A 113,243-nucleotide genomic window follows, 5' to 3' on the forward strand; every position below is an offset into this window, starting at 1 on the left:
TCAGCCAGCCCGCCAGCGTGGTGGCGAGCGCGATGCCGCGTTCGGCATAGAACCAGAACAGGACGAGGCTGAGCGCGGTGTTGGCGGCGGCCGAAACGCCGGTCACGATCATCGGCGTCCTCGTGTCCTCGCGGGCGAAATAGCCCGGCGAGAAGACCTTGATCAGGACGAAGGCCGGCAGGCCGAGCGCATAGAGGCCGAGAACGGCGCCAACGCTCACGGTGGTCTCCGGCAGAAAGGCGCCGCGCTCGTAGATCAGGCGCACGATCGGCTCGGGGATCAGGAACAGAGCGACCGCGGCGGGCACGGTGAGGAACAGCGCGAACTCGAGCGAGCGGTTCTGCGTGTGCTGCGCCTCCTCCAGCCGCCCCGCCTTCAGGGCGCGGGCGAGCTCGGGCAACAGCACGACGCCGATCGCCACGCCCACCATGCCGAGCGGCAACTGGTAGGGTCGGTCGGCATAGGTCAGGATCGACACGGCGCCCGGCTTGTAGGACGCGATGGCCTGACCGACGAAGAGGTTGATCTGCGTGATGCCGCCGATCAGCGCGGCGGGGCCGGCCAAGATCAGGAGGCGCTTGAGGCCCGGCGTCCAGCGCGGCCGCCCGAGCGCCACCGAGAAGCCCGCCCAGCGCATGGCGGCGGTCACCGTGACGAGCTGCGCCAGGCCCGCGACCAGGACGCCCCAGCTCATCAGGAAGCCGATCGTGCGCTGGTCGGCCTCGGTCGCCCAGGCATAGGCAAGGACGCCGATCAGGACGAAGTTCAGGATCGTGGGCGCGGCGGCGGCAGCGAAGAAGCGGCGGAACGCGTTCAGGATGCCCGACACCATCGCCATCAGCGACATGCAGGCGAGATAGGGAAACATGATGCGCGAGAAGGCGACCGTGATGTCGAAGCGGTCCTGGCACGACAGGGCATGCCCCAGCGTCGCGGCATCGTCGATGCAGACCGTCAGGCCGGGCGCGATCACAAGGCGCACGAGCTCGGGCATGAAGATCATGGCGAGCACGGTAAGAACCGTCAGCGCCGTGAAGAGCGTCGCGAAGATCTCGGTCGCGAAGCGCTTGGCCCCGCTATCCCCCTCCTCTTCCAGCTTGCGCGCGAAGAGGGGGATGAAGGCTGCATTGAACGCGCCCTCCGCGAACAGGCGGCGGAAGAGGTTGGGAAAGCGGAAGGCGAGGTTGAAGGCGTCGGCGACGGGCCCGACGCCCAGCGCCGAGGCCATCATCATCTCGCGCGCGAAGCCGAAGATGCGGCTGCCCAGCGTCGCGCCGCCGACGGTCGCGAACTTGCCCAGTAGATTCACGACGTCATTCCGAATGCGATGGTGGATGGTTTCGTGCCGGGCTGCGAGACCTCGCCGCCGGGCTCCTCGAAGACCGCGCGCAGACGCCGGCGGATCCGCTCGGCGCGCCCCTCGCCCACGATCTTCAACCCCAGAAGATCGGTCACATAGAAGACGTCGACGACCTTTTCGCCGAAGGTCGAGATGTGGGCCGAGCGGATGTCGAGGTTGAGGTCCGAGATCGCGCCGGTCAGGTCGGCCAGCAGGCCCGGCCGGTCGAGGCCCTCGACCTCCAGAACGGTCAGCTGTCCCGACAGGTCGTTGTCGATGTCGATGCGAGGCGACACGGTGAAGGAGGCGCTTGGCTTCGCTTGTCGGCGCCGCGCCAGAAGACCCGGCATCGCCTCGCGCCCATCCATCAGCTGCTCGATCGTGCGCGCGATCCGCTCGGCGCGGCGCAGCTCGTCGGCATCGTCGCGGAACTCGCGGTTCACGGTCACGACGTCGAGCGCGCGCCCGTCCGTGGTGGTGAAGATCTGCGCGTCGGCGATGTTGGCGCCGGCCGCCGCGCAGGCCCCGGCGATCGACGACAGGAGGCGGGGATGGTCGGGCGCGAGAACCGTGATCTCGGTCATGGCGTGGAAGCCGTCGGTGCGCGCCTCCGTGGCGAACGCCAGGCCCTTCTGGTCCACCGCGCGGATAAAGGCTGCGTGGCGCTCCTGGTCGTCGACCGGAACGGTCAGGACGTAGTTGTCGTAGTGCAGGCCGAGCAGGCGCTCGCGCTCGGCCTCCGGCCAGGCGCCGAGCCGGTCGGCGAGACGCAGCCGCCCCTCGGCCGCGCGGTGGGCGCGCGAGGACTCGGAGTAGCCGCCGGTCAGCATCAGTTCGGTCTCGCCGTAGAGCGTACGGATGAGCTGGCCCTTCCAGCCGTTCCAGACGTGCGGCCCCACGGCGCGGATGTCGCAGACGGTCAGAACCGTCAGGAGCTTCAGGCGCTCCAGCGTCTGCACCCGGTCGGCGAAGAGGCGGATGGTGCGCCGGTCGGTGAGGTCGCGTTGCTGGGCGGTCATCGACATGACGAGGTGGTCGCGAACCAGCCATTCCACGAGCTCGGTCTCGCGCGCGTCGAGCCCGAGGCGCGGACAAAGCTCGCGTGCGATCTGGGCGCCGGCCGTGGAATGGTCCTCGGGCCGCCCCTTGGCGATGTCGTGCAGAAGAAGTGCGACATAGAGGACGGCGCGGTCGCGGATCGTCGAGATGAAGCCGGTGGTCATCGGCAGCTCGCCGCCGAAACGTCCCTTCTCCAGTCCCGACAGCTCGCGGATCGAACGCAGAAGGTGCTCGTCCACCGTGTAGGAGTGGTACATGTTGAACTGCATCATCGCGACGATGCGGCCGAACTCGGGGATGAAGCGACCCAGAACGCCCGCCTCGTTCATGCGGCGAAGATGAAACTCGGGATCCTCGCGGTCGGTCAGGACGTCGAGGAACAGGGAGTTGGCTTCCGGGTCGGCACGCAGCTTCGCGTCCACGAGGCGCAGCGAGCGGCGGATCAGCTTCAGCGCATCCGGATGGTATTCGAGCCGATGGTGGCTCGCCAGCTGGAAGATGCGCAGGAGATTGACCGGGTCCTGCACGAAGACCTGCCGGTCGGCGACGGTGATGCGGTTGTTGTCGACGAGAAAGGCGAGCGTTCCGGGGATCTGACGCGCACGCCGGCGCAGCGAGCGGATCAACGAGCGCAGTCCCGGCGCGTCCTTGGCGTTCTCCTCCTCCAGCGCCGCGCAGAAGATGCCCGTGAGGTCGCCCACGTCCTTGGCGATCAGGAAGTAGTGCTTCATGAAGCGCTCGACCTCGGTGAGGCCGGGGTGATCGCTGTAGCCGAGGCGGCTCGCGATCTCGGGCTGGATGTCGAAGCTCAGGCGCTCCTCGGCCTTGCCCGTGAGGAAATGCATGTGGCAGCGCACGGCCCACAGAAAGTCCTCGGCCTTTTCGAAGAGTTTGCCTTCCGAGCGCGAGAAGACGCCGGCCGAGACGAGTTCCTCGCGCGTGTCGACGCGGTAGTGGTCCTTGGCGATCCAGAACAGGGTGTGCAGGTCGCGCAGCGCCCCCTTGCCCTCCTTGACGTTGGGCTCGACGAGGTAGCGCGTGTCGCCCGCCTTCTGGTGGCGCGCATCGCGCTCGGCGAGCTTGGCGGCGATGAACTCGCGGCCCGTTCCCGCCACGACCTCGGCCTCGAAGCGGCGGCCGAGCTCGTCCAGGAGCGAGGCCTCGCCGCTCACCAGACGCCGCTCCAGGAGCGCGGTGCGGATCGTGAAGTCGCCGGCTGCCAGACGCACGCACTCCTCGACCGTGCGCGTCGCGTGGCCGACCTTCAGCCCCAGGTCCCAAAGAAGATAAAGGAGGTATTCGGCCAACTGTTCGCCGAGCGCCGTTTGGCGGTAGGGCAGAAGAAACAGGAGGTCGATGTCGGAGCCGGGCGCGAGCGTGCCGCGCCCGTAGCCGCCGACGGCTACCACGGCGATGCGCTCGCCCTGCGAGGGGTTGGGCGCGGCGAAGACGCGCGAGAGAGCGAAGCGGCAGACCGCGCGGATCAGCGTGTCCTGCAGGAACGAGATCCGCGCGGCGCACAGGAGGCCGGAGCCGTCCTCGAAGAGCATGGCCTCGGCCGCGCGCCGACCGTCGCCGTTGGCGCGTTTCAGGATCGAAAGCACGGCCGAGCGCACGGCCGGATCGGAGCCGTCACCGTCCTCGCCCACCAGCGCTTCCAGTTCGGCCGCGAGCGCGGCCTCGTCAGTGATCTCGGAAAAGCGCGGCGAGAGGACCGGCGCCGCGCCGATGCGCGCCGCGCGCTGCACGCCGGTATCCGCCTTCCGTTGAGTGCTCATCTGCCTGAAGAACCGTTCCGCGCCATCAAGGGTCGGGCTCTTAAAGCATAATGCCTCTTGCGGAAACGTTGGGACCGCGCCGGCGTCGCGCGGCCCCGGGCGCCCCGATCAGGCGCCGACGATCGTTCCGCCGTTGGGATGAAGCACCTGCCCCGTGAAGTACGAGGCGTCCTCGCTCGCCAGGAACAGGAGCGCGGAGGCCACCTCGTTGGGCTGACCGGCGCGCTTCATGGGCACCTGGCTGCCGAACTGCGCGACCTGCTCCTCGTCCATCGCGATCGGAATGAAGGGCGTCCAGATGGGACCGGGAGCCACGCCGTTCACGCGGATGCCCTTCTCCACGAGGTTGGAGGCCATGGAGCGGGTGAAGGCCGTGATCGCGCCCTTGGTGGACGAGTAGTCGATCAGCGTGTCGTTGCCCTTGTAGCTGTTGACCGACGTCACGTTGACGATGGCCGACCCCGCCTTCAGGTGATCGAGCGCCGCCTGCGTCATGTAGAAGTAGGCATAGATGTTGGTCTCGAAGGTCTTGGCGAGCTGCTCCTCCGAGATCTCGCGCAGGTCTTCGGCCTGCTCCTGATGGGCGGCGTTGTTGACGAGAACGTCGAGCTTGCCGAACGCCTTCACGGTCTCCTCGACGGCCTTCGTGCAGTTCGCCTTCTGCCGCAGGTTGCCGGGAATCAGGATGCAGCGTCGCCCTTCCGCCTCGACCAGACGCTTGGCTTCCTCAGCGTCCTGGTGCTCGTCGAGATAGGCGATGGCGACGTCCGCCCCCTCGCGCGCGAAGAGAACGGCGGTCGCGCGGCCGATTCCCGAATCGCCGCCGGTGATCAGAGCGGTCTTGCCCGCGAGGCGCCCCGAGCCGGGGAAGCGCGGCTTGTAGTCGGGCGCAGGCGTCATCTCGTGCTCGCGGCCGGGATCGCCGGACTGATGCTGGGCGGGGAAGTTCGACATGGGAGCTTTTCCTTAGAATGGGGGCCGGCGGTCAGGCCAGCCTCTCGTTCCGAAAGGCTCCACCGGCGGGCCCGTTCCCGTGCCGGCGCGCAAAAGCGTTGAGGTCCCTCAGGAACCGAGCAGTCCCTTCAACCGGTAGAGCGTCTCCAGCGCATCGCGCGGCGTCATCGCGTCGGGGTCCACCGCGCGCAACGCCTCCAGTGCCGGCGGAGGGCGCGCGGCGGCGACCGGAGGCGCGGCGGCGCGCGCCGCCGAGAAGAGCGGTAGGTCGTCGAGCGTCCCGCCCCCCGTTCGCTCGCCCTTCTCCAACTCGCCGAGCACCTGGCGCGCCCGGTCGAGAACAACCGGCGGCAGGCCTGCCAGACGGGCCACCTGGATGCCGTAGGAACGGTCCGCGACGCCGGGTCCGACCTCGTGCAGAAAGACGACCTCGCCCTCCCATTCGCGCACGCGCACGGTCGCGTTCGACAGGCGCGACAAGCGCGCGCTGAGCGCCGTCATCTCGTGGAAGTGGGTGGCGAACAGCGCCCGGCAGCGGTTGACCTCGTGCAGGTGCTCGACCGCCGCAAACGCGATCGACAAACCGTCGTAGGTCGCCGTGCCTCGGCCGATCTCGTCGAGCACCACCAGCGTGCGCTCGCCCGCCTGGTTCAGGATCGCGGCGGTCTCCACCATCTCCACCATGAAGGTGGAGCGCCCTTCCGCCAGGTCGTCCGACGCGCCGACGCGGCTGAACAAGCGGTCCACCACGCCGATATGGGCGTGCGCGGCCGGCACGAAGGCGCCGATCTGCGCGAGAACCGCGATCAGCGCGTTCTGGCGCAGGAACGTGGACTTGCCGCCCATGTTGGGTCCGGTGAGAAGCCAGATCGCGCCGTGCGCGGCGCGGCGCCGGCCGGCGGCCGGCGGGGACAGGTCGCAGTCGTTGGCGACGAAGCCGGCCCCTCCGCCGCGCTTCAGCGCGGCCTCCACGACCGGGTGGCGTCCGCCCTCGACGCGGAAGGCCAGCGAGTCGTCCACGATCGGCCGCGTCCAGTTGCCGGAAACGGCGAGTTCCGCGAGCGCGGCGGCGACGTCGAGCCGTCCGAAGGCGTCGGCCATGCGCCGGAGCTCGTCGGCCGCCGCCAGCACCGCCGCGCGCATCGCGCTGAACAGCTCCAGTTCGCGCTTCAGCGCGATCGAGCCCGCCTCGGCGATCCGTCCCTCGAGGTCGGCCAGCTCGGGCGTGGTGAAGCGCATGGCTGAGGCGAGCGTCTGACGGTGGCTGAAGACACCGGTCGCCTGCAACGAGGCCCCTTGCGCTTCGGGGACCTCCACGAAGTAGCCGAGCACGTTGTTGTGCCGGATCTTGAGCGCGCGAACGCCCGTCTCGGCAATGTATCGCACCTGGAGATCGCCGAGCACGAGGCGCGACTCGTCTCGCAAGCGCCGGGCCTCGTCGAGCCGCTCGCAGGCGCCGGACCCGACAAATCCCCCCTCGCCCCGGCGAAGCGGAAGCTCGTCGCCCAGCGTCGCGCCCAGAAACGCAGCCAGCTCGGTTGGCGGTGCGGCGAGATCGGCCAGCGCCTCGCCGACTTCCGCCGGCACCTCGCGACCATCCAGAAGCCCGGCGAGAAGACGTGCCCGCTCGCCCGCCTCCGCGACCGCGCCGAGATCGCGTGGTCCGCCGCGGTCGAGCGCCAGACGCGACAGGGCGCGCTCGATATCGGGCAATCCCTTCAGCGCCTCGCGCAGGCTGCGGCGCAACCGGTTGTCGCCGGTCATCCAGGCCACGGCATCCTGGCGCCGGGCGATCTCGGCCGTTGCGGTCAGCGGAAAGGCCAGGCGGCTCGCCAGCAGGCGCGATCCCGCTCCCGACACGCAGCGGTCGATCGTGTCGAGAAGCGAGCCCTGCCGGCGCCCGCCCACGGCCCGCGTCAGCTCAAGGCTGGCGCGCGTCGCCGGGTCGATCAGCATGAAACGGTCCGGCTCGACGCGCTCGGGTCGCATCAGGGTCGGACGCGCCTCGAACTGCGTTCGTCCGAGATAGCCGATCAGAGCGGCTCCCGCCGCCATCTCGACGCGCTCGAAGGCACCGAAGCCGTCCAGCGTCGCGACACCATAGAAGCGACACAGGCGTTCGGACGCGCTGGCGCCGTCGAAGAGAACGGCCGGCTCGAAGCGCAATGCCCGGCCGAGACGCGAGAAAAGCGGCCGCAACGCCTCGTCCTCGCGCATCGTGTCGGGCACGACCAGCTCGGAGGGATCGACGGCGGCGATGTCGGCGAACAGACGATCCTCGTCGGTCGGCGCGATGCGGAACAGGCCGGTCGAGAGATCGCAGAAGGCGATCGCCATGGCACCGCGCGGGCCGCCGATCCGGGCCAGCGTCGCCAGATGGTTGGCGCGCGCGGGGTCGAGCAGCGCCTCCTCGGTCAAGGTTCCGGGCGTGACGAGACGTACCACGTCGCGACGCACCACGGACTTGCCGCCCCGCTTCTTGGCCTCGGCGGGATCCTCGACCTGCTCGCAGACCGCGACGCGATATCCGCCCGCGATCAGCTTCTGCAGGTAGTCGTCGGACGAGACCACGGGAACGCCGGCCATGGGGATGTCGGCGCCCAGATGCTTGCCGCGCTTCGTCAGCGTGATGCCGAGCGCCCGCGAGGCCTCCACCGCGTCCTCGAAGAACAGCTCGTAGAAGTCGCCCATCCGATAGAAAAGCAGCGCGTCCGGATAGGCGGCCTTGATCTCGAGATACTGGGCCATCATGGGCGTCGGGGCGCCCTCGACGGGGCTCGGATCGATGGTGCGCGCAATGTCCAGCATCCCGCGAGACTACCCCAGAGCGACCGCCGGACGCGAATCGTCCCTGCCGCCATCCCCGTGTTCCACAAGCCGCATGCGCCCTACCCGGAACCCTCGGCTTCAGGTCCCGTTCAGACGCCGTGTGCGACACCTGTGACAGACCCTCTCGCAGTGCGGTGTCGCGCGATGCGGGAATGGGCTAGGATCGGGCCGCACCGAAGCGGCACGGCTTCGCAAAGCCCTTTCGGCGAAGGCTGACGGACGACCATGACTTCATCCATCCAACGGGCGCTGACGGCCCTCCTCTTCACCCTGGCGGCCGCCGTGCCGGCTCTCGCGCAGGCCGAGAAGGTCAACGTCTACCAGTATGCCGTCGATCACCCGGTCGCGGATGCGCCGCTGCGCGGCCCCCCGACGCTCGGTGCGTCGGTCCCGCAGAACGTCGAGATCATCCGCGTCGGCAACGACGAGGTCTACGGCTACTTCTACTACGACGGACGGCCGGTGATCGTCGAACTCGCGACGCGTTCGGTCGTGCGCATCGACAGCTGACCCCGATCGCCGCGTCAGGCGGCGAAGCGATCGGCGCCCGCGCCGTAGTGCGCGACATAGCGCTGGGAGATGCGCTCCCGCGGCAGAACCACCAGCACGTCGGTCGTGTTGAACTGGTGGTCCACCACGGCGTCGAGGCCGATATAGCCGCCGAGGCGCAGGTACCCCTTGAGAAGCGGCGGCAGGGCGCCGAGCGCCCGGCGCGCATCGTGAACCGGTGACGATGCGGGTGCGCGCGGTGCCCTTCGCGCGGCGACCGCGCCGACGCTCCACTCGGCCGGCGGCGGGGCTTGGTCGCGCAGAAGGGCCAGCGGCTCGGCGAGTGCCGCCGGATCCGTGCCGCTCAGCGACGCGCATCCGAACAGGACGTCGATCCGGTTGGCGACCACATAGCTCCAGATTCCCTGCCAGAGCAGTTCCACCGTTCGCTTGCCACGATACGCCTTAAGCACGCAGGACCGCCCGAGTTCCAGGAAGCGCTTGCCTGGATGGCGTGCCACGAGGCCGTCGATCTCGAACTCGCCGGCCGTATAGAAGCCGCCGGCCAGAGCGGCCCGCTCCTGGGGCAAGAGGCGGTAGGTGCCCACGATGCGGCTGGTGCCGTCCGCGCGATCGATCACCAGGAGATGGTCGCAGATCCGGTCGAAGCCGTCCTTGTCGCGACGCAACAGGCGTTGGTCGAGCGAGGGCTGCGCGCGCATCTCCTCGTAGAACACCTCATAGCGCAGCTTCTGGGCCGCACGGATCTCGCCGGCGTGGCGGGCGAGCCGCACCTCCAGCGTCCCGATACGGCCGAGCACGGGCGCGGCCGGGTCGAGCGGCGCGACCGGGGCACGACGGCGCGCCAGCGCGCGGGCGTGCCGGTCCCTGACCTTCAAACCCTTCACCTTCAGCCCCCGGGGAACGGACACGTGTATCGTCATCGAGGCGACTCCCGTCGGGCCGCAGCGGAGGGATCCGCGCGTTCCGACCCCTCTAATATACGCGCACGGAGTTTCGATGACGATGGATCACGCAAAAAGGAGTGGCCGAGTGATCAGGCTCGCGTCGCCGACGCGACGTCGGTGACGACGACGCGGCCCCGCACCCGGCCTTCCAGAATGGCGTGGGCGGTCGCCACGATGTCGGCAAAGCCGATCGGCACCTCGATATGGGCCAGCGTCCCGGGGGCCAGGTCGGCGGCCAGACGCGCCCAGGCTTCCTCGCGAAGCGGGCGCGGCGCCATCACGGAGTCGATACCGAGAAGCGCCACGCCGCGCAGGATGAAGGGTGCGACGCTGCCCGGAAGCTCCATGCCGCCGGCCAATCCGCACGCGGCGATCGCGCCCTGGCGACGGGTCGCGGCGAGCGCGTTCGCGAGCGTCGTGCCGCCGACGCTGTCGATACCCGCAGCCCAGCGCTCGCGCGCCAGGGGCTTCGGCGAGGCGGAGAGTTCCGAACGGTCCACGACCTCCGCGGCGCCGAGATCGCCCAGCCAGCCGGCCTCGGCCGGTCGGCCGGTCGAGGCGACGACGTGCCAGCCGCGACCTGCCAGAAGCGACACCGCCACCGAGCCGACACCGCCCGCCGCCCCGGTCACGAGCGCCGGCCCGTGGTCGGGCGAGACGCCGAAACGCTCCAGTGCGAGAAGCGCGAGCATCGCGGTGTAGCCCGCCGTGCCGATCGCCATGGCCTCCTGAAACGAGAAGCGCTCCGGGAGCGCGACGAGCCACTCGGCCTTGACCCGGACGAGACCTGCATAGGCGCCGTAGTGGGTTTCGCCGACGCCCCAGCCGTTCAGGATCACGCGGTCGCCCTCGCGCCAGAGCGGTGAGCGCGACGCCGTGACGGTGCCGGCCAGATCGACGCCGGGAACCATCGGCCAGCGCCGGACGACCGGGGAACGGCCGGTGATCGCAAGACCATCCTTGTAGTTAACGGTGGTAGCCTCCACGGCGACGTCGACATCGCCGTCCATGAGGTCGGAGGCTTCGAGGACACGCTCCTCGCACAGCGTCCGGCCGTCGTCGCCTTGCGTCAGAACCAAGGCCTTGAAACGGTTCGTCATGGCTCGGCGCTCCTCCAGGCCCGTGTCAGCGCGCGTCGCCCGCGGGGCGCGCGTCCTCGTCCGGCGTCGCACGGCGCCGCGACAGGACGACCTCGTCGATCAGGATCAGCACAGCGCCGATCGAGATGAAGCTGTCGGCGAGGTTGAAGACAGCGAAGCTCCAGACCGGGGTGTGGAACAGGATGTAGTCGACAACGTAGCCAAGGCTCACGCGGTCGATTAGGTTGCCGACGGCGCCGCCCACGATCAGCGCGAAACCGAAGTTCGCCAGCCGTCGGTCGGCCGGCGTGTTGCGCCAGAGCCAGAAGACGAACAGAAGCACGGCCGCCGAGATCGCGGCGAGGCCCCAGCCGTGAAAATTGTTGAGCATCGAGAAGGCGATGCCCTCGTTGCGCGCATGAAACAAGGCGAGGAACGGCAGGATCTCGATCGATTCGCCGAGTGCCATGAAGCGAACCACCAGGAGCTTGATGACCTGGTCGGCTCCGATGGCGATCAGCACGGTCAGCACCGCGTCGAGCGTTCGCCGGCTCACAGCGTCAACCCTCCGCGCCGCGCCTCGAAGATCATGAGCGCGGTCGCGACCGCCAGATTCAGACTGTCGGCCCGCCCGCTCTGGGGAATGCGCACCAGCGTGTCGCAGGCCCCCGCAAGCGCGTCCGACAAGCCGCTCTGCTCGTTGCCCATGAGAAGAAGCGTCGGCTTGGCCGCATAGTCGGGTGCGCGGAAGTCGGTCGTCCCACGCATGTGGGTTCCCACGACCTGTCCGCGGAAGGACTGGCGAAAGCGCAGGAAGGCCGCCTCGTCGCAGCGCGCCACGGGCACGGCGAAGATCGAGCCCATGGTCGCGCGCACCGCCTCCAGCGAAAACGGATCGACGCAGTCGCCGACCAGAACGACGCCCGCCGCGCCGGCCGCATCGGCCGTGCGCAGGATGGTGCCGAGATTGCCGGGATCGCGCACGCGGTCGAGGGCGACCAGGACGCCGCCCTTCGCCGGCGCCAGCGCCTCGACGCGGCTGGTCTGCTGCTCGAAGACGCCGATGGCGCTTTGCGGGTTGTCGCGCCGCGAGATCGCCGCCAGCACCTTGTCGCTCGCCTCGATCAGGTCGGCTCCCGCCGCGACGGTGCGCGCGGCGGTCCTCTGGAGAAGGTCGTTCTCCGGCAGGAGCGTGCGCGAGACCAGCAGCGTGCGAATGCGCCAGCCAGCCTCCAGCGCGTCGATGCAAAGCTTCAGCCCCTCCGCCAGAAACAGGCCGCTGTCCTCGCGATGTTTCTTGAGCGCGAGGTTGCGGATGTCCTTGACGATCGGGTTGGAGACGCTGGTCACCTCCTTGACGCGGCCGGGGGCGACCGTCTCCGGCTGTCGTACGCGGCGCGGGGCGGCGGGAGTTTCGGTCATGTACGCACCCATCGCGAGAAGAGAGACGTCGACAAGAGGCGCGGGTCCTCACCCTCCTCCCGGATGACGAGTTCACCGGATTCAACGCGCCCCCCTAAGCCGCGGCACGCTTCTCCCATGAGGGCGGCCAGCGAGAAGAAGGACGAGCGAACCGCGTAGGCCGTCAGGACCAGCATCAGCGCGCTTGGCGACAGGATCTGCCGCGAGAGCGTCAGAAGGTAGGGTAGATCGGCCTCGATCTGCCACACCTCGCCCTTCGGTCCGCGACCGAACTTCGGTGGATCGAGCAGCACGATATCGTAGGCGTTACCGCGCCGGACCTCGCGCTCGACGAAGCGCACGGCATCCTCGCAGATCCAACGGATCGGCGCGTCTTCCAGGCGGGCCACGCCGGCGTTCTCGCGCGCCCAGGCGATGGCGCGCTTGGAGGCATCGACATGCGTGACCTCGGCCCCTGCGCGCGCGGCGAGCAGCGAGGCGAGCCCCGTGTAGCCGAAGAGGTTCAGCACCCGCACCGGGCGTCCGGCCGCGCGGATGCGGTCGGTCATGAAGCGCCAATGGACGCTCTGCTCGGGAAACACGCCGACATGGCGGAACGAGGTGAAGCGGCCGAGATAGGGCAACCCGTCCTCGCGCATCGGCCAGGTCTCGCCCTGCGCCTCGAGGCCGAGGCGCCAACGCCCCGCCCCTTCCTCGTCGGTGTCGCCGGTGAACGCGGCGTCTGCCGCGTCCCACCGCGCCCGGGGCAGCCTTTGCGGCCAGATGGCTTGGTTCTCGGGCCGCCGGATCGTCAGAGCACCGTATCGCTCGAGCTTCTCGCCTGCACCCGAGTCGAGAAGCGCGTAGTCCTCGTTCGGCTCGACGTGAAGGATCACGGGCGCGACGAGGTCGGGTCGCTCGCCCGGGAGCCAAACCGGCTCGGGTCGTCCCTCGCGGGCCTCGCGCGCCATCTCGTCCACGCTCGGGCGCGCACCGGCCCGTTCGGTCGCCTCGCGGCGCGGCTGCGCCGTATCCGGCTTGTGGAAGGGTTTGCGTCTCGTCATCGCCGCGCTTCTAGCATCGCGCGGTCCGCGCACAAACCGGTCGCCCCAGGGGGTCCGGGTCGCGGGATCAGGCCGCTGCCGAGGGACCGGCCAGGGCCAGGTTGTCGGCGCGCGGCGGAAGCCCCGCCGGGCTTTGACGGATAGCCGTTTCGCGGCTTTGTTCCTCGCGCAGGCGGCGCAGCTTGTCGTTGGCGAGGTCGCGCTCATGGCGCAGATTTTCGATCTCGCGGGCCCGGCGCGCGGCGCGAGCGCGGTGATGGGTCTGCGTCAGGAAGGTGCCGATGCCGCCGAGCACGAGGCCGAAGATCACCGCCCCCATCAAGAGCACGAAGAGCGGCGCCTCGAAGGCCAGCTGCGGCGAGGTGCCCAAAGGATCGAGCGATACGGGAATAGCCTGCCGGTTCGCGACGCAGAACACCACGAGGAGGATCGCGAGCGGCACCAGGATGATGAAGGACAGGATCTTCGAGACCATGGAGGCGTCCTCAGCGTTCTTCGAGACCGGGCGATCGCTGCCCGATGCGTCGCCGGCGCGGTGCGACAGGCGTGCGGGAAAGGGAGATATGCGGGTCCCCCCGCGCGTCAACGCCGCCGCCTTAAGCGATCGGGATCGGAGCGTCCAGAGCGACGCTCAACCGTCGTTCAGGCGCTCGCGCAGCTCCTTGCCGGTGCGGAAGAACGGCACCCACTTTTCCTCGACGTTGACCGCCTGACCCGTGCGCGGGTTGCGGCCCGCGCGCGGCGGGCGGTTCTTGACGGAAAACGCACCGAAGCCGCGCAACTCCACGCGGTTCCCTTCGCAGAGCGCCTGCGTGATCTCGTCGAAGATCGCATTCACGATGGTCTCGACATCGCGCTGGTAGAGATGCGGGTTGCGGCCGGCGATGATCTGGACGAGTTCGGACTTGATCACGAAGACGCGGTTCCTTGCGAGCGACGAGCCTCGGGCCAGCCTTTTGGGACCGGCCGCGCCGGACTGTCAAAGTCCGTTCACATTCAATGATTTGCGAAGGTTCGGGCGTGTCGATTCAGTGCGCCGGAGGCTGCCAGAGCGACAGGAGACCGTCAAGGCGGGGCGTGGGCAGGCCCAGCGCCGCGGGCAGGTCGCGCGCCTGCGGGTCGAGACCCAGCATGCGGAAGAAGGCGCCCTGCGCACGCGCGCCGAGCCCCCAGGTCCCGTCCTGCTTCGGCTCGCGCTCGACGATCTCGAGATCCTTGGGAACGCCGCGCTCGCTTTCCAGCCAGCGCCGGATCTCCTCTTCGCCGCCCAGCGCGTCGACGAGGCGGTTCGCCAGGCCCTGTTCGCCGGTGAAGACCGAACCGTCGGCCAGTTGGCGGGCCGCCTCGGGCGTGAAGCCGCGACGCTCGGCGACAAGGCCCACGAACCAGTCGTAGCTGTTGAGGACCAGGCGACGAATCATCTCGATCGCCTCCGGTGGAGCGGGCGCGAACGGCGAGGGCTCCGCCTTCAACGGGGCGGACTTCACGGCGTTCACGTCGACGCCGATGCGCGCGAGGAGTTCGGACGCGTTGACATACTGGAAGATGACGCCGATCGACCCGACGATCGAGGAGTTGTGTGCGACCACGCGATCCGCCGCGATCGCCACCATGTAGCCGGCCGACGCGGCCAGCGTGCCGACCTCGGCGGCGACGGGCTTGGTCTCGGCCAGCCGTCGCACGGCGTGGTAGAGCGTCTCGCCGCCAACCGTGGTTCCGCCCGGCGAATCGACCTTCACGATGACCGCCTTCACGCCGTCCTCTTCGCGCAGGTCGTCCAGAAGCTCGAGGAACTTCTCGTCTTCGGTGATGAGGCCGGACACTTCGACACGGGCGATCTGCTGAAGCGCCGTGCCCGGCCTCCAGCCGGCCGCCAGGCCGATCGCGACAACGGCGAGCGCAAGAGCAAGCACAGCGAGCACGCGCCAGCGGCCGAGACGACGACGCAGGCGGCGGCGATCGATCAACGATTCGGCGTCCATGACATCTCCGGAGAACAGGAGCGGCAACGCTCCGCGTGGGCAATTCATCCCGAGCGATAGACAGCGCGCCTGGCGGCGGCAAGCGGCAGCGTCGGCGGGAGCGCGAGGCGGACGCGTGAGCTCCCCTCCCGCTGACCATCTAAAAACCCCATATCCTGCCCATGGGTGTCTTGTTAGACACTGTTATGAAACTTGAACTGCCCATAGATTGGTTCGGTCGCCTCTTTCCGGTGGCGATCGGCCGGTGATGGACGGGAGACGGGAAGCACGTTGGAAGGCAGTATCGGTCATCGGAACGGTCAGCCTCTTGGCCAGTCCCTGCAGGCAGGCGACGGACGGGCTCAGGAGCGCGAGTTCGGACGCGCGCGCCGTCATACGCGCCTCGTGCGGTCCCTGCGCGTCGGCCTGCCGGTCGTGGCGGGCCTGATCGTGCTCGCGGGTCTGGCCGTGACATGGTTCGCGCGCGCTCTGCCGGTGGACGTCGCCTTCGCCTCGACGAGCATCGTCGACGGGCGGCTCGTGATGGAAGACCCACGCCTGTCGGGGGTCGACGGCAACGATCGACCCTATTCCATGATCGCGGACCGCGCCATCCAGGCGCTCGGCGGCAGCGGCATCGACCTCGAGACCGTGCGCGCCAGCCTGTCGGTGGATCCCGAAACAACGGCCGAACTCACGGCCGCCAAGGGTCGCTTCGACACCACCAACAACATGCTGCGCCTCTACGACCAGATCGCCGTGGACACGTCGAGCGGTATCAAGATCCGCCTCGACAGCGCCGACGTTCATCTGAACGAGGGCCGCCTGATGGGCAACGGACCGGTCGAGATCTCGACACCCAGCCAGCGCCTGGAAGCCGGCAACGTTTCCATCTCGGAGGGCGGCAAGACCTTGAGCTTCGGCAACCGGGTCAAGCTGACGCTCCTGCCCCAGACCCGTTCCAATCCCGAAGCGGGCCCGGCGGCCCAAGCGAGCGAAAGCACTCCATGAACCTGATCCGTCCGGCCGCGGTGGCGGCGCTTCTTCTCGTCGCGGGCGCGCTGCCGGCGAGCGCCCAGGCCCAGTCGCCCGGGCTCGGCAACTCCTTCGGCGGACTGCAGGTCCAGGGCGACCAGCCGATCGCGATCGAGTCCAACCAGCTCGACGTCGACGACAAGCAGTCGCTCGCCACCTTCTCCGGCGACGTGTCCGTCCAGCAGGGCGAGACCTCGCTCAAGGCCGACAAGCTCCTCGTCTTCTACGTACGCAAGGCCGAGGGCGCGAGCGCGGCCCAGCCGGTATCGACCGGCAACATGCCGGGCGGCTCCAGCGACATCAGCCGCCTGGAGGCCACCGGCAAGGTCACCATCAAGTCCGCCGACCAGGTGGCCACCGCCCAGAAGGCCGACTTCGACATGGCGACCAAGGTCGCGGTGCTGACGGGCGACGTCGTGCTCAGCCAGGGCCAGAACGTCGCCACCGGCTGCATCCTGCGCATCCAGATGGATACCGGCGTCGCGCGGCTGCAGAGCCGTGACTGCAACGGTGCCTCGGGCGGGGCGAACGGCGGCCGGGTCCGTCTTCTCCTGTCGCCCGACGCGCAGCAGCCCGGCCAGCCCGCCGCGCGCTGAACACACGTTTCGCGGCCGCGGCCGCCCTCCCCTTCGAGGCCTCTGGAGGCGTCTTGACCGATACGATCCCGGCTCGCTCGGAGGGCGGCTCGCGCCGCCCCGTTCTCCCGTCCCACGATCCGCGCGCGGACATTCTCGCCCGCGAGGGCGCGACCGCCGAGCATCCGTCGGTGGGAACCCTGGTGGCGCGCGGCATCACGAAGACCTATCGCGGTCGCCGCGTCGTGGACTCCGTCGATGTCGCGGTACGTCGCGGCGAGGCCGTGGGGCTTCTCGGTCCGAACGGTGCCGGCAAGACCACCTGCTTCTACATGATCACCGGCCTCGTGCCGGTGGACGGCGGGCGCATCGAGCTCGACGGCCACGACATCACCGGCATCCCGATGTATCGCCGCGCGCGCCTCGGCATCGGTTACCTGCCGCAGGAGGCGTCGATCTTCCGCGGCCTCAGCGTCGAGGACAATATCCGGGCCGTTCTCGAACTCGTGGAGCGCGACCGCTCCAAGCGCGAGGAACAGCTCACCTCGCTTCTCGAAGAGTTTCGGATCTCGCACCTGCGCAAGCAGCCGTCGACCGCGCTATCAGGCGGCGAGCGGCGACGCTGCGAGATCGCCCGCGCGCTCGCCTCGCGCCCGACCTTTATGCTCCTCGACGAACCCTTCGCGGGCGTCGATCCGATCGCCGTCGCCGACATCCAGGAACTGGTGCGCCACCTCACGCGGCGCGGCATCGGGGTCCTGATCACCGATCACAACGTGCGCGAAACCCTCGGCCTGATTGACCGGGCCTACATCATGCACGCGGGCGCCGTGCTGACCCATGGATCGCCGCAGGACATCGTGGACGATGCGGACGTGCGGCGCGTCTATCTCGGCGAGCAGTTCACCTACTGAGGCGCGAGCGACGGCCGGTCGGCGCTTGACAGGCAAGTTGCGGACCAGTTGACTTGGCTTCGGCCTCGCGGGCCGCGCCAGGAAGGGACGCGCCACCCTCATGCTTTCGGTGAACCTGCAGGTCCGTCAGAGCCAGTCGCTGGTGATGACACCCCAGCTCCTCCAGTCGATCCGGCTGCTGCAGTTCGACCGGGGCGAGCTGCAGGGTTTTCTGGAGCGTGAGGCCGAAGGCAATCCGCTGCTGCGCGTGGAGCGTGCACCAGGCGGCACGCCGGTGCGCATGGCGCCGGGCAGCCTCGCCGACACTGCCGTTCGCGAGCGCGCCGCGCCCGGCCCGACGCTTCCGGCCCATGCCCTATCCGAGATCGGCGAGATCTTTCCCAACGAGCACGAACGGCGCATCGCCTTGCATCTTTTCGCTGACCTCGATGCCTCGGGTTTTCTGGCAGTGGATCCGATCGCGGTCGCCCACGGCCTCGGACTGGATGAGGCGCAAGCCATCGCGCTTTTGGGACGTCTGCAGGCCGCGGCGGAGCCGGCGGGGCTGTTCGCCCGCTCGCTGGCGGAATCGCTCGCCATTCAGCTCGAACGGCGCGATCGCCTCGACCCGGTGATGCGGGTCGTCCTGGCGCACCTGCCGCTTTTGGCACGCCGCGACTTCGTCGCCCTTGCGCGACTGACCGGCGAGAACGAAAGCGACCTGCCCGATATCCTGGCCGAGATCCGACGTCTCGACCCGCGCCCGGGCTCGCGCTTCGAAGCGGCCGAGATGGTCGCGGTGGTTCCCGATGTTCTGGTGGCGGCCGCCGACGGCGGGGGCTGGCAGATCGAGTTGAACGAGCGCGCGTTTCCGCGCGTTGCGGTGCGAGAGACCTACGCGCGCCGCATTGCGGCCGGCTGCATCGAGGCCGAGGAGCGCCAGTTCCTCCAAACCTGCCAACAGTCGGCGTCGTGGCTCCTGCGCTCGCTCGACCAGCGTGCGCGCACGGTTCTGCGTGTCGCGGAGGAGATCGTTCGCCGGCAGGACGGCTTCCTTCAGCACGGCGTGCCGGGCCTTCGCCCGATGACGCTGGCCTCGGTCGCCGAGGCGATCGGCCTGCACGAATCGACCGTCAGCCGCGTGACGGCCGGCAAGTATCTGGCCACGCCGCGCGGCACGTTCGAGATGAAGTTCTTCTTCACGGTCGCCATCGGTTCCAGCGACGGCGGCGAAGCTCACTCCGCCGAAAGCGTGAAGCTGCGCATCGGTCGCATGATCGCAGCCGAGAGCGTCGATGACGTCCTGTCGGACGACGACATCGCGGCCCGCCTGCGCAGCGAGGGCGTCGACCTCGCGCGCCGCACGGTCGCCAAGTATCGCGAGGCGCTGGGCCTTCCTTCCTCGGTTCAGCGCCGCCGCGAGATGAAGGCGCGTCGCTTGGCAGGCTGAGACGCCTGGAACGAAACGACGCGATGCGGCTTCGAGTCCCATCGTCGCCGGACACGCCAAACGAGGTTCGGCGGCGACCACCGGAAGGAGAAACGAATGGCACTTCGCGTATCAGGCCGTCACATGGACATCGGCGACGCGTTCCGGACCCGGATCGAGGATCGGGTCACCGAGCAGGTCGCCAAGTACTTCGACGGCAACTACTCGGGCACGGTCGTCGTGTCCAAGGAAGCGCAGCGCTACAGCGTCGACATGTCGGTTCACCTCGACAGCGGCGTCTACTTCCAGGCGACCGGCGAGTCGCACGACCCCGAATCCAGCTTCATCGAGGCCTGCGAGCGCATCGAGAAGCGGCTGCGCCGCTACAAGCGACGCCTGAAGGACCACAAGGCTGGCCTGACCAACGCCTCGCGCGAGGTCGCCTATACGGTGATCAGCCCGGTGCCCGAGGAAAGCGAAGAGGTTCCGGAGGATTTCGCACCGGCCGTGATCGCGGAAACCTCGATGATCGTCGGCACGATGAGCGTCGCCCATGCGGTGATGGAGCTTGACCGTCGGGACGGTCCGGTCGTGGTCTTCAAGAACGGCGCCAGCGACACCGTGAACATCGTGTACCGACGGGCCGATGGCAACGTGGGTTGGATCGACCCCTCGACATTGCGCCCAGAGACCTGATACCCGCCCGTCCAAGGACCCCATGCCGCCGGCGACCCCGCCGGCGGCATGGAACCCCGAAGGAACGACGCGAGGGTGCGGCAAGCTCTCCATGTCAGGGGTACTCGGACGGCAACCCCCGCGGACAGGCGGGAAGGCAGAGCATCGTGGACCTTTCCGATCTCATCGAGCAGGACGCCATCTTCCCGTCGCTGCGCTCCCAGACCAAGAAGCAGGTTCTGCAGGATCTGTCGGAGCGGGCGGCCGCCCTCGCCGGCCTGTCGCCGCGCGACGTCTACGAGACCGTCGCGGCGCGCGAGCGGCTGGGCTCGACCGGCATCGGCGGCGGGATCGCCATTCCTCACGGCAAGATCGCCGGCCTGTCGCGCATTCGCGGCGTGTTCGGCCGCCTGGCCAAGCCGGTCGACTTCGACTCTCTGGACGATCAGCCCGTGGATCTCGTGTTTCTGCTGCTCGCACCCGAGGACTCGGGCGCTGATCACCTCAAGGCGCTGTCGAAGATCGCTCGCCTCCTGCGCGACCCGTCCGTTCTCGGCCAGTTGCGGGCCCTGCACGACGCGACGACGATCCATAATCTGATGACGCACACGGTCCCGCCCTTCGCAGCCTGAAGCGCATGAAAAAGGGCCGAAACCACCGGGGAGGACGGCGGTCTCGACCCTCGCAGGAAGGCCGTATGTCGAACGGGTGCCGTCAGTGAAGGCTGACGGTCTGGAGCTCGTTCTGCGTGGCGCTTTCGAGGATCGAGCCCCGATCGTCCGACACGGCCAGCGGCGTGCCGTCAGCCGAGAACAGCGCCCAAAGCTTGATGCCCGGCCGAATTGACTGCGCGGCCGGAAAGCGCGCGCGGATATCGTCCGACGACATGCGGCGGAGATAGGCCAAGTGTCCCTCTCCCAACGCAGCAAGATCGGCGTCGGAGAGGATCGTGTGATGATGATCGGTCATGAGAGGCAACTCCTTGAGACAGCAAACGCGCGGAGAGGCGAAGGGTTCAGCCGGCCTCAGTCCTGTGCGACGATCTGGATCCGCTTCACGGTGCGCTCCGGTTCGGGCTTGACGAGATCGATCATCAGAAGCCCGTTCTTGAGCTGGGCTCCCATGATCTTCATCCCGTCGGCGAACAGGAAGCTTTTCTGGAACTGACGGGCCGCGATGCCCCGATGCAGGTACTCGCGGTCTCGCGCCTCGGTCTGCGACCCCCGTATCGTCAGCTGGTTGTCCTCGGTGGTGATCTCCAGGTCTTCCGACCGAAAACCGGCCACAGCCAGCGTGATGCGGATGGCATGGGAGCCCTGTGCGGCGTCCTCGCTTCGCAGGAGAACGCGCTCGATGTTGTAGGGCGGATATCCGTCGCTTCCGCGACCGATCCGCTCCAGCGTCTTCTCCACCCCGTCGAAGCCGACGAGCAGCGGACTGGAGAACACAGGTGTCCGACTCATGACGATGCCAAGCCCTTGTTCCAAGCGACTTTTCTGCTCGCCACCCGGCCCTGTCAGAGGCACCGCGCGGCGTTTCCTTCAGACCTCATATGGCGTTGGCAACGCATCTCTTCAACGGCTCGGCCCAGCGCCTCGGCTCACCCCTCAGGCCGGCCTGGAAGAGGGCTGGAACCGCATGGCCACACCATTGATGCAGTGACGCTTGCCGGTCGGCGGCGGGCCGTCGTCGAAGATATGGCCGAGATGTCCGCCGCAACGCGCGCAATGCGCCTCGGTGCGGGGATAAACGAGAACGAAGTCGGTCTTGGTGCCGATCGCTCCGTCGATCGCCTGCCAGAAGCTCGGCCAGCCCGTGCCTGAGTCGAACTTGGTGTCAGACGCATAGAGCGCGTTGTCGCAGCCCGCACACTGGAAGAGGCCCGCCGCCTTTTCGTGATTGAGGGGGCTCGTGAAGGGCCGCTCGGTCGCCTCCTCGCGCAGCACGGCGTAGGCGTCCGGCGACAACTTCCGCCGCCACTCGTCGGGCGTCATCTGTACCGGGAAGGTTTCGGCCGCCGCCGGCGTCGTGCCGACGAGCGAGCGGGCGAAGGGGGCCAGCGCGGCAAGCGCCGCACCGCTCAGGAGGAATTGGCGACGCCGCATCGGCGTATCTCCCTCTCCGGCGAACAGCGAAAAGGGGTGCGCGGCGCCGGAACCGGCCGCGCACCCCCTCATATATAGGCGATGCAGTCGCCCTACGTCAGGGCATCAGCACCGTGTCGATGACGTGGACAACACCGTTCTTCTGCAGGACATCGGCCTGCGTCACGGTCGCGACGTTGCCCTTGGCGTCTGTGACGGTCAGCTTGTCGCCCTTCATGGCGAGCGTCAGCTCCTCACCTTCCACGGTCTTCACCTTGTGCTGCCCGCCGTCCTTCTTGATCATGGCCATCGCGTCCGCCGACGTCGCCTTGGCCGGGACCACATGGTAGGTCAGGATCTTGGTGAGCTGAGCCTTGTTCTCGGGCTTCACCAGCGTGTCGACCGTGCCGGCGGGCAGCTTCTCGAAGGCTGCGTTGGTGGGCGCGAAGACCGTGAAGGGGCCGGCGCCGCCCAGCGTCTCGACGAGACCGGCCGCCTTCACGGCTGCAACCAGCGTCGACAGGTTGGACGCGTTCGGCGCGTTCTCGGCGATCGTCTTGTTGGAATACATCGGCGCACCGCCGACTTCGACGGACGTGGCGGACTGCGCAAGAGCCGTTCCGGCCATGGAGCCGGCCACCAGAGCGGCCAGGGCGGTGGTCTTGATAAAGGTCGTGATCATCTCGCGTTCCCTTTGAAGGTTCGCCTTCCGATGTCGAAAGGTGCGACAGATACGGACGCGGATGCATGCCGGCCTCACCCTGCGGCAAATTTTCATGCACCGTTCGGCAACCGACACCGGCCGTGTCTCCGGACGTCGTCAGTCCGCGACGCGGCCCCGCATGCGCTTGATGTCGGAGCGGCCCTTCTTGGCCTCGAGACGGCGTTCCACCGCGCCGCGCGAGGGGCGGGTCTTCTTGCGGGGCGGAGGCGGGGGCACCAGGGCTTCGCGCACGAGTGCGGCGAGGCGTTCGCGTGCGTCGGCGCGATTGCGCTCCTGGGTCCGGAAACGTGAGGCCTCGATCAGGACGTCGCCCCCCTTGGTGGCGCGCGCGCCGGCCAGTTTCAGAAGGCGCTGGCGCGCCTCGTCGCCGATGGCGGCCGATCGTCCTGCCAGAAAGCGGAGTTGCACGGCGGTCGCCACCTTGTTGACGTTCTGGCCGCCCGGTCCGCCGGCGCGAATGAAGCTTTCCTCCAGATCGTCCTCGGGGATCACGACGCGCGAGGAGATGCGCAGTCCGCGCTCGGGTGCGCGCTCGGGGCGCGTCGTCACGCCAGTCTCGCCATCCTCCGCCATGCGTCGTCGTCCCGATCCCGTACCCCCGCGCCTAGGTAGCGGGCCGCGCCCGCAAGACCAAGCCGGCGTCAAGCGAAAGGGGCCCGCGATCGCTTCCGACCGCAGGCCCCGCCCTCCTCCCAGAGGTCTCCGGAATTACTCGGCGGCGATCGCCATGCGCGGTGCGGCGTCCATGACCCCCGTGTCGACATGCGCCTCGAACTTCTCGAAGTTGCGGCGGAACATGTCCGACAGCTTCGAAGCCTGCCGGTCGTAGGCGGCGGGATCGCTCCAGGTCGAGCGCGGGTCGAGGATCGCGCTGTCGACGCCGTCCACCGCGACCGGTACGGCGAAGCCGAAATGCGGATCGGTGCGGAACTCGGCCGCCTTGAGCGAGCCGTCGAGGGCTCGGGCGAGAAGAGCGCGCGTCACGCGGATCGGCATGCGCGAACCGACGCCGTAGGCGCCACCGGTCCAGCCGGTCGAGACCAGCCAGCAATCGACGTCGTGACGCGCGATGAGATCCCGCAGGAGGTTGCCGTATTCCGACGGGTGGCGCGGCATGAACGGCGCGCCGAAGCAGGTCGAGAAGGTGGCCTCCGGCTCGGTGACGCCCTTCTCGGTGCCGGCGACCTTCGCCGTGTAGCCGGACAGGAAGTGATACATCGCCTGAGCCGGCGTCAGCTTGGCGATCGGCGGCATCACGCCAAAGGCGTCGGCGGTCAGCATCACGATGTTGCGCGGGTGGGGCGCCCGTCCGGTGGCGGACGCGTTCGGGATGAAGTCGAGCGGATAGGCCGCGCGCGTGTTCTCGGTCAGCCGGCCGTCGTCGAAGTCCGGCACGCGCTCCTCGTCGAGGATGACGTTCTCCAGAACGGTGCCGAAGCGGCGGGTCGTGGCGAAGATCTCGGGCTCCGCCTCGGCCGAGAGTCGGATCGTCTTGGCGTAGCAGCCGCCCTCGAAGTTGAAGAGCCCTTCCTCGCCCCAGCCATGCTCGTCGTCGCCGATCAGCGTGCGGGCGGGATCGGCCGAGAGCGTCGTCTTGCCGGTGCCCGACAATCCGAAGAACACGGCCGAGTCGCCCTCGGCACCCACGTTGGCGGAGCAGTGCATCGGCATGACGCCGCGCGCCGGCAGGCGATGGTTGAGGAAGGTGAAGACCGACTTCTTCATCTCGCCCGCATAGGTCGTGCCGCCGATCAGGACGATGCCGCGCGTCAGGTCGCAGGCGATCACCGTCTCGGTCCGGCACTCGTGACGATCGGGATCGGCCCGGAACGAGGGCAGGTCGATGATCGTGAGGTCGGGGCGGAACGCGTCCAGCTCGGCGCGATCGGGGCGGATCAGAAGGTTGCGGATGAACAGCGCATGCCAGGCGAACTCCGTGACGACGCGCGCGCCGACACGCTCCCCGGCATCGGCACCGCCGAACAGGTCCTCGACAAAGAGATCGCGTCCCTGGGCATGCGCCTTGAAGTCGTCGTAGAGACGCTCGAAAGCCTCCGGCGACATCGGCTTGTTGTTGTCCCACCAGATTTGGTCTTCGGTGGCCGCGTCGCGCACGACGAACTTGTCCTTGGGACTGCGGCCGGTGTGCTGGCCGGTCGTCACGACAAAGGCGCCGTGCGCGCTGAGCCGTCCCTCGCCACGCTTCACCGCGATCTCGGCAAGTTCGGCCTGCCCGAGATTCCAGCGCAGCGAAGCGAGGTCGCGAAGGCCCGTGGTCTCGATGCCCTGGTCGGGGTTCCGGATCCCGCTTTCCGTCATGTCTCGCGCTCCGCCTCGTAAACCGGCCCGCGCTCGCAGCGACGGGTCTGGTGGAGATAAAACGGGACACGCGTTGCGGCAACTCGTCGATAATCCGAAATCCCGATAAAAAACAATGTCTTAATCGGTTTAAAACCGGCGTCCGCGCGGTTCAATCGGTTCAGCCTGCCTTTTCGGCGCTGCAAAAAAATTTTGCCGGCGCCCGCGGTATCGCGTGTCCCAGGCTGCGAACGGCACCTTTACGGGCTTTGCGCGTTCCCACAGCGAGCTACGGCACGAGAATCAGTTGCGCCGTTCAAACCGCGTTCAAGACGACAGGAGCCCCCATGGCAGAGCAGCCGACCGAGAAGTTCTGGAAAATGATCGAGGACTTCGACGCCTGCATGGTCACGACCCGCGACGGTGGCAAGCTGCGCTCCCGCCCGATGGCGCCGCGCGTGTCGCGCGAGCGATCCGAGATCCTCTTCATCACCGACCGCAACTCGCACAAGGTCGACGAGGTCGACGCCGACAACCAGGTCGCCTGCACCTTCACGTCCAAGAACGAGTACGTCGCAGTTTCGGGCACGGCCTCGGTCACGCAGGACCGCGCCCGCATCGACGAGATCTGGGACGCGCAGGTCGAGGCCTGGATGCCCCAGGGCAAGGATTCGCCGGATGTCGCCGTGCTGGTGATCCGTCCCACGCAGGCCGAGATCTGGGATGTCACCAGCAACAAGCTGACCCAAGCCTACGAGTTCGCGAAGGCTTACCTGGGCGACAAGCCGCAACCGGACACAACCGAGAACGTGAAGGTCCGGCTTTGACCGGACGGCGGGCGCGGCACCGGTCGCGCCCGCCGCTTCGGAGCCGACGACGGCCCGTCCGGCCGGTCCGCGTTTGAAAAACGCGACAAAAGACACAATGTGAAAAGATACCGCACTTGGCACTTCGCCCTCGATGCCCGAATCGGCACAGGCGCAGTGGCAGGTTCCGTCCCTCGTTCGGGCAGCCCAACTGCCCGACGAAAGCTGAAGGAGAGTATCCGACGATGCCGACGATCGCGCTGGTGGATGACGACCGCAACATCCTGACATCGGTGTCGATCGCGCTGGAGAGCGAAGGATACCGGGTCGAGACCTACACGGACGGCGCCTCGGCATTGGAAGGCCTGTCGGCCCGCCCTCCCCAGCTCGCCATCTTCGACATCAAGATGCCCCGCATGGACGGCATGGAACTCCTGCGCCGGTTGCGTCAAAAGAGCGACCTGCCGGTGATCTTCCTGACCTCCAAGGACGAGGAGATCGACGAGTTGTTCGGTCTTAAGATGGGGGCCGACGACTATATCCGCAAACCCTTCAGTCAGCGTCTCCTGGTGGAACGCGTTCGGGCCATCCTTCGCCGCGGCGCGCCCCGCGATCCGGCCGGGGCGGCCAAGAACGGCGGCCCCGCCCCCGAGGCCTCGCTGGAGCGCGGCCAGCTCGTGATGGATCAGGAGCGGCATACCTGCACCTGGATGGGTCAGCCTGTGACCCTGACCGTCACCGAATTCCTGATCCTTCATTCGCTCGCCCAGCGTCCCGGCGTCGTGAAAAGCCGCGATGCCCTGATGGACGCGGCCTACGACGAGCAGGTCTATGTCGACGACCGCACGATCGACAGCCACATCAAGCGCCTGCGCAAGAAGTTCAAGGCGATCGACGACGACTTCGACATGATCGAGACGCTCTACGGCGTGGGCTACCGCTTCCGCGAGATTTGATCGGAGGCTCCGTTTGGCGCTGACCAGCGAGGGCTCGACGCCCGCCGCCGCCTCGTCCCGCCCGCGCTCGCTGCGGGCGCGCTGGCGCCGCGTGCCCTTCATCCGCCGGACGTTGTTTCGGCTTCGCTGGGTCCTGGGTCACTCCATCTTCTCGTCGCTGACGCGGCGCATCGTCTTTCTCAACCTCGTCGCGCTGATCGTCCTCGTCTCGGGCATCCTGTATCTCAACCAGTTTCGGGCAGGACTGATCGACGCGCGCGTCGAAAGCCTCCTGACGCAGGGCGAGATCATCGCGAGCGCCATCGCCTCCTCGGCGACCGTCGAAACCAACGCGATCACGCTCGATCCCGAGCGCCTCCTTGAGATGCAGGCCGGCGCGACGGTGCAACCGGGCGCGGAAGCGGAGTCCCTCGACTTCCCGATCAATCCGGAGCGTGTCGCCCCGCTCCTGCGACGCCTGATCTCGCCGACCCGCACCCGCGCCCGGCTGTACGATCGGGACGCCAACCTGATCCTTGACTCGCGCCACCTGTATTCGCCGGGCCAGATCCAACGCTTCGGTCTGCCGCCAACGGCGGAGGAGAACGAGAACGGCGTCTTTTCCTGGCTGGAAGCCCAGGCGGGCCGCATCTTCGGACATGGAGGCCTGCCCGTGTATCGTGAAGCCGCCGGCGGCTCGGGGACGACCTATTCCGAGGTCATGGGAGCGCTGACGGGCGGACCGTCGGCGGTGGTGCGCTCCACCGAAACGGGCGAACTCATCGTCTCGGTCGCCGTGCCGATCCAGCGGGCCCGTGCGGTGCTCGGCGTCCTGATGCTGTCGACGCAGGGCGGCGACATCGACAAGATCGTCCAGGCCGAGCGGATGGCGATCGTGCGCACGTTCGCGGTGGCCGCGATCGTCACCGTCGTCCTGTCCATGTTGCTCGCCTCCACCATCGCCACGCCGCTGCGGCGCCTCGCGGCGGCCGCCGTGCGTGTGCGGCGAGGCGTCAACGCGCGCGAGGAGATCCCGGACTTCGGCGACCGGGCCGACGAGGTCGGCAACCTCGCCACGGCGTTGCGCGGTATGACCAACGCGCTTTACGCCCGCATGGACGCGATCGAGAGTTTTGCGGCCGACGTCAGCCACGAGCTCAAGAACCCGCTGACCTCGCTGCGTTCCGCTGTTGAGACCCTGCCGCTCGCGCGCAACGACGACGCGCGCCAGCGCCTTCTCGCGATCATCCAGCACGACGTGAAGCGTCTCGATCGCTTGATCACCGATATCTCCGACGCGTCCCGCCTGGATGCGGAATTGGCTCGCGAGGTGTCGAGCCGGGTCGATCTCGGCGGCCTCGTCGCCTCCGTCGTGGACGGCGCGCGCGCCCATCTGAAACCGGGCCGCGATACGCGGATCGATCTGCAACGCACCGCTCCGCCCGCCGGCAAGACGTTTCGGGTGTCGGGCCATGATCTGCGGCTCAGTCAGGTCTTCACGAACCTCGTGGACAACGCTCGTTCGTTCGTTCCCGAGCATGGCGGACAGATCACCGTGGGCCTGCGGCGGCGCTCGCGTCACGTAGTCGTGACGGTCGAGGACAACGGGCCCGGCATCCAAGCCGAGAAGATCGAGCGCATCTTCGAACGCTTCTACACCGATCGCCCCGGCGCGGAGAGCTTCGGCCAGAATTCCGGCCTCGGTCTTTCGATCTCGCGTCAGATCGTCGAAGCGCATGGCGGAACGCTCGAGGCCGAGAACATCCTTCGCGGCGATGGCAGCGTGGCGGGCGCGCGCTTCGTCGTGACGCTGCCGGCAGAGGAATGAGCGACGACGCCCTCGGTCCCGGTGGCATCCATGCGAGCGCGGTGGCCTTTGCGGATCGCGCGGTCCTGATTCGCGGCGGGTCCGGCAGCGGGAAGTCGACCCTTGCGCTCGCTCTCCTGACCCGGTGCCTCTTCGACGGGACGCCGGGTCGCCTCCTGGCCGATGACCGCGTCCGCCTGCGCATCGAAGAACAAACGCTTGTCGCCTGGGCACCGCAGGGGCTCGCCGGTTTGATCGAGGTGCGCGGGGCGGGTCTCCTGCGCGTGCCAGTGGCCGATCCCTGTCCGATCCGCCTCGTCGTCGACCTAGCCGCCGCCGGCGAAACGTCCGAGCGCCTGCCCCGACGCCGTATCGATTCCATCGCCGGCGTCACCCTGCCGGCCGTACGATGGCCGGCGCGGGCGAGCGCCGCCGGCGCCGATCTCGTGATCGCCCTCCTGTCGGGCGCCGAACTCGTCGACCCGGATGCGGGGTGAGGAGATTCTTCGCATCCGCAGCACAGCAACTGTGCAAACGCGACCCGATCCACAACCTTCGTGCGATGAAAACCCCGGCGATCACGACCGGATCGCGTTGAAAACCCGGAATCTTTCGAATGTGACAGCGGTGTGCCTTGCGGAGGCGGTGCCCGCAAGCGCACAATCAGGTGCCTAGCGAAGTGGCGGAGTTTGGGGTCGCATGATCGGATTGGTGCTTGTAACCCACGGCCAGTTGGCCCGCGAGTTCAAGCTGGCCATGGAGCATGTGGTCGGGCCTCAGGACGCTTTGGAGACGATCTGCATCGGCGCCGAGGACGATATGGAGCAACGGCGTCTCGATATTCTCCAGGCGGTCCGCGACGCGGATCGGGGGCGGGGCGTGATCATCCTGACCGACATGTTCGGCGGCACGCCCTCCAACCTCGCCATCTCGGTGATGGAAGAGAACCGCATCGACGTCCTGGCCGGGGTGAACCTGCCCATGCTGATCAAGCTCGCCAGCGTTCGCGCCGAGCATTCCATGGAGGAGGCTCTCGTGCGCGCGCAGGATGCCGGTCGCAAGTACATCGCCGTCGCCAGTCGAATCCTCAGCGGTCAGTAGCGGACACGCCCTCCCCTCATGTCGTCCGCCGCCGGTCCCGCATGTCTTGCCAGAGATACCAGCCGATGAGCCAGATAGCCGTGAAGCCGCAGGAAGGTCCGATCGTACGCACCCTTGCCATCGTCAATCGCAAGGGACTGCACGCGCGGGCCTCCGCCAAGTTCGTGCAGACAGCCGAGAGCTTCGATGCACGCCTGATCATCTCGCGTGACGGCATGAGCGTCGGCGGCCAGTCCATCATGGGCTTGATGATGCTGGCCGCAGGCCAAGGCACGACGATCGACGTCGAGGCGGACGGTCCCGACGCCGAGGCGGCCATGGCGGCGATTGCCGCGCTGCTTGCCAACCGTTTTGGCGAGGATTGCTGACACCGTCTCGGGGATCGCCGAAACGCTCGCATAATCGTATAAGGATTCCCTTATATCCTTTTTTGAATGGCGCTGGTAAGAGAACCGCAACGCAGCCGAGGCGGCGCGGCGACCCATCGCGTCGGCGTCCCGCCCGAGACAGGGGACGCGTCATGAGCGCCGCACAGGATTTCGTCGTCAAGGACATCTCGCTCGCCGACTGGGGCCGCAAGGAACTTGACATCGCCGAGACCGAAATGCCGGGCCTGATGGCCTGCCGCGACGAGTTCGGTGCCGATCAACCGCTCCGGGGCGCCCGCATCGCCGGCTCGCTGCACATGACGATCCAGACCGCGGTCCTGATCGAGACGCTGCAGGCGCTGGGCGCCACCGTCCGCTGGGCATCCTGCAACATCTTCTCGACCCAGGATCATGCGGCCGCGGCGATCGCCGCCGGCGGCACGCCGGTCTTCGCCGTCAAGGGCGAGTCGCTCGAGGAATACTGGGACTACACCGACCGCCTGTTCCAGTGGCCGGACGGCGAACCCGCCAACATGATCCTCGACGACGGCGGCGACGCCACGATGTACATCCTCACCGGCGCGCGGGCCGAGGCGGGCGAGGACGTCCTGTCCCACCCCTCCAACGAGGAGGAGGAGATCTTCGTCGCGCAGATCCGCAAGCGCATGGCGCAGAGCCCCGGCTTCTTCACGCGCCAGCGCGACGCCATCCGCGGCGTGACCGAGGAAACGACGACCGGCGTCAACCGCCTCTACCAGCTGCAAAAGAAGGGTCTGCTTCCCTTCCCGGCGATCAACGTCAACGACAGCGTGACGAAGTCGAAGTTCGACAACAAGTACGGCTGCAAGGAGTCGCTGGTCGACGGTATCCGCCGCGCCACCGACGTCATGATGGCCGGCAAGGTCGCCGTGGTCTGCGGCTACGGTGATGTGGGCAAGGGTTCGGCCGCCTCGCTGGCCGGGGCCGGCGCGCGCGTGAAGGTGACCGAGGTCGATCCGATCTGCGCGCTTCAGGCGGCGATGGACGGCTTCGAGGTGGTGACGCTGGAAGACGCCGCTCCCAGCGCCGACATCATCATCACGACCACGGGCAACAAGGACGTGGTCACGCTGGACACGATGCGCACCGTCAAGGACATGTGCATCGTCGGCAACATCGGGCACTTCGACAACGAGATTCAGGTGGCCGCCCTTCGCAACCTGACCTGGACCAACATCAAGCCGCAGGTGGATATGGTCACCTTCCCGGATGGCAAGCGCATGCTGCTGCTGTCCGAGGGTCGACTGTTGAATTTGGGCAACGCCACGGGCCACCCCAGCTTTGTCATGAGTGCCTCGTTCACGAACCAGACGCTGGCGCAGATCGAGCTCTTCACGAAAGGCGAACAGTACCAGAACCAGGTCTACGTGCTGCCCAAGCATCTGGACGAGAAGGTCGCTCGGCTTCACCTCGACCGCTTGGGCGCGCGCCTTTCGACGCTGAGCCAGGAGCAGGCGGCCTATATCGGCGTCACGCCTCAGGGTCCCTTCAAGTCGGATCACTACCGCTACTAAAACGTGTAAGGGGCACGAGAGCGCCCCTTTAGGCTGCGGAAACTGCGATGCGTCGTTGGCAACCCCCACGGCGCATTTTCTTTTTTCCGAACTGTGCCGTTCGCGCGCTTTGCGTGGAGTTATCCACCGTTTAAATTCCCAGGCGTCACGAACCGTTGGGGAACGGATCGCGGCAAAGGAGACAACTGTCTTTCCTCGAAAGGCGGCGGAGAAGGTCGGGGATGACGCAAGGCGAATCAAGGATAGGCCCGGACCGGGGGGTTCGGCCTAACCTCTATCTCTGGTTGCAGACCTGCCTGGCAGCTGCGCTCCTGTGCTTGTGCCCGGTCGCGGCCAAGGCGCAGGAGGCGGAGGGCAGCTTGGCACCGGAGACCGTTCTCAATCTGGCCCTCGTCAGCCTGACGATCGGCGCCGCGATGATCGCCGCCGTGTGGCTGATCCGCCAGCAGTCCGCCACCGCGGCGGAAAACCGCCGCCTTGCCATGGCCCTAGCCGATGCGACCGACGAGTCCGACCGTCGTGCCACGCTTCTGACCCAGGACGGCCATCGCCTGCTTGTCTTCAGCGGCGTCGGCGTACCGGACGTCATCGGCGTGCTGCCCCGCACCATGGGTATTCCAGCCGAGCCGGCGGCGTTTCTGCGCTTCGGCGAGTGGATGGACCCTGCCGAAGCCGCGATGCTCCAGCGCGACATCGATGCGCTGCGGGCGCGCGCTGAAGGCTTTCGCCGCGAGGTCGAGGCACCGGGCGGCCAGGCCATGGAGATAGCCGGCCGCACGGTCGGGGGCCTTGCCACGGTGCGCTTCGCCCCGATGGAGGGCTTGCGCGAGGCGGTTGCCGAGGCTCGCATCGCGCTGGAGCGTGCCAACGGCATGATCGAGACGGTGCAGGCGCTCTTCGATGCCGCTCCCTTGCCCATGTGGGTACGCGGCTCCGACGGTCTCCTGGTCTGGGTGAACAGCGCCTATGCCGCGGCGGTCGAGGCGCCGGGCGTTGCTGAGGCGGTGGCACGGCAGACCGAGTTCTTCAACGAACGCGAGCGCCAGCAGATCGCCGCTCACCTTGCGACCGCGGGCCGCTTCGAGGGTCAGATCAGCGCCGTGGTCGCGGCCGACCGCCGCAACTTCCAGGTCGTGGACGCCAGCGGCGCCTTCGGCTCGGCCGGATTGGCCGTCGACGTCTCGGAGACCGAGACGGTCCGCATGGAGCTGCGCGAGACCGTCCGCTCGCACGCCGAGACGCTGGATCACCTGACGACCGCCATCGCGCGCTTCGACGAGCGCACGCTCCTGATCTATCACAACAGCGCCTTCGCCAAGCTCTTCGGCCTGTCGGCCGGCTTCCTGGAGGCCGGGCCCGACCACGTGGCCATCATCGATCATCTGCGCTCACGCGGCGTTCTGCCGGAGGACCGCCCGCTCAGCCAGGTCAAGGCCGACATCCTGCGGGCCCATCGCGCGACCGAGCCGACCGACGGGCTCTGGCACCTGTCGGACGGGAGGACGCTGCGCGTCTTCACGAGTCCGGAGCCGCGTGGCGGTGCGACCTGGGTCTTCGAGGACCTGACCGAGAAGCTTCAGCTGGAGTCGCGTCTGAACGCGCTCGTACGCCTCCAGGGCGAGACGCTGGACTACCTGCGCGAGGGCGTCGCGGTGTTCGGGCAGGACGGTCGGCTGCGCCTATGGAACCCGGTGTTCGCCGCGGTCTGGGGGCTTCAGGCCGACTTTCTCCAGGCCAAGCCGCATATTCGGGCCTTCGCGGCCAGCGCCGCCGTATCCGTACGCCCGACCGGCGACGGAGGCGCGGACTGGTCCGCCTTCACCCGTGCCGTCACCGCCTTCGACGAGACCGGCCGCGAGGCGGTCAGCGGCGAGATCGAGCTCAGCGATGGCCGCATCCATTTCTACGGCATCGTGCCCCTGCCCAACGGGCAGACCATGCTGACCTTCACCGACATCTCCGACGCGCGGGCCGCCGAGCGCATGCTGCGCGAGCGCAACGAGGCGCTGGAGCACGCCGCGCGGCTGAAGAGCGACTTCGTCCAGCACGTGAACTACGAGCTGCGCTCGCCGCTCACCAACATCATCGGCTTCTCGGCCTTGCTGCGCTCGCCCGACGCCGGGCCGCTGAACGCCAAGCAGAGCGAGTATCTCGACTATATCGGGACATCGACGACGACCCTGCTTGCCATCGTCAACGACATTCTCGACCTGGCCACGATCGATGCTGGCATCATGGATCTCGACCTCAGCGACGTCGATATCGCGCGTACCGTGGAGCACGCGGCGGACGCGGTGGGCGAGCGGATGCGCGACGGAGACCTGACGCTGACCGTGGATGTCGCGGCCGCCGGCACGAGCTTCCGTGCCGATGGTCATCGCGTCACGCAGATCCTCTTCAACCTCCTGTCCAACGCGGCCAACTTCGCGCCTGCCGGCTCGACGGTGGGCGTGCGCGCCTGGCGCGAGAAGGGCGACGTCGTCTTCGCGGTGACCGACGAGGGTCCAGGCATCGCACCCGATGCCGTCGCCAAGCTGTTCGAGCGCTTCGAGTCCGATCCGTCCGGGGGGCGCCAGTCGGGCGCGGGGCTCGGCCTGTCGATCGTCAAGAGCTTCGTGGAACTGCATGGCGGACGGGTCGAGGTCGGTCCGGGTCCGCGTGGGCGCGGCACCACCGTCACCTGCCGGTTCCCGGCGACGCCGGATCGGAACGAGCGGGACCTCGCGGCCGAATGACGGCTGCCCCTGCCCCCTCGGGGCCAGACACGATCGGGGAGCTGACGCTGGCCGACGAGGAGGCCACCCGGCGTCTGGCGAGCGACCTCGCGCTCGCCGCCCGTCCCGGCGATCTTCTGGCGCTGGAAGGAGATCTGGGCGCCGGAAAGTCGACGCTGGCGCGCGCCTTCCTGCGTGCGCTAGCCCGTGATCCCGAGCTCGAAGTCCCCTCGCCCACCTACACGCTGGTCCAGCTCTACGACACCGCGCCGCCGGCCGCCCATGCGGACCTGTACCGTCTTGGCGACGAGGCGGAGGTTGATGAGCTTGGTTTGCGGGACATTCTGGACGACGGCATTCTTCTGGTGGAATGGCCGGAACGGGCACCCGATCTCCTGCGGCAGGCGAGCCTTCGCATCCGTTTGCGCGACGCGCCGAACGGCGGACGCATCGCGCAGATAGACGCAGGCGATGCGCGCGCCGCCGCCAGATTCCGACGCACGCTCGCGGCTCGCCACTTCCTGGAAGAGGCCGGTCACGGCGATACGCTGCGTGCACCGCTCGGCGGCGATGCGTCGGCGCGCGGCTACGAGACGCTGGCCGTCGAGGCCGGCACGGCGTCCCTGATCCTGATGGACTCGCCCGACCTCGTTCCCGGCCCAGCGGTGCGCGGGGGCCGCCCCTATGCGGCGATCGCCCATCTCGCCCAGACGCTCGCCCCCTTCGTCGCCATCGCCGGCGCCCTGCGCGACCATGGGCTCGCGGTACCGACGGTTCTCCGTGCCGATACGGGCGCGGGCTTCGCGCTCCTATCCGATCTGGGACGAGAGGGCGTGCTCGATGCGCAGGGACGCCCCATCGCGGAGCGCTACGAGGCGAGCGTCGAAGCGCTGGCTCATCTTCATGCCCAACCGCTTGCCCGGATCGTTCCGGGGCCGGACGGGGCCTACCGCATTCCGCCCTTTGATCGCGACGCCCTGTCGATCGAGGTCTCGCTGCTCCTCGACTGGTACTGGCCGGACCGCTACGGATGCCCCGCCTCGCCCGACGATCGGGCGGCCTTCGACGACGCCTGGGCACCGCTCTTCGATCTTGCCGAGGACGCCGAGCACCACCTGCTTCTGCGCGACGTTCATTCGCCGAACCTCCTTTGGCAACCGGACGCCGAGGGCATTCGCCGCGCGGCCTTTCTCGACTTCCAGGACGCGATGATCGGCCCGACCGCGTACGACGTCGCCTCGCTCGCGCAGGACGCACGCGTCACCGTCGAGCCGGAACTGGAAGCACGGCTCATCGCGCGCTACTGCGCCGCCCGCCGGCAGCAGGATCCCGGCTTCGACGCCTTCCGCTTCGAGGCAGCCTATGCCGTGATGTCGGCGCAGCGGCTGACGAAGATTCTGGGAATCTTCGTGCGGCTTCATGCGCGCGACGGCAAACCGCAATACCGCCGTCACATTCCCCGTCTCAAACAGTACCTGACACGCACCCTTCCCCATCCGGCGCTGGCATCCTTGGCCGAACTCTACGGCCGCTGGCGCCTGCTGGACGAGGACGGTCCGCCATCATAGCCTTGCCGACACCATGAACCGACCCACAGCCGCTATCCGCGTGACCCGCCCCGCAGCCAAGCCCCGCACCGCGATGATCCTCGCGGCGGGCCTCGGCAAGCGCATGCGACCCATCACCTCCACGATCCCGAAGCCCCTCGTCGAGGTGCGCGGCAAGGCGCTGATCGACTACGGTCTCGATGCGCTCGCGCGCAACGGCGTCGAGCGCGTCGTCGTCAACGTCCACTACATGGCCGACCTTATGCGCGCGCACCTGCGCAAGCGCCGCGACATGGACGTGATCATCTCCGACGAGACCGACAAGCTCCTGGAGTCGGGCGGCGGCATCGTGCGCGCCCGCCCGCTGATCGGCGAGGATCCGTTCTACCTCCTCAATGCCGACACGTTCTGGATCGACGGCTACAGAGATAATCTCGACCTCCTCGCCGACCTCTGGGACCCGGCGAAGTCCGACATCACCCTTCTGATCGCCGAGATGCGCCAGGCCACCGGCTACGAGGGCCGCGGCGACTTCACAATGGACAAGGAAGGCCGCTTGCGCCGCGTGGCCGAGCGCGACATGAGCCCCTTCATCTACGCCGGCGCCGGCATCCTGAATCCTGCGATCTTCGAGGGACTTCCCGAGGAGACCTTCTCCCTCAACCGCGTCTTCGACACGGCGATCGCGGCCGATCGCCTCTACGGGGTACGGCTCGACGGCCTGTGGATCACCGTCGGAACTCCGGCCGCCGTGCGCGAGGCCAACGAGGCCTTCCTGGCCAGCACCGGACGCGTCCAGTACGCCTGACATCGGCGCTTCGGGATCGAGACGGGACTGCGCCCTCGACCCGGCCTTGGGCAAGTCCGGGGTCTCGCCCGTCGGTGGGACGGGAACCCGGGCGGAGCCCACCGAGCCCAGACGCGCGACCCTCCGACGTTTGAACGCCCGTGCGGGCCCGGATAGGATGCGGGCATGCGCAGTCACGTCTTCTCGATCTCGCCGGGCCTCCCCTTTCTGCCGACCCTGGCGGAGGGCATTCTGGACGGGCACTTCCTGCCGGGCCTGGATCTTCGCGGCGACCCGCTCAAGCTGGCGGACCTGACGGTTCTCGTACCGACGCGCCGTGCGGCGCGGGCGCTGCAGGGCGAATTCGCGCGCGCGCTCGGCGGCCGGGCGGCCATCCTGCCGAGCGTGCGTCCGCTCGGCGAGGCGGAGGACGCGGCAGCTTTCCTGGACCTAGGTCCGGCGCCGCAGCTCGTGCCCGAGATGGCGATGCTGGAGCGGCGGCTGCTCCTGGCGCGGCTCGTCCGGCTCTGGAAGACGACGCTGAACCGTCAGTCCCTGCGCATCCTGACGGGCGAGGAGCGCGTTTTGCCGGCATCGGCTGCGGACGCCCTTTATCTCGCGAACGATCTGGCCGCGCTGCTCGACGAGGCGACGGACGACGAGGCAAGTCTGGCAGCCCTGCCGAATCTTGCGCCCGACCGCCTGGCGGAATGGTGGCAGCTCACGCTGACCTTTCTCGACATCCTCGCCCGTCAGTGGCCGGCGATCCTGGAAGAGCGGCAGTTGCAGGACCGGGCGGCGGCGCGCGTCGAGTGGTTCCGGCGCGAGGCGGAGCGGTTGCGGCGGCACGGCTCGCGCGGCGGCGTGGTGGTGGCCGGATCGACCGCGACGGCGCCCGCGACGCTCGACTTCTTTCGCGCCGTGGCGCGGCTCTCGAACGGCGCGCTGGTGCTTCCGGGCCTGGACTGCCATCTCGATGAGCCCAGCTTCCGCTGGATCGATCGCGCGCGCACGATCGCAGCGCCCGGCCATCCGCAGCATGGCCTGCGCCGGATCATGGAAGCGCTGCAGCTGGGTCGCGACGGCGTGCGCCAGACCGCGCCGGCGTCGGGCAGCGACCTTCTGGCGCGCGAGCGCTTCCTGTCGGAGGCGATGCGTCCCGCCGAGACAACCGAGCTTTGGGCCAGCCGCGATCTCGGCGAGCTCGCCGGGCCGGCGCTGCGCGGCGTCGACCTGATCGAGGCCGCGGACGAGCGCGAGGAGGCGCTCGCGATCGCGGTGGCGATTCGCGATGCCCTATCCGTGGAGGGCTCGACCGTGGCGCTGACGACGCCGGATCGCAACGTCGCGCGGCGTGTCGTCTCCGAACTCGAGCGCTTCGGGATCGCAGCCAACGACTCGGCGGGCCGCCCGCTCGGCTGCACCCCACCCGGAACGCTGACAACGCTGGCGCTGGACGCGGCGCTGCGTCCGGGCGATCCGATCGGCCTTCTGTCGCTTCTCAAGCATCCGCTGGTCCGGCTGGGCCTGACGGCAGCCCAGGCGCGCGAGGGCGCGCGCGCGATCGAGCTCCTGGCGCTGCGGGGCGGCGTCGGCACGGCGGACGCGCTCTCGCTCCCCGAACTCGTGCGCGGCCGCATCCGCCGCTTCGAGCTGGCGCGGGAGGATGCGGACCGCCTGCGCGCCAGTCGCGCGGTGGATCTGCTCGGTCCCGAGGAGCGCGGCTACGCAACCGAGGTCGCCGACAAGCTGCGGCTCGCGCTCGGGCCGCTTCTCGCGCTGCGCGGCGACGGCGAGACCGAGGTCGCGGACTATGCCGAGGCGCTGCGCGCCGCGCTGGAGGCGCTGGCGCGCGACGAGGAAGGCGAGCCGCGCCCGCTCTACGCGGAGGAAGCGGGAACGGCGATGGCCGACTTCCTGCGCGAGATGGGCGCCGCCCCCTCGACGGGCTTCAGCTTCGTGCCGGAAGAGCTGCCGGACGTCGTGCGGGCGCTGATGAGCGAGGTGACGGTGCGGCCCCGGGGCGGCCTGTCGCGGCGCGTCTTCGTGTGGGGCGCGCTGGAAGCGCGGCTGCAGAACGTCGACGTGATGATTCTGGCGGGCCTCAACGAGGGAACCTGGCCGCGCGCGGCGCGCTCGGACGCCTTCCTGTCGCGCGTCATGCGGGCGGAGATCGACCTCGACCCACCCGAGCGCCGCATCGGCCTGGCCGCACACGACATCTGGATGGCGATGGGCACACCGCGTGTCGTTCTCGCTCGTTCGTCGCGCGCAGGCGGGGCGCCTGCCATCCCCTCGCGCTGGCTGCAACGCATCCTGACGCTGGCCGGCCCCGCTGAAGCGCGGGCGATGCGCGAGCGTGGCCGGGTCTATCTCCATTATGCCGGGGCGATCGACGCGGCCAAGCCCGCCAGCGCGGCGACCCGCCCCGAACCGAGACCACCCGCCGAGGCACGGCCGACGCGCTATTCGGTGACCGAGGTCGAGACACTGGTGCGCGATCCCTATGCGGTCCATGCGCGGCGCATCCTGCGGCTGGAGCCGCTGGAGCCGCTGATCCGCCAGCCCGGCGCACCCGAGCGCGGCACGCTCTACCATGCCGTGTTGCACGAGTTCGTCTCGAAGGTCCGCGGCGATGATCCGCGCGCGGAAGGAAAGCTCCTGCAGATCGCCCGGACGCTGTTCGACCGCGAGAAGCTGCCGGCCGAGATCGAGGCCGTGTGGTGGCCGCGCATGGAAACGCTGGCGCACAACATGGTGGCCTGGGAGCGAACGCGGGCGCCCTTCGTCGAGGCGCGCTTCACCGAGGTCGAGGGCGAGGTCACGTTCGCCGATCTCGGCGTGACGCTGCGTGGATACGCCGACCGGATCGACCGGTTGCGCGGTGGGGCGATCGAGATCGTGGACTACAAGACCGGCACGCATCCCTCCGTACGCCAGGCACGCACGCTGCTGGCGCCGCAGCTTCCGCTGGAAGGGGCGATGGCGCGGCTCGGCGGCTTTGAGGCGCTGGGCGCCAAGCCCGGCGGCATTTCCGATCTCATCTACGTGCGGCTGCGCGAGCGCGAGTTCCTGGAGGAGCGGCTGGCGCATGCGGGCGGCCGCACCGGCGAGCCGCAGACGGGCGACGATCTGGCCGACGGAGCGCTGGCGAAGTTCCGCGCGCTCGCGGCGGTCTACAAGAGCGCGGAAAAGGGCTACCTGTCGCGCGCCCGGCCCTTCCTGGCCGGAGACTTCACCGGTCCCTACGACCATCTGGCGCGGGCGCGCGAGTGGAGCGTCGCCGCCGTCGACGAGGGAGAGGACGCATGAGCCGCGCCGTCTCGCGCGAAACCGAGCGGGCGCAGGCGCTCGCGTCCGACCCCACGCGCTCGGTGTTCGTCTCGGCCAATGCCGGGTCGGGCAAGACGCACGTCCTGACGGAGCGCGTCGTTCGCCTGCTGCTTGCCGGCGCCGAGCCCTCGAAGATCCTGTGTCTCACCTACACCAAGGCCGCGGCGGCCGAGATGCAGACCCGCGTCTTTCGACGCCTTGCGGGCTGGACGCGCTTGTCGGACGAGGCGCTGGGCGACGAGCTCGACCGGATGGAGCCTGGCCGGTCCCATGCGGGCGAGCGGCTGGCCGAAGCACGGCGCCTGTTCGCCCGCGCGCTGGAAACCCCGGGCGGTTTGAAGATCCAGACGATCCATGCCTTCTGCGAGGCGGTGCTGCACCAGTTCCCGCTGGAGGCCAACATTCCCGGCCACTTCGAGGTGCTGGACGAGACGGAGTCGGCGATCCTGCTGGCGGAGGCGCGTCGCCTGCTCGTCACCGGCACGAAGCCCGGCTCCGCCGATCCCGAGGACGGCGCGCTGGCGCTGGCCTTTGCCGACGCGCTGGCGGCGGGCGGCGAATGGGGCCTCGACGCGCTTCTCGGCGAGATCGTCGCCAAGCGCGACCGGATCCGGGGCTTCATCGAGGGAGCCGGCGGGCTGGAGGAGGCGATCGCGCTCACCGCCCATGCGCTCGGCATCGACCCGGCCGAAACGGCCGAGACCGCGCTGGCGGCGGTGAACGATCCGCCGGGCTTCGACCGCGACTTCCGCCGGGCGTTGGGTTTGGCGGCCGGCGACAGCGACAAGGCGACCGATGCGACCCTTCTCGGCAAGCTCGCCGACTTCGAGAGCGCGGCTACGGCGCAAGCGCGCTTCGAGGCGCTGGGGGCCATCCTCCTGACGGCGGCCGGCGAGCGCCGCAAGCCGGGCTCGGTCGCGACCAAGGCGGTGGCCGGCCGCTTTCCCGATTTTGCGGAACGCCTGGCCACCGCCGGCGATGCGCTGGATAGGCTGGCCGAGCGGCTCGCGACGCTGCGGCTCTTTTCGGCCAGCCGCGCGGCGCTGCGCATCGCGGAGCGGCTCGACGCCGACTATCAGGCCCTCAAGCGCCGGCGCGGCCGGCTCGACTTCGAGGACCTGATCGTGCGCACGGCCGACCTTCTCCTGCGCGGCGAGGCGGCGGCCTGGGTCCACTTCAAGCTCGACCAGGGCATCGACCACGTGCTGGTCGACGAAGCGCAGGATACGAGCCCGCGCCAGTGGCAGGTGGTGCGCCAGCTGGTGGAGGAGTTCTTCGGCGAGACGCAGGCTCGCGCCCGGCCGCGAACCGTGTTCGCGGTGGGCGACGAGAAGCAGTCGATCTACTCCTTCCAGGGCGCCTCGCCGGCCATGTTCGCGGCCGAGCGGCGAAGCTTGGAGGCTCTGGCGAAGAACGCGGGCCTGCCCTTCTCGCGGGTCGAGCTGCACCAGAGCTTCCGTTCCGTGCCGGCCGTGCTCGACGCCGTGGATCGCGTCTTCCGGGACGAGGGTGACCGGCGCGGCCTGTCGAGCGGCAACGAGCCCCCCGTGCACGTCTCGGCCCGCACGAGCGACCCCGGCCTGATCGAGGTCTGGCCGAGCCTCGTGCCGGCGGCCGCGGTCGCCAGCGACGACTGGCTCGACCCGATCGATCACCAGCCCGCCTCGGCCCCGCCGAGCCGCCTTGCGCGGCGCATCGCCGAGACGATCCGGCGCTGGATCGGCCAGCCGGTGCGCGTGCGCGGCGAGACGAGGCCGATCACGGCGGGCGATGTCCTCATCCTCGTGCGCAAGCGCTCGGGCTTCGTCGCTGCCATGGGCGCGGCGCTGCGCGAGGCCGCGCTGCCGGTGGCGGGCGCCGACCGCCTCGTGATCACCGACCATATCGCGGTCCAGGACCTGATGGCGTTGGGCCGAACGGTGTCCAACGCCGAGGACGAGCTGTCGCTCGCCGCCGTTCTGAAGAGCCCGCTCTTCGGCTTCACGGACGAGGACCTGACGGCGTTGGCCCTGTCGCGCGACCCCAAGCGACCCGAGTCGCTCTACTTGGCCTTGCGTCGCCTCGCGCGGCCGCGCGGCGCGGCGCTCGTGCCGCCCTTCGTGCCGGAGGCCGAGCGCACGCGCTTCCTTGCGCTGTGCCGGACGAGCTTCGAGCGCCTGGAGGAGCTGCGTAGGCGCTCGGGCTTCGACACGGTGTTCCCGTTTTTCGCGCGCATCCTTGGGCCGGAGGGCGGGCGTGCCGCGCTGGTGGGTCGCCTCGGCTCGGAGGCGGGCACCGTGGTGGACGCCTTTCTCGACCTCGCCCTTGCGGAGGAGGAGGCCGGACGCGGCGGGCTGGACGCCTTTCTTGCCGATCTCGAGGCGTCACCGCCCGAGATCAAGCGCGAGATGGATCACGGGCGCGGCGAGGTGCGCATCATGACCGCGCACGCGTCGAAGGGCCTGGAAGCGCCGGTGGTCTTCCTGGTGGATCCGGGCTCGGCTCCCTTCAGTCGCACGCACGGCGCGCGGCTCATGGAGTGGACCGGCATGCCCGGCTGCCCGGCGGGCGCGGCGCCTGGCTTCCTGTGGTGCCCGGAGAAGGGTGCGCGCAACGCCGTCGTCGAGCAGTTGCAGGATGTCGAGCGGCAGGCCGCCGAGGACGAATACCGTCGCCTCCTGTATGTGGGTCTGACACGCGCGGCCGACCGCCTCGTGGTCTGCGGCATTGCGGGTCAGCGCGGGCCGGACGAGGCATCGTGGGCGATGCGGGTGCGCGCGGCGCTGGGAGGCGACGGCGCGCGCGAGATCCGGGATCCGCAGACCGACGAGCTGCTGGCCCTGCGCATCGGCGAGGAGTCGGACGAGCGGATCGATGCCCCAGCGCTCGCGCCCGAGCCACAGGCGTCCGTGCGATCCGTCGACCTCTGGAAGCTCGATCCCGAGCCCTTGCCGCCGCGTCCGCTGACGCCCTCCACGGCGGGCGGGGCGAGCCGCATCGAGATCGTCGCCGATACCGAACCATCGCTTCCCGGCTTCAACGGACGATTGGCCTTGGAGCGCGGGCGCCTCATGCATCGCCTGCTCCAGGTCCTGCCCGAACTGCCGCATGAGGATCGTCACCCGACCGCCGCGGCCTATCTGCAGCGTGCCGGCGCGGAGTTCTCGGACGAGGAGCGCGACGCGATGCTGGCGGCCGTGGAAGCGGTGCTGGACGACCCGGCGCACGGCGCGCTGTTTGCAGACGGTAGCCGGGCAGAGGTGACGGTCGCGGGCGAGATCGAGCTCGGCGGCGTCACCTACGCGGTGAACGGTGCGATCGATCGGCTCGCGGTCGGGCCCGAGGTTGTCCACATCCTCGACTACAAGACGAACGCACCGTTTCCTGAATCGCTCAGCGAGGTGCCGGAGGCCATGCGCCTGCAGCTCGCCCTCTACCGCGAACTGGTCCGCCCCCTCTTCCCGGCCCTGGAGATCAGGACATCGCTGCTCTTCACCGAGGGGCCGCTCCTCATGCCGGTGCCGCCCGAGGCGCTGGACGAGGCGCTGGCCGCACGCGCCGCGCGTGCACAGGCCGCCGCCCACGCGGCTTGAACCGGTGCCTGCCCCCATCTACCTATGCGGGGACGCGGAACCGAGGGACTCATGGCCTTCTGTTCCCGCCCCGCACGTGGCCCCTCGCAACCAGCGTCGAGGCCCTTTCCCAGGAGCCGAGCATGGCCACCAAGACCATCGACAGCAGCAACTTCCAGTCCGACGTCCTCCAGTCCGCCAAGCCAGTTGTGGTGGACTTCTGGGCGGAGTGGTGCGGTCCGTGCAAGATGATCGCCCCGAGCCTCGAGGAGATCGCGGCCGAGAACCAGGGTATCGACGTCGTAAAGGTGAACATCGACGAGAACCCGGATCTCGCCGCGCAGTTCGGCGTGCGCTCGATCCCGACGCTCATGCTCTTTAAGAACGGCGAGCAGGCGAGCGTCCAGGTCGGCGCCGCGCCCAAGAGCAAGCTGGTGGCCTGGATCAACTCCAACACCGCCGCCTGATTTATCGATCTGACAATCGTCGAAAGGGCTCGCCGGTTCGCCGGCGGGCCCTTTTTGCGTCAGCGGGGCGCGAGGTCGCTGTCGCGCAGCACGTCGCCTGCCAGATACAGCGAGCCGCAGACGAGGACGCGCGGCGGCGCCTCCCCCTCCCGCAGACCTGTTGCGATACGGGCCAAGGCCTCGGCGACGCCGGGCGCCGCTTCGGCTCGCAGGCCCGCCTCGCGTGCCGCGAGCGCCAGCGTCTCTGGCGAGAGCGCCGCATCGCTCGTCGGGATCGGCACGCAGCGCACGTCGCGCGCCATGCCCTGAAAGTGACGGAAGAAGCCGACCGGCTCCTTGGTCGAGAGCATACCGCAAACGAGATGGAGCGGGCGCGGCGCGCGATCCTCCATCTCGGCCAAGGCTTCGGCGATCACCGCACCCGCTCCCGGGTTGTGGCCGCCGTCCAGCCAGAGTTCGGAGCCTGCCGGCAGCGTCTCGAAGAGCGGCCCCGTCGTGATGCGTTGCAGACGGCCCGGCCACTGCGCGTTGGTCAGTCCCCGCGCGATCGCCCCGCCGGCCGGTTGGAAGCCGGCCGCACGCAGCGCCGCGATCGCGGTCGCCGCGTTGCCGATCTGGTGCCGACCTGGAAGTCGCGGCAGGGTGAGATCGAGCAGTCCCGCATCGTCCTGGTAGACGAGGCGCCCACGCTCGGCATACGCGAGGAAGTCTTCGCCGTAGACCTTGACCGGCGCGCGCGTGCGGGCGGCGCGATCGCGCAAGACATCCAACGCCGCCGCTTCCGTCTGCGGGCCGATCACCACCGGCGAGCCCACCTTGAAGATGCCGGCCTTCTCGGCGGCGATGAGTTCCACCCGGTCGCCGAGATAGGGCTGGTGGTCGAGCGAGATGGCGGTGACGACAGTGGCGGCGGGATGATCCACGACGTTGGTCGCATCGAGCCGCCCGCCAAGGCCGACCTCGACCAGCGCCGCGTCGGCCGGATGTTCCGCAAACAGCAGAAAGGCGACGGCCGACAACATCTCGAAGACCGTGACGGCCTCCTCGCCGTTCGCCGCGCGCGCACGACGGATCGCCTCCGCGAGCACCGCGTCGTCGACCAACTGCCCCGGCTTGCCGCGCCGTCCCAAACGGTAGCGCTCGTGCCAGCGCACGAGGTGGGGCGAGGTATGGACATGGGCGGCCAGTCCCTCGGCCTCCAGGATCGCCCGCATGAAGCTGACCGTGGAGCCCTTGCCGTTGGTGCCGGCGACATGAATCACCGGCGGCAGGCGCGTCTGCGGATCGCCCAGCGCGTGAAGAAGCCGCCGGATGCGCTCCAGCCCGAGGTCGAACCCCTTCGGGTGGCGCTCCATCAGCCCCGCGATCTCGCGGTCCGCTTCCGCGGTGTCCGCGCTCGGGAAGGAGGAGGTCAAAGCGGTCAGGCCGGCTCGGGCTGGACGGTGGCCGGTGGTTCCGCAGCGACGGCCGGTTGGATCACGGGCTCCGTGGCGGGCGCCTTGGTCAGCACCGACAGGAGCTTGGCGATCGTGCCTTTGAGCTCGTGACGGTGGACCACCATGTCCACCATGCCGTGCTCCATCAGGTATTCGGAGCGTTGGAAGCCCTCGGGCAGCTTCTCGCGGATCGTCTGCTCGATGACGCGCGCGCCCGCAAAGCCGATCACAGCACCCGGCTCGGCGATGTGGACGTCGCCGAGCATGGCGTAGGAGGCGGTGACGCCGCCCGTGGTCGGGTTGGTCAGGACGACGATGTAGGGAAGCCCCGCGTCCTTCACCATCTCGACGGCCACCGTGGTGCGCGGCAGCTGCATGAGCGACAGGATGCCCTCCTGCATGCGCGCACCGCCCGAGCCTGCGAAGAGCACGAGCGGGCGCTTGCGATCGACCGCCGTCTCGGCCGCGGTCACGATCGCCTCGCCTGCCGCCATGCCGAGCGAGCCGCCCATGAACGCGAAGTCCTGGACCGCCGCCACGATGGGCAGACCCTCGAGCGCGCCGGCCGCGACCAGCACGGAGTCCTCCAGCCCGGTCTTGGCCTTGTAGTCTTTGAGACGGTCCACGTAGCGCTTGGAGTCGCGGAACTTGAGCGGGTCGAGCGGCACCTTCTCGAGCGCGATCTCCTCGAAGACGCCGCCGTCGAATAAGTGCGTCAGCCGGTCCCGCGCCCCGATCTTCATATGGAAGTTCGAGGTCGGGATGACGAACTGGTTCGCCTCCAGATCCTTGTGGAAGATCATCTCGCCGGTCTCGGGACATTTGATCCAGAGATTCTCCGGCACCTCGCGCGGCTGCTGGCCGAGCAGCGAGGAGATCTTCGGGCGGACGTAGTTGGTGATCCAGTTCATGCGGTTCTCCGGGCGGAGGCCGGCGTGGCGCCGGAGGCGTTCAGGGATGGGATGTGAGGGCGGACTCAGGCCGCCGCAAGGCTTTGGCCGCGCGTGCCCTCGGCGAGCGAGCGCACCAGCGCGGTGACGGCATCGACCACGGCCTCGGTCCCGCGCGGCGCCGCCTCCTCGATGGCCTGCACGATCGCCGAGCCGACGACGACGCCGTCGGCCTGCCGCGCGATCGCTTCGGCCTGGGCAGCGGTCCGCACGCCGAAGCCGACGCAGACCGGCAGGTCCGTATGACCCTTGATGCGCGTGACGGCCCGGCCGACCGCCCCGGCGTCGGGTGCCGCGGTGCCGGTGATGCCGTTGATCGAGACGTAGTACACGAAGCCCGACGTGTTCTTGAGAACGGCCGGCAGGCGCTTGTCGTCGGTCGTCGGGGTGGCGAGGCGCACGAAGTTGAGTCCGCCCGCCAGCGCGGGAAGACAGAGCTCGTCGTCCATCTCGGGCGGCAGGTCGACCACGATCAGACCGTCGACGCCGCTGGCCTTCGCGTCGCGCACGAAGCGCTCGACGCCGTAGATGTAGATCGGGTTGAAGTAGCCCATCAGGATCACGGGCGTTTGCTCGTTGTCCTCGCGAAACGCGCGCACGGTCTCCAGCGTGCGTGCCAGCGTCTCGCCGCTGCCCAGCGCACGGAGCCCCGCGCGCTGGATCGCCGGACCGTCGGCCATCGGGTCGGAGAAGGGCATGCCGAGCTCGATCAGGTCGGCGCCCGCCTCCGGCAGGGCGCGCATGACGGCGAGCGCCGTGTCCCGGTCCGGATCGCCCGCCATCACGAAGGTGACGAGCGCGGGCCGGCCTTCGGCCTTGAGGTCGGCAAAGCGCGTCTCGATGCGGGTGGTCATGCTCGGGTCCTTCGATACGGCGGGGCGGGATGGGCGATACAGCGCGCGCAGCGGCGCCTCAAGCGCCCCTGCCCGCCGAGCGGTCGCTCAGATATCCATCCCCATGCGGGCGGCGATCGTGTTCACGTCCTTGTCGCCCCGGCCCGACAGGCACAGGACGATGCGCTGGTCGCGGCGCATGGTGGGCGCGATCTTGGCGATCTGGGCCAAGCCGTGGGCCGACTCCAGCGCCGGAATGATGCCCTCGAGCCGCGTGCAGAGCTGGAAGGCGACCAGCGCCTCCTGATCGGTGATCGGCACATAGGAGACGCGGCCCGTGTCGCGCAGATAGGCATGCTCGGGGCCGACGCCGGGATAATCGAGGCCGGCCGATATGGAATGGCCTTCGAGAATCTGCCCCGCCTCGTCCTGCAGGAGGTAGGTGCGGTTGCCGTGCAGGACGCCGGGGCGACCGCCGCTCATCGAGGCGGCGTGGCCGTTCTCGACGTCGATGCCATGGCCGCCGGCCTCGGCGCCGAAGATCTGCACGTCCGGATCGTCCAGGAAGGCGCGGAACATGCCGATGGCGTTGGAGCCGCCGCCGACGCACGCGACCACCGCGTCCGGCAGCGCGCCGACCGTATCCAGCATCTGCTGGCGCGTCTCGTCGCCGATCACCTGCTGGAAGTCGCGCACCATGGCGGGATAGGGGTGCGGACCGGCCGCCGTGCCGATGAGGTAGTAGGTGTCCTCGACGTTCGAGACCCAGTCGCGCAGCGCCTCGTTCATCGCGTCTTTGAGCGTGCCGGCGCCCGCCGTCACGGCGCGGACCTCGGCGCCGAGCAGCTTCATGCGCACGACGTTGGGCTTCTGGCGCTCGACGTCGGTCGCGCCCATGAAGACCACGCAGGGCATGCCGAAGCGTGCGCACACGGTCGCGGTGGCCACGCCATGCTGGCCCGCGCCCGTCTCGGCGATGATGCGCCGCTTGCCCATGCGGCGGGCCAGCAGGATCTGGCCGAGGCAGTTGTTGATCTTGTGCGAGCCGGTGTGGTTCAGCTCCTCGCGCTTGAACCAGACCTCTGCGCCGCCGAAATGCTCGGTCAGCCGCTCGGCGTGGTAGAGCGGGCTCGGGCGGCCGGTGTAGTGCGTCTGGAGGCTGCCGAGCTCGGCCTTGAACGCGTCGTCGCTCTTGGCCGCCTTGTAGGCCGCCTCCAGATCGAGGATCAGCGGCATCAGCGTTTCAGCCACGAAGCGCCCGCCGAAGAGGCCGAAGCGGCCGTCGTCGTCGGGGCCGAGCTTGAAGGAGTTCGGGGTCGCGATCGAGTTCATGCCGATGGCCGCTGGCTGGTGTGGTGGATGGTCCGGTCCGCCCCGTCGAGGGCGTCGAACAGCTGGTGGATCAGGCCCTCGTCCTTGACCCCCGGGGCGCGCTCGACGCCCGAGGACAGATCGAGCGCGAAGGGACGCACGCGCCGAACCGCTTCCATGACGTTGGCCGGGGTGACGCCGCCCGACAGGGTGAAGTCACGCGTCGGCAGGTCGTCGAGCAGGCTCCAATCGAAGCTCACCCCGTTGCCGCCGGGCAGCTGCGAGCCCTTGGGTCGCTTGGCGTCGATCAGAATGCGATGGGCGACCGGCTCGTAGCGTTCGAAGGCGTCGAGATCGGACGCCTGCGACACGGAGATCGCCTTCATCACACTGAGCCCGGTGAGCGCCGCGATCTCGGCAACGCGCGCGACGCTCTCCTGACCATGGAGTTGGAGCACGTCGGGGCGCACACGCTCCGCGATGCGCGTCAGGACGTCGTCCTCCGGGTCCACGAGGACGACGGTGACGAGCGCCCGGCCGCCGGCATGGGCGCGCAGCCGCATCATGTCCGCGATCTCCAGATGGCGGGGGCTCGGCGGGAAATGAACGAAACCGATCTCGTTGCCGCCCCGGGACAGGACGGCATCGACGTGGCGGGCTTCCTTCAGTCCGCAGATCTTGACGTGCGGTCGATACACGGGTTCTCGAAATCCGCTAAGAGGGTCAGGGCCTTATCGCGCCGTATGGCGGTTCGTGTAAAGCGCCGGCGCCGCGATGCGTTGCATCGCCGGACGTCTCTCAGTCGAAGCGGATCGCGTGCAGCGAGCCGCCGTGCTGGCGCAGCCACTCGCGCCCCGCTTCGGTTTCGGGGCATAGTTCGCGGCAGAGCGCCCAGAAGGCCGGCGCGTGGTTCATCTCGCGCAGATGTGCCATCTCGTGCGCGACGAGGTAGCGCAGAACCCCGGGCGGCGCCATGACGATGCGCCAGGAGAAGCTGAGACGGCGTTCGGCCGAGCACGAGCCCCAGCGACTCCGCGTGTCCTTGAGCGACAGGGCAGCAGGCCGGATGCCAAGGACGGGAACGAGACGTTCGACCTCGGCCTGGAGGTCGCGGCGGGCCTCGCGCTTCAGCGCATCCGCCACGCGCCGGCCGATTGCCTCCGCCTCGCCGCCGACGACGAGGCACCCTTCGCCCGCATCGATGCGGGCCGAGCGTCGTCCCGGCTCGTGAACCACGAGAAGCTCGCCGCCGCGAAAGGGCAACCGTGCGCCGGCCTCCACGCGCAGCGCGCCCGGATGCGCCTCCAGCCGGCCTGCCACCCAGGCGCGGTGTCGGTCGAGAAAGCCGAGCACCGTGGCGGTACGGGTCCGGGGTGGCACCGTGACGCGCAGCTCGCCCGCCGGCGACAGGCGCAGAACGAGGCGCCGGGCGCCGGCGTGCTCGCGCACGCGCAGCGGCAGGGCGCGCCCGTCGATCTCGAAGACGTCGGGCAGCGGCTGGGGAACGGAACGGCGAAGAAAGGCGGGAAGCGTCGGCATGTCCCGGACCGTTCTAGCGCGCGGCCCTTGCCGCTATCCATACCTTCACGAAAAAGGCCGCCCCGTTGCCGAAGCGGCCCGCAGTCCGAAACGATCGGCGGCTCAGCGAGCGCTGACGATCTCGGCGTCCTCGACGCCGGCGCGGCGACCGCGCTGGCTCATGAAGCGGTCGAACTCCTCCTGGTCCTTGGCGCGGCGAAGCTCGCGCGCATAGGACTCGAACTCGGCGCTCGCCTCGTTCAGGCGGCGACGCTCCTCGTCGAGGCGCTTCAGCTCGGCCTCGCGCCAGTCGTCGAAGGCGACGTTGCCGGTGCGGCCGAAGCCGGCCGGGATGTTGGCGCCCGAGCGGCGGAAGGTGGCCGCCACGCGGTCGGTGGCGCGGCCGACATCGCCGCGGAAGGCCTCGAGCCGGTCACCCCACAGGATGTAGGCAAGGACGGCGAGGCCGAGCGGCCAGTAGGCCATGAAGCCCAGGACCATCAGCGCAATGGTGGCGGGGGTCCAGGCGGGGCGAATCAAGGCTTGCGATCTCATCGAACGGCGTTCCAGTGCGAAAGGCCCATGGGTAGCGGGCGACGATCCCGCTTCCTCAGATGGGGGGCGGGAAAATCCGCTTCAACGCCTCCGCCGGCCGCGCCGTTCACGATTTGGCAAGGCTAGCGGCGCGTCACGCGCCGCTGCGCTCCTCGACTGCGCGCTCGGCATCCGCAAAACGCGCCTCGCTCAGAAGGGCGTCGCCCGACGCTCCGTCCTCGTCGGCCGGTGCCTGAAGGGTCGGCGCGGCGTCGCCGATATGCGCGGGATCGCTGTCCGGTTCCAGGCCGTGCAGCGCAGTTCCGGCCTCCAGCGCTTCCAGGCCCGGAAGATGAGGCTCGCCCGCTGCATCCGGGCCGCGCACGGGATTGTCGGGCAACTGCGCGGCCGCCGTGAAGGCCGTTCCTGCGCCCAACTCGTCGGCGTCCGGCAGGTCCGAACCGCCGGTCACGGGCGGCGGCGTAACCGGCTTGCCCCCCTCGCCGCTCCGGCGGTGAGTCAACGCGAAGTCCACCATGCGCGGCACGATCTCGGCGCGGAAGCGCGAGCCGTTGAAGACGCCGTAGTGGCCGACCTTGGGCTGGACGTAGTGGACGCGCATGTCGTCCGGCAGGCTGCGGCAGAGCGTGTGGGCGGCCTGCGTCTGGCCGAGACCGGAGATGTCGTCGTTCTCGCCCTCGACGGTCAGGAGCGCGGTGCGCCGGATCGCGCCCATGTCCAGGCGCCGTCCCCGATGCTCGATCGTGCCGCGCGGCAGCGAGTGGTTGATGAACACCTGCTCCACGGTCTGGAGGTAGAACTCGGCGGTGAGGTCCATCACCGCGTTGTACTCATCGTAGAAGGTGCGGTGCTTGTCGGCCCCGTCGCCGTCGTTCTTCACGAGATGGAAGAAGAAGTCCTTGTGGGCGATCAGGTGCCGGTCGAGATTCATCGACATGAAGCCGGTGAGCTGCAGGAAGCCGGGATAGACCATCCGACCGAAGCCGGGATGAGGAAACGGCACGGGCATCACGACGTTGTCGCGGAACCACTCGATGCCCTTGCTTTCCGCCAAGCGGTTCACGCCGGTCGGATTGACGCGCGTGTCGATCGGGCCACCCATCAGCGTCATGGTCGCGGGCACGCACGGGTCGTCGTCCATCGACATGGCCGCGACCGCCATCATCACCGGCACGGCCGGCTGGCAGACGCCCACCACGTTCACGCCCTCGCCCAGGAAGCGCAGCATGTCGGCGACGTAGTCGACATAGTCGTCGAGGTCGAAGCGCCCGACGCCGACCGGCACGGTGCGCGCATCGGTCCAATCGGTGATGTAGACCTCGCCATAGGGCAGGAGCGCCTCGACCGTGCCGCGCAGGAGCGTCGCGTAGTGGCCCGACATCGGGGCGACGAGCAGGAAGCGCGGGTCGGGGCGCCGGCCCTCGGGCAGCGCCCGCTCGAAGTGCAGCAGCCGCGCGAAGGGCTTCTCCCAGACCGTCCGATCAATCACCGGCACGCGCATCCCATCCACGAACGTGTCGTGGATGTTCCAGGCCGGCTTGCCGTAGACACGCGTGGAGCGCTCGAACACCTCCGCCATGGCGGCGACGGTGCGTCCGAAATCGGTGGCCGCGACCGGGTTCAGCGGGTTTCGATAGAAGACCTGCGTCGCTTCGGCGACCGCGCGCCAAGGCGCGAGGGCGGCATGGTTCCATTCGTAGAACTGGTACAACATGCTCTCCCGCGTTCCGGCAGCGCTCGCGCCACACTTCGGCTAGTGCATTGCAATATAAGTGGTTTGGATCTCGCGTCCAATTTCGGCGCCGCTAGAGCCAGCGCACCATGACGGTGCGCCGCTCCGGATCGACGCCGGGAGGCAATTCCGCATCGAAGCGCTTGCGCAGGGCTGGAGGGCGATCGGGGGCGGGCACCGCCAGGAAGCCGCGCTTGGCGTAGAAGCCCTCGTTGAAGGCGAGATCGCGCGCCGTGGACAGGGCGATCGCACGCTGGAAGAACCAACCCGCCCGCGCCACCACCGCCTGGAGCAGCGCCGATCCGAGGCCCCGCCGCCCGTGTTCGGGATCGACGGAAAGCGCCGAAAGCCACGTGCAGCCCGCCCCTTCCGCCGCCTCGGGCTCGCCCGCGAGAATCTCGGCAAGGTCCACGCTTGCGGCAAACCCCACCGCCTTGCCGTCGCGCTCGGCCACGAAGACCTCGTGGGCGAGCAGGAACTGGATGAAGCGGCCGGGCTCCAGAGGCTCGGCATCCGCGAGGTGGCCGGCATCGACCAGCAACTGCCCGGCGCGGCGGTCGATCTCGCGCAGGCGCATCGCCTCGCCCGGCTCCATCATGCGGATGCGGTAGGGCTCGGGCGCCATGCCCCGGAACGCCCGGCGTCCCGGCTTCACCCCTCGGCCACGCCCTCGACGATCAGGAGCTCGGCGTCGGATACCTCCTGTCGCAGGCGCTTGGCCTCTTGGTATTCGGGCGAGTTGTAGCAGGCGAGCGCTTCCTCCATCGACGCGAACTCGATCACTACGTTGCGCGCCCGCGCGTCGCCCTCGAGATCGCGGAACGGCCCGCCGCGTGCCAGGAACTTCGCGCCATGCCGCTGCATCGCGGGCGCGGCCGTGGTCACGTAGTCCTTGTAGCGCTCGGGATCGTGCACATCGACATGGGCGATCCAGTAGGCCTTCGGCATGATGGCGTCTCCTCTTGGGTCCGGTGCCAGATAGAGAGACCTCAGGCCGCTTCCATCTCGGCTAGGATCGCGCGCGCCGCCGCCAGCGGATCGGCCGCCGCCACGACCGGCCGCGCGACCACCAGATGCGTCGCCCCGTTGCGCAGCGCCTCGGCCGGGGCCACGACGCGCTTCTGGTCGCCCGCCGCCGCCCCCGCCGGGCGGATGCCGGGCGTCACAATCGCCGCGTCGGGCCCGGCCAGCGCCCGCACGCGTCCCGCCTCGGCCGCGGACGCCACGATGCCGCCGACGCCCGCGTCCATCGCCTGACGCACGCGCCGCTCCACCAGCGCCTCGACGCCGCCGTCCCAGCCCATCTCAGCTAAGTCCGCGTTCTCCAGCGAGGTCAGCACGGTGACCGCGAGAATCTGGAGCCCCGATCCCGCCGCCGCGCGCACGGCCGCGCGCATCACCTGCGGATAGGCGTGCACCGTCAGCATCGACACACCGAGCCGGGCTGCGGCCTCGACGCCCTTCTCCACGGTGTTGCCGATGTCGTGCAGCTTCAGATCGAGAAACACCTGCCGGCCCGAGGCCGCCAGATCCCGCGCGAAGTCGAGGCCGCCCGGCGCATAGGCCAGCTGATAGCCGACCTTGTAGAAGCCGACCGCCTCGCCCAGCCGCTCCACCACCACCTCGGCGCTCGCCACGTCGGGCAGGTCCAGGCCGACGATCAACCGGTCGCGGGGCGTGAGGGACATGGGCGTAGCTCCTGAGGCGCGGGTGGGGTCGTGGCGGGGCTACCGCCCCGCGCCCCGTCCGGGAAGAGTTCCCGGACCCTTCTTGTCATTTGAGCCGCCTTTTTCCTGTGTGGGGCAGGCCGGCGGCCCGCCCCACACAGGAACAGGTTTCAAACGAGGAGGGGTGCTGAGAATATCATGTCCCCTCGTGGGGCCTGGGGCATAGCCCCATCGTATCCCAAGCAGCGCCTCAGTGCGCCTCGTCCCAGTTCCCGGCCGCGCGTGCGTCGACGACGAGCGGCACCGAGAGCTCGAGGACCGGTTCGGCGGCGGTCTCCATGACGTGGCGGATCAGGGGAATCGTCGCGTCGACCTCGTCGTCCGGCACCTCGAAGACGAGTTCGTCGTGGACCTGCAGAAGCATGCGCGCGCCGAGGCGCTCCTTGGCGAGCGCTCCTTCCATGCGGATCATGGCGCGGCGGATGATGTCGGCCGCGGTGCCCTGGATGGGAGCGTTGACCGCGGCGCGCTCGTTGAAAGCGCGCACCTGTGGGTTGGAGGCCTTGATGTCGGGATAGTGGGCGCGCCGGCCGAACAGCGTCTCGACGTAGCCCCGCTCCTTCGCTCCCTGCTTCACGCGGTCCATGTAGTCGCGGATGCCGGGGAAACGCTCGAAGTAACGCTTGATATAGGCGCCGGCCTCGGCCTGCGGAATGGTGAGCTGCGCGGCGAGGCCGAAGGCCGAGATGCCGTAGATGATGCCGAAGTTGATGGTCTTGGCGCGGCGGCGAATGTCGGACGGCATGCCCTCGACCGGCACGCCGAACATCTCGGAGGCGGTGGCGGCGTGGATGTCCTGCCCCTCGCGGAAGGCGGTGACGAGCGAGGGAATTTGCGACATGTGGGCCAGCAGTCGCAGCTCGATCTGCGAGTAGTCGGCGGAGACGAGCTGGTAGCCGGAGGCCGGCACGAAGGCGGTGCGGATCTCGCGCCCCTCCTCGGTGCGGGCGGGAATGTTCTGAAGGTTCGGCTCCGACGAGGACAGGCGCCCGGTCGTGGTCGAGGCCAGCGAGTAGGATGTGTGGATGCGGTCCTGTTCGTCCATGAAGGTCGGCAGCGCATCGGCGTAGTTGTTCTTGAGGCGCGTGATCTGGCGCCAGTCGACGATGCGTCGCGGCAGCTCGTGGCCCTGCGCCGCGAGATCCTCGAGAAGGCGCGCGTCGGTCGCCCACTGCCCGGTGCGGGTCTTCTTGCCGCCCGGCAGGCCGAGCTTGCCGAACAGGACGTCGCCAAGCTGCTTCGGCGAGCCGATGTTGAAGGGCTCGCCGGCCAGGATGTGGATGTCGGCTTCGAGTCCCGCCGCCTTCTGGGCGAAGCGGCCCGACAGACGGGACAGGATCTGCCGGTCGACGCGGATGCCGCGCTCCTCCATGCGCGCGACCACCGGCACGAGCGGACGCTCCAGGCGCTCGTAGACGTGAAGGAGGCCCTCGGCGACGAGGCGGGGCTTCAGAGCGCGGTGAAGGCGCAGCGTCACGTCGGCATCCTCGGCCGCGTATTCCGTCACACGCTCGATGGGAACGCTGGCGATCGGCTTCATCGCGCGGCCCGAACCGCAGAGCTCCTTGTAGGAGATGGGCTTGTGGCCGAGGAAGCGCTCGGACAGTTCGTCCATGCCGTGGCCGTCCAGCGAGGACGACGCGTCGAGCACGTAGGAGATGAGCATCGTGTCGTCGAGCGGGGCGATCTCGACTCCGTGCCGACGCATCACGAGGTAGTCGTACTTGGCGTTCTGCGCGATCTTGAGGATCGCGGGGTCCTCCAGAAGCGGCTTCAGGAGGTCGAGCACGCGGCCGAGCGGGATTTGCGGGCCGACGCTCTCGTCCTGACCGTGCCCCAGAAGATCGCCGTGCCCCTCGCCGACATGGCCGATCGGCACGTAGGCGGCCTCGTTCGGCGCGACCGCGACGCTGAGGCCGACGATCTCGGCGCGCATGGCGTCAAGCGCGGTGGTCTCGGTGTCGAAGGCGACGGCGCCTTCCTCGTAGGCGCGGCGGATCCAGTGAGCGAGGCGGGCTTCGTCGCGCACGGTCTCGTAAGCCGTGCGATCCACGGTCTGCGCGGCGGCCTCGGCCAGGCGGGCCTGCGCGTGCGCGGCCGGGGAAAGTTCGAGATTGCCGACGCGCGGCCCGGAGGCATCCGTCCAGCTGGCGTCGAGATCGGGACCACGCGGGGCCGCCTCGACGGCGACCTTGGCCGGGGCGACATCGGCGATGTCGGTGCCGAGCTTGGCCGAGACGCGCCGGGTCAGGGTCGTGAACTCCATCGCCTTCAGGAAGGCGACGAGCTTCTCGCCGTCGGGCTCGTGGATGAAGAGGTCGTCGAGCCCCTCCCCGTCCGCCAAGGGAACGTTCTGGTCGAGGGTCACGAGGCGCTTCGACAGGCGTGCCTGTTCCGCGTTGGCCTCGATCACCTCGCGGCGCTTCTGCTGCTTGATCTCGCTCGTGCGCTCCAGCAGCGCCTCCAGCGTGCCGAACTGGTCGAGAAGGCCGGCGGCGGTCTTGGGCCCGATGCCGGGCACGCCCGGCACGTTGTCGGAGCTGTCGCCAACCAGCGCCTGCAGATCGATCATCTTCTCCGGATAGACCCCGAACTTCTCGAACACCTCCTGCGCGCCGAGGCGCTTGTCCTTCATCTGGTCGTAGAGCGTGACGCCCGGCCCGACGAGCTGCATCAGGTCCTTGTCGGAGGAGACGATCGTGACGTCGCCGCCGGCCTCGACGGCCAGACGCGTGTAGGTCGCGATCAGGTCGTCGGCCTCGAAGCCTTGGCGCTCGACGCAGGGCAGGTCGAAGGCACGCACGGCGTCGCGGATCAGCGAGAACTGCGGGCGCAGGTCCTCGGGCGGCGCGGCGCGATTGGCCTTGTAGGCGTCGTAGAGTTCGTTGCGGAACGTCGTCGACGAATGGTCGAAGATCACCGCGAAATGGGTGGGCGCAACGCCGACCTCGGTCTCGCGCGCCTCCTCCACCAGCTTCCACAGCATGTTGCAGAAGCCCGCCACCGCACCCACCGGCAGACCGTCGCTCTTGCGCGACAGCGGCGGTAGCGCGTGGTAGGCGCGGAAGATGTAGGCCGAGCCGTCGACCAGAAAGAGGTGATCGCCTTTTTGCATGGGAAGGGTGGTATCGCGGGGCGCGGAGCCTGTCCACGGTCGCCGCCCGCGGCGCAGGAACCTGGTGGCGGGCCGAGCGCGTCTAGGCGCCAAATTCTGTCGTCAAGGGGAAAACCGCCGGGCTATGGAGCCGACATTACCGAGGTTTAAGGTTCCGATCACGAACCTGTGATCAGATCGCCTTGAACTTATTCGAGGGGAAGCGCATTTTCTGCACAACGACGCACACGAAGAGGCGTCGCCTTCGGCCCCAAGCTTGTCCCCCGCTTTTGTGCCGAATGCTGAGCGGAAAGATCCCATCCCCCCTCTCGGGACATCCGCTCTATCAGAAGGAGCCGTCGCGACAACCCCCCTCCAGTCCGCGACGGCTCTTTTCTGTTTTCAGGCCCCCGTTCTCCCCGTTTTCCACATGGGCTGTTGTTTGCGTGCCACGTCCGGCGCGGGTGGACCTGCGCGAGCCGGAGGGTTTATGCCGGTTGCCGAAGTCCGCCCCTTCCGCGGTGGACGACCCGCAGCCCGGATGATCCCATGGCCGACCTCGACAGCGTCCTTTCCTGCCTCGACCTCAATCTCGACCGCTCGGTGGAGCGCCTCCAGGCCCTGCTCCGTATCCCATCGATCTCGACCGACCCGGCCTATGCGGAAGACTGCCAGCGCGCCGCCGAATGGCTGCGCGGCGATCTCGAGGCGATCGGCTTCGACGCACGCGTCCACGAGACGACGGGTCGCCCGATGGTGGTGGCGCGGCGCGAAGGGCCGGCCGGCTCGCCCAACGTCCTGTTCTACGGCCACTACGACGTGCAGCCGGTGGACCCGCTGGAACTGTGGGACGCCGACCCGTTCGATCCGCGCGTGGTCGACGGGCCGGACGGCTCGCGCCGCATCACCGGGCGCGGCTCGGCGGACGACAAGGGCCAGTTGATGACGTTCATCGAGGCGTGTCGTGCCTTTATCGCCGAGACCGGCGGTCTGCCCTGCTCGGTCACGATCTTCCTGGAGGGCGAGGAGGAATCGGGCTCGCCCTCGCTCCTGCCGTTCCTCGACACACATCGGGACACGCTGTCGGCCGACGTCGCGCTGATCTGCGACACGAGCATGTGGGACAAGGACACGCCCGCCATCTCCACCGGCCTGCGCGGCCTCGTCGGCGAGGAGGTGACGATCCACGCCGCGTCGATGGACCTTCATTCCGGCTACTTCGGCGGCGCGGCCGCGAACCCCATCACGGTTCTGGCGCGCATCATCGGCGAGCTCCACGATGCCGAGGGCCGCGTCATCCTGCCCGGCTTCTACGACGGGGTGCCGGAACTGCCGGAGGACGTGCGCCGGGTCTGGGACGAGCTGCCCTTCTCGCAGGACGCGTTTCTCGGCCAGGTCGGCCTCTCCGTCCCGTTCGGCGAGACGGGTCGCTCGGTCCTCGAGCAGACCTGGTCGCGCCCGACCGCCGAGGTGAACGGCATCGAGGGCGGCTATACCGGCAAGGGCTTCAAGACCGTGATCGCGGCCGAGGCTCACGCCAAGATCTCGTTCCGCCTCGTCTTCGACCAGGACCCGGCGGCCATCCGCGAGAGCTTCCGCCAGTTCGTGCGCGAGCGCCTGCCGGCCGATTGCCGCGCGGAGTTCCACGAGCACGGCGGCTCGCCGGCCATCCAGTTGCCCTTCGATTCCCCGGTCCTGGAAACGGCCCGCGAGGCGCTGTCGGCGGAATGGCCGAACAAGGCCGTGATGATCGGCATGGGCGGCTCGATTCCCGTGGTCGGCGAGTTCAAGCGCCGGCTGGGCATGCCCTCGTTGCTGGTGGGTTTCGGTCTGGCCGACGACCGCATCCATTCGCCCAACGAGAAGTACGAGATGCGCTCCTTCGCCAAGGGCCAGCGCTCCTGGGCGCGCATCCTGGCGGCGCTGGGCGAGCGGGGCACCAAGTGAGCCGCCTGCCACCCGAGTACGATCCTGACGACGACGAGGACCGGGACGAAGCTGCGGTGCCGGGGCTTCCCCCTCTCGCGGACCCCTTGCGCGAGGCCAAGATGCAGGTCGCGCGGGCGGTCGCCCGGCGCCGGCGTGCCGCGCTTACGGCCCTGAAGGACTGAGGGCGCGATGTTCGAGATCACCTGGCTCGACCGGCTCGACATCGAGCGCATCCATGCCGAACTCAGCGGCCGGCCCGAGAACGAGGCGGCGCCAGCCCTTGCGCTTCTTCTGCGGCGCATGGCGGGGCTGCTTCAGGGCGACGAGGAGATCGAGCTGACAGACCTCGCCGCGGCACTCGGCGAGGCGATCCTGCGCGACCGGCCGTTCGCGAGCGGCAACCGCGCCGTGTCGCTGGTCGCCTGCGAGACCTTTCTGGTTCTCAACGGCCTCGATCTTCTGCCGCTTTCGGACGAGGAACTGGCCGCGACCTGGCTCGCGCTGGAGGCAGGCGACCTCACCGCCTTCGAGTTGGCCGGCATCCTGCGCGGCGAGCGTCCGGAACTCGTCGAGGATGCGATCGCCGCCCACGCACACCGGCTGCCGGCGGGCATGGGCGGCGACGACGGCGAGCGCTGAAGCGCTACTCGATGCGGGCGCCGGACTTCTCGATCACCGGGCGCCAGCGCGTGATCTCGGACTGGACGTGCGCGGCGAGCTCTTCCGGCGTGCCACCCACCGTGGTCGCGCCGACTTCGGCGAGCCGCGCCTTCACCGCCGCGTCGCCGATCGCCTCGTTGGCGACGCGGTTCAGCGTCGCGATCACCTCCGGCGGCGTGCCGGCCGGTGCGAAGAAGGCGTTCCAGGTATTGGTCTCGTAGCCCGGCACGCCGGCCTCCTCCATGGTCGGAATGTCGGGGAAGTTGGCGGCGCGTGTCTTGGTGGTGACCGCCAGCGCCCGCAACGCGCCGGAGCGGATGAACTCGGTCGACGACGGCAGGTTGTCGAAGTTGATCGGCACCGCGCCCGACACCGCGTCCACGAGCGCCGGTCCCGAACCCTGGTAGGGAACGTGGACCATGTCGACGCCCGCCAGCGACTTGAAGAGTTCGCCCGACAGATGCAGCGGCGTGCCGTTGCCGCTGGAGGAGTAGACCTCCTCACCGGGCTTCTCCTTCAGTCGCGCGATCAACTCCTGCACGTTCTGGGCCGGGTAGTCCTTGTTGACGGTCAGGACGTTGGGAACGGTCACGAGCCATGCGATCGGCGCGAAATCCTTGACCGGGTCGAAGGGTGGCTTGGCGTAGAGCGAGGCGACCAGCGCATGGGTCGCGATCGTGCCCATCAGGATCGTGTAGCCGTCGGCCGGCGCCTTAGCGACGAAGCTGGCGCCGAGGTTCCCGCCCGCCCCGCCCTTGTTGTCCACAAGGACCTGCTGGCCGAGGATCGTCGACATCTTCTGGGCGATCGTGCGCGCCACGAGATCCGTCGAGCCGCCGGCCGCGAACGGTACGACCAGCGTGACGGGACGCTCGGGATAGGTCTGCGCCGCGACCGGCGACAGAGTCGCTCCCATGGCGATGGCCAGCGCGGCCCCCAGAACTTGGCGTCGCTTCATGTTGTTTCCTCCCTTTGGGCCGTCGGGCCCGACGGTGACTCCCGCCTGCGAAGTCTGGACCGGCGGCCGGGGTGCGGCAAGTCGAACCGGCCGCAACAGGTTGTGACCCATCGGCCACGGCTCGTGGCCGGAACGACACGCATGCGGGCCAGGCGATTGAAACGCGGGCCCGGAAGGGAACATGGTGCAGCCAAGTCGCGCCCCGTCGGCGCCCCTGTTCGGAGTTTGCGTCCATGTCGATCCGCGCCGTTGTTCTCGCCCTGTCCGCGTCCGCGCTGATCGGCTCCGCAGCCCTGGCCGCAGACGTCTACACGCCGGACACGACCGAGGTCGCGATCGTCAACAACGCCGATCTCATCATCGAACTGGGCGCCGGCGTCTCGACGCAGCCCGCCTATGAAGGCGCCGACGACTACATCGTCTCGGGCTTCCCGATCGTCGATCTGCAGTATCTCAGCATCCCCGGCCTGTTCGACATCGGCTCGCCCGACGAGCAGCAGGGCGGCCTGCGCATCGGCCCCTCGTTCCGCTTCATCGACAAGCGCAACGCGGCCGACTACCCGGAGCTCCTGGGCACGCTGCCGCTCGACGACAGCTACCAGATCGGCCTGCGCGCGGGATACGAGTTCCCGGTCTACGAGACGTTGAACATCGAGGTCTACGGTGCGGCGCGCTACGCCTTCAACGAGGGCGAGGGCTTCGTCGGCGACGCGGGCTTCGACTTGATCTCGCGCCCGACCCCCGACCTCGAGTTCAAGCTGGGACCGCGCACGAGCTTCGCGGACTCCGACTACATGGACACCTACTTCGCCGTGAAGCCGATCGAGGCCCTCGGCTCGTTCGGCGGCCTGCGCGCCTACGACACGTCGGGCGGTTTCAAATCGGTGGGCGTGGCGGCCTCGGCGCGCTACGAGTTCCGTCCCGACTGGTTCCTGAACGCCAATGCCGCCTGGGACCGTCTGGTCGGCGACGCCGCCGATTCGCCGATCGCGGAGGTCGGCTCCGAGAACCAGTTCTTCGCCGGCATCGGCCTGTCGCGCCGCTTCAACTTCGACCTCTTCTAGTCCCCGCCGCCGGGACCCTGACGCGCGGGCCGACCGGCCCCGCGGACCGTTCATGCCCTGGCAGGCTTCCTTAACGCCCCGTTAATTCGCCGCATTTACGCTGCACCCGGTCGGGCTGCCGCATCCGTCGGGATGCGGCGCAGCGGACCGCCGCCGCGCCTCGCTGCAGGCGCGAGGGTCGAGGGTCCCGCCGTCTCGCGCTCCCGAGGGGAGACCGGCGCGCTGGACGGCGAGCTTCAAGGGGAACACGGCGCATGGCGTTCAGCCGCAACAAGGGCAGGATCGAGCCGACCTTCGGCGCCTCGTCGGTCGACGACGACAGCGTCGTGCGGGTGTCGGCGGACGATCGCGCCGTGATGCCGATGGCTGCGTCTTCCTCGCGCAAGCGCCCGGTGATCGAGGGAACCGCGCGTCGCGATCCGCCGAGCACCCCGTCTCGCGACCTCGGCTCCAATCGGCGCAGCGGCGGCGGCGGCAACGGCTCGGGCGGCGGCGGAAGCAGCGGCGGTGGCGGGGGCCTCGGCGGCTTCTTCGGCGGCCGTCGCAAGCGGCCGCGCCGGTCCTTCTTCGGGCACATGGTCCGCCTGTGCTTCATGCTCGTGATCTGGGGCGGCCTCGCGGGGCTCGCCGTCCTCGGCTACTTCGCGGCCAAGCTGCCGCAGGAAGCCTGGGCGATTCCGGCCCGCCCGCCCAACGTCAAGATCGTCTCGGTCTCGGGCGACCTCCTGGCCGACCGGGGTACCACCGGCGGCGAGGCCGTGGCGCTCGACCAGATCAGCCCCTACGTGCCGAAGGCCGTTCTCGCGATCGAGGACCGGCGCTTCTACTCGCACTGGGGCGTCGATCCGCTCGGCATCATCCGGGCCTTCTCCGAGAACATGGCGGCGGGCGAGACCGTGCAGGGCGGCTCGACGCTGACCCAGCAGCTCGCCAAGAACATCTTCCTGACGCCCGACCAGACCCTCCAGCGCAAGATCCAGGAGGCCATCCTGGCGCTTTGGCTGGAGCAGAAGTTCACCAAGGACCAGATCCTCGAGATGTACCTCAACCGGGTGTATTTCGGATCCGGCGCCACGGGTATCCAGGCGGCCGCGCGCCGCTACTTCGACAAGAACGCCGCCGACCTGACCCTGCCCGAGGCCGCGACGCTGGCCGGCCTTCTCAAGGCGCCGTCCCGCCTGTCGCCGGTCCGCGATCCGGACGCCGCCCGCGCCCGTGCCGCCGTGGTGCTGCAGGCCATGCTCGACGAGCATGCCATAAGCCAAGGCGAGTTCGAGGCGGCCAAGGCGGCCAAGCCCACCAAGGCGCGCTCCTTCTGGACCGGTGCCGAACACTATGCCGCCGACATGGTGATGCGCGACCTGCCGCTTCTGGTTGGCGAGATCCACGAGGACGTCGTGGTGGAGACCACGATCGATCTCGGGCTCGAGAAGAAGGCCGAGGCCGCGATCCGCAAGACCATCGACGGCGCCAAGCAGAACGTCAGCCAGGGCGCCCTCGTCTCGATCGACGGCACCGGCGCGATCCGTGCGATCGTAGGCGGCCGCGACTATGCCGAGTCGCAGTTCAACCGCGCCGCGGACGCCAAGCGCCAGCCCGGCTCCGCGTTCAAACCCTTCGTCTACGAGACCGCGCTGGAGTTCGGCGTCCGGCCCGAGACCGTGGTCAACGACGCGCCGATCCGCATCGGCAACTGGTCGCCGTCGAACTACGACAACCGGTTCCGCGGCGAGGTCAGCGTGGCCGACGCGGTAGCGAAGTCGCTCAACACGATCGCCGCCAAGCTCACGGCCGACGTCGGCCCACAGGCCGTGATCGACACGGCCAAGCGCATGGGCATCACCTCGCCGCTCGTCGACAACGCCTCGCTGGCGCTCGGCACGTCCGAGGTTTCGCTCGTGGAACTGACCGGTGCCTACGCCCCGTTCGCCAACGGCGGCTACCAGGCGACGCCGCACCTCGTGAACCGCGTCACCACCGCGTCCGGCAAGGTCCTCTACGAGCGCGACGACGCCGTGCCGCCGGTGATCGTGACCTCCGACATCGTGGCCATGATGAACGCCATGCTGGAACGGGTGGTCTCGTCGGGCACGGGCCGGCGCGCCGCGCTCAAGGACTGGCAGGTGGCCGGCAAGAGCGGCACGACGCAGGATTTCAAGGACGCCTGGTTCATCGGCTACACCGCGAACCTCACCACCGGCGTCTGGCTCGGCAACGACAACGGCGCGCCGATGAAGCAGGTGACCGGCGGCTCGCTGCCGGCGGACGCTTGGAAGAGCTTCATGACCGCCGCGCACGAGGGGCTGCCGGCCATGCCGCTGCCCGGCAACTACCGCATCGGCGATCCGGCCAACATCCCGGTCGCCAACAACGCGCAGGACCGCATCATCGGCTACGATGCCGCCGGCAATCCGGTCTACGAGAACACCGAGCTTCCCGGCGGCGCGCCCGCCGACGACGGCTTCTACGACGTGCCGGGCGCGCAGACCGGCGCGCCGCTGCCGCCGGCGGGGCAGATGCCACGCGTCGAGCCGGGCGCCGGCTTCTACGATCAGGAGCAGGTTCCGGTCGCGCGGGGCGAGGCGCCCCCGGTCCGTCGCCTGCCGGACAACCGGCGTGCCGATCCGCAGGACGACTACGCCGTGGCACCCGCCGATCCCTATGGCGACGACCGCTACGGCGGACCGCCGCCGGTCTACGACGATCCCACGCAGTACGGCGAGCCGGCTCGCATGCGCCCGCCCGAGAACGTCGGACCGGCCCGCGTGGTACGACGCAGCGACCTGCCGCCCGATGCGGTGCTGGAGGGGCCCGCACGCCGCGTTTCACCCGACCAGCTTCCGCCGGATGCCGTTCTGGAAGGCCCGGTCGGCGGACGCGAAAGCGACCGCTCCCTGTTCCGCGGTCTGTTCAATTAAGGATCGCAAAATGAAGCCCCGGAGCCTTTCGGCTCCGGGGCCTCAAACCGGCATGCGGCCAGCGATCGTCTCAGGCGAGACCTTCCTTGCGAGCTTCGTCCTTGGCGGTGTTGACCGCGGCGCCCGCAACGGCTGAGACTTTTTCGGCCAGCGTCTCGCCGTCGCCCTTCGGCTTCAGCCCGTGCTTCTCGGCCTCCTGGTCGCCTGCGTGCAAGGCCCGCTCGGCGACGTGGCTCGCCTTGTCGAGCGTTTCGCGACCGTAGCCGAGCGCGTCGTCGCGAAGGCGATCGCGCGTCTCGCCGAGCAACTCGTCCTCGGTGCGTGTGGACGGCAGGGCGGCTCCGATCGCCGCGCCGACCGCCACGGCGATGGCGCCGAGGATCAGCGGCTCCTCGTGCAGCGTGTCGACGAACGTGCGCTGCGCACGTCGGCCGAGCTCGCTGACGCGATCGCCCGCATAAGCGGCGGTGCGGTATCCCGCCCGACCGGCGTCATAGGCCGCGTCGCGAACGTCGTGGCCCAGCCGGCTCGCGCCGTCGGACACCTGGCTCGCCGCCGAGGAGATGCTCTCGCCGGCCGAGTGAGCGGCCCCGCTGATCGACGAACCGGCACTGGACAGGCTGTCGCTGACGGTGGAGCCGGCGCTCGATAGGCCGCTGGCGACGCTGGATCCGGCCGAGGACAGCCGCGATCCGATGCCGGGACCGGACGCATGGTCCGCGCCCTCGAAGCGGTTGTCGCGATCGTCCTCGCGCCAGTGATCCGTTCCCCAGTCGCGATCCATGCTCCAATCGCGCCGCCGATCGCGATCGCCGAGCGACAGGTGACGCGAGCCGCTGTCGCGCACGCCCTGCCCCAGCAGCAACCAGGCGATACCGGCTCCCACGAGCCCAAGGGCCAGCGGGTTGTCGCGCACCTGGCGGTTGAGGTTGCTCACCATCTCCGCGCCCTGCCCGTTGCGGACATAGGAGGCGACCTCGTCCACGATCTGGCCAGGGGTGAAGCGGTTCTTCAGCGACTCCAGCGTCGAGTCGAGCTGGCCGCGCCGCTCCTCGGCCTCGCGGGCGAGACGTTCGGTTTCCGAGCTCATAGCGTCTTCTCCTTCACGAGGCGCCCGTCCTTGCCGAGCTGGTCCAGCGTCCGGTCCGGCGTGATGCTGAGGGTCTCCAGGTCCTTCTTGCCCTTGGCGAGCAGCATCGCGCCGATCACCGCCAGAACGATGCCCACGATCAGCGCCGACCATCCGGCGCCCACGACATGGGCCAGGGCGATGACCAGGGCCTGCGACAGCACGATCAGGGCAACCAGCAGGCAGATGCCGCCCGCCGCGAGCGATCCGCCGCCGACCTGGAGCTGCGAGACCTTGTCGGAGATCTCGGCGCGGATCAGACGGCCTTCCGTGCGGAAGAGCTCGGTGGTCTCGCGCAGCAGGTCGCTTAGAAGATCGGGAACGGAACGCGGTTCACGATCGACGCTCATCGGGCATTCTCCTCGTGGCCGGGAAGCTTGTTGGTATCGGTGGAGCCCGATGCGCCGAGGCGATTGAGCTGGGAGTCGTTGGCACCCGATGAGGTCGTCTGCGACGCGCCGCCCGTCACCGTGCTGGTGGACAGGGAACTGCCGCTCGCACCGCTCGGGCTCGAGAAGCTGGAGGCCGATCCGCCGGTCGTGGATGCACCCGACGATGACGAGCCGAAGGACGACCCGCCGGACGAGAAGGTCGATCCACCCGCCTGCGACGTGCCCGGATTCGATCCGCTCGTCCCGGCCGCCGTTCCGGCGCGACGATCGCGTTCGCCGAAGGCGTCCTGCGAACCGTCGGAGCGGCTTGTGTAGGCATTGCCACGTGAGGCCTCGCTCCGGTCGTACGCGCCGTATCGTGCCCGCTCGTCGTAGCCGCGGTCGAAGCGGTCGCCTCCCCGGTAGCCGCCGGTGGACGAGCCATGCCGATGATCGGACGAGGCGCGGGCGAAGCGGCCGAGCGCGACGCCGGCCAGGGCGGCACCGATCAAAAATGCGGTGGGCTGGCGCCGCGCGAAGTCTGCGACCGAACCGGCGATCTCTGGAACGCTCCGCCCCTTCAATGCGTCGGAGGCCTGTTCGAGGCCACCCGCAACCTGGCGCACGAGCCCCGCGCCCATCGACTGGTCGCGTTCGCCGAGTTCATCTGAGGCCCGCCGGATCGCGGCGGCGAAATCCTCGAGGCTGCTGGCGGCGGCCGACTTGCCGTCCTCCGCGGTCGCGCTTGCGCGCTGCTTGGCTTCCGACAGGGCCGACTGCGCGCCCTCCCGCAGCTTGTCGGTCGCCGAGCCGAGTTCGGCGCGGGCCGACTGGGTCTCGCGATTGAGAGCGTCGCGAGTGTCGCGGCCGGCGGTGCCGCCGCTTCCGGTATCAAAGGTGGATGACATGGAAACTCCGGGTCGCTTCAGCGTAGGCCGAGGAAGGACAGGATGGCGAGAACCACCACGATCAGCCCGATGAGATAGATGATGTTGTGCATGGGAGGTCTCGCCTTCCTCGTCCGATGGATTTAGTTCCAGCGCCGCGACAGCACGACGCCAGTTGCCGTGTGGCTTGCTAACCGGCCAGGTAGAAGAGGGTTCCCGCACAGGTCCGGGTCGTGTGCACGGATATGACGGCGCAACGCTTCGAACAGGGCGTTCGGCGGGCGTCTTGCACGGCCGAAATGCCGTTCATATATAGCCCGCAGCCCCGGTGGTCCGGCCCTTTGAGCCGGGTTTCCGGCCCCCATTCATCCCAAGGTGCCGCCTCGCGGAACGCCTCAGCAGAGGGTCCGGGCGGCGCGCTCGAAAAGGAGAGTTTTCGTATGGCGAAGGTGATCGGCATCGATCTCGGAACCACCAACAGCTGCGTCGCCGTCATGGACGGCAAGACTGCGAAGGTGATCGAGAACGCGGAAGGCGCGCGCACGACGCCGTCCATGGTGGCCTTCTCCGACGACGGCGAGCGCCTCGTCGGCCAGCCTGCCAAGCGTCAGGCCGTGACCAATCCCGAGAACACGCTGTTCGCGGTCAAGCGCCTGATCGGCCGGCGGTTCGACGACGCGGTGGTCGCCAAGGACAAGAACCTCGTTCCCTACAAGATCGTCAACGCCTCGAACGGTGACGCCTGGGTCGAGGCGCATGGCGAGAAGTACTCGCCCTCGCAGATTTCCGCGATGATCCTTCAGAAGATGAAGGAAACCGCGGAAGCCTATCTCGGCGAGAAGGTCGAGAAGGCCGTCATCACGGTTCCGGCCTACTTCAACGACGCCCAGCGCCAGGCCACCAAGGACGCTGGCAAAATCGCGGGCCTCGACGTCCTGCGCATCATCAACGAGCCGACGGCGGCAGCCCTCGCCTACGGTCTCGAGAAGAACGACGGCAAGACGATCGCGGTCTATGATCTGGGCGGCGGCACGTTCGACGTGTCGGTGCTGGAGATCGGCGACGGCGTGTTCGAGGTGAAGTCCACGAACGGCGACACGTTCCTGGGCGGCGAAGACTTCGACATGCGGCTCGTCGAGTACCTCGCGGGCGAGTTCAAGAAGGATCAGGGCATCGATCTGAAGAACGACAAGCTCGCCCTTCAGCGCCTTAAGGAGGCGGCCGAGAAGGCCAAGATCGAGCTGTCGTCCGCGTCGCAGACTGAGATCAACCTGCCCTTCATCACGGCGGACGCGACCGGTCCCAAGCACCTGACCATGAAGCTGACGCGCTCGAAGTTCGAGGCGTTGGTGGACGATCTCGTGCAGCGCACCGTCGGCCCCATGAAGGCGGCCCTCAAGGATGCCGGCCTCACGGCCAATGACATCGACGAAGTGGTGCTGGTCGGCGGCATGACGCGCATGCCCAAGGTCCAGGAGACCGTGAAGAGCTTCTTCGGGAAGGAGCCCCACAAGGGCGTCAACCCCGACGAGGTCGTCGCCATGGGCGCCGCGATCCAGGCGGGCGTGCTGCAGGGCGACGTGAAGGACGTTCTCCTTCTCGACGTGACCCCGCTTTCGCTCGGCATCGAGACGCTGGGCGGCGTGTTCACGCGCCTGATCGACCGCAACACGACGATCCCGACCAAGAAGAGCCAGGTCTTCTCGACCGCCGAGGACTCGCAGAACGCCGTGACCATCCAGGTCTACCAGGGTGAGCGCGAGATGGCGGCCGACAACAAGTCGCTCGGCCGCTTCAACCTCGAGGGCATTCCGCCCGCACCCCGCGGCGTGCCGCAGATCGAGGTGACCTTCGACATCGACGCCAACGGCATCGTCAACGTGTCGGCCAAGGACAAGGGCACCAACAAGGAGCAGCGCATCACCATCCAGGCGTCGGGCGGCCTGTCGGACGCCGACATCGACAAGATGGTGAAGGAGGCCGAGGCCAACGCCGACGCCGACAAGAAGCGCCGCGCCGCCGTCGAGGCCAAGAACCAGGGCGAGTCGCTCCTGCACTCGGCCGAGAAGTCCCTCAAGGACTACGGCGACAAGGTCTCCGAGACGGACCGCAAGGCCATCGAGGACGCCATCAGCGATCTGCAGGCCGAACTCGACCAGCCCGAGGCCGACGCCGATGCGATCAAGGCGAAGTCCGACAAGCTGGCCGAAGCCTCGATGAAGCTCGGTCAGGCCATGTACGAGGCCGCGCAGTCCGAGGGTGCGGAAGGCGGCGATAGCCAGCCCGGCGCCCAGGCCCGCAACACGCAGGACGACGTCGTGGACGCGGACTTCGAGGAAGTGCAGGACGACCGCAAGAAGTCGGCCTGATCCGCTTGCCATTCCGATAGGTGAAAAGAGCCCCGGCAGTGCCGGGGCTTTTTTCGTTCCGGCGGTCACATGAGCCGGCGTGCTCAAGCGCCCGATCTCATGGCCGAGCCCGTCTTGGTCCCATCGCCGGAATCAAGGGGCGTGTCGCTGGTCGCGGTGTCTCGAGCTCGTCCAGACGCGCAAGCTCCCGTCGGTACGATGAGCCGACCGGACCTCCGCTATCTACCGGAGATGGCGTCGCCGCGCCGCGTGCGATCTGTCTCCGCCCGCGTTCTGCCAGCACCGAGCATCCGGTCGGGCATTCTTCGCCACGGTTCGCGACGCGTCGTCCTCATTCGCTCGCCTGCGGGAGCCAAGGCTCGTTTCGAACCTGACCGGAGCCTGTCCAGGGGCTAGAGCACGACCGCTTGTCGACCCTTTCACCTTGTACCCGCCTATGGTAACGGCCCCGCGCAGCCCTTACATGCGCGAAAAGCGCCGACGGCCGCTCCCCGCGGAGCGGTACGTGGCAACGCGACCGTTTTGCCGGTCGCGCCATTGGTCCAGATGCGAGAACGGTGAAGCGGTGTCCGTGAAGGTCGATTACTACGAGACGCTCGGCGTCGCGAAGACATGCGACGACAAGACCCTCAAGGCGGCGTTTCGCAAACTCGCCATGCAGTTCCACCCGGACAAGAATCCTGGCGACTCCGCCGCCGAGCACCGCTTCAAGGAGATCGGAGAGGCCTACGAGGTCCTCAAGGATCCGCAGAAGCGCGCGGCCTATGACCGCTTCGGTCATGCCGCCTTTCAGAACGGTGGCGGCGCCGGCGGGTTCCGCGGCGACTTCTCCTCGTCCATGGCCGACATCTTCGACGACATCTTCGGCGAGATGATGGGCGGGCGCGGTGGCCAGGGCCGACGGGGCGCCGGCGGCCAGCAGAGCGGGCGCGAACGCGGCTCCGACCTTCGCTACAACATGGAGATAGGCCTGGACGAGGCCTTCGCGGGCAAGACCGCCGAAATCTCCGTCCCCACCACCATCCAGTGCGACGTCTGCAACGGCACCGGCGCCAAGGCCGGCACCGCGCCCAAGGCTTGCCCGACCTGCGGCGGTATCGGTCGCGTGCGGGCCGCGCAGGGCTTCTTCTCGATCGAGCGCACCTGCCCGACCTGTCAGGGCCGCGGCGAGATCATCGCCGACCCCTGCGGCAAGTGCGGCGGCGACGGTCGCCTGCCCGAGGAGCGCAACCTCTCGGTCAATATCCCAGCCGGTATCGAGGATGGCACGCGCATCCGCCTTGCCGGCGAGGGTGAAGCGGGCCTGCGCGGTGGTCCGGCCGGCGATCTCTACATCTTCCTGTCGGTACGTCCGCACGAGTTCTTCCAGCGTGACGGAGCCGACCTCTTCTGCAAGGTGCCGGTCTCGATGACCACGGCGGCACTCGGCGGCACCTTCGAGGTGACGACGCTCGACGGCGCCAAGTCGCGCGTCAAGGTTCCCGAGGGAACGCAATCGGGCAAGCAGTTCCGCGTGAAGGGTCGCGGCATGCCCGTGCTTCGATCCAACCAGACGGGCGATCTCTTCATCCAGATCTCGATCGAAACGCCGCAGAACCTGTCGCGCCGGCAACGCGAACTCCTCGAGGAGTTCGAGGAGATTTCCTCGTCCGAGAACTCGCCGCAGTCGACCGGCTTCTTCTCGCGCATGAAGGACTTCTTCGAGGGTCTCAGCGAGTAACCGAGATGTTCTCGACGCGACATCTTTTGTCGCGTCGAAGCCCGTGCCATGATGCGTTGCGGCAACCGTCGATGGAGCAGCGCCCATGCCCGCCCTACGCCCCGGCCCTCAGAGTGGACGTGAGGAGCGGCGCGCGCGACGCGCCGACCTCGCTCGCTTCTTCGGCACCTGGATCCGCAAGCCGTTGTCGCTGGGCGCGGTCGCGCCATCGTCGGCGACCTACTGCGCGACCATGGCGGCGGCAGCCTCCACGCATCTCGACGGCCCTATCCTGGAACTGGGCCCGGGCCTCGGCGTCGTGACGCGCGCTCTTCTGGCCAAGGGCGTCGATCCCGCGCGCATCACCTCGATCGAGTACGATGCCGACTTCGCGCGGACGCTGCGCGAGCGCTTTCCGAGGGTCAACGTGATCCGGGGCGACGGTTTCGATCTCGACCAAACGCTCGGAGATGGCGGTGCCACGCGCTTTGCCGCGATCCTAATGGCGATCCCGGTCGTCTCGAAGCCGCAGGCCGAGCGGCAGGCGCTTTTCAGACGATACCTCGACCGCCTTGTTCCCGGCGGCAACATCACGCAGCTTTCCTATCTCGTGACCCCGCCGGTGAAGCCGATCGAAGGCGTGTTCGAGGTCTCCTCGACGCCGATCGTTTGGGACAACATTCCTCCGGCCCGCGTTTGGATCTACCGCAAGACCGCAGCGCTCGCCCATTGAGCGCCCGAATCCTGGTCTTGGCGGGCTCGGCGCGCTCACGCGCGCCGGAAGCCCTACTGGCGGGAGAGGTCATGCGCCGCCTGGCGGTCACCGACGTGGTGCTCGCGCAGGTGCACCCGGCCGACTACCCGCTGCCGGTCTTCGACGACCCGGACGACGACGCGACACCGCCGCCGGAGAACGCGCGCCTCATAGCCGGGCGGCTCGCCCTCCAGGACGGCCTCGTCCTCGTCGCGCGCGAGCGGGGAGCCGGCGCGCCCGCGCTTCTTTTGAACGCGCTGGAATGGATCGCGGCGATCGGGGGTGATGCCGCGTTCCGCCGCCTCGTCGTCGCGCTCGCGATCGTCGGAGACAGGCCCGTCGGTGGTGCGCTCTGCGCGCAGGATCTGCGCACGCGTTTGAGCGCGCTGGGCGCCGTGGTCGTCACGCCGACCATTCTTCTCGACCGGACCGCCATCCTGGACGACGCGACGGGCCGCCTGGCGCGCGACCACGGCGCGTCGCTGGATGCCGGACTCGACGCGCTTCTCGACCACGCGCGTGCGCTCGGTCGGCAAGGATAGGATCAGGCATCCTACTCAGACAGGGAGTGAAGCCCCGCCTCGCCCCACTCCGCGACGGAACCTGTGCGCGCACCGTCCATTTCGCGCGAACAGAAAGCCGTTTCTCGTATCTGGAGTGTCCCACGTGCCGACGCCCCTGCCGACCCCGTCCGCCCCACCCTCGCCCTCCATGCGCAGCACCGAGCAGCGGATCCGTCGCCATCTCGGCGACCATTGGAAGAGCTACGCCTTCCAGGGCGGCCTGATGGCGCTGGCTGGCGTGCTGGCGCTTCTGGCGCCTCTGGTCGCGACGCTGGCCTCCGCGATCTTCTTCGGCTGGCTGCTCCTGGTGCTGGGCGTTGTCGGCATCGTGACGAGCGTTCGCCTAAGGGGATCGACGGGCTTCTGGTCGGGGCTCATCGTCTCGGCGCTCGCCCTGGTTCTGGGCGTCATGATCCTGTTCGACCCGTTCGCGGGCGCGGTGACGCTGACGACGCTGCTGGCGATCTACTTCCTCCTGTCGGGTCTCAGCATGCTGTCGCTCGCCAACGCCTTTCGCCCGTCCACGGCTCGCTTCTGGCTGCCGGCCCTGGCTGGCGTCCTGAACATCGCGCTGGCCGTCCTGCTCGTGCTCGGCCTGCCGGGCACGGCGCTCTGGGCGAGTGGCGTCTTCCTCGGCATCTCGCTTCTGTCGTCAGGTCTCGGCCTGCTGTTCGCCGCGCTCGACGCGCGAGGGTCCCGGCGCGCCTGACGCCCGTCAGACGTGCTGGCCGCCGTTGATGTGGATCTCGGCGCCATTCACGTAGGACGCCTGGCCGGAGCACAGGAAATAGATGATGTCGGCCACCTCGGAGGTCTTGCCGAGACGCCGCATCGGGATCGCCTCGACGATCTTCTCGGTGCCGGGCGACAGGATCGCCGTGTCGATCTCGCCCGGCGCGATGGCGTTGACGCGGATGCCGTCCGGTCCGAAGTCGGCCGCCATCTCGCGTGTCAGCGAGGCGAGCGCCGCCTTGGACGTGGCATAGGCCGTGCCGGCGAAGGGGTGGACGCGGCTGCCCACGATCGAGGTGACGTTGACGATCGCCCCGCCGGCGGAGGCCAGTTCCGCGTGAAGACCTCTCGCCAGCATGATGGGCGCAAAGAAGTTCACCTGGAACACGTCGCGCCAGACGTGCATCGGCGTGCGGATGGAATCCATGCGCGCACCCTTGTCGGCCTTGGGGCTGATGGCGGCGTTGTTGACGAGCGCATGCAGCCGGCCGCCTTCGGCCGCGACGCGCTGGCGGATCTCGGACACGGCAAAGCCGACGTCCTCGGGATCCGACAGGTCGACGCGGATGTGGTCTTCCGGTCCCGCAGGCCAGGGGCAGTCCACCGCGAAATCCTGGCGTGAGCAGGTGATCACGCGCCATCCCTCGCGCGAGAAGCGCTTCACGGTGGCATGACCGATGCCGCGGGAGGCACCGGTCAGGACCAGGATCCGGCGGCCCTCGGTAGAATTGGCGGCGTCGGCGGACATGCGCGGTTCCCTGCTTGCAGCGACGCCGGCGGGCCAGCCTCGTGGGCTCGGCACCGTTGATTTTACGCGTCTCCGCTCCTCTTTATCCGAAGGTCGCCGATAGCGGCATCCCCCCATGCCGCATAACCTGAGTTTCGGACCCGACATTCGTCATGCCCCTTCTCCGCACGGTGCCGATCGCCCTGGCTCTCCTTTCGACGTTGATCGGCGGCACCGCGGAGGCGGAGGGCTGGTCCGCGGTGGAGCAGGCTGCGCGCGGCGAACGGGTCGAGATGGACTTCGTGGGCGGCGAGGCGGCGCGAAACTATTTCAACTGGGCTGCAGGCGAGATCGAGCGTCTCTACGGCGTCGTGCTCGTCGCGCGGCCCGTCACCTCGCTCGACGAGGCAGCCCGTCGCGTCGAGGACGCGGGCGCCGAGGGGCCCGATCTGGTTTCGACGGGCGGCGGCAGCTTCCATCGCCTTCTCGACGGCAACCGATTGGCGCCGCCGTTCGCCCGACGCCTGCCGAACTGGCGGCTCGTCGACACGGCCCGCCAACCGGCCGCCCTGATGGATGCGACGCGGCTGACCGATGGGCGCGAGGTGCCGACCGGCGCGACGCGGCTCGTGTTCCTGGCTGACACCGCACGCGACCCGGCCCCGGCCGGTGGCCTTCCGTCCTCGCTGGAAGCCCTGCAGCTTCAGGCGCAGGTGCGGCCCGGCAGCATGCCCTTTCCCTCACCCGACGATCCGGCCGGACTTCTGTTCCTGCAGCAGGTCCTGTTCATGACCGCACCGGAGCCCTCGATCCTCTGGCGGCCTGCCGGGGAGAGCGATGTCGCGGCGACCACCGCGGCGCTTTGGGCCTGGCTCGATACGTTGCACGCCACGAGCTGGCGCGAGGGGACCGAGCAACCGGATGGGCCGGCGCAGATCGGCTTGCTGCGCGAGGGCGCAATCGCCGTGGCGATCGCGACGGATCCCGGCACCGCGGCGGGTGTCATTGCCAGAGGCACCCTGCCGGCGAGCGTTGCCAGTTTCGCGCTGGAGGGCGGCACGATCGGCGGCGCGAACTATCTTGCGATCCCGGCCGCGAGCGACACCAAGGATGGCGCGATGGTCGTTGCGAACTTCCTCCTGTCGCCTGAGGCGCAGGTGCGAAAGGCGGATCCGGCGATCTGGGGCGAGCCGACGATCCTGGCGCCGGAACGGCTGGCTCCCGCCTTTCGTGAGCGGCTCGCCGCCTTCGGGGAAGCCGCCGGCCAGCCCGACGGTCCGGGAATGAACCTCGTGATCCAGCCGCTGCATCCGAGCTGGACCGCCCCGCTTCGCGCGGAATGGCAGCGGCGCTACGGCGGCTGACGGAGAGCGGGATGCGTCTCGTGACCGGCTTTCGTTCGCGGCCGCGCCTTCTGGTGGCGCTCGCTGTGGCGATGCTGATCGCCCTGGTCCTTCCCGGCTCGATGCGCTGGTCGACGATCGCGCTGCTCGCGTGGGACGGTGCGGTCTCGATCTATCTCGCTCTTGTGGCCCGCATGACGGCGCGCGCCGATGCCGGTCTCATCCGGCGCCACGCGCGGGCGCAGGACGAGGGAGCGGCCGCGATCCTCTTTCTGACGACGCTTGCGGTGGCTTTCTCGTTTGTCGCCATCGCGGCGGAACTGCATGGCGGCGGCGCTTCAGCCACCGGCGGCTCCGCGGCCGACACCGCGCCCTCGACGCAAAGCCTGACGCTCGCGGGCGTGACGATCCTCCTGTCCTGGACCGTCACGCAGGTCACCATGGCCCTGCACTATGCGGGGCGCTACTATGGCGACGCGGCAGCGGAAGGCGGCCTCGATTTTCCGGGCGACGACCGCGATCCGGACTATGCGGACTTCCTGTACTTCGCCTTCACCATGGGCGCCGCCTGCCAGACCTCGGACGTTTCGGTGACCTCGCGTCCCATGCGCAAGCTCGTGCTCGTGCACACCGCGCTCGCCTTTCTCTTCAACACGACGATCCTGGCGCTGGCCGTCAACGTGGGCGCCAGCCTGATCTGACGGGCGCTGGACAAGCATCGACCCGGCCGCCACAACGCAAGCCATGAGCCAGACGCGCCATCAGACCGTGAAAGCGGGGACCGGCACCCCATGGCCCGAGCTGCCGGTTTCGGCTGTTCTGCCGGAGGTCGCGCGCGCCCTGGAGCAAGCGCCGCACCGCGCGGTGCTCGTGGCTCCGCCGGGCGCCGGCAAGACGACGCTGGCGCCGCTCCATCTTCTGGCCTCCCTGCCCGAGGGCCGCATCCTCCTGGCCGAACCACGCCGCGTGGCGACCCGTGCCGCCGCCTCGCGCATGGCGCAGCTTCTCGGCGAGGCGCCGGGACAAACGGTCGGCTGGCGTATGCGCCTGGATACGCGCGTCTCGGCCTCGACCCGCATCGAGGTCGTGACGGAGGGCGTACTGACGCGCCTGCTTCTTGCCGATCCCGAACTGTCCGGCGTCTCCGCCGTCCTGTTCGACGAGTTCCACGAGCGCTCGCTCGACGCGGACCTGGGACTGGCGCTTGCGCTGGAGGCCGCCGGCGCCTTGCGGCCGGACCTTCGGATCCTTGTCATGTCCGCGACGCTCGACGGTGCGCGGGTGGCGGGTCTCCTGGGTGACGCCCCAGTGATCCGAAGCGAGGGACGGGCGTTTCCGGTCGAGATCCGGCACCGCGCGCCCGAACCCGGAGCGCGGGTCGAGGACGAGGTCGCCCGTACGATCCTCGACGAGCTGGCGGCGGGATCGGGCTCGATCCTGGCCTTCCTGCCGGGCGCCTTCGAGATCGAACGCACGGCCGAGAAGCTGCGCTCCCGCCTGCCGGGCGACACGACGCTCTGCCCGCTCTACGCCGCGCTGCCGCCAGCTGCGCAGGACGAGGCCATTCGACCGGCGCCCGCCGGTCGGCGCAAGGTCGTGCTCGCCACCACGATCGCGGAGACCTCGATCACCATCGACGGCGTGACGACGGTGGTGGATTCGGGGCTCAAGCGGCAGCCCCGGTTCGAGCCCGCGACCGGCCTGCAGCGCCTCGAGACCGTTCGCGTCTCGCTGGCCTCGGCCGAGCAGCGCGCGGGCCGCGCCGGGCGCACGGCGCCGGGCACGGCGATCCGGTTGTGGCGCGCCGAGCAGAGCGGCGCGCTCCAACCCTTCGACCGGCCGGAGATCCTGAGTGCCGACCTGTCCGGGCTGACGCTCGACGCCGTCAGTTGGGGTGCGCGCTCGCCGGCCGACCTTCCCTTCCTCGACCCGCCGCCGGCCGCCGCACTGGCCGAGGCCGCCGCGCTTCTTCGCGATCTCGGCGCGCTCGACGAGACGGGCCGCCTGACCGCGATGGGCGAGGCGATGCGCCTCCTGCCCTTGGCCCCGCGGCTGGCTCGCATGGTGGCGGGCGCCGCGGTCGGCGAGGCCCGCAACCTCGCGTCGCGGCTCGCGGTGCTCTTGTCGGAGCCCGGGCTCGGCGGTCCCTCGCCTGACCTAGCGGAGCGCCTGCGCCGCTGGCGAGCCGAGGATGGCGCACGCGCCCGCGACGCCGCAGCGCTGGCGCGCAGGATCGCCGCCTCGGTGCCGGAGGGGGATCTCGGCCACCGCGAGAGCGACGCCGACCCGGCCCGCCTCCTCGCCCTCGCCTATCCCGACCGGATCGCGATCCCGCGCGGCGCACCGGGGCAGTTCATCCTGTCCAACGGCCGCGGCGCGCGGATCGACGAGCGCGACGCCCTGGCGCGCGTCCCGGCCTTGGTGGTGGCGGATCTCGGCGAAAGCGAGAACGCGCAGGCCCGCGTCGGAACGATCCGTGCGGCGGCCGTCCTCGACCGCGAGGCGCTGGACGCGATCCTGCGTGCCCGCGCCGTGGAGGAAGACGCCGTGGTGTTCGACCCCGCTTCGCGCTCCGTGCGGGGACGGCGCCGGCGACGCCTGGGCCGCGCGATCCTGTCGGAGCAGCCGATCGCGCTTCCCCCAGGAGAGGATGCGGGGCTCGCCCTCATGGACGGCGCCCGGAGCCTGGGGTTGAGGTCCCTGCCCTTCGACAACGAGACCGAGCGTTTCCTGCGCCGGATGCGCTTTGCCGCGTCCGCCGAACCGGACTGGCCGGCCTTGGACGACGATGCGCTTCTGGCGGGTCTCGGTTCCTGGCTTCTGCCCTATGTGCCGGGCGTGACCGCGCTCGGTGCGATCACGCCCGGCCAGTTGCGGACCGCGCTCCAGAGCCTCGTTCCACCCGGCACCCGGCTCGATGCGCTCGCCCCCTCGCATTTCACCGCTCCCACCGGCCATGCGCATCCGATCCGCTACGAGAAGGACGGACCGGTGTTGGCGATCCGCGTCCAGGAGCTCTTCGGACTGACGGTCCACCCGGCGATCGCAGGCGGGCGGCTGCCGTTGACGCTCGAGCTTCTCTCGCCCGCCTCGCGGCCGATCCAGATCACGAAGGACCTGCCCGCCTTTTGGGCCGGCTCCTGGCGCGACGTTCGAGCCGACCTGCGCGGTCGCTACCCGCGCCATCCCTGGCCAGAGGATCCCGCTGCCGCGCTGCCGACGGCACGTGCCAAGCCGCGAGGCTGACGCGGGCGCAAAGCGTTGATGCGCCGCATCTTTCCGCCGCTGAAGCTCGTGCTATCTGCGGTTCGCATGATGAACCGCTCCACCACCGCCGAGTTCGAACCGGGTCCGCCCGATTGGCCGGGGCGCGCGGCCGCCGAGCGGCTGCGGCTCGCCACGCTGACGCGCCTGCGCTGGCTCTCGGTCGGCGGACAGACGGCATCCTGCGTGTTTGTCGCCTGGGGGCTTTGGTATCCCTATCCGGTTTTCGCCTGCTTCGCGCTGATCGGCCTGTCGGTTGCGCTCAACATCGGCTTGTCGCTGCGTTTCCCGCGCAGCTACCGGCTGACACCCCGCGCCGCCGCGATCCTGCTTACCTACGACATCCTGCAACCCGCAGCCCTCCTGATGCTGACGGGCGGCGTCCAGAACCCGTTTGCGATCTTCCTGATCGTGCCGGTCGTGATCGCGGCTGCGACGCAGCCCGCCCGACTGACCGTCGCGCTCGGCGTGCTCGCGCTGCTGGCCGCAACCCTGTTGTCCTTCGCGCACCTGCCGGTTCCCTGGCCCCACGACGCGCCGTTCAACCTGCCGCTCCCCTATCTTGGCGGCCTGTGGTTCGCGCTGGTGACGATGCTGGTCTTCTCGGCCTTCTACGTTCATCGCGTCGCCGCCGAGGCGCGGATGTTGTCGGACGCGTTGGCGGCAACCGAACTCGTTCTCCAGCGCGAGCAGCACCTTTCCGCCCTCGACGGGCTGGCCGCAGCCGCCGCCCATGAACTCGGCACGCCGCTCGCCACGATCGCGCTCGTCGCCAAGGAGATGGGTCGCACGACCCAAAGCGGCGACCCGTTGCGCGAGGACGTCGATCTCCTGATCACGCAGACCGAGCGCTGCCGCGAGATCCTGAAGCGTTTGTCGACCCTTTCGTCCTCGTCCGAGGAGCATATGGCCCGACTGCCGCTTCCCTCGCTGGTCGAAGAGATCGCCTCGCCCCACCGTCATTTCGGCGTGACGATCCGCGTCGAGGGCCGGTACCGCGAGGGTCCGGAACCGGTGATGCGGCGCAACGCCGGTATTCTCTACGGTCTCGGCAACATCGTGGAGAACGCCGTCGACTTCGCGTCCGGCGAGGTCGTGATCGATCTCAGCTGGTCCGCGGAGCGCGTCGAGATCACGGTGCGCGACGACGGGCCCGGCTTTCCGCCCGAGGTGCTGGGCCGTATCGGCGACCCCTACATGGCGACGCGCGAGGCGGGCCCGCGCAACTCCGGTGGCGGGCTGGGCCTCGGGCTTTTCATCGCCAAGACGCTTCTGGAACGTTCGGGGGCCCGGATACATTTCGCCAACAGATCGGAAAGCGACGGACCCGGTGCCAGCGTTTCCGTTTCGTGGGCGCGGGCAGGTCTGGACGTGCCGCATCGCGAAAGCGGCGCGCCCATCACGCCGGAGGACGCCTTCGTCGCCCCCTCCCGGTGACCCGTCGAAACGTTGAAAATGCGTGTCCGCGTAGCCATCTTCGGTATCGAAGGGAGTGATGTGATGCTGATCGAACATCAAGGCGCGACACCGGCGCCGATGCGGCTTCCCGAGGGCGACCGCTCGATTCTTCTCGTGGACGACGATCGTCCGTTCGTGACCCGGCTGGCGCGTGCCTTCGAGCAGCGGGGCTTCGATGTCTGCACGGCGGAAAGCGTGAATGAGGGCGTGGCGGCGTTGCGCTCGAGCGCACCGGCCTACGCCGTGGTCGATATGCGGCTGGGCGCTGGAAACGGTCTGGACGTGATCGAGGCGCTGCGCCGCGCGCGGCCCGACGCCCGGGTCGTGGTGCTCACCGGCTACGGCAACATCGCGACCGCGGTCACGGCGGTGAAGCTCGGCGCGATCGACTATCTCGCCAAGCCGGCCGACGCCGACGAGGTGATCGGCGCGCTGATGCGCGACCCCGACACCAAGGCCGAGCCGCCCGAGAACCCGATGTCCGCCGACCGGATCCGCTGGGAACACATCCAGCGCGTCTACGAGCTTTGCGACCGCAACGTGTCCGAGACGGCCCGCCGCCTCTCGATGCACCGCCGCACGCTCCAACGCATCCTCGCCAAGCGCGCGCCGCGCTGACGGGCCGTCCCGGTCGTGAAGTGTTTCCGTATGCAAAAGGGGCCCGAGTGGCCCCTTTTGCATGCAAGACGCATCCGCAGGGCCCATGCATCGGGATCATGCCCGGCGCGATCGAGGACGAACACTCGCTCCGGTGATCCGGTCGCCTACTCGTCCGCGTCCGGCAGGCCGCTGAGCGCGGCACCGTTGGCGATCCATTCCGCACGCAGAAGACGGTCGGCGGAAAGGCGAGCGAGGCGCAGGGTCAGCGCCTTGCGAGCAGGCGCGCCGAGCCGATGCTCGGGCGCCTCGCGGATCATCTCGGCGCCGTAGCCGTCCGACAGCATGAGACCGCACTCGTCCGGGAAGATGTCGAGCGGCACCCCGGGATGGGTCGCGAAATAAAGCCGGTCGCAGTGCAGACGGTATTCGGGCCATTTGCGGTCGCTGCGAAAGTCTTCGATCGAGGACTTGATCTCGACGATCAGCACGTCGCCCTTCTCGCCGATGCCGATCAGATCGGCACGCCGGCCGCCGCTCAGCGGGATCTCGGGCAGAACCGAGACGCGCATCTTCATGAGAAGCCGCTGCACGCCGCGCCGCACCAAGAGCGCGCGTTCGGATTGGCGCCCGTCGATCATCGGATCACGGGCGCGAAGGGAGACGAGAGGCATGGGAAATCGTTAACGCTTTCCCGCGTCCCGCTTCAAGACCGCCGCCTGCGACCAACAGGCCCGCCGTCCGTCAGGCCGGCCGAGCCATCCGGATCGTGACGTCGGATGCGTCTTCCAGCATGGGGCAGTCCGGTGCCGGCTCGTCGGCCTTGCGGGACGCCAGGGCGGCCAGCGCTCGCTTCAGCGACAGGAGCTGCTCGATCTTGCCGTCGATCTCCGCCAGCCGGCGGTGGACGTGACGCGTGGTCTCCACGTTGCAGGAGGAGGGCCCGTAGAGCGCGAGGAGCCGACGGGCCTCATCGGTCGTGAAGCCTAGCGAACGCAGGCGCTGGAGAAACCGCAGGATATGGACGTCGCGCTCGGCATAGTCGCGATAGCCGTTCGCGGCCCGGGCAGGCGCGAGCAGCCCGACCTCCTCGTAGTAGCGGATGGTCTTGGGCGGCAGTCCGGACCGTCGGGCCGCCTCACCGATATTCATGCCAAGCCCCCGGAACAGCAGCCTTTTCAGCCGGTCCGTTGTGCAAATGCCGCACAGGTCGGGCAAGTCAACTGTGTCGAGCGGGCAACAAGATTTCCTTAAGCATGACGCGCTCTACTCCGGCCGTTGCCTCGCGATTCACGGCGGCGTACCAGGGTTGCGGTCCCGCTGCGGGCGCTCCTGGTCCCTCGTCGCGACCGCCCGGCCGCTCGACCCAACAGCCGTACCGGACGCCCGCCCATGATCGCCTCCCGACTGCCTCTCCTCGGCGTCTCCCTTCTTGCCATGATGGCGCTCGGCGCCTGCTCGACCACGCAGCGCGCGGCGCTCGCGCCGGCCGCCCCCATGGCCCAGGCCTTCGTGTCGCCCTCGCCCGCCGAGCAGATGAACTGGGGCGGACCGCTCGGGCCCGTCGAGCTGACCGCCTATGCCTCGATCGAGGACGGCGGGTTCAAGCTTCCGGCCATTCCGACCAACAAGGTCGACCCGCAGTTCCTGCGCCAGCGCGTCGTCTACAACGGCGAGGGCTTCGAGCCGGGCACCGTTGTAGTCGATACCAAGAGCCACTTCCTCTACGTGATCGAGCCGCGCGGCACGGCGATGCGCTACGGCATCGGCGTCGGCAAGGCGGGCTTCGCCTGGGCCGGCGAGGCCGAGATCAAGGACAAGCAGCACTGGCCGAAGTGGTTTCCGCCGGTCGAGATGATCGCGCGCCGTCCCGAGCTCAAGCCCTACGGCAACGAGGTCGGCATGAATCCCGGCCTGCAGAACCCGCTCGGCGCCCGCGCCCTCTACCTCTACCAGGGCAACAAGGACACGCTCTACCGCCTGCACGGCACGCCGGAATGGTGGTCGATCGGCAAGTCCATGTCGTCGGGCTGCATCCGCCTGATCAACCAGGACATCGTCGATCTCTACGACCGCGTGCCGATGAACGCGCGCGTGATCGTGCTCCAGGGCAACGACAGGCTCGAGGACTATCGTGGGGGCCGTCGCATCGCGCAAGGCGCGGCGAAGACCGCCTCGTAAGGCTCACAGTTTCGAAGCGGGGGACCCGCTGATGGCCGGGCGTCTCGGGGGAGACGTCCGGCCTTTTTCTTGGATGGCATGAGGACGCTCAGCCCGTACCGAGGCTGGCCAGCGTCGCAGCGGCTAGCGCCGCGTAGCGCAGGCCCTTGCCGAGGCCGACGAGAGCGACGAAGCGGCCGAGCGGAACCTGAAGCATGCCGGCGACAACCGTCAGCGCATCGCCCACCACCGGCAGCCAGGTGAACATGAGGGCTGGCAGGCCGAAGCGTTGGAACCAGCCTGCGGCCCGCTCGAGCTTGTCGGAGGACACGGGAAACCAGCGCCGGTGGCTTTGGGCCGCTAGGGTGCGGCCGCAGACCCAGTTCACGACGCCGCCGAGCGTGTTGCCAAGCGTCGCGACCGCGACCAGCCACCAGGGGTCGCCCGTGCCGGACACGAGGAGGCCGACGAGCACCGCCTCCGACGACGCCGGAAATAGCGTCGCGGCGACAAGGGCGCTCGCAAACAGCGCCGCATAGGCCGAGAGTTCGGCGGTCACGAGAGGCCGGCTGCTGCCGGCCTCGCCGGACAGGCGTCAGGCGCCAAGCTGCGCCTTGCGCTCCTGGCGACGGCGATGAAGCACGGGCTCGGTGTAGCCGTTCGGCTGCTCGCGACCCTTGAGCACGAGATCGAGCGCGGCCTGGAAGGCGACCGAGCGGTCGAAGTCGGCCGCCATCGGATGATAGAGCGGATCGCCCGCGTTCTGCCGGTCGACGACGCCGGCCATGCGCCGCAGGGTCTCCACCACCTGTGCCTCCGTCACGACGCCGTGGCGCAGCCAGTTGGCGATGTGCTGCGAGGAGATGCGCAGCGTGGCGCGGTCCTCCATGAGGCCGACATCGTTGATGTCGGGCACCTTGGAACAGCCGACGCCCTGGTCGATCCAGCGCACGACGTAGCCGAGGATCCCTTGCGCGTTGTTGTCGAGCTCGGCCTGGACGTCCTCGGGGCTCCAGTTCGGGCGTACCGCGATCGGGATCGTCAGGATCTCGGAGAGCTTGGTGCGCGTCTCGCCCTCGAGCTTCGCCTGCACGGCCGCCACGTCGACCTCGTGGTAGTGCGTGGCATGCAGCGTCGCGGCGGTCGGGCTCGGCACCCAAGCCGTGTTGGCGCCGCTCCGGGGATGGCCGATCTTCTGCTGGAGCATGTCGGCCATCTTGTCGGGCATGGCCCACATGCCCTTGCCGATCTGGGCATGGCCCTTGAGGCCGCTAGCGAGCCCCGTGTCGACGTTGCGGTCCTCGTAGGCCTTGATCCAGGTCGCCTGGCGCATGTCGCCCTTGCGGATCATGGGCCCGAGTTCCATCGAGGTATGGATCTCGTCGCCGGTCCGGTCGAGGAAGCCGGTGTTGATGAATACGACGCGGTGGCGTGCCCGGCGAATGCACTCCGACAGGTTCACCGTAGTGCGGCGCTCCTCGTCCATGATGCCCATCTTGACCGTGTAGGGCTCGAGGCCGAGGGCGGACTCGACGCGCGAGAAGGTCTCGTCGGCGAATTCCACCTCGTCGGGCCCGTGCATCTTGGGCTTCACGACGTAGATCGAGCCGGCGCGCGAGTTGCGAGGCCCTTCCGTCTTGCGCAGATCGTGCATGGCGCAGAGCACCGTGAACATCGCGTCGAGCAGCCCTTCCGGCGCCTCCTGCCCGTCAGCCATGAGCACGGCCGGGTTGGTCATCAGGTGGCCGACGTTGCGCACCAGCATGAGCGAGCGACCGGGCAGCGTCAGCTGCGAGCCGTCGGGCGCGGTGTAGACACGATCGCTGTTGAGCCGGCGCGTCACGCTCTCGCTGCCCTTCTGGAACGTGTCGGCGAGGTCGCCGCGCATCAAACCCAGCCAGTTGCGATAGACGGCGACCTTGTCCTCGGCGTCGACCGCGGCGACCGAGTCCTCGCAGTCCTGGATCGTGGTGACGGCCGATTCCAGGACGACGTCGGCGATACCGGCCGGATCGGTCGAGCCGATCGGCGAGGTGCGGTCGATCACCACCTCGGCATGAAGGCCGTGCGTCGCGAGCAGCAGCGCGGTCGGGGCGTCGACCTCGCCGCGATAGCCGGCGAACTGCGCGGGATCGGCAAGCGGCACCTGGCGCGCGTCCTCGAGCGTCGCAAGAAGGCGTCCCTTCTCGACGTGAAAGGCGCGCGCATCGCTCCAGGACGCCCCGTTCAGCGGCGCGGACCGGTCGAGGAAGTCGCGCGCCCAACGCACGACGCGCTCGCCGCGCTTCGGGTTGTAGGCGCGCCCGCCGCGCTCCGCCCCGCCATCCTCCGAGATCGCGTCGGTCCCGTAGAGCGCATCGTAGAGCGAGCCCCAGCGGGCATTCGCCGCGTTCAGGGCGAAACGGGCGTTGAGGACCGGCACCACGAGCTGCGGACCGGCGATGCTCGCGATCTCGGGATCGACGTTGTCGGTCTCCACCGCGAAGGGCGCGCCCTCGGGCACGATGTAGCCGATCTCGCGCAGGAAGGCTTCGGCAGCCTCGCCGTTCACCGCGCTTCCCTGGTTCTGGCGGCACCAGTCGTCGATCCGCGCCTGCAACGTGTCGCGTGTCGCCAGAAGCTCGCGGTTGCGAGGACCGAGATCCTGCAGAAGCTCGGACAGGGAGCGCCAGAAGCGGTCCGCCTCGATGCCGGTCCCGGGCAAGGCCTCGTCCTCGGCAAAGCGGCGAAGCTCGGCGGCGACGCGCAGGGAATGGATCTCGCTATACTGTGTCATGGGTCCCTCTCCCGTTTCCGGATGCGTCGGTCCGATGCGGCGCGTCGCCTGTCGTGCCGGGTGTCCCGCATCGCCGGGTGCGGTGTCAAACGGACTTTACCGATCCCTCGTAAGTCAGGCTGCGCTTCGCGGTTGCCAAACCGGCGACGCGGCGACCACACTGGCCCCCGCATCTTTCAAAGGACACGATCCACGATGAAGCCCGCGATCCTCGGCCTGGCCGTCCTTCTGAGCGGCGCGAGCCTTCCGGCCGCTCACGCCTTCGACCTGACGATCCTGCATATCAACGACTTTCACTCGCGCATGGAGCCGATCGACAAGTACGACGGCCCCTGCTCGCAGAAGGCGGCGGACGAGAAGAGCTGCTTCGGCGGCATCGCGCGCATCGCGACCGCCATCGAGGCGGCGAAAGCGCGTGCGGGCAACGGGCCGACGCTCCTGCTCGACGCCGGCGACCAGAGCCAGGGTTCCCTGTTCTACACCTACTACCGGGACAAGGATTCGGCCGAGATGATGAACCGCCTCGGCTTCGAGGCGATGGCGGTGGGCAACCACGAGTTCGACGACGGCGTGCCCGTGATCCAGGCGTTTGCCAGCGCCGCGAAGTTTCCCATGCTGATGGCCAACGCCGACATGGCGCGCGAGCCGGCGCTTGCCGCATTGGTGAAGCCCTCCACGATCATCGAGAAGAACGGCGAGCGGATCGGCCTCATCGGCCTGACGCCGCGCGACAACCAGGAGCTGACCGCGGCCGGCAAGTCGATCGACTTCCAGGATCCGGTCGAGGCGGCCAAGCGCGAGGCGGCGAGCCTGACGGCACAAGGGATCAACAAGATCATCCTCGTCAGCCATTCCGGCTACGAGGTGGACAAGCGCCTCGCGGCCGAGGTGCCCGAGGTCGACGTGATCGTCGGCGGCCACTCGCACACGCTCCTGTCGTCCACCGACCCGAAGGCCGCCGGTCCCTATCCCACGATGGTGAAGGGACCTTCCGGCGCCGACGTGCCGATCGTCCAGGCCTATGCCTATTCCAAGTATCTCGGCGAGCTGCGCGTCTCCTTCGACGACGCGGGCCGCGTCACGAAGGCGGAAGGCGCGCCGATCCTGCTCGATGCGACGGTCGCCGAAGACGAGACCATCAAGGCTCGCGTCGCCGAACTCGCCAAGCCGCTGGAGGAAATCCGCTCCAAGGTCGTGGCGGAAACGGCGGAGCCCATCGACGGTGCGCGCGAGCGGTGCCGCCTCGGCGAATGCCAGGGCGGCAATCTCGTGGCCGATGCGATTCTCGATCGCACCCGAGACCAGGGCGTGACGATCGCCATGGGCAACGGCGGCAACATCCGCGCCTCGATCGACGCCGGTCCGATCACGATGGGTGAGATCCTGACCGTCCTGCCCTTCCAGAACACGGTCGCGACCTTTCAGCTGACGGGCGCCGACATCCGGGCCGCACTCGAGAACGGCGTCAGCCAGATCGAGGAGACGGCGGGGCGCTTCCCGCAGGTGGCCGGTCTCCAGTTCGACTGGTCGCGCAAGGGGCAGGCGGGTGTCGACCGCATCAAGGCGGTGCGCGTGAAGAACGATGCGGGAGAGTGGGTGCCGATCGACCCGGCGGCGACCTATACGGTCGTGTCCAACAACTTCCTGCGCCAGGGCGGCGACGGCTACAAGGTCTTCGCGGAGAAGGCCAAGAATGCCTACGACTACGGTCCGAACATGGAGGACGTGGTGGTAAGCTACCTGCAGGCGCAGGGCGGCGCCTACAAGCCGCACACGGACGGCCGCATCCGCGAGATCGACTGATCGCCGGATCGCCGCCCCGGGACCTCGCGCACGGCGCGTGGTTCCGGGGCGCATTTCGCGCGCCGATCGGATAGAACCGCCCGGAGCCCGTCAGCGCAAGGAAGCGATACGTATGCTGGAGTTCATCGGCCTTGGCAGCATCCTCGTTGTCGTTCTTCTGTTTGTCGCGCTCGTGGTGGTCGCCTCGACGGTCAAGATCGTGCCGCAGGGCTACAACTATACGGTCGAGAACTTCGGCCGCTACGTGCGCACGCTGACGCCCGGCCTCAACCTGATCACGCCCTTCGTGGAACGGATCGGGCACAAGATGAACATGATGGAGCAGGTCCTCGACGTGCCGACCCAGGAGGTCATCACGCGCGACAACGCCTCGGTCGCCGCCGACGGCGTCGCCTTCTACCAGGTGCTGGATGCCTCGGCGGCCGCCTACGAGGTGTCGAACCTCCAATACGCCGTCCTGAACCTCGTGATGACCAACCTCCGCTCGGTCATGGGCTCGATGGACCTCGACGACCTCCTGTCGAACCGCGACACGATCTCGGAGCGCATCCTGCGCGTGGTGGATCAGGCCGCCCATTCCTGGGGCATCAAGATCACGCGCATCGAGATCAAGGATATCAACCCGCCGAAGAACCTCGTGGACTCCATGGCGCGCCAGATGATGGCCGAGCGCGAGAAGCGCGCCGAGATCCTGGAAGCCGAGGGCAAGCGCAACGCCCAGATCCTCAAGGCGGAAGGGCAGAAGCAGGCGCAGATCCTCGAGGCCGAGGGCAAGCGCGAGGCGGCGTTTCGCGAGGCCGAAGCGCGCGAGCGCTTGGCGGAAGCCGAGGCCAAGGCGACGCGTCTCGTCTCCGAGGCCATCGCGTCCGGCGACGTCCAGGCGATCAACTACTTCGTCGCCCAGCGCTACACCGACGCGCTCGCCAAGATCGCGTCGGCGCCGAACCAGCGCGTCGTCCTGATGCCGCTGGAGGCCTCGTCGCTGATCGGGGCGATCGGCGGCATTGCCGAGATCGCGCGCGCGACCTTCCCGGAGACCGGCGGACGGGCTCCTCCGGCTGCCTTGAGGACACCACCCGCGACGGTGCCGCGGACGCCCAGCTTCGCGGTTCCGGCGCAAGGGGACTGACGCGCGATGACGGCGTTCATGACCAGCGCGGGCTGGTGGATTCTCGGCCTTGTGTTGCTCGGCGCCGAGGTCTTCGCGCCCGGCGTCTATCTCTTCTTCTTCGGCATCGCCGCCCTGGTGATCGGACTCAACGCTCTCGTCGTGCCGGACCTGTCCTGGCAGAGCCAGGTGATCGGGTTCGCGGTGGTCTCGGCCGCCGTCACGCTGATCGGCCATCGTTGGTACGGGCAGCGGCGGTCGGCGCCTGACGCCCTCTCGCGCGAACCCAACCGGGGCGCCGGGCGTCTGGTCGGTCGCCAGGCCGTGGTCAGCGAGGCGATCAGCGGCGGACGCGGCCGGGTCGCGATCGAGGACGGATGGTGGATCGCGGAAGGACCCGATCTCCCGGCCGGGAGTCGCGTACGGGTGACGGGCGTGGAGGGGGCCGTCCTGCGCGTCTCGGCCGAGCCGCCCCCGGGCGCCGAGTGAGCGTTCAGCCGCGTTCGGTCAGAAGCACGCGATGATCGAGCAGGAACTTGGCGAAGAAGGGCAGGCTCGCCGAGCCGACCTCGCGCGCCGACCGACCGATCGTCCCCTCACGCACCCCCACGGGCGACAGGCCCCGCCGCTCCATGCCCGCCAGCGCCTCGCGCACGGCCGCGACGAGGCGAGACCGCACGCCGGCGGGAAACGAGCCGTCGATCACCGCGTCTTCGAAGTCGTAGACGGCGGTGGCCGAGGTAATCGCCTCGGCCAGACCCTGCGCTGCCGTGGCGATCCAGCGGTCGAGGGCCGCTCCGAGGCCCGTCCAGTCCGCATCGCGTCGCCACAGGTCGACGCCCTCGCCCCCCTCGTCCTCCACCATGCGTTCCAGAACATGGATCGAGGCGGCGTGAATCAGCTGAACGCGTCCCTGCCCCTTCGGTCCGGCCACGGGCATGGACCCGAGCGCACCGGCATTGCCGAGGCGCCCCGCCACGAGGCTGCCATCGATCACGATGCCGCCGCCCACGAAGGCCCCGACGAAGAAGTAGACGTAGTCCGCTGAAGGCTGGCGGCCGAAGGCCTGCTCGGCACCGCAGGCCGCCGTCACGTCGTTGGCCAGAAAGACGCTCTCGCCCGTGAGCGCCGCGATCTCGGCGGCCGCGTCGAGATCGCGCCAGGCGTCGAGTTCCTCGAGCGGGGCACCGTTCGCCTCGACCCAAGACCACAGTTCGAAGGGGAGCCCGACACCCAGGCCCGCGATGCGACGGCGCAGCGCGGGAGGCAGCGTCGCGCGCAGGTCGTGCGCGGCTTCCGACACGAAGCGCAGGATATCGTCGCGGCGCGGATAGCGATACAGGATCGCGCGGCTTTCGCGGACCTGCCCGACGAAGTCCATGAGCACCATCTCGCTGGTGCGCCGCCCGAGCTTCAGCCCGAGCGAAAAGGCACCGTCCGGATCGAGGCGCATCGGCACCGAGGGCTGACCGACGCGGCCACGGCGCGGCTCGCCCGACAGCACGAGCCCGTCTCGTTCGAGTTGGCGCATGATCACGGACGCCGTCTGCGGCGAAAGGCCGGACAGCCGGGCGATCTCGCTCTTCGCCAGGGCACCGTGACGGCGAATGAGCGACAGGACGGCCCGCTCGTTGTGCGCCCGCAGGCTGGCCTGATTCGAGCCCCGCAACGTGCCGTCGGGCCCTTCCAACGGCCGCAACGGCTCTATCTCCAACGTCTCCGAGGCCTCTGCCACATCCTTCCTCCCCGTCTCTGGCGGACGTCCGTGCTCCCAAGGGTTCGTCCCTCGGGCTCCGACTGTCAATAAATAAATCCCCGTGAGTTATCGATTGACAAGCTCGTCGGCAGTTTGTCAGATCGGCGCGAAGGATGCGGACGAGGAGGTCCGTATCCGGCGCGACTCGAAAGTCCCCGCTGCGTGCGGGTTTCGGTCGGCCGTCTTCCGGGAGGATGTTCCATCGTGCAGCTTCGTCAGCTTTTTGCGTCCGCCGCCCTGGGTGCGCTGGGTCTTGCCGCCCTGGCCGCACCGGCGACCGCCCAGTCGCCGATCACGGTGTGCCTGATCACCAAGACCGATACCAACCCGTTCTTCGTGAAGATGAAGGAAGGCGCCGAGGCGAAGGCCAAGGAGCTTGGCATCAACCTGCAAAGCTATGCCGGGCGGGTCGACGGCGACTCCGACAGCCAGGTCCAGGCGATCGAAAGCTGCATCGCGGGCGGGGCCAAGGGCATCCTGATCGCGGCCTCCGACACCAAGGGCATCGTGCCGACCGTGCAGAAGGCGCGCGATGCCGGCCTCATCGTGATCGCGCTCGACACCCCGCTCGAGCCCCTGACCTCGGCCGACGCCACGTTCGCCACCGACAACTACGAGGCGGGCGTCCTGATCGGCCAGTGGGCCAAGGCCAAGATGGGCGCTGAAGCCGCGAATGCGAAGATCGCCTTCCTCGACCTCACGCCCCAGCAGCCTTCCGTCGCCGTCCTGCGTGACCAGGGCTTCATGGAGGGCTTCGGCATCGACGTGAAGAACAAGGACGTGGTGGGCGACGAGGCCGACCCGCGCATCGTCGGTCACGACATCACGAACGGAAACGAGGAAGGCGGCCGCCAGGCCATGGAGAACCTTCTCCAGAAGGACCCCTCGATCAACCTCGTCTACACGATCAACGAGCCGGCCGCCGCCGGTGCCTACGAGGCGCTCAAGGGCCTCGGCCTCGCGGACAAGGTGACGATCGTGTCGGTGGACGGCGGCTGCCCGGGCATTGCCAACGTCAAGGACGGCGTGATCGGCGCGACCTCGATGCAGTACCCGCTCAAGATGGCCTCCCAGGGCGTCGAGGCGGTGAAGCGCTTCGCCGAGTCGGGTGCCAAGCCGCAGGCTTCGGAAGGTCTCCAGATCACCAACACGGGCGTCGATCTCGTCACCGACCAGCCTGCCGAGGGCGTGAAGTCCATGGACTCGGCTGCCGCCGCCAAGGCCTGCTGGGGCTGAACCCCGGATGCCACGGCAGGGGACATGATGTCCCCTGAACCCCTCTTCTCTTGAAGAGTGTTCGATCTCGGGCGGGGCCTCCAGCCCTGCCCGAGATCGAAAAGACACATCAAAAGAAGGAAAGGGTCCGGGACTTCATTCCCGGGCGGGGATCGGGGCGGCAGCCCCGCGGCACCCCGAGCCCGACCCGAGCGCCAGGGAGGCCGCAGACATGAGCGAGACGACCCGCAAGGGGAGCGACTTCGAGCAGGGGTTGGCGAACAGCGACACGCGGGTGGCGGATTTCTCCGCGCGCGGTCGCACGCCGCTTCAGCATCTCCAGCACTTCCTGCACGGCAATCCGACCATGGTGCCGGTGATCGTGCTCCTGTTCGGCATCCTGGTGTTCGGCCTCCTGATCGGGGGCCGTTTCTTCAACGCCTTCACGATGACGCTGATCCTGCAGCAGGTGGCGATCGTCGGCATCGTGGGCGTCGCGCAGACCCTGATCATCCTGACGGCCGGCATCGACCTGTCGGTGGGCGCGATCATGGTCTTGAGTTCGGTGATCATGGGCAACCTGGCCGTGGTGAACGGCGTGCCCGCACCGCTCGCCCTCACCATCGGTCTGGCGGTCGGCACGCTGTGCGGCGCCCTCAACGGCTTCCTGGTGGCGCGCGTGCGCCTGCCGCCGTTCATCGTGACGCTGGGCACCTGGTTCGTGTTCGAGGCCATCAACTTCATCTACACGCAGAACGCCACGATCCGGGCCCAGGACGTGGAAGCGGCCGCACCGATGCTGCAGTTCCTGGGGCGCACGTTCCAGATCGGCGGCGCGGTGTTCACCTACGCGGTGGTGGCCGTGCTCGCGCTGGTCGCGCTGTTCTACTACATCCTGAACACCACGGCCTGGGGCCGACACGTCTATGCGATCGGCGACGACGAGGACGCCGCGCGCTTGTCGGGCATCCGCTCCAACCGCGTGCTGATCTCGGTCTACGCGGTGTCGGGGCTGATCTGCGCCTTTGCGGGCTGGGCGCTGATCGGGCGCATCGGCTCGGTCTCGCCCACATCGGGCTACGAGGCCAACATCCAGGCGATCACGGCGGTGGTGATCGGCGGCACCTCGCTGTTCGGTGGCCGAGGCTCGGTGCTCGGCACGCTGGTGGGCGCGCTGATCGTCGGCGTCTTCGCCATGGGCCTGCGGATCTACGGCACCGATCCGCAGTGGACGCGCCTGACGGTGGGCGCCCTCATCATCCTGGCGGTGGCGGCCGACCAGTGGATCCGGAAGGTCTCGGCGTAATGGCACATCTCGGCAACCAGCCCGTGCTGCAGGCACGCGGTCTCTCGAAGCGCTACGGCCGCGTGGTCGCGATCGACAACGCCGACTTCGACCTCTACCCCGGCGAGATCCTGGCCGTGATCGGCGACAACGGCGCGGGCAAGTCGACCCTGATCAAGGCGCTGTCGGGCGCCGTGATACCGGACGCGGGCGAGATCAAGCTCGACGGCCAGCCGGCGACCTTCGCCAATCCGCAGGCCGCGCGCGACGCCGGCATCGAGACGGTCTATCAGCAGCTCGCGCTCTCGCCGGCGCTCTCGATCGCCGACAACATGTTCCTCGGCCGCGAGATGCGTCGTCCGGGCCCGCTCGGCCAGTATTTGCGCATGCTCGACAAGCCGGCGATGCGGCGCATCGCCCGCGAGAAGCTGAACGAGCTCGGCCTGATGACCATCCAGAACATCGACCAGCCGGTGGAAACGCTGTCGGGCGGCCAGCGGCAGGGCGTGGCGGTGGCGCGCGCGGCGGCCTTCGGGTCGAAGGTGCTGATCCTCGACGAGCCGACGGCGGCGCTCGGCGTCAAGGAATCGCGCAAGGTGCTCGACCTCATCCTCGAGGTGCGCTCGCGCGGCCTGCCGATCGTCCTGATCTCGCACAACATGCCGCACGTCTTCGAGATCGCGGACCGCATCCACATCCACCGCCTGTCGAAGCGGCTTTGCGTGGTGGATCCCAAGTCCATCTCCATGTCGGACGCGGTCGCCCTGATGACGGGCGCCAAGACGCCCGAGGCGGAGATGATGGCCGCCTAATCGGACCGCGAGCGAGCGAACGCGAAGACGGGCCGGTCCGGGGACCGGCCCTTTTTCGTTCAGCCCGCCAGCACCTCCAGCGCCGGGGCCTCCTTGGCCCGCATGCGCCGGGCCGCCTCCTCGCCGGCGAAGTGGCAGGCAGCCTCGTGGCCCGCCTCCACGGCGCGCAACTGCGGCGAATCGCTCGCGCAGATCGCCTCCGCGATCGGGCAGCGCGTGCGGAAGGCGCAGCCCGACGGCGGGTTCACCGGCGACGGCGGATCGCCCTGGAGGACGGTGCGCTTGCGCGTCCGGGCGATTGCCGGATCGGGAATGGGGGCGGCCGACAGGAGCGCGCGGCTGTAGGGGTGGGCCGGGCGCTCGAACACGGCGGCGCGCGGGCCCGTCTCGACGACGCGGCCGAGATACAGGACGAGGATCCGGTCGGAGACGAGTCTCACCACCGACAGATCGTGGCTGATGAAGATCAGCGTCAGGCCGCGCCGCTCGCGAAGGTCACGCAGGAGGTTCACGATCTGCGCCTGGATCGACACGTCGAGCGCCGAGACCGGCTCGTCGCAGACGATGAGCTTGGGCTCGGTGACGATGGCCCGCGCGATGCCGATGCGCTGGGCCTGGCCGCCCGAGAACTCGTGCGGGTAGCGGTTGATCATCTCGGGCACGAGGCCGACCTCGGCCATGACGCGTTCGACGCGGGCGCGGCGCTCGGCTCGACCGAGGTTCGGCTCGGCGACGCGCAAAGGCTCGGCGATGATGTCGCCCACCGTCATGCGCGGGTCGAGCGAGGCGATCGGATCCTGGAAGATGATCGACAGGTCGCGCCGCGCCCGGCGCATGTCGGCTGCCGACAGCTCGGTCAGCTCGCGCCCCTGCCACACCACCGAACCTTCCGTCGGCTCGATGAGGCGCAGGATCGAGCGGCCCAGCGTGGACTTGCCGCAGCCGGACTCGCCGACAACGCCCAAGGTCTCCCCTTCGCGAACCGAGAACGAGACGTCGTTCACCGCCTTCAGGGTCTGGGACTTGGCGAACAGGCCCTTGCCGCGCAGGTTGAAGCGGGTCGACAGGTGGCGGACGTCGAGAATGGGCTGGGCGTCAGACATGGGCGAGCGACCCTTGAGCGGCGGTTCCCCGATCGGCCAGCGCGAAGGGCCGCCAGCAGGCCGCACGGCGCGGTCCCGTGCCCTCGCGCGCGACGCGCTCCAAGGGCGGGCGTTCGGCAACGCAGCGCTCGACCGCGGCCCGGCAGCGCGGATGGAAGGCGCAGCCCTTCGGGGGGTGGATGAGGTTGGGCGGGCGGCCGGGGATGGGCTCCACGGTCTCGGCATCGCGGTCGACGCGCGGGATCGAGGCGAGAAGCGCAGCCGTATAGGGGTGGGCGGGGGCCTGGAACACGTCGTCCACCGTCCCCTCCTCCACCACGCGCCCCGCGTACATGACGGCGATACGCGTCGCGACGCCCGCCACCACGCCGAGATCGTGGGTGATGAGAACGAGGGCGGTCCCCGAGCCGGCGGTGGCTTCCGCGAAGAGCTCGAGGATCTGCGCCTGGATGGTGACGTCGAGCGCCGTGGTCGGCTCGTCGGCAACGATGACCTTGGGCGCGCACAGGAGCGCCATGGCGATCACGACACGCTGGCGCATGCCCCCTGAGAGTTCGTGGGGATACTGCTCGATCCGCCGCTCGGCATCGGGAATGCCGACGCGCTTCAGCATCGCGAGCGCCTGACGCTCCGCCTCGCGGCGAGCTACGCCCTGATGCACCTCCAGCGTTTCGGCCAGCTGGCGGCGGATCTTCATGACGGGGTTCAGCGCCGTCATCGGGTCCTGGAACACCATGGCCATGTCGCGCCCGCGATAGCGGTCGAGCTCGCTCGGCTTCATGGCCAGAAGGTTTCGACCATCGAGGCGCGCCTCGCCTTCCGTGCGGCCGTTGCGCGCCAGGAGACCGAACACGCCGTTGAAGGTCTGCGACTTGCCGGAGCCCGACTCGCCGACGATCGCCAGCGTTTCGCCGGCATGGATCGCAAAGTCGACGTCGCTGACGGCCTTCACCTCGCCGTCGGGCGTGGCGAAGCGCACGGAGTAGTTCGCCAGTTCGAGCACCGGCGGCTTGGTCGTGTCAGTCATGGGATCAACGGTCCTTCGGGTCGAAGGCGTCGCGCAGCCCGTCGCCGATGAAGGCAAGCGACAGGAGAAGCGTGACGAGGACGCCGCCGGGGAAGAGGAGAAGCCAGGGCATGATCTCGAGCGTGTCGGCGCCTTCCGAGATCAGCGTGCCGAGCGAGGTCAGCGGCTCCTGAACGCCGAAGCCGAGGTAGGACAGGAAGCTTTCCGTCGCGATGATCTCGGGGATGGTCAGCGAGGCGAAGATCACGACGGGCCCGACGAGGTTGGGCACGATATGGCGGCGGATGATCGCAAACGTCGAGACGCCGGAGGCCCGTGCCGCCTCGATGAACTCGCGCTCCTTGAGGCTCAGCGTCTGGCCACGCACGATGCGCGCCATGGTCAGCCATTCCAGAAGGCCGATCGCGGCGAAGAGCAGGTAGACGTTGCGCCCGAAGATCACCATCAGCAGGATCACGAAGAGGATGTACGGCAGTGCGTACATCACATCGACGAAGCGCATCATCGCCGCGTCCACGCGCCCGCCGACAAAGCCCGACACCGCGCCGTAGAGGATGCCGACAACCACGGAGACGGTGGTGGCGATCAGCGCGACGAGCAGCGAGATGCGCGTGCCGTAGAGCGTCCGGGCAAGAAGGTCGCGCCCGTTCTGATCGGTTCCGAAATAGTGCCCGGTCTCGATCGAGGGTGGCGCGCGGAAGGCGGCCCAGTCCGGCGTCTCGTAGTCGAAGGGGATCAGCCACGGTCCGACGATCGCGACAGCAATGATCAACAGGAAGACGCCCAGCGAGAGCATCGCGGCCTTGTTGCCGGCAAAGCGCCGCACGGCATCGCGCGTCAGCGAGCGCGGCTTGCCGTGCATCGCCTCGGCCTCGTGGGCGATAAAGGGCTCGAGCGCCTCGCGCTTGTCGACGTAGAGGGTCATCGGGCGCGCACCCGCGGGTCGAGCCAGGCGTAGGCGAGGTCGACGAGGAGGTTCAGGACGACGATCAGCATCATGTAGAAGACCACGGTTCCCAGCACCATGCCGTAGTCGCGGTTGAGGGCTGCCTGGATGAAGTAGCGCCCGATGCCGGGAATGCCGAAGATCTCCTCGATCACGATCGAGCCGGTGAGGAGGTAGCCGGCGGCGGGTCCTAGATAGGACACGACCGGGGTGAGCGCGGGCTTCAGCGCGTGACGCAGGATGGTGATGCGCGCGCCCACGCCCTTGGCCTTGGCGGTACGGATATAGTTCGAGTTGAGCACCTCGATCATCGAGCCGCGCATGAGGCGCGAGATGCGTCCGGCATGCGGAAAGGCGAGCACGAAGACCGGCAGGATCAGGTAGGGCAGCGAGCCGTCGCCCCAGCCTCCCACGGGTAGCCAGCCGAGATGGACGCCGAACACGAGTTGCAGGATGGGGGCGACCAGGAAGTTCGGCACCACGACGCCGATCATGATGATCGCGGCGATCAGGTAGTCGGCGCCCCGGTTCTGGTACAGCGCCCCATAGATGCCGGCCGCAAGACCCACGACCACCGCCACCACGAAGGCCGAGCCGCCGAGGATCATGGTGTAGGGCAGGCCGATCGCGATCTGCTGCCCGACCGAGAAGTCGCGCGTCACGAAGGACGGCCCGAGATCGCCCTGCATGAGGCGCCCGAGGTACCGCAGGTACTGCTCCATCAAGGGCAGGTCGAGATTGTAGTGGGCCCGCAGGTTCGCCAGGATCTCCGGCGGAAGGGCGCGCTCGGCGTCGAAGGGACCACCGGGCGCGAGCCGGAGGATGAAGAAGCAGGCGGTGACCGCGATCAGCACCACCGGGATCGCCGTCAGAAGACGGCGCAGGGCAAAGGACAGCATCGGCTCCTCGTATCCCGCTCCCATGGAACGGGTGATGCGCCGCGGCTCGGGAAGCCGCGGCGTCGTGCCGGACGAAGGATGGAGGGTGATCTGCGGGGGACGGCGCTCGCGCGCCGTCCCGTGAAGGCCGTGCCCTACTCGCTCTTGGTGAGCCAGCGGGTGCGGTGGATGTCCTTCACGTTGTCCTCGAACCCTGCGATCTTGGGCGAGACCACGTTGTGGGTCGCGTAGTAGTAGATCGGGATCGCGGCCGTGTCGTCCAGAGCGATCTGCTCGGCCTGCTTCAGGACGCCGGCGCGCGCCGTCATGTCCTGCATCGACTGAGCCTGGGTCAGAAGCTTGTCGTAGTCCGGGTTCGACCACTGACCGTAGTTCATCTCGATGCCCGTCTTGAGGAGATCGAGGAAGTTGGTCGGATCGTCGTAGTCCGCGAGCCAGCCGGCGCGGCCGACCGCGAAGTCGCCCTCCCGCAGGTCGGCATAGTGGACCTTGGTCTCGGCGTTGATCAGCTCGACCTCGACGCCGAGCGGCTTCCACATGGCAGCGATGGCGACAGCCAGACGACGATGGTTGTCGTCGGTGTTGTAGCGAAGCTGAAGCTTGAGCGGGTTGGAGCTGTTGTAGCCCTCGCCCTCCAGAAGCTTCTTGGCCTCCGCCGTCTTCTCGTTCTGCGGCATGTCCTTCCACGCGACGTAGGCGGGACCGCCCTGGTAGTTGGCGATGCCTTCGGGGACCCACGAATAGGCCGGAAGCTCGCCGGTACCCAGGATCTGCGGGCCGATCACCTCACGCACCACCGCCATGGAAAGCGCCTTGCGCACGTTGGCGTTGTCGAGCGGCGGCTTGGTGGAGTTCAGGACGTAGTAGTAGAGGCCGGCAAACGGCGTCACGTGTGCCTGGCCCGGCGCGTTCTCCTGCAGCCACTTGTACTGATCGGCCGGGAAGGAGGTCAGGATGTCGAACTCGCCCGCGCGATAACGGCGCAGCGCGGCCGCCTGGTCCTCCAGCGTGAAGAAGCGCGTGCCGTCGATCTTGAGCGAGTTCGCGTCGTACCAGTTCGGGTTCTTGGCCGTCTGGACGTGGGAGCCCGGCACCCATTCGGTCGGGACATAGGGTCCGTTGGTGACGATGTTGCCGATCTGGACCCACTCGTTGCCCTTGGCCTTCACGACATGCTCGGGCAGCGGATAGGCAGTGTAATGGGTGAGCGCGCCCAGGAAGAAGGGCGTCGGGTTCTCGAGCGTGATCACGACCGTCTTGGCGTCGGGCGCGGTGACGCCGAGCTGCGCCATGTCGGCCATCTTGCCGGTGTTGATCGCCTCGGCATTCTTGATCGGGTACTGCAGGTAGGCGTACTGCGCCGCCTCCTTGGGATCCATCAGGCGGCGGAAGGCGAACACGAAGTCCGACGCCTTGACCGGCTCGCCGTCGGACCACTTGACGTTGTCCTTGAGCTTGAACGTGTAGGTCAGGCCGTCGTCCGAGATCGTCCAGCTCTCCGCCATGCCGGGGATCGGCTGGGCCTGCGCGTCCTCGGTGACGAGGCCCTCGAAGATGTCGCCCGCCACGCGGTTCTCCCAGTCGCCCGACAGGCGCTGAGGATCGAGCGAGGTGACGTCGCCACCGTTCTGAAGGTTGAGCTGGGCGGCGTGGGCGCCGCCGACCGCGAGCAGAGCGGCAATCGAGACGGCACCGAAGAGCGAGCGAACGGACTGGTTCAAGCGGGTTCCTCCGAAATTGCGAAGGCCGCCTTAGGGCGGCCGGAAGCGGCCATCAACCACCGCTAGGCCCCGTTTGTCCAGTTACAAACCGCCGCATTCCCAGGCACCAAGCCGGCCAGCCCTAATTTAAGGCAGCAATCCTGACCTATTGGAGCGCTCCGCAAACAATCGCGCGGTAAGCTTGGTCACCCTCCTAATCCCGGCGTCGTCACGTACGAAAAAGGGGGCCGAAGCCCCCTCGTCCCGTTTTCGATCGCGCCGGTCTCAGCTGGCCAGACGCGTGGCGAAGAGGGCCAGACCCTGCTGGTAGACGGTGGCGCGGTTCCAGTCCTGCAGGCGGCCGTAGTTGGGCTCGCCCGGATTGTAGCCGGCGCCCGCGATCCAGCCATGCTGCTTCAGGAAGTTCGCCGTGGAGGCGAGAACGTCGGCCTTGGAGCGGATCAGGTCGCGTCGGCCATCGCCGTCGAAGTCCACCGCGTAGCGCAGGTAGTTCTTGGCCAGGAACTGCGTCTGGCCGATCTCGCCGGCCCAGGCCCCCTTCATGTCGGAGGCGCGCTTGTCGCCCCGATCCACGATCTCGAGGGCCGCCAGCAGTTCCTCGGTGAAGAAGTCCGAGCGACGGCAGTCGTAGGAAAGCGTCGCCAGCGAGCGGAAGATGTTCATGTTGCCGGAGTTCGCGCCGAAGCCGGTCTCCATGCCCCAGATCGCGACCAGCACCTCCTTCTGGACGCCGTAGCGCTGCTCGATGCGGTTCAGGAGGGCGGCGTTCTGCTGGATGATGCCCTTGCCCTTGCGCACGAACGAGGCGGGCGCGCGGCGCTCCATGAAGGCGTCGAGCGAGAGCTTGAAGCTCTTCTGGTTGCGGTCGAGGCCGATGACCTTGGAGTCGTAGGTCACGCCGCCGAGCGCGGACTCGATCGTGCCCTGCGAGATGCCCTGCGATGCGGCCTGACGCTTGAACGAGGCGAGCCAGGGGGCGAAACCGGCAGCGTTGCTGCCGCAGCTCTGGGCCAGAGCCGGGCCTGCCATGAGCAGGGCGACGCCGGCGACGGCGAGACGGAAGGCGGAGGGACGCATGGCATCGTTCCTTGATTTGCGTTGCGGCCGCCCGACCCTGTCGGCGGGAGGCGTCGAAACGAGGGGCGGGCCGGCAAAGGACGGACCGGTCGAGTCCGGTTCGTCGCGATGTTTCGGCCATAATGGCAAAGAAAGCGTTTGTATGGCGCGAAACGCCACAAGCATCGCGCGACGCAGCGCGCTCCGGCGTTCACGCTTGCGCGAGACGACCGGTCCACGATGCCCTGTCACCTGTGACGCGGGCGCCTATGATCCGTGCAAGGACACGAGGAGAACCACGCCATGTTCATCGCCATGAATCGCTTCAAGGTCGTGAAGGACGGGCTCGACGAGTTCGAGACCCTTTGGCGGAACCGCCAGTCCAACCTTCACACCGTTCCCGGCTTCCAGGAGTTCCACCTCCTCAAGGGACCCGAGCGGGACGACCACCACCTCTACTCCTCGCATACGATCTGGGTGTCGCGCGAAGCCTTCGAGGACTGGACGCGCTCGGAGGCTTTCCGCGCCTCGCATCGCGGCGCGGGGGGCACGCGACCGCTCTATCTCGGCCATCCCGAGTTCGAGGGCTTCGAGGTCATCCAGACGGTGGACCGGGAGGGGCGCGCATCCTGACGCCGACGTCTCACGCGGGGGCGTCGGCGCCTCCGCTGCCTCGCTGGTCGAAGTCGTGGCGCGAGGCCTCGATCGACCCATGGTGGCGCAACGCCCAGTCGCCCAGCGCCGCCACCGGCTCGCGCAGCGAGTGGCCGAGCGGCGTCAGCGCGTAGTCGACGCGCGGCGGAATGGTGGGCGTCACGGTGCGCGTGACGAGCCCGTCGCGCTCCAACCCCCGCAAGGTCAGCGTGAGCATGCGCTGCGAGATGCTGCCGACCCCGCGCTTGAGTTCCGAGAAGCGCTTGGGTCCGTGGCTGAGGAGCATGACCACCAGAACGGACCATTTGTCGCCGATGCGCGACAGGACGCCGCTGACGACGCGGCAACGGTCGGGCGTGGCGAGCTCGTCTCGCGTCGCCTCGGCGGCGGCCGGTATCATCCCTGTGCCTTCTTGCGTGTCCATGCGACCCTCACCTAATGGGTGCGGTAACAAAACCATACCGCATCATCGTTGAAAAGCGGAGGCGGCGCCCGAGGCGCCGCGACCGCGAAAGGATCTCGTCATGAAGTCGATCGGCTTCCTGTCCTTTGGGCACTGGACCCCCTCTCCCCAGTCCGGCACGCGCTCGGCGGCCGACGTGCTTCTCCAGTCGATCGATCTGGCGGTGGCGGCTGAGGAGCTCGGGGCGGACGGCGCCTATTTCCGCGTCCACCATTTCGCGCGCCAGCTCGCCTCGCCTTTCCCGCTGCTGGCGGCCGTGGGCGCGCGCACCCAGCGCATCGAGATCGGCACCGGCGTCATCGACATGCGCTACGAGAACCCGCTCTACATGGCCGAGGATGCGGGTGCGGCGGACCTCATCTCCGGCGGGCGCCTGCAGCTCGGCATCAGCCGCGGGTCGCCCGAACAGGTCGTCGACGGCTGGCGCCACTTCGGCTACGCGCCGCAGCCGGGCGAGAGCGACGCCGACATGGGCCGCCGCCATGCCGAGGTCTTCCTGCAGGTCATCAAGGGCGAGGGCTTCGCCGAGCCGAGCCCGCGTCCGATGTTTCCCAACCCGCCGGGGCTCCTGCGGATCGAGCCCTACTCGGACGGCTTGCGCGAGCGCATCTGGTGGGGCTCGGCCTCGAACTCGACCGCCGTCTGGGCGGCGCGCATGGGCATGAACCTCCAGAGTTCGACGCTTAAGGCGGACGAGACGGGCGAGCCGTTCCACGTGCAGCAGGCCCGGCAAATCCGGGCCTATCGCGACGCCTGGAAGGAGGCGGGCCACACGCGGACCCCACGCGTTTCGGTTTCGCGCTCGATCTTCCCGATCCGCGACGATCGCGACCGGGCCTATTTCGGACGCGGCAAAGACTCCGATCAGATCGGGGTGATCGACAACATGCGCGCTGTGTTCGGCCGGTCCTATGCGGACGAGCCGGACCGGCTCGCCGAGGAGCTCCGGCGCGACGAGGCGATCGGGGAAGCGGACACCGTTCTCCTCACCGTGCCCAACCAGCTCGGCGTCGCCTACAACACGCATGTGATCGAGGGCATCGTGAAGGACGTCGCGCCGCTCGCAGGCTGGCGCTAGCAAAACCGAAGGCCGGGCGTCTCTAGTCCGTCCGGCCTTTCGCCGCACGCAAGGGCCAACCGCCGGGCCGCGCCGCCACGATCTCGACCGCGTCGCCGACCGTCAGACGGCCGCCGGAGCGCGGCACGGCGTTCCAGCCGAACAGGGCGCCCGGCGCGCGCGGATCGGCCGAGCGGCGCAGGCGCGCCAGTGTGGCCAGCGGCTCCGGCCCCTCGCGGGTCCCGGTGTCCTGATCCGTGGTCGTCACGACGCATCGGGCGCATGGCTTCACGAGGTCGAACAGGACGTCGCCCACACGGATCGTCGCCCAGCCGTCATCCGCAAAGGGCTCGGCGCCTTGCAGCACGAGGTTCGGTCGGAAGCGGCTCATCGGCACGGCCTCGGCACCGGCGGTGACGATCTCGCGGTTCAGCCCCCGCAGCGACTCCTCGGTCGTGATCAGAAGCGGAAACCCGTCGGCGAAGCCGACCGGTGCGTCGCGGTCGAGCCATTCGCGCGAGACGATCCGGCGTGACATGTCGTCGAAGTGAACGAGACGCAAGGAACGCCCGAACCAGCGCGACAGCGCCGCATCGTCCTCCGGCGCGGCGCCGGCTGCCTCCACCTCGTCGCCCCAGATCCGCACCGCAAGGCGCCGCACCCCGTCAGGCGTGGCAACGAAGCGCTCGCCGCCCTCCGGCAAGGAGAGATGCAGCCCGTCCGCGTCGCTCTGGACATCCAGAAGCGCCAGTTCCGGCATCTCGCGTTGCGAAACGAACCGGCCGGCGTCGTCGACCAGCATCCAGCGCCGGTCGCCGGCCAGACCTGCGAGACCGAGCGTCGCGTCCTCCCGGGTGGCACCGCGCGCGCCCTTCACCGGATAGACATGGAGCGAGGCGAGACGCAGCATACCCGAACTACTCCGCCGCGAGCGGCTTGACCCAGAGCGAACGCGAGGGGATGCGGCTCGTGTCGCAGCGCTCGGCATACCGGCGCGCGACGCTCACGACCTCGTCCATCAGCCCGTCCGACAGGCGCGTCGGCTCGAGGCCGAGGCCGATCAGCGTATCGTTGGCGACCACGAGGTCGTTCTCGGCCATCTCCTTGCGCGGGTTGCCCTGCAGCGCGACCGGAACGCCGGTCATCTCGGAGACCATCTGGGCGAGGTCGCGCACGCGGTGCGTCTCGGTCATCTGGTTCATGATGCGCACCCGCTCGCCGCGCGTCGGCGGCGACTGGATCGCGAGCGCGATGCAGCGCACCGTGTCGCGGATGTGGATGAAGGCCCGCGTCTGCCCGCCGGTACCGTGCACCGTCAGCGGATGGCCGAGCGCGGCCTGGCACAGGAAGCGGTTCAGCACCGTGCCGTAGTCGCCGTCGTAGTCGAAGCGGTTGACGAGGCGCTCGTCGAGGTCGGTCTCGGGCGTCGACGTTCCCCAGACGATGCCCTGGTGGAGGTCGGTGATCGAGAGCGCGTCGTTCTTGGCGTAGTAGAGGAAGAGCAGCTGATCCAGCGTCTTCGTCATGTGGTAGATCGAGCCGGGATCGGCGGGGTAGAGGATTTCGACGTCGGCCTCGGCGCCCGCCGAGCGCAGCGTCGCCTCGATGTAGCCCTCGGGAATCGTCATGCCCTTGGTCTTGCCGTAGCCGTAGACGCCCATCGTGCCGAGATGCACGAGGTGGGCGTCGGGACAGGCCTCGACCATCGCGCAGAGCACGGCGCTGGTGGCGTTGACGTTGTTGTCCACGGTGTAGCGCTTGTGCCAGGGCGACTTCATCGAATAGGGCGCGGCGCGCTGCTCGGCGAAGTGGACGATGGCGTCGGGCCGCACGTCGCGGAAGAGCTGCTCCAGCCGGTCGTAGTCCTTGGCCACGTCGAGCTCGACGAAGTCGATCGGCGTGTTGCGCGTCTCGCGCCAGGCCTGGAGGCGGTCGCCGATCGGGCGGATCGGGGTCAGGCTCTGGACGCCGAGTTCCTCGTCGGTGCGCCGGCGCACGAGGTTGTCCACGATCGTCACCTCGTGGCCCTCGGCCGAGAGATGAAGCGAGGTTGCCCAGCCGCAGAAGCCGTCGCCGCCCAGCACTATGACCTTCATGCGTCCACCTTGACTCCGGCTCGGGGCTCCGGCCATGGCGCCGGCAGGCAGGCCGACGGGGCTTTCGAGCATGCCAGAGAGGACAAGCTCTTGAAATCCCGGCCGCTTGGCTGTTGAAGCCCCCTTCTCGACGGCTGATGCCCCAGCCGTCCGCCGAGTGCAAGCGCCCGGCGCCCCCAAGCGACGGTTCCCCACCCTTCCATGCGAATCCTGATCGCGACCGACGCCTGGACGCCACAGATCAACGGTGTCGTGCGCGTCTTCCAGGTGACCGCCGAGCATCTGCGCGCGTTCGGACACGAGGTCGAGGTCGTGGGGCCGGATCGCTTTCCCCTGACACTGCCCGCTCCCGGCTATCCGGAGGTGCGGCTGGCGGTGGCGCCCGGACGCCGTCTCGCCCGCCTCATCGAGGCGTTCCGGCCGGATGCGATCCACGTGCCGGTCGAGGGACCGATCGGGCTGGCCGCACGGCGCTACTGCCGGCGACGCGGCATCCCGTTCACCACCTCGTTTCACACGCGGTTTGCGGACTACTTTGAGAAGCGTCTGGGGCGTGGCGGGAGCCTCGCGCTCGCCGCGCAGCGCTGGTTCCACCGGGGCGGGCGGGCGATCATGGTGCAGACCGACACGCTGGAGCGTCAACTGACGGCGAGCGGCTTCGGGCCGGTTCGTCGCTGGGGCCGCGCGGTCGACACACAGGGTTTTCGCCCGCTACGGGACGAACCGGACTTCGACGCGGACTTCCTCGCCCTGCCGCGCCCGATCTTCCTGTATCTCGGCCGCGTCAGCCCCGAGAAGAACCTCGACGCCTTCCTGGGCCTCGACCTGCCCGGCTCCCGGGTCGTGGTCGGCGACGGCCCGGCGCTTGCGACCCTGCGGGCGCGCTATCCCGCCGTTCACTTCCTCGGCTACCGGACGGGCCGCGACCTCGCGCGCCATTTCTCGGCGGCGGACGTTTTCGTGTTCCCTTCGCGCTTCGAGACCTTCGGCCTCGTGGTTCTGGAATCCTTGAGCTGCGGCACGCCCGTTGCCGCGCTGCCGGTGCCCGGGCCGCTCGACATCCTCGGGCCTACGCCCCTGGTGGCCCGGCTGTCGGAGGACCTGCGCGCGGCGGCGCTGGACGCGCTCTCGATCGATCGCGAAGCCTGTCGACGCTTTGCGGAGGGCTTTTCCTGGGAGGAGTGTACGCGCGAGTTCGAGCGCAACCTCGAGCTCATCCCCGCCGCGACCTGGGACGCACCGATCCGCGGGTGAGCGCCGACCGCTTGCGGACGCGTCCGGGTTGCCGCCATGATGGGGCCGTTGGCCCGATCACAGGAGGATGCTTGCACCGCTCCGCTTCCCGTCCGACGCCCGAGCGCCCCGCGCTGCGGGTCGGCTTTCTTCTGGCCCACAACTTCACCCTGTCGGCATTCTCGCTGTTTGTGGACGCGCTGCGCCTGGCGGGCGACGAAGGCGACCGCTCGCGGCCGATCCGCTGCGCCTGGAGCGTCATGGGCGCGACCTCGCAGCCCGTGCGCGCGTCCTGCGGCGTGACGGTGTCGCGAACCGGCGGCTTCGAGGACCCGCGCGGCTTCGACTACGTGGTGGTGGTGGGCGGCCTCCTTCACGGCGGCGAGGCGATGGACGAGGCGTCGATCGCCTACCTGCGCACGGCGGCCGCCAGCGGCGTGCCGCTGGTCGGCGTGTGCACCGGCTCCTTCGTGCTCGCGCGTGCCGGGCTGATGCGCGGCCGGCGCTGTTGCGTTTCGTGGTACCACCATGCCGACTTCGAGGCCGAGTTCCCCGACGGCGAGGCCGATGCCGACCGTCTCTTCGTGGTGGACCGCGATCGGATCACCTGCGCGGGCGGCTCGGGCGTGGCGGATCTCGCGGCCCATCTCATCGAGCGGCATGTCGGTCCGGCCGCCGCGCAGAAGTGTCTGCACGTCCTCCAGCTCCAGAACGCGCGCCATGGCCACGACGCGCAGCCGCACGGCGGCGCGGTGCCGGGCGGCGACGACCGCGTGCGCCGGGCCGTGCTTCTTATGGAACAGCACGTCGCCGAGCCTTTGTCGGTGGAGGCGATCGCCCATCGGCTCGCGCTGTCGTCGCGCCAGCTGGAGCGCCTGTTTCAGGAGACCGTCGGCGCAAGTCCCGCGGTCGCCTATCGGCAGCTGCGCCTCTCCTATGCCCGCCGTCTCCTCGAGACGACGCGCAAGAGCGTCACCGAGATCGCGGTCGAGGCCGGCTTCTGCGACGGGGCCCATTTCGCGCGCCAGTTCCGCGCCTATTTCGGTGTGGCGCCACGGGACGTGCGCACGGAAGGCGGCCGTCCCGTTCTGCCCGGTGCAGCGGCACTCAGCCTAAATACCGGGCGAACCTTGGAAAACCTGCAGTAGGCGTTGCGAACTTTCCGTTGCAATTCGCCGTTCGCTGTCGGTTTTCTACCCGCCGGTGTCCGATATGGCATCGTCCTGTAGCCGGCGAAGTCCGCACCATCCTGCCCGTCGACACGTCGCGGGAAAGGATCGGTCCCGATGCCAGCCGAGCGCATCCGAGTGGAAGGGGTTATCAAGCTCTTCGGCGAGCGCGCGCACGAGGGCCTCGATCTTCTGCGCAAGGGCGCCGGCAAGGATGCGATCCGCGAACGAAGCGGCGCCGTGCTCGGCCTCGACAATGTCTCCTTCACGGTCGAGGAGGGCGAGATCCTCGTCGTGATGGGCCTGTCGGGCTCGGGCAAGAGCACCATGCTGCGCTGCCTGAACCGCCTGGTCGAGCCGACCGCCGGCTCGATCCGCGTGGATGGCGTCGAGGTGACGACGCTCGGCAGCAAGGCTCTGCGCGAGTTCCGCCGCCAGACCTTCGGCATGGTGTTCCAGCACTTCGCCCTTTTTCCCAACCGCACCATTGCCGAGAACGTGGAATACGGGCTCGAAGTGCAGGGGGTCGCGCCTGCCGAGCGACGCCGGCGCGCGCTGGAGTCGATCGAACTCGTCGGGCTGCGCGGCTGGGACGCCAAGCTCCCGAGCCAGCTCTCGGGCGGCATGCAGCAGCGCGCCGGGCTCGCCCGCGCGCTCTGCGTCGACGCCGACATCCTTCTCATGGACGAGGCCTTCTCGGCGCTCGATCCGCTGATCCGGCGCGAGATGCAGGATGAGCTCGTCTCGCTTCAGCGCAACCTCAGGAAGACGGTCGTCTTCGTGTCCCATGATCTCGACGAGGCCATCCACCTCGGCGGCCGCATCGTCCTGATGCGCGACGGGGCGATCGTTCAGGCGGGCAGCGCCGAGGAGATCCTGCTCGCACCGGCCGACGACTATGTCCGGCGCTTCGCCGAGCATATCGACGTCTCCTCCGTCCTGACGCTCGGGCGGCTCGTGGACGAGACCCCGCCGCTCCTGCCCGAGTCGCTTCATGCCGAGGATGCCTGGCCCCTGGTCGAGACGCGCGCGCCGGACGAGGTGCTGGTGGTGACCTGCGACCGGCATATGCCGGTCGGCCGCGTCAGCCGCGACCGGCTCGGCGCGCCGGGTGCGCGCGGGCGACGGCTCGACGCCTTGATGGACGGCGGCATCGCGCGCGCGCGCTCGACCGACGTCCTGCGCACCGTCCTGCCGCTTCTCGCCCGCGAGCCGCTCGGCATCGCGGTCGTGGATGAGCACAATCGCTTCCTGGGCCTCCTCACGCGTGAGCGGGTCCTGCATGCCCTGGCCCGCACCCGACCCGGAGACGGCGAATGGAATGGCTCGACCCCCGCTCCTGGAGCGTTCCCAAGTTCCCACTCGACACGCTCAGCGACAACGGTCTCGACTGGCTTACCGCTCACCTTTCCGGCCTGACGCGCTCGCTGAGCCGTCTGATCGCGGGCTGGATCTCCAGCGGTACCGACCTTCTGCTCCTCGTTCCGCCCCCGCTTGTCATCCTGGCGTTGGCGCTTCTCGCCTGGCGGCTGGCGGGATCGCGCATCGCCGTCCTCTCGGCGGCGGGCTTCCTGTTCCTGTGGAACCTGCGCCTGTGGGACGCGACGATGGAGACCATCGTCCTTGTCACGCTTTCGACGCTCGCCGCGCTCGCGATCGGCGTTCCGATCGGCATCGGCTGCGCCTTGTCGCGCCGGCTCTGGGGCACCGTCGGGCCAGGGCTCGACATGATGCAGACCATGCCGAGCTTCGTGTACCTGATCCCCGCGATCCCGTTCTTCGGGCTCGGCGCGGTTTCGGCGGTGTTTGCGACCGTCGTCTTCTCCATGCCTCCCGTGATCCGCCTGACGGCGCTCGGCATCCTCTCGGTGCCGCACGACCTGACCGAGGCGGCCGACGCCTTCGGCACGAGCCCGATGCAGAAGCTCCTGAAGGTCCAGCTGCCGCTGGCGCTTCCCACCATCATGGCGGGGGTCAACCAGACCATCATGCTGTCGCTCTCCATGGTCGTGATCGCCTCGATGATCGGCGCGGGCGGTCTCGGGCGCGAGGTCTGGCGCTCGATCCAGCGCCTCGACGCCGGGTCCGGCTTCCAGGCGGGCGTCGCCATCGTGATCGTGGCGGTCGTGCTCGACCGCATCACCCAGGCCATGGCGCGGCGCGCCCGGCCCGCCTGACATCGTCTTCGACCCAGCCCCAAGGAGAACACTGCGATGCTGAAATCCCTGCTTCTCTCGACCCTCGCGCTTTCGGCGCTCGGCGGCACGGCGCTTGCCCAGGACAAGGCGGTGAAGCTCGCCTACGTGGAATGGTCGGACGCGGTGGTGGCGACCAACCTCCTGGCCGAGACGCTGAAGACCAAGGGCTACGACGTCACGCTGACGCCCCTTCCGGCCGCAGCCATGTGGCAGGCGGTCGCCACCGGCGAGGCCGACGCCATGGTCGCAGCCTGGCTGCCCGCCACCCATGCCGCCTACTACGAGAAGCTCAAGGATCAGGTCGATCTCGTCGGACCGAACGTCGAGGGCGCCAAGATCGGCTGGGCGGTCCCGACCTATGTCGACATGAGCTCGGTCGAGGACCTGAAGACCAAGGGCGGCGAGGTCGAGAACAAGGTGATCGGCATCGATCCGGGCGCCGGGCTGATGCAGGCCTCCGAGAAGGCGATCAAGGACTACGACCTGTCGGGCGTGACGCTGGTGGAAGGGTCCGACGCCACCATGACGGCGGCGCTCAAGGACGCGATCGACCGCAAGGAGCCGATCGTGGTCACGACCTGGACGCCGCACTGGATGTTTGGTCGCTACGAGCTGAAGTACCTCGCCGACCCGAAGGGCTCGTTCGGCGGCGAGGAGAGCGTGAACACCGTCGCCCGCAAGGATCTCGCCCAGGACATGCCCGAGGTCCACAAGATCCTCGCCAACTTCAAGATCTCGCTCGACGACGAGCAGAAGCTGATGCTGCAGAACGAGGAGAAGGGCACCGATCCGGCCGCGACCGCCAAGGCCTGGATCGAGGCGAACCCGGAGAAGGTCGCCGCCTGGACGAAGTAGGCGCGCTGAATCCGAAGGGGCGGTCCGCCGGGACCGCCCCTTCGGGCAGATCGCAGGATTGGAAGCTCAGGCCGTGACCTTGGCGCGGCTCTTGCGCGCCGCCTTGACCGGCTTGGGCGCGGCTGCGGCTTCGGCGGCCAGAAGGGCCTCGCGCTCCATGCGAAGCGCGCGCAGGCGAGCGGTCTTGTCTCCGACGGCCTTGGCCTCGGCGCGGATAAGGGACATGGCCGATCCCTTTTCGGACCGGTTGGCGATGTTGCCGAGCTCCAGCTCGGCCCGCGGGGTGTGCGTATCCATGGCGTCATGCCTTTCCGAACCGGGGGTGTGATCGTTTCACGCTGGTGCGTGGAAAACCCGGTACGCCGATCACTCGGCATGGAAAGGATTCTAGGGCGCGGGCACCGACTTTCGAGCCACGTGGTGACGTGGCGTTAAGAATCGATCGCATCGACGCCACGCCCGGTCGCGGCGACAACCCCTGGCCAGCGCCTTTCGCGCGCCGCCGCCACGCGGTCGATCCTCAAAGCGTGACGTAGGTTCCCAGTTCCACGACGCGGTTGGCCGGAATACGATAATAGTCGATCGCATCATAGGAGTGCCGCGCCATCTTGATGAAGAGCTGGCTTTGCCAGTGCGGCATCTCGGAGCGCGTCGTGGCCGACTTGATGCGGCGGCGCCCCACGAAGAAGGTCGTCGACATCACGTCGAACTTCACGCCCTGCTCGCGCAAGCGGATCAGCGCCTGAATGAGGTTGGGCTCGTCCAGGAAGCCGTAGTGCAGCTCGATGCGCGCAAATCCCGGGGCCAGCTTGGTGAACTCGATCTGCTCGGACGGCGGCACGTAGGGAATGTCGGCCGTGCGGATCGTCACGATGACGTTCTTCTCGTGCAGGACCCGGTTGTGCTTCAGGTTGTGCAGGAGCGCCGAGGGGACGGTCTCGGGCGTCGAGGTGAGGTACATGGCCGTGCCCGCCACGCGCGTCACGGATTGCGAGTTCTCCATCGCTTGGATGAAGGCGTCGAGCGACAGGTTCTGCTGCTGCGCCTTCTCGTTGAGAAGACGCACGCCGCGCACCCAGATCACCATCAGCGACACGATGCAGCCGCCGATCACGAGCGGCAGGTAACCCCCGTCGGCGAGCTTCAGGAGGTTGGCGGCCAGGAACGCGCCGTCGATCAGCAGGAAGGGCGTCACCACCGCGAAGGCGAGGCCGAGGCCCCAGCCCCAGCCGTAGGCGAAGACCACGATGGCGAGCAGGCTCGTGATGATCATCGTGCCGGTGACCGCGATGCCGTAAGCCGCCGCCAGCGAGGACGAGGTCTGGAAGAAGAGCACCAGGAGGACGACGCCGACCAGCATCAGCCAGTTCACGGTCGGCAGGTAGATCTGTCCCTGCTCGGACTCGGACGTGTGCTCGATCTGGAGGCGCGGCAGGAGCCCGAGCTGGATCGCCTGCTGGGTGAGCGAGAAGGCGCCCGTGATCACGGCCTGACCGGCGATGATGGTGGCCAGCGTCGCCAGGATCACCAGCGGCAGGCGGAGCGCTTCGGGCGCCGACAGGAAGAACAGGTTGGGAAGGGCTCCCGGGTCGGAAAGCGCGAAGGCGCCCTGTCCGAGATAGTTGAGCAGCAGGGCCGGGCCGACGAAGCCGAGCCAGGCGATGCGGATCGGCTGCTTGCCGAAATGGCCCATGTCCGCATAGAGCGCCTCGGCGCCCGTCACGGCTAGGAAGACCGAGCCGAGCACGGTGAAGCCGATCACCCCGTGGCTCGTCATGAACCAGAGGCCCTCCAGCGGGTTCAGCGCGTACAGAATCGTCGGCGCGTCCCCGATATGCGAGATGCCGATGCCGGCCAGCACCACGAACCAGAGCACCATGATGGGGCCGAAGAAGACGGCGACCTTGGCGGTTCCGAAGGACTGGACGGCGTAGAGGGCGACAATGATCGCGAGCGCGATCGGCACGATATAGGGATCGAGCCCGGGCGTCGTGACCTTGAGGCCCTCCACCGCCGACAGGACCGACACGGCCGGCGTCAGGATGGCGTCGCCGTAGAACAGCGCCGCCCCCATGATGCCGAGGATCATGATCGTGGGATTGGGGTGCCTGAGGCCGCGCTTGGCCATGGCCTTCTGCGCCAGCGCCATCAGCGAGAGCGCGCCGCCCTCCCCCTGGTTGTCCGCCTGGAGCACGAAGATCACGTATTTCACCGTGACCACGATCACCAGCGACCAGATCAGGAGCGAGACGATGCCGATGATCTCGGCCGCCGAGGGAACGCCGCCGACATGCAGCAGCGATTCCTTCATCGCGTAGAGCGGGCTGGTCCCGATGTCGCCATAAACGACGCCCACGCTTCCCACCACGAGAAGCGGCATCGCCTTCTTCGGATGAGTCGGCGGGCGGTCATGCGATGTGCCGGCCGCAACCGCGGCGTCACCAGTGGTCATTCCTCTGACGAGGCCTCCGGATGATGGGGGATGAGTGATCGAGCGGTGCGGGCGTATCCGGCCAGGTGACTCGTATGCGCTCCCCGACAGGGGATGGTTTCCTGCTGCTCCCGTTGCCGGTCTGCTCCGGCGTCTCGTGCCCATCGGCACGAACCGGACAAGGATCCTCATTCGGTTCGCGCTTCTAGCACGAAGGCCGGAGGCGCGCCAAGCGCGACCCGCAACCGCGCCCGGCCTGACGGGAACGCGGCCTTAATGGGTGATCGCAGAGAGTGCGGGGCCGGGCGGGCCGCCGTCCGGTTCCGCTGGAAGGCCCCCGTCCCGAGAATGTCGCTCCTTCTTTCCGGCTCCCTTGCCAACGCCGCACCGGCGCTTCGCCTGTCGCAGATCCTGTCGACGCTCAGCCATGCGCTCGACATGACGGAAGGACAGCCGGCCGGGCACTGCGTGCGGGCCGCCTTCGTGGCCGACCGGATCGGCGCGGCGGTCGGGCTTCCCGGTCCCGAGCGGCGCGATCTGCGCTACGCCGTGCTGCTGAAGGATCTCGGCTGCTCCTCCAACGCCGCCCGCCTGTGCCAGCTGTATCTGGCCGATGATCTCGGCTTCAAACGGGACTTCAAGCGCGTCGGCAGCGGCCTGCCGGAGGTGCTGCGCTTCGTCTTGGAACAGACCGGCGCGGGTGCCGATCTGGCGGGACGGGTGCGGGCGGTCGGTCATATCCTGCGCCATGGCGGCGAGATCTCGCGCGAGCTGATCGAGACGCGCTGCACGCGCGGCGCCTCGATCGCGCGGCGCCTGCGCTTCTCGGAAACCGTCGCCGAAGGCATCGCCTCACTCGACGAGCACTGGGACGGCGGCGGCAAGCCCTCCGGCCTCTCGGGCGGCGCGATCCCGCTCTTCAGTCGCATCGCGCTTCTGTCGCAGATCGTCGATGTCTTCCACCGCTTCGGCGGACCGCGCGCGGCGCTGGAGGAAACCCGCCGTCGCGCCGGACGCTGGTTCGATCCGTCGCTCGTCGCGGCGTTTCAGGACGTCGTCCGCGACGGAACGCTCTGGGACGAACTGGCGGGTCCCGAGGAACTCCTGATTCCGCTCGAGGACGATCCGGCCGAGCGGGTGGACGAGACCTACCTCGACGACATTGCCCAGGCCTTCGGCGACATCGTCGATGCCAAGAGTCCCTATACCGGAAACCATTGCCAGCGCGTCGCGCTGTAT

The 113,243-nt window shown here is 68.8% G+C and carries 101 protein-coding genes (2 of these 101 only partly in view); 50 read left to right on the plus strand and 51 right to left on the minus strand.

The features are described 5' to 3' along the window. The 4 genes from murJ to mutS form a co-directional block, all read right to left on the minus strand. Positions 1-1,309, minus strand: the 5' portion of a protein-coding gene (murJ, locus tag BLQ76_RS12855) for a murein biosynthesis integral membrane protein MurJ (RefSeq protein WP_090673818.1). 311 nt of this gene lie to the left of the window's left edge; the window shows 1,309 of its 1,620 coding nt (coding positions 1-1,309); the start codon lies at positions 1,307-1,309; its stop codon lies off the left edge, out of view. After that, a complete protein-coding gene (locus tag BLQ76_RS12860; RefSeq protein ID WP_090673820.1) occupies positions 1,306-4,176 on the minus strand; it encodes a [protein-PII] uridylyltransferase in 2,871 nt (956 codons plus the stop codon). Before BLQ76_RS12860 ends, murJ begins: the two co-directional genes overlap by 4 nt. Positions 4,177-4,284: 108 nt before the next feature. Then, positions 4,285-5,130, minus strand: a complete 846-nt coding sequence (locus BLQ76_RS12865) for an SDR family oxidoreductase (protein ID WP_090673822.1) — start codon at positions 5,128-5,130, stop codon at positions 4,285-4,287. A gap of 108 nt (positions 5,131-5,238) precedes the next feature. Continuing rightward, positions 5,239-7,938, minus strand: a complete 2,700-nt coding sequence (gene mutS / locus BLQ76_RS12870; protein ID WP_244519607.1) for a DNA mismatch repair protein MutS — start codon at positions 7,936-7,938, stop codon at positions 5,239-5,241. A gap of 246 nt (positions 7,939-8,184) precedes the next feature. On the opposite strand from mutS, the gene BLQ76_RS12875 reads away from it, so the two are divergent. Next, entirely contained in the window at positions 8,185-8,469 is a 285-nt protein-coding gene (locus BLQ76_RS12875) for a DUF1236 domain-containing protein (protein WP_090673824.1), read from the plus strand. 14 nt (positions 8,470-8,483) lie between these two features. Here the strand turns inward: BLQ76_RS12875 and olsB are convergent, their stop codons facing one another. The 8 genes from olsB to sppA all read right to left on the minus strand — a co-directional run bounded on the left by olsB (position 8,484) and on the right by sppA (position 14,942). Further along, positions 8,484-9,392: a l-ornithine N(alpha)-acyltransferase gene (gene olsB, locus BLQ76_RS12880; RefSeq protein ID WP_090673826.1), complete on the minus strand. Its 909-nt coding sequence runs from the start codon at positions 9,390-9,392 to the stop codon at positions 8,484-8,486. 113 nt (positions 9,393-9,505) lie between these two features. After that, positions 9,506-10,516, minus strand: a complete 1,011-nt coding sequence (acuI, locus tag BLQ76_RS12885) for an acrylyl-CoA reductase (NADPH) (protein ID WP_090673828.1) — start codon at positions 10,514-10,516, stop codon at positions 9,506-9,508. 25 nt (positions 10,517-10,541) lie between these two features. Continuing rightward, positions 10,542-11,051, minus strand: coding sequence for a signal peptidase II (gene lspA, locus BLQ76_RS12890; protein WP_090673830.1), 510 nt, complete (start codon positions 11,049-11,051; stop codon positions 10,542-10,544). Beyond that, the gene (locus BLQ76_RS12895; RefSeq protein ID WP_090673832.1) at positions 11,048-11,917 is read right to left on the minus strand and encodes a TrmH family RNA methyltransferase; all 870 of its coding nucleotides are present in this window, start codon (positions 11,915-11,917) and stop codon (positions 11,048-11,050) included. Before BLQ76_RS12895 ends, lspA begins: the two co-directional genes overlap by 4 nt. Further along, on the minus strand, positions 11,914-12,960 hold the full coding sequence (locus tag BLQ76_RS12900) for a class I SAM-dependent methyltransferase (RefSeq protein ID WP_090673835.1): 1,047 nt from the start codon (positions 12,958-12,960) through the stop codon (positions 11,914-11,916). Before BLQ76_RS12900 ends, BLQ76_RS12895 begins: the two co-directional genes overlap by 4 nt. A 67-nt stretch (positions 12,961-13,027) precedes the next feature. Then, positions 13,028-13,435, minus strand: coding sequence for a lipopolysaccharide assembly protein LapA domain-containing protein (locus BLQ76_RS12905; RefSeq protein WP_090673838.1), 408 nt, complete (start codon positions 13,433-13,435; stop codon positions 13,028-13,030). Between the two features lie 156 nt (positions 13,436-13,591). Beyond that, entirely contained in the window at positions 13,592-13,873 is a 282-nt protein-coding gene (locus BLQ76_RS12910; RefSeq protein ID WP_090673840.1) for an integration host factor subunit beta, read from the minus strand. Between the two features lie 115 nt (positions 13,874-13,988). Beyond that, positions 13,989-14,942: a signal peptide peptidase SppA gene (gene sppA / locus BLQ76_RS12915; protein WP_090673843.1), complete on the minus strand. Its 954-nt coding sequence runs from the start codon at positions 14,940-14,942 to the stop codon at positions 13,989-13,991. 270 nt (positions 14,943-15,212) lie between these two features. Between sppA and lptC the strand changes: the two genes are divergently transcribed. The 6 genes from lptC to ptsN all read left to right on the plus strand — a co-directional run bounded on the left by lptC (position 15,213) and on the right by ptsN (position 20,160). Next, complete coding sequence (gene lptC, locus BLQ76_RS12920) at positions 15,213-15,932, plus strand: LPS export ABC transporter periplasmic protein LptC (protein WP_090673845.1); 720 nt, start codon at positions 15,213-15,215, stop codon at positions 15,930-15,932. Continuing rightward, on the plus strand, positions 15,929-16,552 hold the full coding sequence (locus tag BLQ76_RS12925; RefSeq protein ID WP_090673847.1) for an LptA/OstA family protein: 624 nt from the start codon (positions 15,929-15,931) through the stop codon (positions 16,550-16,552). The genes lptC and BLQ76_RS12925 overlap by 4 nt, the downstream gene beginning before the upstream one ends. A 131-nt stretch (positions 16,553-16,683) precedes the next feature. After that, entirely contained in the window at positions 16,684-17,445 is a 762-nt protein-coding gene (gene lptB, locus BLQ76_RS12930) for an LPS export ABC transporter ATP-binding protein (RefSeq protein ID WP_090674135.1), read from the plus strand. A gap of 100 nt (positions 17,446-17,545) precedes the next feature. After that, a complete protein-coding gene (rpoN, locus tag BLQ76_RS12935; RefSeq protein ID WP_090673849.1) occupies positions 17,546-18,874 on the plus strand; it encodes an RNA polymerase factor sigma-54 in 1,329 nt (442 codons plus the stop codon). Between the two features lie 96 nt (positions 18,875-18,970). Beyond that, positions 18,971-19,549 (plus strand): ribosome hibernation-promoting factor, HPF/YfiA family, encoded by a 579-nt coding sequence (hpf, locus tag BLQ76_RS12940; protein WP_090673854.1) that lies wholly within the window; start codon positions 18,971-18,973, stop codon positions 19,547-19,549. A gap of 146 nt (positions 19,550-19,695) precedes the next feature. Then, positions 19,696-20,160 carry a PTS IIA-like nitrogen regulatory protein PtsN gene (ptsN, locus tag BLQ76_RS12945; RefSeq protein WP_090673856.1) on the plus strand — a complete coding sequence of 155 codons (465 nt, stop codon included), beginning with the start codon at positions 19,696-19,698 and terminating at the stop codon, positions 20,158-20,160. An 82-nt stretch (positions 20,161-20,242) separates the two neighbouring features. Here the strand turns inward: ptsN and BLQ76_RS12950 are convergent, their stop codons facing one another. From BLQ76_RS12950 to BLQ76_RS12975, 6 genes are all read right to left on the minus strand, one after another. After that, a complete protein-coding gene (locus tag BLQ76_RS12950; protein WP_090673858.1) occupies positions 20,243-20,497 on the minus strand; it encodes a BQ00720 family protein in 255 nt (84 codons plus the stop codon). A gap of 56 nt (positions 20,498-20,553) precedes the next feature. Then, complete coding sequence (locus BLQ76_RS12955) at positions 20,554-20,991, minus strand: Hsp20 family protein (protein WP_090673860.1); 438 nt, start codon at positions 20,989-20,991, stop codon at positions 20,554-20,556. Positions 20,992-21,135: 144 nt separating this feature from the next. Then, a complete protein-coding gene (gene msrB, locus BLQ76_RS12960) occupies positions 21,136-21,633 on the minus strand; it encodes a peptide-methionine (R)-S-oxide reductase MsrB (RefSeq protein ID WP_090673862.1) in 498 nt (165 codons plus the stop codon). Positions 21,634-21,730: 97 nt separating this feature from the next. Continuing rightward, positions 21,731-22,294, minus strand: a complete 564-nt coding sequence (locus tag BLQ76_RS12965) for a fasciclin domain-containing protein (RefSeq protein ID WP_090673864.1) — start codon at positions 22,292-22,294, stop codon at positions 21,731-21,733. A 138-nt stretch (positions 22,295-22,432) separates the two neighbouring features. Then, positions 22,433-22,909, minus strand: a complete 477-nt coding sequence (gene arfB / locus BLQ76_RS12970; RefSeq protein WP_090673867.1) for an alternative ribosome rescue aminoacyl-tRNA hydrolase ArfB — start codon at positions 22,907-22,909, stop codon at positions 22,433-22,435. Positions 22,910-23,044: 135 nt separating this feature from the next. Further along, the gene (locus BLQ76_RS12975) at positions 23,045-24,655 is read right to left on the minus strand and encodes a phosphoenolpyruvate carboxykinase (RefSeq protein WP_090673869.1); all 1,611 of its coding nucleotides are present in this window, start codon (positions 24,653-24,655) and stop codon (positions 23,045-23,047) included. Positions 24,656-24,981: 326 nt separating this feature from the next. Here BLQ76_RS12975 and BLQ76_RS12980 point away from each other — a divergent pair, with 326 nt between their 5' ends. From BLQ76_RS12980 to trxA, 13 genes are all read left to right on the plus strand, one after another. Continuing rightward, a complete protein-coding gene (locus tag BLQ76_RS12980; RefSeq protein ID WP_090673871.1) occupies positions 24,982-25,461 on the plus strand; it encodes a pyridoxamine 5'-phosphate oxidase family protein in 480 nt (159 codons plus the stop codon). A gap of 224 nt (positions 25,462-25,685) precedes the next feature. Further along, entirely contained in the window at positions 25,686-26,396 is a 711-nt protein-coding gene (locus tag BLQ76_RS12985) for a response regulator transcription factor (RefSeq protein ID WP_090673873.1), read from the plus strand. Between the two features lie 13 nt (positions 26,397-26,409). After that, positions 26,410-28,203 (plus strand): sensor histidine kinase, encoded by a 1,794-nt coding sequence (locus BLQ76_RS12990; protein ID WP_090673875.1) that lies wholly within the window; start codon positions 26,410-26,412, stop codon positions 28,201-28,203. Then, complete coding sequence (locus BLQ76_RS12995; RefSeq protein WP_090673877.1) at positions 28,200-28,679, plus strand: HPr kinase/phosphorylase; 480 nt, start codon at positions 28,200-28,202, stop codon at positions 28,677-28,679. Before BLQ76_RS12990 ends, BLQ76_RS12995 begins: the two co-directional genes overlap by 4 nt. Before the next feature lie 202 nt (positions 28,680-28,881). Further along, positions 28,882-29,283: a PTS sugar transporter subunit IIA gene (locus BLQ76_RS13000; protein ID WP_062014712.1), complete on the plus strand. Its 402-nt coding sequence runs from the start codon at positions 28,882-28,884 to the stop codon at positions 29,281-29,283. 65 nt (positions 29,284-29,348) lie between these two features. After that, positions 29,349-29,651 carry an HPr family phosphocarrier protein gene (locus BLQ76_RS13005; protein ID WP_090673879.1) on the plus strand — a complete coding sequence of 101 codons (303 nt, stop codon included), beginning with the start codon at positions 29,349-29,351 and terminating at the stop codon, positions 29,649-29,651. Positions 29,652-29,803: 152 nt separating this feature from the next. After that, the gene (ahcY, locus tag BLQ76_RS13010) at positions 29,804-31,204 is read left to right on the plus strand and encodes an adenosylhomocysteinase (protein WP_090673881.1); all 1,401 of its coding nucleotides are present in this window, start codon (positions 29,804-29,806) and stop codon (positions 31,202-31,204) included. 359 nt (positions 31,205-31,563) lie between these two features. Continuing rightward, complete coding sequence (locus BLQ76_RS13015; RefSeq protein ID WP_244519608.1) at positions 31,564-33,939, plus strand: sensor histidine kinase; 2,376 nt, start codon at positions 31,564-31,566, stop codon at positions 33,937-33,939. Next, on the plus strand, positions 33,936-35,486 hold the full coding sequence (tsaE, locus tag BLQ76_RS13020) for a tRNA (adenosine(37)-N6)-threonylcarbamoyltransferase complex ATPase subunit type 1 TsaE (protein ID WP_090673887.1): 1,551 nt from the start codon (positions 33,936-33,938) through the stop codon (positions 35,484-35,486). The genes BLQ76_RS13015 and tsaE overlap by 4 nt, the downstream gene beginning before the upstream one ends. A gap of 13 nt (positions 35,487-35,499) precedes the next feature. Continuing rightward, positions 35,500-36,273, plus strand: a complete 774-nt coding sequence (locus BLQ76_RS13025) for a nucleotidyltransferase family protein (protein WP_090673890.1) — start codon at positions 35,500-35,502, stop codon at positions 36,271-36,273. Between the two features lie 165 nt (positions 36,274-36,438). Further along, positions 36,439-39,564 (plus strand): double-strand break repair protein AddB, encoded by a 3,126-nt coding sequence (addB, locus tag BLQ76_RS13030; RefSeq protein WP_090673893.1) that lies wholly within the window; start codon positions 36,439-36,441, stop codon positions 39,562-39,564. Next, entirely contained in the window at positions 39,561-43,157 is a 3,597-nt protein-coding gene (gene addA, locus BLQ76_RS13035; RefSeq protein ID WP_090673895.1) for a double-strand break repair helicase AddA, read from the plus strand. Before addB ends, addA begins: the two co-directional genes overlap by 4 nt. Before the next feature lie 122 nt (positions 43,158-43,279). Beyond that, positions 43,280-43,603 carry a thioredoxin gene (gene trxA, locus BLQ76_RS13040; RefSeq protein WP_090673898.1) on the plus strand — a complete coding sequence of 108 codons (324 nt, stop codon included), beginning with the start codon at positions 43,280-43,282 and terminating at the stop codon, positions 43,601-43,603. A 59-nt stretch (positions 43,604-43,662) separates the two neighbouring features. On the opposite strand, the gene BLQ76_RS13045 is transcribed toward trxA, so the two are convergent. The 12 genes from BLQ76_RS13045 to polA form a co-directional block, all read right to left on the minus strand. Further along, entirely contained in the window at positions 43,663-44,958 is a 1,296-nt protein-coding gene (locus tag BLQ76_RS13045; protein ID WP_090674137.1) for a bifunctional folylpolyglutamate synthase/dihydrofolate synthase, read from the minus strand. 65 nt (positions 44,959-45,023) lie between these two features. Further along, positions 45,024-45,950: an acetyl-CoA carboxylase, carboxyltransferase subunit beta gene (gene accD / locus BLQ76_RS13050; RefSeq protein WP_090673900.1), complete on the minus strand. Its 927-nt coding sequence runs from the start codon at positions 45,948-45,950 to the stop codon at positions 45,024-45,026. 65 nt (positions 45,951-46,015) lie between these two features. Further along, on the minus strand, positions 46,016-46,843 hold the full coding sequence (trpA, locus tag BLQ76_RS13055) for a tryptophan synthase subunit alpha (protein WP_090673903.1): 828 nt from the start codon (positions 46,841-46,843) through the stop codon (positions 46,016-46,018). A gap of 87 nt (positions 46,844-46,930) precedes the next feature. Continuing rightward, positions 46,931-48,154 (minus strand): tryptophan synthase subunit beta, encoded by a 1,224-nt coding sequence (gene trpB / locus BLQ76_RS13060; protein WP_090673905.1) that lies wholly within the window; start codon positions 48,152-48,154, stop codon positions 46,931-46,933. Next, positions 48,151-48,831 carry a phosphoribosylanthranilate isomerase gene (locus tag BLQ76_RS13065; protein ID WP_090673907.1) on the minus strand — a complete coding sequence of 227 codons (681 nt, stop codon included), beginning with the start codon at positions 48,829-48,831 and terminating at the stop codon, positions 48,151-48,153. Before BLQ76_RS13065 ends, trpB begins: the two co-directional genes overlap by 4 nt. Positions 48,832-48,931: 100 nt before the next feature. Continuing rightward, complete coding sequence (locus BLQ76_RS13070) at positions 48,932-49,672, minus strand: M48 family metallopeptidase (protein ID WP_090673909.1); 741 nt, start codon at positions 49,670-49,672, stop codon at positions 48,932-48,934. A 102-nt stretch (positions 49,673-49,774) separates the two neighbouring features. Then, positions 49,775-50,206, minus strand: coding sequence for a DUF2852 domain-containing protein (locus BLQ76_RS13075; RefSeq protein ID WP_090673912.1), 432 nt, complete (start codon positions 50,204-50,206; stop codon positions 49,775-49,777). A gap of 133 nt (positions 50,207-50,339) precedes the next feature. Next, complete coding sequence (locus BLQ76_RS13080; RefSeq protein ID WP_244519609.1) at positions 50,340-51,920, minus strand: polyhydroxyalkanoate depolymerase; 1,581 nt, start codon at positions 51,918-51,920, stop codon at positions 50,340-50,342. 91 nt (positions 51,921-52,011) lie between these two features. Then, positions 52,012-52,563 (minus strand): GNAT family N-acetyltransferase, encoded by a 552-nt coding sequence (locus tag BLQ76_RS13085; RefSeq protein WP_090673914.1) that lies wholly within the window; start codon positions 52,561-52,563, stop codon positions 52,012-52,014. A gap of 26 nt (positions 52,564-52,589) precedes the next feature. After that, positions 52,590-52,886 carry a DUF1330 domain-containing protein gene (locus BLQ76_RS13090; RefSeq protein WP_062014752.1) on the minus strand — a complete coding sequence of 99 codons (297 nt, stop codon included), beginning with the start codon at positions 52,884-52,886 and terminating at the stop codon, positions 52,590-52,592. A gap of 41 nt (positions 52,887-52,927) precedes the next feature. Beyond that, positions 52,928-53,626 (minus strand): orotidine-5'-phosphate decarboxylase, encoded by a 699-nt coding sequence (gene pyrF / locus BLQ76_RS13095; protein WP_090673916.1) that lies wholly within the window; start codon positions 53,624-53,626, stop codon positions 52,928-52,930. Positions 53,627-53,855: 229 nt separating this feature from the next. Beyond that, entirely contained in the window at positions 53,856-56,780 is a 2,925-nt protein-coding gene (polA, locus tag BLQ76_RS13100) for a DNA polymerase I (RefSeq protein WP_090673919.1), read from the minus strand. A 528-nt stretch (positions 56,781-57,308) separates the two neighbouring features. Here polA and BLQ76_RS13105 point away from each other — a divergent pair. The 3 genes from BLQ76_RS13105 to BLQ76_RS13110 are packed head-to-tail and all read left to right on the plus strand — an operon-like array spanning position 57,309 to position 59,327. Next, a complete protein-coding gene (locus BLQ76_RS13105; protein ID WP_090673921.1) occupies positions 57,309-58,706 on the plus strand; it encodes a dipeptidase in 1,398 nt (465 codons plus the stop codon). Further along, complete coding sequence (locus tag BLQ76_RS22125) at positions 58,703-58,870, plus strand: hypothetical protein (protein ID WP_170842581.1); 168 nt, start codon at positions 58,703-58,705, stop codon at positions 58,868-58,870. Before BLQ76_RS13105 ends, BLQ76_RS22125 begins: the two co-directional genes overlap by 4 nt. Before the next feature lie 7 nt (positions 58,871-58,877). After that, positions 58,878-59,327, plus strand: a complete 450-nt coding sequence (locus tag BLQ76_RS13110; RefSeq protein ID WP_090673924.1) for a hypothetical protein — start codon at positions 58,878-58,880, stop codon at positions 59,325-59,327. Between the two features lie 4 nt (positions 59,328-59,331). Here the strand turns inward: BLQ76_RS13110 and BLQ76_RS13115 are convergent, their stop codons facing one another. Continuing rightward, on the minus strand, positions 59,332-60,306 hold the full coding sequence (locus BLQ76_RS13115; RefSeq protein WP_090673927.1) for a Bug family tripartite tricarboxylate transporter substrate binding protein: 975 nt from the start codon (positions 60,304-60,306) through the stop codon (positions 59,332-59,334). A 233-nt stretch (positions 60,307-60,539) separates the two neighbouring features. Here BLQ76_RS13115 and BLQ76_RS13120 point away from each other — a divergent pair, with 233 nt between their 5' ends. Together BLQ76_RS13120 and BLQ76_RS13125 are read left to right on the plus strand one after the other, a co-directional pair. Beyond that, positions 60,540-61,370, plus strand: coding sequence for a MipA/OmpV family protein (locus tag BLQ76_RS13120; protein WP_090673930.1), 831 nt, complete (start codon positions 60,540-60,542; stop codon positions 61,368-61,370). A 254-nt stretch (positions 61,371-61,624) separates the two neighbouring features. After that, positions 61,625-64,288: a transglycosylase domain-containing protein gene (locus BLQ76_RS13125; RefSeq protein WP_090673932.1), complete on the plus strand. Its 2,664-nt coding sequence runs from the start codon at positions 61,625-61,627 to the stop codon at positions 64,286-64,288. 70 nt (positions 64,289-64,358) lie between these two features. Here BLQ76_RS13125 and BLQ76_RS13130 read toward each other — a convergent pair whose 3' ends face one another. The 3 genes from BLQ76_RS13130 to BLQ76_RS13140 are packed head-to-tail and all read right to left on the minus strand — an operon-like array spanning position 64,359 to position 66,696. Continuing rightward, positions 64,359-65,378, minus strand: coding sequence for a DUF3618 domain-containing protein (locus BLQ76_RS13130; protein ID WP_090673934.1), 1,020 nt, complete (start codon positions 65,376-65,378; stop codon positions 64,359-64,361). Next, positions 65,375-65,767 carry a phage holin family protein gene (locus BLQ76_RS13135; RefSeq protein WP_090673936.1) on the minus strand — a complete coding sequence of 131 codons (393 nt, stop codon included), beginning with the start codon at positions 65,765-65,767 and terminating at the stop codon, positions 65,375-65,377. The genes BLQ76_RS13130 and BLQ76_RS13135 overlap by 4 nt, the downstream gene beginning before the upstream one ends. Continuing rightward, positions 65,764-66,696: a hypothetical protein gene (locus BLQ76_RS13140; RefSeq protein ID WP_090673938.1), complete on the minus strand. Its 933-nt coding sequence runs from the start codon at positions 66,694-66,696 to the stop codon at positions 65,764-65,766. Before BLQ76_RS13140 ends, BLQ76_RS13135 begins: the two co-directional genes overlap by 4 nt. Positions 66,697-67,115: 419 nt before the next feature. On the opposite strand from BLQ76_RS13140, the gene dnaK reads away from it, so the two are divergent. The 5 genes from dnaK to BLQ76_RS13165 all read left to right on the plus strand — a co-directional run bounded on the left by dnaK (position 67,116) and on the right by BLQ76_RS13165 (position 72,769). Then, positions 67,116-69,044, plus strand: coding sequence for a molecular chaperone DnaK (gene dnaK / locus BLQ76_RS13145; RefSeq protein WP_090673940.1), 1,929 nt, complete (start codon positions 67,116-67,118; stop codon positions 69,042-69,044). A gap of 571 nt (positions 69,045-69,615) precedes the next feature. Then, on the plus strand, positions 69,616-70,764 hold the full coding sequence (gene dnaJ, locus BLQ76_RS13150) for a molecular chaperone DnaJ (RefSeq protein ID WP_090674140.1): 1,149 nt from the start codon (positions 69,616-69,618) through the stop codon (positions 70,762-70,764). An 85-nt stretch (positions 70,765-70,849) separates the two neighbouring features. Further along, positions 70,850-71,476: a class I SAM-dependent methyltransferase gene (locus BLQ76_RS13155; RefSeq protein ID WP_090673943.1), complete on the plus strand. Its 627-nt coding sequence runs from the start codon at positions 70,850-70,852 to the stop codon at positions 71,474-71,476. A 17-nt stretch (positions 71,477-71,493) separates the two neighbouring features. Beyond that, on the plus strand, positions 71,494-72,039 hold the full coding sequence (locus BLQ76_RS13160; protein ID WP_244519620.1) for an NAD(P)H-dependent oxidoreductase: 546 nt from the start codon (positions 71,494-71,496) through the stop codon (positions 72,037-72,039). A 124-nt stretch (positions 72,040-72,163) separates the two neighbouring features. Continuing rightward, positions 72,164-72,769 (plus strand): HdeD family acid-resistance protein, encoded by a 606-nt coding sequence (locus tag BLQ76_RS13165; protein ID WP_244519610.1) that lies wholly within the window; start codon positions 72,164-72,166, stop codon positions 72,767-72,769. Between the two features lie 6 nt (positions 72,770-72,775). Here the strand turns inward: BLQ76_RS13165 and BLQ76_RS13170 are convergent, their stop codons facing one another. Then, on the minus strand, positions 72,776-73,540 hold the full coding sequence (locus tag BLQ76_RS13170; protein ID WP_090673951.1) for an SDR family NAD(P)-dependent oxidoreductase: 765 nt from the start codon (positions 73,538-73,540) through the stop codon (positions 72,776-72,778). A 152-nt stretch (positions 73,541-73,692) separates the two neighbouring features. On the opposite strand from BLQ76_RS13170, the gene BLQ76_RS13175 reads away from it, so the two are divergent. The 5 genes from BLQ76_RS13175 (at position 73,693) to BLQ76_RS13195 (ending at position 80,202) form a co-directional block, all read left to right on the plus strand. Further along, on the plus strand, positions 73,693-74,883 hold the full coding sequence (locus tag BLQ76_RS13175; RefSeq protein WP_090673953.1) for an ABC transporter substrate-binding protein: 1,191 nt from the start codon (positions 73,693-73,695) through the stop codon (positions 74,881-74,883). A gap of 11 nt (positions 74,884-74,894) precedes the next feature. Then, entirely contained in the window at positions 74,895-75,563 is a 669-nt protein-coding gene (locus tag BLQ76_RS13180; RefSeq protein ID WP_090673955.1) for a DUF1345 domain-containing protein, read from the plus strand. Between the two features lie 43 nt (positions 75,564-75,606). Further along, the gene (gene hrpB, locus BLQ76_RS13185; RefSeq protein WP_090673957.1) at positions 75,607-78,108 is read left to right on the plus strand and encodes an ATP-dependent helicase HrpB; all 2,502 of its coding nucleotides are present in this window, start codon (positions 75,607-75,609) and stop codon (positions 78,106-78,108) included. A 69-nt stretch (positions 78,109-78,177) separates the two neighbouring features. After that, the gene (locus BLQ76_RS13190) at positions 78,178-79,563 is read left to right on the plus strand and encodes an ActS/PrrB/RegB family redox-sensitive histidine kinase (RefSeq protein WP_139184011.1); all 1,386 of its coding nucleotides are present in this window, start codon (positions 78,178-78,180) and stop codon (positions 79,561-79,563) included. A gap of 99 nt (positions 79,564-79,662) precedes the next feature. Then, positions 79,663-80,202 (plus strand): ActR/PrrA/RegA family redox response regulator transcription factor, encoded by a 540-nt coding sequence (locus BLQ76_RS13195; RefSeq protein ID WP_090674145.1) that lies wholly within the window; start codon positions 79,663-79,665, stop codon positions 80,200-80,202. Between the two features lie 146 nt (positions 80,203-80,348). Here the strand turns inward: BLQ76_RS13195 and BLQ76_RS13200 are convergent, their stop codons facing one another. Next, positions 80,349-80,855, minus strand: a complete 507-nt coding sequence (locus BLQ76_RS13200; RefSeq protein ID WP_090673959.1) for an MmcB family DNA repair protein — start codon at positions 80,853-80,855, stop codon at positions 80,349-80,351. A 70-nt stretch (positions 80,856-80,925) separates the two neighbouring features. Beyond that, positions 80,926-81,333, minus strand: a complete 408-nt coding sequence (locus BLQ76_RS13205) for a MerR family transcriptional regulator (RefSeq protein WP_090673961.1) — start codon at positions 81,331-81,333, stop codon at positions 80,926-80,928. Positions 81,334-81,573: 240 nt separating this feature from the next. Between BLQ76_RS13205 and BLQ76_RS13210 the strand changes: the two genes are divergently transcribed. Then, positions 81,574-82,362: a L,D-transpeptidase gene (locus tag BLQ76_RS13210; RefSeq protein ID WP_170842583.1), complete on the plus strand. Its 789-nt coding sequence runs from the start codon at positions 81,574-81,576 to the stop codon at positions 82,360-82,362. Between the two features lie 88 nt (positions 82,363-82,450). On the opposite strand, the gene BLQ76_RS13215 is transcribed toward BLQ76_RS13210, so the two are convergent. Together BLQ76_RS13215 and BLQ76_RS13220 are read right to left on the minus strand one after the other, a co-directional pair. Beyond that, complete coding sequence (locus tag BLQ76_RS13215; protein WP_090673963.1) at positions 82,451-82,900, minus strand: YqaA family protein; 450 nt, start codon at positions 82,898-82,900, stop codon at positions 82,451-82,453. Between the two features lie 36 nt (positions 82,901-82,936). Then, positions 82,937-85,117: a malate synthase G gene (locus BLQ76_RS13220; protein ID WP_090673965.1), complete on the minus strand. Its 2,181-nt coding sequence runs from the start codon at positions 85,115-85,117 to the stop codon at positions 82,937-82,939. A gap of 195 nt (positions 85,118-85,312) precedes the next feature. Between BLQ76_RS13220 and BLQ76_RS13225 the strand changes: the two genes are divergently transcribed. The 3 genes from BLQ76_RS13225 (at position 85,313) to BLQ76_RS13235 (ending at position 88,517) form a co-directional block, all read left to right on the plus strand. Continuing rightward, positions 85,313-86,920 carry a bifunctional metallophosphatase/5'-nucleotidase gene (locus tag BLQ76_RS13225; RefSeq protein WP_090673968.1) on the plus strand — a complete coding sequence of 536 codons (1,608 nt, stop codon included), beginning with the start codon at positions 85,313-85,315 and terminating at the stop codon, positions 86,918-86,920. 112 nt (positions 86,921-87,032) lie between these two features. Then, positions 87,033-88,049, plus strand: coding sequence for an SPFH domain-containing protein (locus BLQ76_RS13230; RefSeq protein WP_090673971.1), 1,017 nt, complete (start codon positions 87,033-87,035; stop codon positions 88,047-88,049). A 6-nt stretch (positions 88,050-88,055) separates the two neighbouring features. Then, a complete protein-coding gene (locus BLQ76_RS13235) occupies positions 88,056-88,517 on the plus strand; it encodes an NfeD family protein (protein WP_090673973.1) in 462 nt (153 codons plus the stop codon). A 4-nt stretch (positions 88,518-88,521) separates the two neighbouring features. Here the strand turns inward: BLQ76_RS13235 and BLQ76_RS13240 are convergent, their stop codons facing one another. Beyond that, positions 88,522-89,763, minus strand: a complete 1,242-nt coding sequence (locus BLQ76_RS13240) for an ROK family transcriptional regulator (protein ID WP_342028259.1) — start codon at positions 89,761-89,763, stop codon at positions 88,522-88,524. Between the two features lie 225 nt (positions 89,764-89,988). On the opposite strand from BLQ76_RS13240, the gene BLQ76_RS13245 reads away from it, so the two are divergent. The 3 genes from BLQ76_RS13245 (at position 89,989) to BLQ76_RS13255 (ending at position 93,096) form a co-directional block, all read left to right on the plus strand. Then, positions 89,989-91,020: a sugar ABC transporter substrate-binding protein gene (locus BLQ76_RS13245; RefSeq protein ID WP_090673977.1), complete on the plus strand. Its 1,032-nt coding sequence runs from the start codon at positions 89,989-89,991 to the stop codon at positions 91,018-91,020. A gap of 211 nt (positions 91,021-91,231) precedes the next feature. Next, complete coding sequence (locus BLQ76_RS13250; protein WP_090673979.1) at positions 91,232-92,305, plus strand: ABC transporter permease; 1,074 nt, start codon at positions 91,232-91,234, stop codon at positions 92,303-92,305. Beyond that, positions 92,305-93,096, plus strand: a complete 792-nt coding sequence (locus BLQ76_RS13255; protein WP_090673981.1) for an ATP-binding cassette domain-containing protein — start codon at positions 92,305-92,307, stop codon at positions 93,094-93,096. Before BLQ76_RS13250 ends, BLQ76_RS13255 begins: the two co-directional genes overlap by 1 nt. A gap of 59 nt (positions 93,097-93,155) precedes the next feature. On the opposite strand, the gene BLQ76_RS13260 is transcribed toward BLQ76_RS13255, so the two are convergent. The 6 genes from BLQ76_RS13260 to BLQ76_RS13285 form a co-directional block, all read right to left on the minus strand. Then, positions 93,156-94,199, minus strand: a complete 1,044-nt coding sequence (locus tag BLQ76_RS13260; RefSeq protein WP_090673983.1) for an ABC transporter ATP-binding protein — start codon at positions 94,197-94,199, stop codon at positions 93,156-93,158. Beyond that, complete coding sequence (locus BLQ76_RS13265; RefSeq protein ID WP_090673986.1) at positions 94,192-95,226, minus strand: ABC transporter ATP-binding protein; 1,035 nt, start codon at positions 95,224-95,226, stop codon at positions 94,192-94,194. Before BLQ76_RS13265 ends, BLQ76_RS13260 begins: the two co-directional genes overlap by 8 nt. Positions 95,227-95,230: 4 nt before the next feature. Next, positions 95,231-96,151: an ABC transporter permease gene (locus BLQ76_RS13270; protein ID WP_090673989.1), complete on the minus strand. Its 921-nt coding sequence runs from the start codon at positions 96,149-96,151 to the stop codon at positions 95,231-95,233. Then, on the minus strand, positions 96,148-97,071 hold the full coding sequence (locus tag BLQ76_RS13275; protein ID WP_090673991.1) for an ABC transporter permease: 924 nt from the start codon (positions 97,069-97,071) through the stop codon (positions 96,148-96,150). Before BLQ76_RS13275 ends, BLQ76_RS13270 begins: the two co-directional genes overlap by 4 nt. 134 nt (positions 97,072-97,205) lie before the next feature. Beyond that, complete coding sequence (locus BLQ76_RS13280) at positions 97,206-98,792, minus strand: peptide ABC transporter substrate-binding protein (protein WP_090673993.1); 1,587 nt, start codon at positions 98,790-98,792, stop codon at positions 97,206-97,208. A gap of 264 nt (positions 98,793-99,056) precedes the next feature. Continuing rightward, on the minus strand, positions 99,057-99,869 hold the full coding sequence (locus tag BLQ76_RS13285; RefSeq protein ID WP_090673995.1) for a lytic murein transglycosylase: 813 nt from the start codon (positions 99,867-99,869) through the stop codon (positions 99,057-99,059). Positions 99,870-100,151: 282 nt separating this feature from the next. Here BLQ76_RS13285 and hmuQ point away from each other — a divergent pair, with 282 nt between their 5' ends. Then, positions 100,152-100,481 carry a heme-degrading protein HmuQ gene (hmuQ, locus tag BLQ76_RS13290; protein ID WP_090673997.1) on the plus strand — a complete coding sequence of 110 codons (330 nt, stop codon included), beginning with the start codon at positions 100,152-100,154 and terminating at the stop codon, positions 100,479-100,481. 10 nt (positions 100,482-100,491) lie between these two features. Here hmuQ and BLQ76_RS13295 read toward each other — a convergent pair whose 3' ends face one another. Then, the gene (locus BLQ76_RS13295; RefSeq protein ID WP_425285163.1) at positions 100,492-100,926 is read right to left on the minus strand and encodes a winged helix-turn-helix transcriptional regulator; all 435 of its coding nucleotides are present in this window, start codon (positions 100,924-100,926) and stop codon (positions 100,492-100,494) included. Between the two features lie 100 nt (positions 100,927-101,026). On the opposite strand from BLQ76_RS13295, the gene BLQ76_RS13300 reads away from it, so the two are divergent. Further along, positions 101,027-102,043 (plus strand): LLM class flavin-dependent oxidoreductase, encoded by a 1,017-nt coding sequence (locus tag BLQ76_RS13300; protein ID WP_090674001.1) that lies wholly within the window; start codon positions 101,027-101,029, stop codon positions 102,041-102,043. Between the two features lie 22 nt (positions 102,044-102,065). Here the strand turns inward: BLQ76_RS13300 and BLQ76_RS13305 are convergent, their stop codons facing one another. Both BLQ76_RS13305 and BLQ76_RS13310 read right to left on the minus strand, forming a co-directional pair. Continuing rightward, on the minus strand, positions 102,066-102,932 hold the full coding sequence (locus BLQ76_RS13305) for an MOSC domain-containing protein (protein WP_244519611.1): 867 nt from the start codon (positions 102,930-102,932) through the stop codon (positions 102,066-102,068). Between the two features lie 7 nt (positions 102,933-102,939). Continuing rightward, positions 102,940-104,118: an NAD-dependent epimerase/dehydratase family protein gene (locus BLQ76_RS13310; protein ID WP_090674006.1), complete on the minus strand. Its 1,179-nt coding sequence runs from the start codon at positions 104,116-104,118 to the stop codon at positions 102,940-102,942. 201 nt (positions 104,119-104,319) lie between these two features. Here BLQ76_RS13310 and BLQ76_RS13315 point away from each other — a divergent pair, with 201 nt between their 5' ends. The 5 genes from BLQ76_RS13315 (at position 104,320) to BLQ76_RS13335 (ending at position 109,573) form a co-directional block, all read left to right on the plus strand. Further along, the gene (locus BLQ76_RS13315; RefSeq protein ID WP_090674010.1) at positions 104,320-105,372 is read left to right on the plus strand and encodes a glycosyltransferase family 4 protein; all 1,053 of its coding nucleotides are present in this window, start codon (positions 104,320-104,322) and stop codon (positions 105,370-105,372) included. A 71-nt stretch (positions 105,373-105,443) separates the two neighbouring features. Then, positions 105,444-106,499: a GlxA family transcriptional regulator gene (locus BLQ76_RS13320; protein ID WP_210285938.1), complete on the plus strand. Its 1,056-nt coding sequence runs from the start codon at positions 105,444-105,446 to the stop codon at positions 106,497-106,499. A gap of 138 nt (positions 106,500-106,637) precedes the next feature. Beyond that, positions 106,638-107,939: a quaternary amine ABC transporter ATP-binding protein gene (locus tag BLQ76_RS13325; RefSeq protein ID WP_090674012.1), complete on the plus strand. Its 1,302-nt coding sequence runs from the start codon at positions 106,638-106,640 to the stop codon at positions 107,937-107,939. After that, a complete protein-coding gene (locus tag BLQ76_RS13330) occupies positions 107,837-108,697 on the plus strand; it encodes an ABC transporter permease (RefSeq protein ID WP_090674016.1) in 861 nt (286 codons plus the stop codon). Before BLQ76_RS13325 ends, BLQ76_RS13330 begins: the two co-directional genes overlap by 103 nt. 36 nt (positions 108,698-108,733) lie before the next feature. Beyond that, positions 108,734-109,573, plus strand: a complete 840-nt coding sequence (locus tag BLQ76_RS13335) for a glycine betaine ABC transporter substrate-binding protein (RefSeq protein WP_090674018.1) — start codon at positions 108,734-108,736, stop codon at positions 109,571-109,573. Between the two features lie 66 nt (positions 109,574-109,639). Here BLQ76_RS13335 and BLQ76_RS13340 read toward each other — a convergent pair whose 3' ends face one another. Both BLQ76_RS13340 and BLQ76_RS13345 read right to left on the minus strand, forming a co-directional pair. After that, on the minus strand, positions 109,640-109,870 hold the full coding sequence (locus BLQ76_RS13340) for a hypothetical protein (protein WP_090674020.1): 231 nt from the start codon (positions 109,868-109,870) through the stop codon (positions 109,640-109,642). A gap of 223 nt (positions 109,871-110,093) precedes the next feature. After that, entirely contained in the window at positions 110,094-112,025 is a 1,932-nt protein-coding gene (locus BLQ76_RS13345) for a potassium transporter Kup (RefSeq protein ID WP_090674022.1), read from the minus strand. A 327-nt stretch (positions 112,026-112,352) separates the two neighbouring features. Between BLQ76_RS13345 and BLQ76_RS13350 the strand changes: the two genes are divergently transcribed. Then, positions 112,353-113,243, plus strand: partial view of an HD-GYP domain-containing protein gene (locus tag BLQ76_RS13350; protein ID WP_090674024.1) — the 5' portion only. 504 nt of this gene lie beyond the right edge of the window; the window shows 891 of its 1,395 coding nt (coding positions 1-891); its start codon is at positions 112,353-112,355; its stop codon lies off the right edge, out of view.

The sequence above is a fragment of the Aureimonas jatrophae genome (assembly GCF_900104035.1).
Classification (GTDB): Bacteria; Pseudomonadota; Alphaproteobacteria; order Rhizobiales; family Rhizobiaceae; genus Aureimonas; species Aureimonas jatrophae.

Excerpts from the sequence above, each read along its gene's own strand:
- BLQ76_RS12860 (WP_090673820.1), bottom strand. The coding sequence starts at position 4,176 with ATGAGCACTCAACGGAAGGCGGATACCGGCGTGCAGCGCGCGGCGCGC.
- BLQ76_RS12865 (WP_090673822.1), bottom strand. The coding sequence starts at position 5,130 with ATGTCGAACTTCCCCGCCCAGCATCAGTCCGGCGATCCCGGCCGCGAG.
- mutS (WP_244519607.1), bottom strand. The coding sequence starts at position 7,938 with ATGCTGGACATTGCGCGCACCATCGATCCGAGCCCCGTCGAGGGCGCC.
- BLQ76_RS12875 (WP_090673824.1), top strand. The coding sequence starts at position 8,185 with ATGACTTCATCCATCCAACGGGCGCTGACGGCCCTCCTCTTCACCCTG.
- olsB (WP_090673826.1), bottom strand. The coding sequence starts at position 9,392 with ATGACGATACACGTGTCCGTTCCCCGGGGGCTGAAGGTGAAGGGTTTG.
- acuI (WP_090673828.1), bottom strand. The coding sequence starts at position 10,516 with ATGACGAACCGTTTCAAGGCCTTGGTTCTGACGCAAGGCGACGACGGC.
- BLQ76_RS12895 (WP_090673832.1), bottom strand. The coding sequence starts at position 11,917 with ATGACCGAAACTCCCGCCGCCCCGCGCCGCGTACGACAGCCGGAGACG.
- BLQ76_RS12900 (WP_090673835.1), bottom strand. The coding sequence starts at position 12,960 with ATGACGAGACGCAAACCCTTCCACAAGCCGGATACGGCGCAGCCGCGC.
- BLQ76_RS12905 (WP_090673838.1), bottom strand. The coding sequence starts at position 13,435 with ATGGTCTCGAAGATCCTGTCCTTCATCATCCTGGTGCCGCTCGCGATC.
- sppA (WP_090673843.1), bottom strand. The coding sequence starts at position 14,942 with ATGGACGCCGAATCGTTGATCGATCGCCGCCGCCTGCGTCGTCGTCTC.
- BLQ76_RS12925 (WP_090673847.1), top strand. The coding sequence starts at position 15,929 with ATGAACCTGATCCGTCCGGCCGCGGTGGCGGCGCTTCTTCTCGTCGCG.
- rpoN (WP_090673849.1), top strand. The coding sequence starts at position 17,546 with ATGCTTTCGGTGAACCTGCAGGTCCGTCAGAGCCAGTCGCTGGTGATG.
- hpf (WP_090673854.1), top strand. The coding sequence starts at position 18,971 with ATGGCACTTCGCGTATCAGGCCGTCACATGGACATCGGCGACGCGTTC.
- BLQ76_RS12950 (WP_090673858.1), bottom strand. The coding sequence starts at position 20,497 with ATGACCGATCATCATCACACGATCCTCTCCGACGCCGATCTTGCTGCG.
- BLQ76_RS12955 (WP_090673860.1), bottom strand. The coding sequence starts at position 20,991 with ATGAGTCGGACACCTGTGTTCTCCAGTCCGCTGCTCGTCGGCTTCGAC.
- msrB (WP_090673862.1), bottom strand. The coding sequence starts at position 21,633 with ATGCGGCGTCGCCAATTCCTCCTGAGCGGTGCGGCGCTTGCCGCGCTG.
- BLQ76_RS12965 (WP_090673864.1), bottom strand. The coding sequence starts at position 22,294 with ATGATCACGACCTTTATCAAGACCACCGCCCTGGCCGCTCTGGTGGCC.
- arfB (WP_090673867.1), bottom strand. The coding sequence starts at position 22,909 with ATGGCGGAGGATGGCGAGACTGGCGTGACGACGCGCCCCGAGCGCGCA.
- BLQ76_RS12975 (WP_090673869.1), bottom strand. The coding sequence starts at position 24,655 with ATGACGGAAAGCGGGATCCGGAACCCCGACCAGGGCATCGAGACCACG.
- BLQ76_RS12980 (WP_090673871.1), top strand. The coding sequence starts at position 24,982 with ATGGCAGAGCAGCCGACCGAGAAGTTCTGGAAAATGATCGAGGACTTC.
- BLQ76_RS12985 (WP_090673873.1), top strand. The coding sequence starts at position 25,686 with ATGCCGACGATCGCGCTGGTGGATGACGACCGCAACATCCTGACATCG.
- BLQ76_RS12995 (WP_090673877.1), top strand. The coding sequence starts at position 28,200 with ATGAGCGACGACGCCCTCGGTCCCGGTGGCATCCATGCGAGCGCGGTG.
- BLQ76_RS13000 (WP_062014712.1), top strand. The coding sequence starts at position 28,882 with ATGATCGGATTGGTGCTTGTAACCCACGGCCAGTTGGCCCGCGAGTTC.
- BLQ76_RS13005 (WP_090673879.1), top strand. The coding sequence starts at position 29,349 with ATGAGCCAGATAGCCGTGAAGCCGCAGGAAGGTCCGATCGTACGCACC.
- ahcY (WP_090673881.1), top strand. The coding sequence starts at position 29,804 with ATGAGCGCCGCACAGGATTTCGTCGTCAAGGACATCTCGCTCGCCGAC.
- tsaE (WP_090673887.1), top strand. The coding sequence starts at position 33,936 with ATGACGGCTGCCCCTGCCCCCTCGGGGCCAGACACGATCGGGGAGCTG.
- BLQ76_RS13025 (WP_090673890.1), top strand. The coding sequence starts at position 35,500 with ATGAACCGACCCACAGCCGCTATCCGCGTGACCCGCCCCGCAGCCAAG.
- addB (WP_090673893.1), top strand. The coding sequence starts at position 36,439 with ATGCGCAGTCACGTCTTCTCGATCTCGCCGGGCCTCCCCTTTCTGCCG.
- addA (WP_090673895.1), top strand. The coding sequence starts at position 39,561 with ATGAGCCGCGCCGTCTCGCGCGAAACCGAGCGGGCGCAGGCGCTCGCG.
- trxA (WP_090673898.1), top strand. The coding sequence starts at position 43,280 with ATGGCCACCAAGACCATCGACAGCAGCAACTTCCAGTCCGACGTCCTC.
- BLQ76_RS13045 (WP_090674137.1), bottom strand. The coding sequence starts at position 44,958 with ATGGAGCGCCACCCGAAGGGGTTCGACCTCGGGCTGGAGCGCATCCGG.
- accD (WP_090673900.1), bottom strand. The coding sequence starts at position 45,950 with ATGAACTGGATCACCAACTACGTCCGCCCGAAGATCTCCTCGCTGCTC.
- trpA (WP_090673903.1), bottom strand. The coding sequence starts at position 46,843 with ATGACCACCCGCATCGAGACGCGCTTTGCCGACCTCAAGGCCGAAGGC.
- trpB (WP_090673905.1), bottom strand. The coding sequence starts at position 48,154 with ATGAACTCGATCGCGACCCCGAACTCCTTCAAGCTCGGCCCCGACGAC.
- BLQ76_RS13070 (WP_090673909.1), bottom strand. The coding sequence starts at position 49,672 with ATGCCGACGCTTCCCGCCTTTCTTCGCCGTTCCGTTCCCCAGCCGCTG.
- BLQ76_RS13075 (WP_090673912.1), bottom strand. The coding sequence starts at position 50,206 with ATGAGATCGCAAGCCTTGATTCGCCCCGCCTGGACCCCCGCCACCATT.
- BLQ76_RS13080 (WP_244519609.1), bottom strand. The coding sequence starts at position 51,920 with ATGTTGTACCAGTTCTACGAATGGAACCATGCCGCCCTCGCGCCTTGG.
- BLQ76_RS13085 (WP_090673914.1), bottom strand. The coding sequence starts at position 52,563 with ATGGCGCCCGAGCCCTACCGCATCCGCATGATGGAGCCGGGCGAGGCG.
- BLQ76_RS13090 (WP_062014752.1), bottom strand. The coding sequence starts at position 52,886 with ATGCCGAAGGCCTACTGGATCGCCCATGTCGATGTGCACGATCCCGAG.
- pyrF (WP_090673916.1), bottom strand. The coding sequence starts at position 53,626 with ATGTCCCTCACGCCCCGCGACCGGTTGATCGTCGGCCTGGACCTGCCC.
- polA (WP_090673919.1), bottom strand. The coding sequence starts at position 56,780 with ATGCAAAAAGGCGATCACCTCTTTCTGGTCGACGGCTCGGCCTACATC.
- BLQ76_RS13105 (WP_090673921.1), top strand. The coding sequence starts at position 57,309 with ATGGCCGACCTCGACAGCGTCCTTTCCTGCCTCGACCTCAATCTCGAC.
- BLQ76_RS13110 (WP_090673924.1), top strand. The coding sequence starts at position 58,878 with ATGTTCGAGATCACCTGGCTCGACCGGCTCGACATCGAGCGCATCCAT.
- BLQ76_RS13115 (WP_090673927.1), bottom strand. The coding sequence starts at position 60,306 with ATGAAGCGACGCCAAGTTCTGGGGGCCGCGCTGGCCATCGCCATGGGA.
- BLQ76_RS13120 (WP_090673930.1), top strand. The coding sequence starts at position 60,540 with ATGTCGATCCGCGCCGTTGTTCTCGCCCTGTCCGCGTCCGCGCTGATC.
- BLQ76_RS13125 (WP_090673932.1), top strand. The coding sequence starts at position 61,625 with ATGGCGTTCAGCCGCAACAAGGGCAGGATCGAGCCGACCTTCGGCGCC.
- BLQ76_RS13130 (WP_090673934.1), bottom strand. The coding sequence starts at position 65,378 with ATGAGCTCGGAAACCGAACGTCTCGCCCGCGAGGCCGAGGAGCGGCGC.
- BLQ76_RS13135 (WP_090673936.1), bottom strand. The coding sequence starts at position 65,767 with ATGAGCGTCGATCGTGAACCGCGTTCCGTTCCCGATCTTCTAAGCGAC.
- BLQ76_RS13140 (WP_090673938.1), bottom strand. The coding sequence starts at position 66,696 with ATGTCATCCACCTTTGATACCGGAAGCGGCGGCACCGCCGGCCGCGAC.
- dnaK (WP_090673940.1), top strand. The coding sequence starts at position 67,116 with ATGGCGAAGGTGATCGGCATCGATCTCGGAACCACCAACAGCTGCGTC.
- BLQ76_RS13155 (WP_090673943.1), top strand. The coding sequence starts at position 70,850 with ATGCCCGCCCTACGCCCCGGCCCTCAGAGTGGACGTGAGGAGCGGCGC.
- BLQ76_RS13170 (WP_090673951.1), bottom strand. The coding sequence starts at position 73,540 with ATGTCCGCCGACGCCGCCAATTCTACCGAGGGCCGCCGGATCCTGGTC.
- BLQ76_RS13175 (WP_090673953.1), top strand. The coding sequence starts at position 73,693 with ATGCCCCTTCTCCGCACGGTGCCGATCGCCCTGGCTCTCCTTTCGACG.
- BLQ76_RS13180 (WP_090673955.1), top strand. The coding sequence starts at position 74,895 with ATGCGTCTCGTGACCGGCTTTCGTTCGCGGCCGCGCCTTCTGGTGGCG.
- hrpB (WP_090673957.1), top strand. The coding sequence starts at position 75,607 with ATGAGCCAGACGCGCCATCAGACCGTGAAAGCGGGGACCGGCACCCCA.
- BLQ76_RS13190 (WP_139184011.1), top strand. The coding sequence starts at position 78,178 with ATGAACCGCTCCACCACCGCCGAGTTCGAACCGGGTCCGCCCGATTGG.
- BLQ76_RS13195 (WP_090674145.1), top strand. The coding sequence starts at position 79,663 with ATGCGGCTTCCCGAGGGCGACCGCTCGATTCTTCTCGTGGACGACGAT.
- BLQ76_RS13200 (WP_090673959.1), bottom strand. The coding sequence starts at position 80,855 with ATGCCTCTCGTCTCCCTTCGCGCCCGTGATCCGATGATCGACGGGCGC.
- BLQ76_RS13205 (WP_090673961.1), bottom strand. The coding sequence starts at position 81,333 with ATGAATATCGGTGAGGCGGCCCGACGGTCCGGACTGCCGCCCAAGACC.
- BLQ76_RS13210 (WP_170842583.1), top strand. The coding sequence starts at position 81,574 with ATGATCGCCTCCCGACTGCCTCTCCTCGGCGTCTCCCTTCTTGCCATG.
- BLQ76_RS13220 (WP_090673965.1), bottom strand. The coding sequence starts at position 85,117 with ATGACACAGTATAGCGAGATCCATTCCCTGCGCGTCGCCGCCGAGCTT.
- BLQ76_RS13225 (WP_090673968.1), top strand. The coding sequence starts at position 85,313 with ATGAAGCCCGCGATCCTCGGCCTGGCCGTCCTTCTGAGCGGCGCGAGC.
- BLQ76_RS13230 (WP_090673971.1), top strand. The coding sequence starts at position 87,033 with ATGCTGGAGTTCATCGGCCTTGGCAGCATCCTCGTTGTCGTTCTTCTG.
- BLQ76_RS13235 (WP_090673973.1), top strand. The coding sequence starts at position 88,056 with ATGACGGCGTTCATGACCAGCGCGGGCTGGTGGATTCTCGGCCTTGTG.
- BLQ76_RS13250 (WP_090673979.1), top strand. The coding sequence starts at position 91,232 with ATGAGCGAGACGACCCGCAAGGGGAGCGACTTCGAGCAGGGGTTGGCG.
- BLQ76_RS13255 (WP_090673981.1), top strand. The coding sequence starts at position 92,305 with ATGGCACATCTCGGCAACCAGCCCGTGCTGCAGGCACGCGGTCTCTCG.
- BLQ76_RS13260 (WP_090673983.1), bottom strand. The coding sequence starts at position 94,199 with ATGTCTGACGCCCAGCCCATTCTCGACGTCCGCCACCTGTCGACCCGC.
- BLQ76_RS13265 (WP_090673986.1), bottom strand. The coding sequence starts at position 95,226 with ATGACTGACACGACCAAGCCGCCGGTGCTCGAACTGGCGAACTACTCC.
- BLQ76_RS13270 (WP_090673989.1), bottom strand. The coding sequence starts at position 96,151 with ATGACCCTCTACGTCGACAAGCGCGAGGCGCTCGAGCCCTTTATCGCC.
- BLQ76_RS13275 (WP_090673991.1), bottom strand. The coding sequence starts at position 97,071 with ATGCTGTCCTTTGCCCTGCGCCGTCTTCTGACGGCGATCCCGGTGGTG.
- BLQ76_RS13285 (WP_090673995.1), bottom strand. The coding sequence starts at position 99,869 with ATGCGTCCCTCCGCCTTCCGTCTCGCCGTCGCCGGCGTCGCCCTGCTC.
- hmuQ (WP_090673997.1), top strand. The coding sequence starts at position 100,152 with ATGTTCATCGCCATGAATCGCTTCAAGGTCGTGAAGGACGGGCTCGAC.
- BLQ76_RS13295 (WP_425285163.1), bottom strand. The coding sequence starts at position 100,926 with ATGGACACGCAAGAAGGCACAGGGATGATACCGGCCGCCGCCGAGGCG.
- BLQ76_RS13300 (WP_090674001.1), top strand. The coding sequence starts at position 101,027 with ATGAAGTCGATCGGCTTCCTGTCCTTTGGGCACTGGACCCCCTCTCCC.
- BLQ76_RS13305 (WP_244519611.1), bottom strand. The coding sequence starts at position 102,932 with ATGCTGCGTCTCGCCTCGCTCCATGTCTATCCGGTGAAGGGCGCGCGC.
- BLQ76_RS13310 (WP_090674006.1), bottom strand. The coding sequence starts at position 104,118 with ATGAAGGTCATAGTGCTGGGCGGCGACGGCTTCTGCGGCTGGGCAACC.
- BLQ76_RS13315 (WP_090674010.1), top strand. The coding sequence starts at position 104,320 with ATGCGAATCCTGATCGCGACCGACGCCTGGACGCCACAGATCAACGGT.
- BLQ76_RS13325 (WP_090674012.1), top strand. The coding sequence starts at position 106,638 with ATGCCAGCCGAGCGCATCCGAGTGGAAGGGGTTATCAAGCTCTTCGGC.
- BLQ76_RS13330 (WP_090674016.1), top strand. The coding sequence starts at position 107,837 with ATGGAATGGCTCGACCCCCGCTCCTGGAGCGTTCCCAAGTTCCCACTC.
- BLQ76_RS13335 (WP_090674018.1), top strand. The coding sequence starts at position 108,734 with ATGCTGAAATCCCTGCTTCTCTCGACCCTCGCGCTTTCGGCGCTCGGC.
- BLQ76_RS13340 (WP_090674020.1), bottom strand. The coding sequence starts at position 109,870 with ATGGATACGCACACCCCGCGGGCCGAGCTGGAGCTCGGCAACATCGCC.
- BLQ76_RS13345 (WP_090674022.1), bottom strand. The coding sequence starts at position 112,025 with ATGACCACTGGTGACGCCGCGGTTGCGGCCGGCACATCGCATGACCGC.